The organism is Gallibacter intestinalis, from assembly GCF_014982745.1.
GTDB lineage: Bacteria > Bacillota > Clostridia > Peptostreptococcales > Anaerovoracaceae > Gallibacter > Gallibacter intestinalis.
On record NZ_JADCKA010000001.1, the window covers coordinates 1 to 115,343 of the forward strand.

A 115,343-nucleotide genomic window follows, 5' to 3' on the forward strand; every position below is an offset into this window, starting at 1 on the left:
ATAGCCACCTTCACCTTTAAGATAGGCTTTTACTACAGATTTCTTAAATTCAAAGCTATATTTTGCCATAACAAAACCGACCTCCCAACTGTTAGATATTTAGGTCTAACTTTTGGGGGTCGGTTCAATGTTTTACAGGAAAACCTCCTTTTTTATTGCATCTTATATTCTGTTATTTGAGCCTTACTGTAATTTCTCCGGTGGAAAGGGTTGTGAAGCTTCCGTCGGAAAGCCTTACCACAAGGCCGCCGTGATTATCTATATCCACTGCGGTGGCATCGTATTTATTAGCTATATCCGTAACGGGAGTAGGATATACGGTCACTTGTTTTCCCAAAACTACGGAAAGGGATTTGTAATCGGCAATAAACGATGAGTCGCCTTTTTCAAGGGATTCGACTATATCCAGCAGCTTGTCTATAATCTCTGCGATAAGCTTGTTTCGTTCAAGTCCTTTTACGTTGAGAGCGCCGGCTTTTTTTTCGAGACCTTTGCTTTTAAAATCAGAAGAGGAGCAATTTATACCTATGCCCACTATCAGTCTGCTTATCTGTCCTGTTTCGAAGTCTGCTATTCCCTCCGTGAGGATTCCGCAGATTTTTTTGCCGTCAAGATAGATGTCGTTAACCCATTTGATGCCAGCTTCAAGTTCGCAGATTTCACGGATAGCTTTTGCTGTGGCAACTGCAGCAGCTGAAGTTACCAGAAGAGAACCTTCCGTGCCCATGGTAGGCTTAATGATAAGGCTTAGATAAATTCCTTTATCTTTAGGGGAATAAAAGCGTCTTCCCATTCGTCCTCTGCCTGCTGTCTGTTCTTCGGCTATAACTGCTACTGGATACTGCGCGTTGTCTGCAGCAAGAGCAACGGCACGGCTGTTTGTGGAGTCTACGACATCGTTAATCTGTAGGGATACTTTATGCTTTAGATAGCTTTGTATACCTTCGGAGGAAATCCTGTCGCTATCTTTGGACAGAATGTATCCTACGCTTTGAGCTTTCTTTATATCAAAGCCTTCCGCCCTGAGAGCGTTGACCGCCTTCCATACGGCGGTGCGTGACACTCCCAGGCTTTGGGCGAGAGCTTCACCGGAAACGGCGATTCCTTTATTTTTTTCAAGTTCTTGTAAAACTTTATCCTTTACCATCTCTTATCCTTTCGATGAGTTTGCCCTATTCAAACTGGCTGTTGTAGAGTTTTGCATAGAAGCCGTCCTGAGCTATGAGGCTTTCGTGGGTTCCCTGCTCTACGATATCTCCGTGATCCATTACAAGTATGTGATCCGCATCTTTGATGGTGGAGAGCCTGTGGGCGATTATAAAGCATGTTCTGTCTTCCATCAGGTTTAACATTGCCTTCTGTATCAACTTTTCCGTTCTGGTATCTACGGAGCTTGTAGCTTCGTCCAGTATAAGTATCGGATTGTCTGAAAGAAGGGCTCTTGCTATGGTGACAAGCTGTCTTTGACCTTGGGAGAGGTTGCTGCCGCTGCCGTTTACCTCCATCTGATAGCCGCTTGGCTGTGTCATTATATGATGGTGGATATGGGCGTCCTTGGCTGCCTGTACAACTTCGTCGTGGGTTGCATCTTGACGGCCGTATTTTATGTTTTCTTCAACGGTGCCGCTGAAAAGCCAGCTGTCCTGAAGCACCATACCGAACATTTCTCTTAAGTCATATCTTGAGAAATCTTTAATATCATGACCGTCTATGGTGATGGAACCGCCGTCTAGTTCGTAGTATCTAAGCAGGAGCTTCATGATTGTCGTTTTACCGGCTCCCGTAGGTCCTACTATGGCAACTCTGTCACCCGGCTTTGCATCAAAACTGAAATCCTTGATTACAGGCTCGTCTTTAGAGTATCCAAATCTCACATGGTTAAAGGAAACCTGCCCCTTAAGCTGGGAAATGTCGATGTGATGCTTTGGATCGGAAGTTTCGTTTTCTGTACCGAAGGCATCTTCCTCGTCCTTTTCCTCAATGAAGTCAAATACTCTTTCTGCAGCCGCCGCTGTGGACTGGAGCAGATTTGCTGCCTGGGAAACCTGAGATAAAGGCTGGTTGAAGGAACGCACATACTGGATAAATGACTGTATGTTACCTATAGAAACCGAACCGTTTATAGCCAGGTATCCTCCGAGTATGCAGACTGCAACATATCCCAGATTTCCGATGAAGTTTGTTATAGGCATCATCATACCTGAAAGAAACTGGGATTTCCAGGAGGAAGAGTAAAGTGCATCGTTTATTTCGTCAAATTTCTCTATGGAATCCTCTTCTCTGTTGAAGGCTTTAATTACCGTATGACCGTCAAACATTTCTTCCACATGGCCGTTTACATCGCTTAGGTCATCCTGCTGCTTTCTAAACTGCACTTGGGACCTGGAAACTATAAGCTTTATAGCCAGGGCCGAAAGAGGCAGCACTATAAGCGCAGTAATTGTCATCAGTAGATTGATTCTAATCATCATTATCAGTATACCGACAATCATTGTGGCACTGGTGATAATCTGAGAAATTGACTGGGACAGAGACTGGTTAATGGTTTCTATATCGTTTATCATATAACTCTGTATCTGTCCGTGGGTACGGTTATCAAAATAGCTTACAGGAAGTCTGTCGATTTTCTGAGACATCTTTTCCCTAAGCTCGTATGTGACTTTCTGAGATACACCGGCCATTATATAGCTTTGTGAAAATGAAAATACAAAGCTGATTGCGTATAGGCATATCAGAAGTATTATGGTGTCGAGCAGTGCACTGAAATCTATGCCAAGAGGGGACATAAGTCCTTCAACAATCGTATCTGTGGCATCACCTAAAATTGTTGGTGATACTATGGAGAACACAGTGCTGACTATGGCAAATATAAATACCACTGCCAATTTAAAGGAATGAGGACGCAGATAGCGCAATAGCTTTTTCATGGTGCCGCCAAAGTCGGTAGCCTTTTCACCTGGCATCATTCCGTGACCACCTGGACCGCCAGGACCTGGACCGCGGCGTCTTCTCTGTCCAACATGTCTATTATTTCTTTCAGCCATCGATTGCTACCTCCTTTCCTAATTCTTCTTCACTGAGCTGCGATAATGCGATTTCCTGATATATTTTGTTGGAAGCCAAAAGCTCCTTATGAGTTCCTATGCCGGCGACCTTTCCTTCGTCCAAAAGGACAATCTGATCGGCATCAAGGATTGTATTGATTCGCTGAGCCACTATGATAAAGGTGCTTCCTCCGACCTTTTCCTTGAGAGCTGCTCTCAGGTTTTTATCTGTCTTAAAGTCAAGAGCCGAGAAGCTGTCGTCGAATATATACACTTGTGGGTTTCTTATAAGGGCTCTTGCAATGGAAAGTCTCTGTTTTTGTCCTCCTGATACGGAAGTTCCGCCCTGGGCAACATGGGTATCAAGACCGTCAGGCATTTTCTCTACAAAGTCTAGAGCCTGTGCTGTTTTAAGAGCATCTATCATTTCTTCCTTTGTGGCATCCTCTTTACCGAAGGAAAGGTTTGAGGCTATTGTTCCGGAAAACAAAAGGCCCTTCTGAGGAACAATACCTATATGCTCTCTGAGTTCGTGCTGAGGAATATTTCTTATATCAACTCCGTCTAGAGTTATGCTGCCTCCGCTGATGTCGAAGAATCTCGGAATCAAGTTTACGAGGCTGGATTTTCCGCTTCCTGTACTACCTATGATAGCCGTTGTCTGGCCCGGCAGAGCGGTAAAGCTGATATCCTCAAGGGTCTTTTCCTCTGCATCTGGATATGCAAAGTCCACATGGTCAAAACGTAGAACTCCCTTTGCTTCGTTGATATGCTCAGGCTCTTCTTTATCCTCGATGGAAGGCTCCACTGCAAGGACTTCGCCGATACGTCTTATGGAGACGATGGCTCTCGGTATCATGATAAACATCATGGTGATTACCAAGAAGGAGATTATGATCTGCATGGAGTACTGGAGGAATGCTAGCATATCGCCTATCATAAGGCTAGCGTCTCCAACCATGTGAGCTCCAACCCATACGATGAGAATGCCCGAGAGGTTCATCACCAACATAAGGGCAGGGAACATAAATGACATGGCCCTGTTTACAAATATGCCAAGCTTTGTAAGATCCCTATTGGCATTGTCAAAACGTTCTTCTTCGTAGGTTTCGGAGTTGAATGCTCTTACCACCAAAAGACCTGAAAGTCTTTCGCCTACGATAAGGTTTAATCTATCCAGTTTGGACTGGAGTACCGAAAACTTCGGCATAACAAGCACGAACATCAGCGCCATGATAAGCAGGACCACTAAAAGGGAAAGACCTATGGTCCATGTCAGGGACGGTGAAGTGTTTAAAGCTTTAATAAGCGCTCCGATACCCATTATAGGTGCATAGCAAGCCATTCTTAATATGAGAATGGAAGTCTGCTGAACTGTCTGGATATCGTTGGTTGTTCTCGTTATAAGGGAAGCTGTCTGGAACTGATCGAATTCCGCAGCGGAAAAAGAAGTTATCTTTTTAAATAGAGAGCTTCTTGTATCTCTCAGCGCCCTTGAGGCTACCCTGGATGAAAAGAAACTGGCACCTATAGCGCACAGCATGCTGCCTGCTGCAATAATCAACATCATAATTCCAGTGCTGTATATGTAGTCCATATCCTGCTTTATAATACCGTCATTGATGATGTCGGACATGTAGCCCGGCAGAGCTAGCTCGCACATGGCCTGTCCGAAGAGCAAGGCTATGATGAGTATTATTGCCGGAATGCAGGGCTTAAAGAATTTTAAAACCTGTTTCATATCCTGTTTTCCTTTCCTATTACTACATTTGATATTATTTTGTTAAGAGAGTTTATAAGATTTTCCATCTCTTCATCGGAAAACCCTGTGGCTAACTGAGCGGACCATTCCTTTTCCATATCTATTAGTACCTTAACTGCTGATTTGCCTCGGTCAGTAAGATAAAGATGGTGGATTCTTCGATCCTGTTCATCTGCCACTCGCTGGACATATCCGTCCTTTTCCAGCTGGGCTACAGTTTTTGCAACGGCACCCTTGTTAAAGTGCAGGGCTTCTGCCAGCTGATTTTGACTGAGACCCTCGTTAAGGTATATGGTCATCATAAAAGGTGGATGAGCCCCTGCCATGTTTTCCTTCTTTAGGCGTCGTGATATATATATCTGTGAATGCCTGTGAAGAGTGGAAAAGGTCTTAAACAGCGTATAACCTAAATGATTGCTTTCTATTTTTAACACCTCCTAAAAGAGTATAGTTGCCTAAACAACTAATAGTAATTATAGGATTTTGTCACATGGTTGTCAATACAACTAAAAATATAAAATGCTTTTTGTGCGTAGAAGCCGGTACCGGTGGTATAATCACATATACACAGATATGATATTCTGGAAGATGAACGGAGGAATTTATGCAGATTTATGACCTTTTAATATACTTTTTTATATACGGATTTATAGGATGGGTTGTGGAAGTGGCCTTTCATGCAGTAGCTCAGCATAAGTTGGTAAATAGAGGATTTCTCAACGGTGCCATATGTCCGATTTACGGTGTGGGAATGGTGGTGCTTATAGTGTGCCTTGAGCCTGTAAGCAATAATCTGTTTTTGCTTTTCGCCGGCTCCTTGGTTATTTGCTCGGTTTTGGAATTGATAACGGGGTTTGCCTTGGAAAAGATATTCGGCCACAGATGGTGGGACTATTCCGATGAGCCACTTAATATAGGAGGATATATCTGTATTAGATTCAGTATATGCTGGGGGTTTGCAGGAGTATTTGCCATAAAGGTGGTTCATGACGGTGTAATGCATCTTACGGATTTATTGCCGCAGACGGCTCAGATTGTGCTGGCTGTGGTGCTTTCGGTGTTGCTTGTCATAGATGCTGCTGCAACGGTAATCAATGTGCGCGGCCTCAACAAGGAGCTTACTCATATTGATGAAATGGGAGACCTTATAAGGAAGATGTCAGATGATTTAACGGAGCATATATATGAAGGCTCTATCAGTGCCGCAGAAAAAATCGATGAAAAGAGACCGGAAATTGAAGCGGATATTGAGGCGAGAAAAGCCGAATTTGAAAAGCGAAGGGAAGCCTTTGGAAGGAAAAAACAAGAAGCTGCAGATTCCCTTTCCTATGTACAGAGAAGACTTATCCGTGCTTTCCCTAAGGGTCATTCCATAAGGCATAGGGAAGCCATGGAGCATCTACGAAGTAGAATAATGAACAAAAATTTTAAAAAGCAGTGAAATAAATCCACTGCTTTTTAAAAATGCTTATGTAAAATATTTATTATATTAAAGAGCGTAGTTGTGAAGGAAGCTCGTGCAAAGAGGAATTTAAGCCTCCTTCAAGATTATTGATTAGTAGAACAAAACTATCTATGCACATATTATATGATATAAACTAACAAATGGATATAGTTTTTTGTGATGTAAACACATCGAAAAACTTGATAATACTCGTTACTACAGGTATACTGACAGTGGCAGGGGATATGACTACACAGGAATGACATGATGAAAGGGAGTAGAACAAGATGAAATTTGAGCAACTGGAACAGCTGGTAAAGATAAAGGAATGCGGGTCCATAAGCAAGGCAGCGGTGGAACTCCATGTGGCTCAGTCCACATTAAGCACTTCCGTAAAAAATCTTGAGGAAGAACTGGGATGTAAGCTTATTGAAAGAGCCAACAAGGGTGTTACTCTTACATCTGCAGGCACGGAAGTGTATAACCAAAGCAAGGCCATATGTGAAATGGTCTATAATATGAAAAAGAGCATATCAGGAGAGACTGATGAGGATAAGGTGCTTTCCGTTTCCAACAATTACAGCATAATTGGAAAGGATATGTTTATTGCCCTGTATAACAAATACAGTGGAAAGCATTGCAAATTTAGAATACAGGAAGCTTCTGTATCTGAGGCCATAGAAAACGTGGCTTCGGGAGTGTCTGAAATAGGACTGGTGCGTTTTCCGGAGGATAACAGGGATATGCATCTTCGTACTATGAAAAGACAGGGCGTCGAATATCACAGGATGAGCCTAAAGAGGATGTGCGTGGTTATAGGAGAAAAAAATCCGTTCTATAACATGGAAGCAAATACCATTAAGTTGGAGCATTTAACGCAGTTTCCTTTCGCCGGATATTACGACGAAGAGTCGGATGTTATCTTTGAGAAGTTGCTTCCGAGGACAAAGCGCCTTAAAGAAAACATCAGCATTGGCAGCGTGGATCACCTTAAAGAGGTTATCAGAAATACAGATGCTTTTACACTGGATGTATATAAGGAAAAGGAATTTAACAGTGAATGGTACGAGGGCGTGCGATATATTCCTATAACGCCGACAATCTGGTGCGAATTTGGCTGGATAAAAAAGAAGGAAAGGGAACTAAGCCCTATAGCCGACGAATATATACATGACCTGGATAGGCATTTTAAAGAATTTTGGAAAGATAGAGACGACATCGTCTGATGCCGTCTTTTTTTTTGCATAAAAAGAAAATGCCCGTTGACAATATACCTCGAAACAAATAGGGAGATTATATAGGGGTGTATATTTCAGGCATTTTCTAACTTTAGTTTATCATTGTGGGAAAAACCCGAGCATAGTAAAATACGATTGAAATCAATCAATAAAAACGATAGCGGGCACTTTTGACGAAAGCACCCGCTATATTTGCAATAATTGATATTATCAGCTTTTATTAGTCGAACAGAAGTCCAGGAAGCTTGAGAGGTTCGATGTATTCACCATCTTTGTAAACTCTCATGTTACCGCCTGAGATTTCGTCTACCAGAGTAACCTTGCCGTTAACTCTTCCGAATTCAAGCTTAATGTCGTAAAGGTCCATTCCCTTCTTCTTGAGTTCTGCTTCAACAATCTTTGTGATTCTCTTAGTCAGATCCTTCAGCTGTTCGTATTCGTCAGCAGTGAGGATTCCCAGAGTATCGAGAGCGTCCTTGGAGATAGGAGGGTCTTCTCTGTCGTTGTCCTTAAGGGTCACTTCTACGAAATAATCCAGGTCCTGACCTTCTTCACAGTAGTCGCCATATCTTCTGAAGAAGCTTCCTACAGCTTTAATTCTGCAGATAACTTCAAGGCCCTTACCGAAAAGCTCAGCAGGTTTTACAACCATTTCAGCCTTGTCAACATCGGCGCTTACAAAGTGAGTAGGGATTCCTTCTGCGGCAATCTTGGAGAAGAAGAAGTCTGTGAGTCTTACACAGATTTTACCCATTCCTTCAATGGAAAGTCCAACTGTGTTGGCACCTGGGTCAAATACTCCGTTTTCGCCTGTTACATCGTCTTTGAATTCCAGCAGATAGTTGCCGTCACCCATATCATATACATTTTTGGTTTTTCCTGTGTATACCAGATTCATTTATGTACCTCCTTATCAACAGATAACTTGCGATAGACAAATTATAACACCGCATAGTTATAAATTCTACAACTAATATCAGGGTTTTTATTGAAAATATCTATACCTAAATATAATCTCTATAAACTCTATAAACCTTTTACCATCTTAACCCATATATCGGAAGAAGCATCCGAAGGCATATTCCAGTGAGCAGGTGAAAGATCAACTGTTCCTACTCTCGGGCTGTCCGGGGAGCAGCTTCTCTTAAACTGCTGAGTAAAGAAGCGTCTGTAGAAGGTTTCCAGCCATTTTTTGATGTATTCTTCGTCGTATTTATCCTCAAAGGCTTTGCATGCCAGGAAGAATAATTTCTCCGGTGTGGCTCCGTATCTTACTGTATGGTAAATGAAAAAGTCATGAAGCTCGTAAGGTCCTAATTTGTCCTCGGTTTTCTGAGTCATATTGCCTGCTTCATCAGGAGGGAGCAGCTCCGGTGAAATAGGAGTATCAAGAATATCCTCAAGAGTTTTTGCCAGTAAGTCGTTATCCTTGGAAAACTCAGGATCCTCTTTAAGTTTTACATCTATAACCCATCTTACGATATCCTTTATGGCCGATTTTGGGACTCCAGCATTTACTCCGTACATGGAAATGTGGTCTCCGTTAAATGTACACCATCCTAGGGCTTCTTCGCTGAGATCTCCTGTTCCAACTACGATGCCGCCTTCTTTATTGGCGATATCCATAAGTATCTGTGTTCTTTCTCTGGCCTGGGCATTTTCATATGTAACGCTGTGGTCGTTTATATCGTGGTCGATGTCCTTAAAATGCTGTGTGACAGAATCTACAATGGAGATTTCTCTGACGGTGGCTCCTGTGCTCTTCATCATAGCAAGGGCGTTGTCATAGGTTCTGTCAGTTGTACCGAATCCCGGCATGGTTATGGCAATTATGTCTTCTGCAGGCATTCCCAGCTTTCTGTGGGCATATGCGCATACTAATAGGGCTAAAGTGGAATCTAGTCCGCCGGAAATTCCAACAACGCTTTTTTTGGCATGGATTGCCGCAAGTCTCTTTGCCAAAGCAGATGACTGGATTTCAAATATTTCGCGACAGTTTGATGCCAGCAATTCTGGATCATCGGGACGGAACGGTGCCGGTGAAACTTTTCTTTCAAGCTCAGGACCTTCCCACATGTGTACAGTGTCGATAGGCTCCGCTTCGGAAATGTCTATACCTTCATCGTCAAAATCGTCGCTTGTGATTCTTTCGTGAAGAATAAGCTCGGTGTCCACATCGCAGATTATCATGTTATCCGCATCAAATGGCCCGTTTTCAACCATTATTTTGCCGTTTTCCGCTATCATAAGTATTCCGTTGGCGGCGGCAAACATTACTATATTTTTGTTCTTGGCACTTGTGATTTTAACCAGCTCTCTCGTATATGCCATTTGGCCGACTGTTATTTCCTCATCGGAGGTCATCATCTGGATGTGACAGTCATCGTCAAATCCAATGAGAAGTTCATTTTCATCGTCCCAAAGTACTAAGTCATCTGTGCCGCAGATAACATCTCCCTTCTGAAATACAGCGTAAGCATCATATACCGTTGAGCCGTGTCTTTCGAAACATCCAGCAATAGCCAAAATCTTTGCTTTGCTAAATGTATCCGCCACATCGCCGATGGCTTCCTCCTGCATTCTGCGCAAATGCTCCTGAAAGAACAAATCACCGCAGCCTGTTCCCGCAAAAGATTGAGGCGGAAGCAGTATGATGCCTGCTCCTTCTTTTTCGGCTTCCATAATGAGGTTTGCCACAGACATTGTGTTACGGCCTATATCTCCGTTTACAGAGCGAGGGCAGCCGCAAGCCACTCTGATAAATCCCATATTGTTATCTGTCATAATTGTCCTCCGTTTCCTAATCAATTACCTGTTAATTATATACTATTTTGCCACTTTAGTATATAATCTATTGAGCGGCTGTGTGCCGACGAATGGAGGATTTATCTAATGAAAGAAATATATATATCAGAAATCGGGGATCGTGAAGTCGTTCAGGACTTTTTTATGGTGAAAAGTGCTGCCATCAGAATCGGCTCAAACAGAAAAGAATACTTCGATATTATGCTGGGGGATAAAACCGGTGAGATATCGGGAAAGAAATGGGATGTTGCCGGAGAAAGTGAGGAACTTTCTCAAATAAAGGCAGGAGACCTTGTAAAAATAAGGGCAAATGTTGTGGAATGGAACGGCAGCAAGCAGCTTAGAATAACAAAAATCAGGCTTTCCATGCCAAACGACAACCTTATAATCGGTGATTATATAAGTGCTGCTCCGGAGGACCCGAAGGAAATGTATGATTACATTTACGAAAGGGCAAGAAATATCGAGGATCAGCAGCTTAAGGATTTGTGCACCGGAATACTTGAGGAGGAAAGGGATAGACTTCTCTATTATCCGGCGGCAACTAAAAACCATCATGCTCAGCTGGGCGGACTTCTCTATCATATGAAGAGAATGCTTATGAACGGTGACGGCATCTGCCAAGTGTACGATATACTTGACAGCGACCTGGTTGCCACAGGAGTTATACTCCACGATATGCAGAAACTAAATGAAATTGTATCCAACGAGCTTGGCATGGCTTCCGAATATTCCTTTGAAGGAAACATGCTGGGACATCTGGTTATGGGTGTAAGGGAGCTTGATAAAAGGATGACTGACATGGGCTTTTCCAGAGAAAAGGCGGTAATGATAGAACATATGATACTTTCTCATCATTATGAGCCGGAATTTGGTTCTCCGAAAAGACCGATGTTCCCTGAAGCGGAAGTTTTACACTTCCTGGATATAATGGATGCAAGGTTGTTTGATATGGAAGATGCCCTCAGGACCACAGAGCCTGGAGAGTTCAGCGATAGAATATGGACTCTTGAAAACAGACGAATTTACAAGAAAAAGGATTAAACCGATGTTAAAACTGCCGGGATACATAGAAAAAATAATGGCAGAGCTCCGAAAGGAAGGATACGCTTGCTTTGTGGTGGGCGGAGCCGTAAGGGATATGATGGCCGGCGAAAAGCCGTGGGACTGGGATCTTGCCACCGACGCGCCATTAGGAAATGTGCTTAAGATATTTCCCAAGGCGACGGTTATAAGTGAAGAACTTTCCGTGGTTAGGATAAGATCAGCGGAAGATGAAAAAAACGATGAAGCGGATTTGGGATATGTGGATGTGGCAAGGCTTAGGAAAGAAAAATATGCGCCTGAAAGCTTTGGCATTCCATCGGAAATTATTTTTACTAATAGCATAGAATCTGATCTTGAGCGCAGAGATTTTACGGTAAATGCCATGGCATGTTCCATTGAGGTGGAACTCATTGACCCCTATGGCGGTGCTGAGGATGTGAGCAAGAGAGTCTTAAAAATGGTGGGAGAGCCATTGACTAGGCTCGAAGAGGATCCTGTTAGGATATTAAGGGCAATAAGGCTTGTGGCGGAAAGAAACTATAGCTTTAGCGGCAGTTTGCAAAGGGCTATAGCCGAAAAAGCGGATTTGCTGATTCATATTTCTAAGGACAGAGTAAGGGATGAATTTGTTCGTATTGTAACAGGAGAAAATGCGGCGAAAGCCATTGAAGTAGCAGAGGACGCCGGTGTCCTGAAATGGATTACGGGAATTGATAAGCCGCTTAAAAGGTTGAAGCCGTTACAGCTGCTGAATCCGAACAGCTATTCAAATATATCGGAAAGAAATGCCGCTACTTTGAAAGACTATCGCATATTACTTTCTTTATGTGTGTTTTACAGAAGGTATTTTGAAGAGGATGCACTTGAAGCCATTGAATATCTTAATTACAGCGGCAAGACAGCAAAGGTTATTAAAGATGCGATAATGACGGGAAACCGTCTTTCAAATATAAGTGACAAATTTGAGCTTAAGGAATATATAGCAGAATACGGTTTTGAGTTTTATGACCTTATGGAAGATGTTTTGAGAATCGAAGAAGAGTCAGACAGCAAAGCTGCCAAAATGCGTAGGGCAAGACTTGAGGCGGCTGCTGAAATTCAAAGAGAAAACGACCCCTTGACGATAAAGGATTTGGCTGTAAATGGCGATGATATAACGAAGCTTGGTGCCACCGGTAAAACCGTAGGACTGGTGCTGGAGCACCTTGCAAAGCAAGTAAGAAGGAATCCAGAAATAAACGACAGAGAAAAACTTCTCAAGATAGCTGAGGAAATGATGAAATGGAACTTGAAATAGAAGGCGTTATAACCGAAATAATATTTCACAGCGAGGAAAGCGGCTACACTGTAGCCGTTTTTGAAACGGACAGAGAACAGTTTACCGTTGTGGGAGATATGGTTGGCGTTTCTGCAGGAAGAAGATATCAACTGACGGGACGATTTATCGAGCATAAAAAATACGGTGAACAGTTTGCCGTTTCCTTTGCCAGGGAGGTAATGCCTCAGACAAAGGAAGGTATGGAATCCTTTTTAAGCTCAGGAGTTTTAAAAGGCATAGGGCCAAAAACCGCAGCGGCCATAGTTGAAAGATTTGGAGACAGCACCTTTGAAATAATCGAAAAGGAACCGGGAAGGCTCACGGAGATTCCAGGCATAGGGGCTAAAAAGGCGGCGGCGGTCTCAGAAGCCCTTATAAGCCACAGGAAATTTGCTGAAATAACTGTTTTTTTGGGACAGTTCGGAATAAAAGCTGAAATGGCTATGAAACTGTATAAGGTTTACGGCGCCGATACAATTGAGATAATTAGCAGTGATCCCTACCAGCTTACGGAGGATATTTTTGGAATAGGCTTTAAAAAGGCTGATGCTTTGGCCGAAAAGCTGGGAATTGCAAAGGATGATGAGTCGAGAATTGCCAGCGGTATAAGGTATGTACTTAACAGGTATGCGACCGACGGAGATACTTTTGCACCTCAAAGGGAGCTAGAGGAAAAAACCGGTGAGCTTCTCGGCGTTTCCATGGAAAAAATAGAGGATGTTCTGATTGCCATGGCCTTTGAAACTTCCGTGAGAATTGAAGAACTGGAAGGCCGAAATGTGGTATATCCTATGTATCTATATATGGCAGAACAGGATGTAACCAAAAGGCTGATAGCCCTTTGCGATGGCAATATAAAGGCTCTGCCTCTGGATACCATGAGCCTTATTCATGAAGCGGAAGCAAGGCAGGGTCTGAAGTTTTCGGAGGAACAGACAAGGGTTATAAGAAATTGCCTTGTAAACGGGGTGTCGGTTATTACAGGCGGCCCGGGAACGGGAAAAACGACTATTATAAACGGTATACTCAATATACTTGAAAACGGCGGTGTTAAAACCGCTTTGGCGGCGCCTACTGGAAGAGCTGCTAAGAGGATGTCGGAGACTACAGGTCATGACGCTTCTACGGTACATAGATTGCTTGAGTACTATTTTGACAGAGATACTTCTACGATGCGATTTGGAAAAACCGAGGAAGATCCTCTAGATGCAGAGGCGGTCATAGTGGATGAAGCTTCCATGCTTGACATACTCCTTACCGACGGACTTCTTAAGGCCATAAAGCCGGGGACAAGGCTGATACTTGTAGGGGATGCGGATCAGTTGCCATCGGTGGGGGCTGGAAATGTGCTTAAAGACCTTATAGAAAGCGAATACATTCATGCGGAAAAGCTCACTAAAATTTTCCGTCAGGCGGCGGAAAGCTATATTGTGGTAAATGCCCACAGAATAAATAAGGGCGAGGAACCTTACTGCAACGAACAGGGCGGAGACTTCTTTTTTATGTCAAGGAATACAGAAAAGGATACTCTTTCTCTAATTAAAGAACTTTGCGAAAAAAGACTTGGCAAATATTACCATTTAAATGATATAATACAGGATATACAAGTACTCACCCCTACGAGAAGAGGTCTTTTGGGAACCGTAAATCTGAATAGGGAGATTCAAAAGGTCTTAAATCCTGCATCGCCGCTTTTGGCAGAGAAGGAATTCGGTGAGCGAATCTTCCGTGAAAACGATAAAGTGATGCAGATAAAAAACAATTATGAGCTTACATGGAGACGCATCACGGATATGAGTGAAGGTCAGGGTGTGTTTAACGGCGATATCGGCATGATTGATAGCATAGACAACGAGGATGGTTATCTCACGGTGGTTTATGATACAGACAGATATGTCAGGTATCCCTTTGATCAGCTGGATGAACTGGAGTTGGCCTATGCCATGACGGTTCATAAAAGTCAGGGAAGTGAATTTCCTGTGGTGGTTATGCCGATGACATGGGTAAGCCCTATGCTGGCCAGCAGAAATCTGCTGTACACTGGTGTGACCAGAGGCAAAAGAGCTGTAGTTTTGGTAGGTTCTGAAAAACAAATGCTGACAATGATTGCAAACAACAGGATTAAGGAAAGAAATTCGGGGCTGGCTATTCGCATTAAAAATCTGGTTTGGAACAGAACATAAAATGTAGCGTGCTAGAAAAAGTTAAAAAGCATTTTATGGAAATCTTGTATCCGGCATATCTGTATTGCTTTTGCTGCGAAAGTGTCATAGACAAAAGCAGGGTATACGGTCTTTGTGACAACTGCATTACAAGATTTCGTTGGGCTACGGGAAGAACCTGTGATAAATGTGGTAAACCCCTTTCGGAAAACAGCATAAGAAATTTATGTGATGATTGTATCGAAAGGAGTCGTTTCTTTGACAGGGGCTTTACCTGCACAGGATATGGGCTTTATGAGAGGAGATTAATTTCCGAATTTAAGAAAAAAGGCAAAAGTTATATGGCACAGGCCATCGGAAGAATCCTCCATGACAGAATAGTAATTACAAATATTTCTTTTGATGTTATAATCCCAATACCGATACATGGGAAAAAGCTAAAAACAAGAGGTTACGACCAAGCGGTGCTTATGGCATTGGAGCTTTCAAAGCTAACGGGAGTTGCCGCTGACATAAACGCGGTGAAGCGAAGCAAAATGACTGAACCTAATAAGAAGTTAGGTGCTGAGCAAAGAGCGGAAAACATGAGAGGAGCCTTTGTTGTAACCGAGTCGGGCAAAATAAGACTTAGAGGTAAAGATATCCTCATAGTTGATGATATATATACCACGGGCGCAACTGTGGATGCCTGTGCAGAAGTTTTGAAAAAAGCCGGTGTCGGTAAGGTGTATGTATTGACCCTAGCATCAGGAACATATTCATTCAAATAATTCAATAAAGATAGTGTATAATAGTCGTCCGGGTCTGTGGTTGAAAGGCCAAGCCAGCTACGGGCGAAAGGTCCCACGTAAGCTGTACGCAGGGCGGCAGTGATCATGGCGTAGTTTAGAAGTAAGTCCTCCGGGAAACCCGGGTCAAGGCAGGTGTGGGGGCAAAGACCAGGTCAGCCGGACGGCTATTGTATATAGACTGTCAAGGGAATCTTATGTTATAATAACAGTAGGAAATTTCATCGCAAAGGAGGGCAATGAAATGAAGGTTATAATAACAAGCAAGAATATTAAGACAAACGATTACATGAAAGACACAGTGGAGAAAAAAATGCAGAAACTGAGCAAATATTTCTCCGATGATATTAGTGTCAATGTGATGCTCTCTAGTGAAAAGAACCTTGAAAAGGTTGAAGCTACCATCAAGGCAAAGGGAATGGTGTTCAGAGCTGAAAGCAAATCTGAAGACATCTACAGTAGCATCGATAAGGTTGTGGACAAACTGGCTTCACAGATGTCCAGATTTAAAAGCAAACTGGTTAAAAAGCATAAGGGACAGCCTGGCATCAAATTTGAAGAATGGCCAGAACCACCTGCAGCAGAAGCAGCTGAAGCTGAAGAACTCAATGTTGTAAGAACAAAGAAACTTGAACTTGTACCTCTTACAGTGGATGATGCGATTATGCAGATGGAACTTGTGGGACATAACTTCTATGTATTTGTAAATGATGAGACAAAAGCTGTAAATGTGGTTTACAAGAGAGAAGAAGGAGATTACGGTCTTCTGGAAACCACATACTAACAATATAAGTTGGAAAACAGGCTGCCGGTCCATGGCCGGCAGCCGTAAATGGTAAATGGCAAAAAGGGGAATATGCAGGAATTTATCAGCAATGTGGCGTCAGGAATCGGCTTAAATGATATTTTGGATATTGCCGTGGTGGCGTTCATATTTTACAAGTTACTGGATTTTATAAGAGAGAACAGAGCCGGACAGCTGGCAAAGGGTCTTCTTATAGTTATATTAGCGGCAGGTTTGTCAAACCTGCTCAATTTGTATGCCTTAAGCTGGCTTATCAGAAGCACGCTGGCTGTGGGCGTAATTGCTCTGGTCGTTATATTCCAGCCGGAGCTTAGAAGGGCGTTAGAGTCTCTGGGGCGAAGCAAATTCTTTAAGGGAAGCCTTTCCAAGGAAGATAAGAGCAAAGCCCAAGAGATAACTAGAGAGTTTGTGGAGGCCCTTCTTTCCATGTCTGATACTAAGACAGGAGCTTTAATAGTTATTGAAAGACAGACCGCTCTTACAGATATATGTGAGACCGGCACAGAAATAGATTCGAAGGTTACAGCTCAGCTCATAGGAAATATTTTCTACGAGGGGGCTCCTCTTCATGACGGTGCAGTGATAGTGAGAGGCGACAGACTTCACAGCGCAGGTTGTGTGCTACCTCTTACATCGAACCAGAACCTACCTAAGGAACTGGGAACCCGTCACAGAGCGGGCATCGGAATAACCGAAGTCTCCGATGCTATTTCTCTGATTGTTTCCGAGGAAACAGGAATAATATCCATGGCAAGGGACGGCAAGCTTACCAGATACATGGACGGCAAGGATGTAGAAAAGGTGCTGCTGGACTGCTATTTCGGAAACGATACCGACGACATAATCAGCAAGGCCAAATCGGCCTTTGACAAGATAGGAGGCTCAAAGGATGCTCCAAAATAAAAAGGTCAATGCGATAATCGCAATAGTGGCAGCAATTCTGGTCTGGGCCTTTGTGGTGGGTATGGTGAACCCGGGAGTTACCAAAAGATTTACGGATATTCCGGTTCAGCTTATCAATCAGGACAGTTTGACTCAGGATGGTCTTGCTGTGGATTCCACGGATATCACTTCTATAGATGTCACTCTTTCCGGTGATAGGGCGGACATAAATAAAATAGAGGAAGGAGATATTCAGGTCACAGCCGATCTCTACGGTAGACACGAAGGCAGCAATTATGTGAGCCTTGAAGTGCAGCTGCCGAGAGGCATAAGCCTTGATAGTCGCTCCGAAGACCGGATACTAATAAACATCGGGCAATTGGTAACAGCAGAAAAGTCGGTAGAGGCTAAGTTGACAGGTGAGGTTGCCGCTGATACTGAAATGAGCGGTGCTGAGGTAGATCCTGAGACCATGACCATATATGGAACAAGAAAGAATGTGGATAAGGTAGATAGAATTGAAGCGGTGGTAAATGCAAAGCTTCTTAATTCCGATGAATCCACCCACGATGTAGCTGTAAAGCCTGTGGACAGTTCCGGTAAGGAAGTGGCATATGTGACAACTTCCAGAGAAACGGCGTCGGTGACGGCAAGTTTGATTAACTTCAAGGAAGTTCCTCTTAAGGTGGATACCACAGGAAGCCTGCCGGAAGGATATGAACTGGAGGGCATAAGTGCTCCTGATACCGTACACATCGAAGGAAGTGCAGAGGATTTAAGTGAAATAACTTCCGTTACGGCGGATGATATAGATATCAGCGGAATTACTGAGGATACCAGAGTAAGACTGAGCATAAATCTGCCGGAAGGCGTAAAGATTAAAGATAGTGACAGACTTTATGCCACGGTAAATGTCCGTGGACCTAGCACCGGTGAATTTACATTCGCAGGAAATGAAATACAGATTGAAGGCCTCCAAGAGGGCTTGGGCGCTTCTATAACTGATAGTGTTCAAGTGTCAATCAGCGGAGCGGCCTCATCGGTAAGCGGGTTAACTAAGGAAGACATAATAGTTACGGTGAATGTGACAGGACTTTCTGAAGGAGAACACAGTGTTCCTGTTTCTGTTACCGCTGAAGGAAATGCTACCGTAGAAGCATCACCTTCTACAGTGATGGTGGTAATTACGAGCAATTAAAAATAGTTTTGAAAGGAAATGATATGGGAAGATTATTTGGAACAGATGGCGTAAGAGGAGTAGCAAACTCTGAACTTACTCCGGAACTGGCATTTAGTCTAGGTAAGGCAGGTGCCTATGTGCTGAGCAAGGAATCAGAAAAAAAACCGACATTTCTCATAGGAATGGATACAAGAATATCTGGCGATATGCTGGAAAATGCCCTTTCGGCAGGGATACTTGCTGTGGGAGGAGATGTTATAAAGGTGGGGGTACTTCCTACACCTGCCATTGCCCATTTGGTTAAGCACTATGATGCAGATGCCGGTATAGTTATATCAGCATCTCATAATCCTTATGAATATAACGGAATTAAATTCTTCAACAGCGAAGGGTTTAAACTGGATGACAGCATCGAAGAGGAAATAGAAGATATAATCCTTAGACAGATTGATGTGAACAGTCATATCACCCATGATCAGATAGGTAAATGTAGAGAGGCTGATGATAACGCTTTAGATATATATGTGAAGTTTCTGGAAAGCACAGCTGATTTCACCCTTAAGGGCAGAAAGATAGTTTTAGACTGTGCTAACGGAGCTGCATATCAGGCTGCCCGCATGGTCTATGACAGGTTGGGAGCCAATACAGTGACAATTGGTGTAAACCCTAATGGTACAAATATAAATGACGGCTGCGGATCTACCCATCCTGAGCTTCTTCAGGAAGCGGTTATAAGGGAAGGTGCTTTTATCGGTCTTGCCTATGACGGTGATGCGGACAGACTTATTGCCGTTGACGAAAAGGGAAGAATAATAGACGGTGACAAGCTCATCTGCATATGTGCAAAGATGCTAAAGGAAGAGGGTAGGTTAGCAAAGAATCTGGTTACAGGTACAGTGATGAGCAACATCGGATTTCATAAATATCTCAAAGATATGGGATGTGAAACCAGAGCCACAGATGTGGGTGACAGATATGTTCTTGAGGATATGCTTAAAACCGGCGGCATTATCGGCGGTGAGCAATCGGGACATATAATATTCCTGGATAAAACTACAACAGGAGACGGTATACTCTCGTCTATTCAGCTGGTTAGAGCCGTACTCAAGTCGGGAAAGAATGCATCGGAACTTTCCGATGAAATAAAAATATACCCACAGGTTCTCGTAAACGCCAAAGTTACCAATGAGAATAAAAAGAGGTATACGGAAGACGAAGAAGTGGTAAAAGCCTTTGACGAGGTAAGTGCAAAGTTGGGTGATACGGGAAGACTTCTCGTAAGGCCGTCCGGAACTGAGCCCCTTGTCAGAGTTATGATAGAAGGAGAGGATACCGAATCCATAACTGAAATGGCCGAAGAACTTGCGGATATGCTCTCGAAAAAATTCGGATGTTAAAATGTAAATTAGGAGGAAAGAAATATGTGCGGAATCGTTGGATATGTTGGAAGCGACAGCGCAAAGGAAAAGATTATAAACGGACTTAAAAGTCTGGAATACAGAGGCTATGACTCTGCGGGAATAGCCTTGGATATTAATGGCAAAATAGAAGTGAGAAAACAGGTAGGCGGTATAAGCAACCTGGAAAAAATAATCGATGATGACAGTTTTGACAGCGGTGTAGGTATAGGCCATACGAGATGGGCCACCCACGGAGCACCATCTACTGTCAATGCCCATCCCCATATCAATATGGATGGAAGCATAGCTGTAGTCCACAATGGCATAATCGAAAACTACACTGAAATAAAGGAAAGGCTTATAGCAGAGCACGGTATTGAATTCAGGTCAGAAACGGATACGGAGGTTATAGCTCAGCTTATAGGTGTTCTTTACGAAGGAGATCTTTACGAAGCTGTTACAAAGGCCGTCTCCCAGATGAGAGGGGCATATGCCGTAGCTGCCATGGCTGCCGATGAGCCTGATAAGCTGGTGGCGGTAAGAAAGGATGCACCGCTTATTGCCGGTATCGGAAAGGGATGCAATTTTATCGCTTCCGATATTCCTGCATTGCTTAAGTATGTTAGAGAAATCTATCTTATCGAAAACAACGAGACCCTTGTTGTAACAAAGGATGATATAAAGATATTCGATGAGGACGGCAACAGGGTAAAAAGAGATGTGTTCCATGTTACATGGGATGCAGATGCTGCGGAAAAGGGCGGATATGAGCATTTTATGCTTAAGGAAATCCATGAGCAGCCGAAGGGCCTTGAAGATACATTAAATAAGAGACTTAAGGATGGAAATATCATCAATCTTGATGGCATCAATATGACAAAGAAGGATATTGAAGGCTTTAACAAGGTATATATTGTAGCCTGCGGTACAGCCTATCATGCGGGATTAGTTGGTAAGGCTGCCATTGAAAAGATGGCAAGGATTCCAGTGGAAGTGGATGTTGCTTCCGAGTTCAGATATAGGGATCCTTTTGTGGATGAAAGCACTTTGTTTATCGCCATCAGCCAGTCCGGTGAAACCCTCGACACTCTGGCTGCTTTGAGAGAAGCAAAGAGCAAGGGGGCAAGAATTCTTTCCGTTGTCAACGTAGTGGGAAGCTCTGTGGCAAGGGAATCAGACGATGTGTTCTACACTTGGGCAGGCCCTGAAATTTCCGTGGCTTCCACAAAGGCATATACAACGCAGCTCATGTGTATGTATCTGCTTGCCCTTTATATGGGAAAGGAAAAGGGAACCATCGACGGAACATATTATGCCAAGGTTATTGAAGAGCTTAAGACTATTCCTGAAAAGTTACAGCATATATTGGATAAAGAAGGGGATATAGAAAAGCTTGCGGATATATTCTATAAGAGAGAACAGGTATTCTTTATCGGAAGAGGCCCTGACTCTGGCGTAGCATATGAAGGTTCTCTTAAACTCAAGGAAATTTCGTATATAAATTCCTTTGCCATTGCAGCAGGTGAGCTTAAGCATGGAACAATTGCGCTTATAGAAGACGACACACTTGTAATCGCTTTGGCGACTCAGGACGCCCTCTTTGAAAAGATGGTTTCAAATGTAGAGGAAATCAAAGCGAGAGGGGCAAGGGTTATTGCCATCGCCAAGGAAGGAAATACGGAAATAGAAAAGAAGGCGGATATAGTTATTTACATTCCGCAGTGCATGGATGAGCTGACACCGCTGCTCAGCGTGGTGCCGCTCCAGCTGTTTGCGTATTTTGTGGCAAAAAACAGAGGATGTAACATAGATAAACCTAAAAACCTGGCAAAATCGGTAACGGTGGAATAATGAATAAATATGAAGTTAAGGATATGGCTCTGGCGCCGTCAGGCCACAGAAAAATAGAATGGGTAAAGGCAAATATGCCGCTGCTTTCCGCTTTGGAAAAGGAATTTGAAGTAACAAAGCCCTTTGAAGGAATAAAGATTTCCCTTTCCATACATATGGAAGCTAAAACGGCATATCTGTGCAAGGTGCTGGCTGCAGGAGGTGCGATTCTCTCCGCCACAGGAAGCAATGTGCTCAGTACTCAGGATGATGTGGCCGCTGCTTTAGCTGACGACGGCATAAGCATATTTGCTATTCACGGAGCAGATCAGGAAACATACAACAGACATATTGAAATGTGTCTTGAGCAGAAATCAAATATTATCATCGATGACGGCGGAGATCTGGTGAGCATGCTTCACAATGAAAGACCTGACCTGGCAGAAGAAGTTTGGGGAGGATGCGAAGAAACTACGACGGGAATTATTAGACTCAGAGCTATGGAAAAGGAAGGTGCTCTTAAATTCCCTATGGTTGCCGTAAACGATGCCGACTGTAAGCATCTTTTCGACAACAGATACGGAACAGGACAGTCTGTTTGGGACAGCATTATGCGTAACACTAATCTTATTGTGGCAGGCAAGACCGTTGTGGTTGCAGGTTACGGTTGGTGCTCAAGGGGCATAGCCATGAGGGCGGCATCCTTGGGAGCCCAAGTTATAGTAACTGAGATTGACCCTATTAAGGCCATGGAAGCTAAAATGGATGGTCATAGTGTAATGACTATGGGACAGGCGGCGCCTTTGGGAGATATTTTTGTTACTGCTACAGGCTGCGCAGGAACAATCCGCATGGAGCATATGGAAAAAATGAAGAATATGGCTATTTTAGCCAATGCAGGACATTTCAATGTGGAAATAGATATGCAGGCCCTTGAGGAGCAAGCTGTTTCTAAAAAAGAGATGAGAAACAACATTATGGGCTACACCCTTAAAAACGGAAACACCGTAAATGTGCTTGCTGAAGGAAGGCTTGTAAATATAGCCGCAGCCGACGGACATCCTGCGGAAATCATGGACTTGAGTTTTGCGGTTCAGGCCATGAGCGCCATGTATATAAAGGATAATTATAAAAATCTTGAAAACAGGGTAATCGATGTTTCTGCGGAAATAGATGATGTTATCGCTAGAAGAAAATTGGCGGCATGGGGCATTGAAATCGATACATTGACAGAAGAACAGGAAAAGTATTTAAACAGCTGGAAGCTTTAATAGATAAAGGAAAAGGACATGAATTTGGATTTTGACAGCATAGAAAAGGAGCTTAAAAGGGCACTTGATGAGATATTTCAGGTGTCTGACATAAAAAAAGGTGATATCTTTGTTGTGGGCTGCTCCACCAGCGAAGTTGAAGGAGTCAAAATAGGACAGGGCTCTAGCATGGAGGTTGCAAAGGTGATATTTGATACTGTATACCCCTATCTTAAAGAGAAGGGTGTATATCTGGCGGCCCAGTGCTGTGAACATCTCAATAGAGCGATTATCATGGAAAGGGATGCGTTAAAGCCTTGGGAAGAAATCGTAAATGTGGTGCCTCAGCTTCATGCGGGAAGCGCCTTTGCCACAACAGCCTATAGCAGATTTGAGGACCCTGTGGCGGTGGAAACGGTTAAAGCCTCTGCCGGAATGGACATAGGGGATACTCTTATAGGAATGCACCTTAAGGCGGTTGCGGTTCCTTTGAGAATTAAAACAAAGAGCATAGGAAACGCTCATCTGTGCTGTGCCAGAACAAGACCTAAATACATAGGCGGAGAAAGAGCCGTATATGACGAAAAACTCTCCGGCGGGGAAATCCGAAGATAACTAAAAGATAATCAAAAGAGAATAAAAAGCCATCTTCACGAGAAAATGAAGATGGCTTCTTTATGCCGTTAAAGACTTTATTTGTTTTGTGATCGCACAAATTTGATAGCTGAAGTAGCAGCTTCCGCACCTTGATATACGGCCTTTGCCACCTGTAGCATTCCCGGGGTGCAGTCGCCTGCAGCATAAAGGCCCGGTATATTTGTTGCCATTTCTCCGTTCACGGCAATTTTAGTACCTTCGGTTACTGCCCCTAACTTTCTTGCAAGATCAGAACTTCCTGCGGTGCCTATGGCTACGAATACTCCTGAAACATCGAGGGCTTTACCGTCTTCAAACACAACGGAAGAAAGCAGTTCTTCTCCTGTCAGCTCTTTTATCTTGCCTGTATCAACGCTTATATTTGTGACTGAATCCGGCAAGGAGAATTCAGGAGTCTGCCCGTCGGTGAGAATGGTTACGCTTTCTACAATTGGAGAAAGCTCCATAGCTTCGTGAAGGGCATATGTGCCGGAACCTAGCACTGCCACATTTTTTCCGCGATGGAAAAATCCGTCGCACACGGCGCAGTAGCTTACACCGCGACCTTCAAATTCCGAAAGTCCTGGCAGCGGCGGAGCCTTTCTTGCTGAACCAGTGGATATAATTACAGCTTTTGCCTTGTACTGGGATTTTTCGCCCGTTACAATAAAATCACCGTCAAAACCAAGGCCGACTACTTGATCCTCTTTGATTTCGATTCCAAGTTCCTTGGCCTGGGCAATTCCTTTTTCGTACAGCTCATCGCCAGGTATGGAGCCGCCGTAGTAGTTTTCTATCATATGGGCCTTAAAAAGTGCGCTTTGACCGGAAGATACAACCAAGGTATCCATTCCGGCTCTTGCCGCATATAAAGCTGCGGATATTCCCGCAGGGCCGCTTCCTATAATCAATATATCAGTCATATGATTACCTCCTCTGTTATATAGATATTATATACACATAAAATGGGAAAAAACACATAAATATAGAAATTGAACCGGGTTTGTTATATAATCTATAAAGTCGGAAAGGACAAAGGAGAAAGAAAAATGAACATTCTTGAAGGAAAGGTTATGGGAGTGATTGGCGGCATGGGACCGCTGGCCACAAATGTGTTCTACGATATGGTTATTGAAAAGACCGAAGCGGAACGGGACCAGGATCATATAAATATGATAATACTCAGTCATGCCACAATGCCGGACAGAACGGCGGCCATAAAGGAAGGCAAAACTGATGAGATATTTGAAAAATTGCTAAAGGACGCCAGGTTCCTTGAAGAAAGTGGAGCATGTTGCATAGCTGTTCCCTGTAACACTTCCCACTATGTTTTGGGATGGGTACAGGAAAATGTAAATATACCGATAATCAATATGATAGATGAAGCGGCGCTGATGGTTAAGGAAGATGTCGGTTCCGGAATCGGAAAATACGGAGAAAAAGTCAAGATTGGCGTAATGGCCACCGACGGAACTATTGAAATGGGGCTTTATCAGAAAGCTTTAAAAGCACAGGGGCTTGAACCTGTTGTGCCTTCTTCGGAAAACCAGAAAAAGGTTATGAAAATAATCTACGAAGGCGTTAAGAAAGGTCAGCCGGTAAAACCTGAGGACTTTAAAGCGGTAGCCGATGAGTTTAAGGAAAAGGGTTGTGCAAAGGCTCTGATGGCATGTACGGAGCTTTCCGTTTACAAGATAAAGGAAGGCCTTGATGATTACTACATTGATGCCATGGAGGCACTGGCAAAGAAAGCGATAGAGATCTGCGGAAAATAACTGATGAAAGGAATATAAATATGAGCGTAAAAATGGCGGAACTACTCTTTCCTGAAGTGAAGGAAAGACCTGAAGATATTGAAAAGAGATTTCCTAAAAGAGAGCTTGCTCCGGGAGCGAGAGTTACAAGGCTTGGTCCGAGCCCTACAGGTTTCATTCACCTGGGCAACCTTTACGGAGCCTTCGTGGACGAGAGATTAGCTCACCAGAGTGAAGGTGTATTTTACCTGAGAATAGAAGATACAGATGATAAGAGATATGTTGAGGGAGCCGTTGAAACGATTATCGATAGCCTCGATTTCTTTGGCATAAGATTTGACGAAGGAGCCACAAAGGAAGGCGAAGTCGGAGCTTACGGACCTTATCATCAAAGCCAGAGAGCTGAAATCTACCATGTTTTCGTAAGGGAATTGGTGGAAGAGGATATGGCGTATCCGTGCTTTTTGACAGAGGATGAAATTGCAGCCATCAGACAGCAGCAGGAAGATGCCAAGGAAATGACCGGTATCTACGGAAAATATGCAAAATACAGGGATATAACCCCTGAAGAAGCAGAAGAAAAGATAAAGGCAGGCATGCCTTATGTTATGAGACTTAAATCCGATGGAAAACCTGGAGAGGAAGCTACGGCTATAACTGTGGAGGACGGCATCAGAGGTACTCTGACAATGCCGGAAAACTTCCAGGATGTGGTTATATTAAAGACAAACGGTATACCTACATATCATTTTGCCCATGTGGTAGACGACCATCTTATGAGAACTACCCATGTGGTAAGAGGCGAAGAATGGCTTTCCACGCTACCGGTTCATGTGGAGCTGTTTAATAAGTTGGGATTTGAACTTCCTGTTTACTGCCATACAGCGCAGCTTATGAAAATAGGCGAAGATGGAAATAAGCGTAAGCTTTCCAAGAGAAAGGATCCAGAACTGGCCTTGGATTATTACAGGCAGGCAGGATATCATCCTCAGGCGGTAAGGGAATATCTCCTTACGATTCTCAACTCCAACTATGAGGAATGGAGAAAGGAAAATCCGGACAGCGATGCCGATGAGTTTGAATTTACCATGGAAAAGATGTCGAATTCAGGAGCGCTGTTTGATATAAATAAACTTAACGATGTATCCAAGGATACCCTTGTAAGAATTTCCGCAGCAGATCTGTATGACTTCTTAAAGGAATGGGCAGAAAAATATAGACCTGAAATACTGTCTTACATCACTGAAGATAGGGAATACATGCTTAAGATTCTCGACCTTGGCAGAGACGGCAACAAGCCGAGAAAGGACTTTATAACTGCTGGTCAGATGTTTGATTTTGTAAGTTATTTCTTTGATGACTTCTTTAAAATCGAGGATGAGATACCGCAGGAGGTTACCAAGGAAGATGCCAAAGCAATTTTGGAAGGATATCTGGCAACCTATGACCATAATGACGACCAGAGCGGATGGTTTGAAAAGATAAGAACCATGGCCGCGGAAATGGGATATGCGGCAAAGCCTAAGGACTACAAAAAACATCCTGAAGAATATAAGGGTCATGTGGGTCATGTGAGCACGGTTATCAGAATTGCTGTTATGGGAAGAAGCCAGTCTCCTGATGTATGGGAGATTCAGCAGATTCTCGGCGAAGAAAGAACTGTAGCAAGAATAAAGGCGTTTAAAGATGCTATCTAATTTTATAGTATCGGCGGAAGCGGTTATGCCTATGGTTGTTCTTATGGCCATAGGTGTACTCGTAAGAAAAGCCGGAATAGTAAACCGTGAGGAAAACAAGCATTTTAACAGAATGGTGTTTGTGGTATTCTTTCCGGTAATGATGTTTTCGAATCTGTATGGCACTGACCTTATGGAAGTGGTGGAATGGCATATTATAGCTTATGCTGTGGGAGCCCTTGCGGTAATTTATCTGGGTGCACTGCTTTTTGTCACTAGGATTGAAAAATCACCTAAGAGCAGAGGCGCCATGATTCAGGCCATATATCGAAGTAATTTCGTAATAATGGGGATTCCTGTGGTGGCCAATTTCTACGGACACGGAAATATGCCTGTTACTGCGATGCTGGTTTCCATTATAGTTCCCTTGTACAATGTGCTGGCTGTAATAACTCTGGAGGTTTTCAGGGGAGGAAAGGTCAGGCCGGGAGAAATCTTGCTTGGAATAATCAAAAATCCTCTTATCATAGGAGGAATTGCAGGTATTGCGGCGGCATTAACAGGCTTTAAGATGCCGGAGCCTTTAGAAGGGCTTATGGATGAAATGGCCGTAGTTGCTACACCTATGGCTCTCGTAATACTGGGGATTTCCTTTGACTTTTCCAGCGTTAAAAGGTGCGGAAGAAATCTCGTAATTGCCGTGGTTGGAAAACTGGTTGTCGTACCTGCTATATTTTTGCCGATTGCTGCAATGCTGGGATTTAGAGATGTGGAATTTGTAACTCTTTTGGCAATGTTTGCTGCACCGGTGGCGGTGTCGTCATATACCATGGCAGAGAGCATGGATAGCGACGGACAGCTGGCAGCCAACAGCGTGATATTTTCATCGATATTTTCTTGCTTCACAATGTTTATATGGATATTCATATTCAAAACCCTCGGGTACTTCTAAAGAAACCCGAGGGTTGTCTTTTATTCTTTCATCGGCTATAATTCCCATATGGATAAATCAACTATTATTACATTGGTGAGCAACATGGGTTCACCAGCATTTCTTGCCGATGAAGATGGCAAGGTACTGCTTAAAAACATAAGCATGCGATATATCAGAGAACGACTTGGTACGGGAGAGCTTCATCATCTAAATGAAATGGAAATTGTTTTAGGTGGATATGAAGCCCATCGGGTTCGTAAATTTAAAATCAGAGATACGAATATCGACGGACTGGTCTACTATCTGGATTATCCTGACGGAGATAAGGTCAGGATGTTTGTGTTTGACAGATCCATTTCCGCAGATAAGACCATGACTGATATTATGGAACATATCGACGAGGTGGTCGTAATATTTAATCAATATGGCGTCATTGAAAAGATAAACAGTATAGCCGATTCCATTTTGCCTTTCAGTAGAGAGGATATAGTCGGAAAGGATATCAGAGAGCTGGTCAAATGGGGTATGGTGGAGGATCCTATCATCCTAAAGCTTATAGAAAAGAAGCAAAAGGTGTACGGAGATATTGCATATCCTAACGGCAAGGTTATCTCCTATACGGCTATTCCGGTTTTTGGAAGCCGAGGAAATTTCCGCGGAGGTGTGCTGACTGGCAGAGACATTTCACGAATCATAAGTCTTGTACAGCAGAGAGACAGAAACGAAGAGGACGAGGATGTTGAATACATAAGTGTCAGCGATTCCATGAGAGAAATCAAAAACATGGTTGATACCGTAGCTGCCTCTGACGCCACTGTGTTTATAACAGGAGAGTCCGGTGTAGGTAAAGAGGTTTTGGCGAGGCGCGTATGGAAAAACAGCGGCAGGAGAAACGGACCGTTTATGGCTGTAAACTGCGGCGCAATTCCAAGCGAGCTCATAGAATCGGAATTCTTCGGATATGAAAAAGGGGCTTTTACCGGGGCAAACGCTAAAGGTAAGGAAGGTCTTTTGGAGGCTGCCAACGGCGGCACTCTGTTTATGGATGAAATCGGCGAACTTCCTTTGGATATGCAAAAGAAGCTGCTCAGGGCTATCCAAGAAGGGGCCATTATTAGAGTGGGCGGCACTAAAACTAAAAAGATAAATGTGAGATTTATCTGTGCCACAAATAAAACAACTGAAGAACTACGAAATCCGGCGGTCTTTAGGCAGGACCTTTACTACAGACTCAATGTCATTCCCGTGGAGGTTCCGGCTTTAAGGGACAGAAGAGAGGACATAATGCCTTTGGTGGGATATTATCTGCAGCATTTTAATGATAAATATCACAGAAAAGTATTTATGACAGAAGAGGCTAAGCATATACTGGATGAATACAGATGGCCCGGCAATATAAGAGAACTTAAAAATGTCATCGAAAGATGTGTTGTGCTTGCTCCACAGGATGAAGTGGACGGTATTCAGATGGACAGAATGCTCGGACTTGGAAGTCTTGACAAGATACAGGGAAGTCATTTTATAAAAGAAAGAAAACCTGTGACAAAGGTTGAAATCGATACAGAAGATGACGAAGAAAGTATTCTCATCAGGGATATAATGGATATTAATGAAGCTCACAGGATATGTGAGCAGATAATAATAAAAAAAGCTGTTGAAAAATACGGGAATATTACAAAGGCGGCTGAAGCGGTCGGAATAAATCCTTCAACCATATACAGAAAGATTAAAAGCGGTCAGCTGGAAATTTAAATCAGAATCCGGAATTGAGTTTTGCAATTTGCAAAAATGATGACTCAATGATGAATTAAGATCGTTGCAAAATGCGAAAAATTTGCATCTTGCAACGGTTTTTTTATTACGAAAAATTCGATGAACCACCTGAAAAAAGATACATTGATGATTTTTTAACAAATTTTTCTTCGCAGAAATTCAGCTATTTCAAAGAGTCAGGCTGCAGCATCGGAAAATTTGCAAATGTATTTTTTGATATTGGCACGGGAATTGCTCTTTACTATAACCAGAAAATAAAAACTATCTATATACGATCGGAAGATCAAAGGACTTAAGGAGGTAACAATGGCTAATACAGGACTGCCTTTGGAGGGCATTAGAGTTATCGAGTATGCAAACTACGTAGCAGCGCCGGTAACAGGAAGACTTCTCGCTGACTGGGGAGCAGAGGTAATTAAAGTAGAACCTCTTTCCGGAGATTCAATGCGTTTCGTGGGAATGCAGTGGAACTTCCCTATTGATGATGAGGAAAATCCTCTTTTCGAAATCGAAAACTCCGGTAAAAAGGGAATCATGGTTGATACAACAACTAAAGAAGGTGTTGAACTCATCTACAAGCTTCTTGAAGATGCAGACATCTTTATCACAAACACAAGACAGAAGGCTCTTGATAAGAGCGGCCTTGACTACTGGACAATGAAGGAAAAGGCTCCTCATATCATATACGGACACCTTCTGGGATACGGTGACAACGGTCCTGCAAAGGACAATCCGGCTTTCGACTACACTGCTTACTTCGCAAGAGGCGGTATAGCAATGAGCCTTATGGAAAAGGATACTGCTCCTTGTAACGCAGTTGCAGGTCTCGGTGACCACGCAGCAGGAATGAGCCTTGCGGCAGGTATCCTTGCAGCTTTAAATAAGCAGAAGCAGACAGGAAAGGGAGAAAGAGTAACAGTTTCTCTGTTCCATACAGCGGTATTCGGAATGGGTATCATGGTATCTGCGGCAAAATACGATTATCAGATGCCTATCACAAGACGTCAGCCGCCTAACCCACTGAACACTACTTACAAGTGTGCAGACGGAACATGGGTACAGTTGGCATTCTTCCAGTACGACAAGTGGTTCCCAGGTTTCTGCGATATTGTAATCGAAAGACCAGATCTTAAGGGAAGCAAATACAGCACTATGAAGAGCGTTGTAAATTATACAGAAGAATTCGTAATGATGATGGAAGAAGAATTCATCAAGAGACCGTTTGACGAATGGGCTGAAAGACTTCAGAAAGCTGGAATCCCATACGAAAAACTGGCAACTCCTACAGACATCTTAAACGATGAACAGTGCTGGGCAAATGACTACCTGATCAAGCACACATATGATAACGGAAACGAAGGCGTAATCTACAACACTCCTGTAATGTTCACAGAAAACAAGAGAGGCGATTACGTAAGAGCTCCATACATGGGCGAACATACAGCCGATGTTATGAAGGAAATCGGTCTCAGCGACGAAAAGATTGCCGAGCTCAAGGAAAACAATATCATCAAATAGCGTAAAAGTGTTTATTGATTGAGATAGGAGAAAAATCATGGAAGAAAAAAGAGATGCAAGACAGGTCATAAACGACCTGCTGGCTGAACAGTATGCCAACGCATTTAAGGCGAAGGAACAGGGAATTCCTGTGGGCTGGGCGACATCCGTATTCCCTCAGGAACTGGCAGAAATTTTCGATCTGCCTCTGTGCTATCCTGAAAACCACGCTGCGGGAGTGGCGGCTAAAAGAGAATCTCTGGAACTTTGTGAACTGGCTGAGGACAAGGGCTATTCTAACGACCTGTGCGCTTACGCCAGAACAAACTTCGGACTTCTGCTTAAGGGACATTCAGATACTCTGCCGATGCCTGAGCCTGATTTCCTCTGCTGCTGCAACAACATCTGCAACGAGGTAATCAAATGGTATGAAAACATCGCTAAGGAAAGAAATATTCCGCTGATCATGATCGATACAGCATATAACTATGACGATGAAATTTCCGAAAGCAGAGTTAAATACTTAAGAGATCAGTTTGAGGAAGCTATAAGACAGCTTTCCGAAATATCCGGAAAACCTTTCGACCCTAAGAGGCTGGAGGAAGTTATGAAGATATCATCGGAAAACGGTAAGCTTTGGAAATATTCAATGAGCCTGCCTTCCGGTAACTATCCTTCACCTATGAACGGCTTCGACCTTTTCACATACATGGCAGTAATCGTTTGTGCCAGAGGAAAGAAGGAAACAACAGAAGCATTCAAGCTGTTGGTTGAATATCTTGAAGATAATGCAGCAAAGGGAGAAACAACCTTCAGAGGTGAAGAAAAATACAGAATCATGATGGAAGGTATACCTTGCTGGCCATATATCGGCTACAAGATGAAGACTCTGGCAAAATACGGAGTTAACATGACAGGAAGCGTATATCCTCACGCATGGGCTCTCCAGTACGAAATCAACGACCTGGATGGCATGGCAAGAGCATACAGCTCCATGTTCAACAATGTAAACATCGAAACCATGACAAAATACAGAGTTGACTGCATGAAAGAAGGCGACTGCGTAGGTGCTTTCTATCACATGAACAGAAGCTGCAAGCTTATGAGCTTTATCCAGTATGAAATGCAGAGAAGAGTCGCTGAACAGACAGGACTCCCATATGCAGGATTCGACGGAGACCAGGCGGACCCTAGAAACTTTACTGAAGCTCAGTTTGAAACAAGAATACAGGGTCTTGTGGAAGTAATGGAAGACAGAAGCAAGGAGGAAAAGTAAGATGAATATCAATGAATTGATCGGAAAATTCCAGCAGGTGTCTTCAGACCCTAAGGCAATGATGGACAAATACCTTGCGGAAGGTAAAAAAGTCATAGGTGTGCTTCCGGTATATACTCCGGAGGAAATCGTTCACGCTGCAGGCATGGTTCCTATGGGACTGTGGGGCGGACAGGTGGAAAGCGACAGAGCTAAACAGTATTTCCCTGCTTTTGCCTGCTCCATAATGCAGTCTGTTGCAGAACTGGGACTTAAGGGAAGCTACAAGGGCCTTTCCGGAGTAATCATCCCTTGCATGTGCGATACTCTTATCTGCATGACTCAGAACTGGAAGTCTGGAATAAAGGAAATCCCTATGATTCCTTTCGTACATCCGCAGAACAGAAAGCTGGAAGGCGGAGTTAAGTTCCTTATGGCAGAGTACAGCCATGTAAAGGAAGAATTGGAAAAGATATGCGGCCATGAAATTACTGAAGAAGCCATGGCAAAGAGCATTGAAATCTATAACGAAAATAGAAAAATCATGCAGGAATTTGTTGAACTGGTACCTTCATACCTGAACACAATTACACCTGCAGTAAGAAATGCCGTAATCAAGAGCAGACACTTCATGCTTAAGGAAGAACATACAACTCTTATGAAGGAACTGGTTGAAGCTCTTAAAGCTCAGCCGGCAGAAGACTTTAAGGGCAAGAAAGTACTTGTTACAGGTATCATTCTTGACAACAAGGAAATCCTCGACGTTCTTGAAGAAAACGGTGTAGCGGTGGCTTACGATAATGTTGCTCAGGAAAGCAGACAGTTCACTACTCTGGTTCCTGATAAGGGCGACAGTGCCATCGAAAGACTGGCAAGACAGTGGTCTGAACATGAAGGCTGCACGCTGGCCTACGACCCTGAAAAGAAGAGAGGTGCCATGATAGTTGAAGATGTTAAGCGTCTTGGACTGGACGGCATAATATATGCGCTGATGAAATTCTGCGACCCTGAAGAATATGACTACCCTATAGTTAAAGCAGACTTCGACGATGCGGATATCCCAAGCCTGTATCTTGAGGTAGAACAGGAGTCATCAAACGCAGAGCAGGTTAGAACGAGAGTTCAGACTTTCGTAGACATGCTTAGCTAATCACATATAGCATAAAGGAGAAAAAACATGATTTTAAGCAAGGAACACGAACTGGTCAAAAAGGCCATAAGCGATTTCTGTCAGAGAGAGATATACGATACTGATATATCTGCAAAGATGGACCAGGAAGGCATGGATATGCCTCAGGAGCTCATCGATAAGATGGTAAAATACAAATTCCTCTCACCTGTTATTCCAAAGGAATACGGTGGAGCAGGTGCAGACTATGTTTCTTACGCCATCATAATGGAAGAACTGTCAAGAGCAGACGCTTCCTGCGGTACATATCTGACTGCCGGAGCTTCTCTGGTTGCACTGCCACTGGTTAACTTCGGTACAGAAGAACAGAAGCAGAAATACCTGAAGCCTCTTGCAGAAGGTAAGATGGTAGGAGCCTTCGGTCTTACAGAACCTGGTGCAGGTTCCGATGCCGGAGCTACAGCAACAACTGCATACCTAGACGGAGACGAATGGGTACTTAACGGTAGAAAATGCTGGATTACAAACGGACCATTCTGTGACTTTGCCATCGTTACAGCTGTAACTGAAAAGGGCAAGGGAACTCACGGTATTTCCACATTCATCATTGAAACAAAATGGCCTGGATTCTCCCATGGTGCTCACGAAAACAAGATGGGTATCAGAGGAACAAGAACTTCCGACCTTATATTCGAAGATCTGAGAGTGCCAAAGGAAAATCTCTTAGGCGAACTCAACCAGGGATTCAAGGTAATGATGAAGACTCTGGAAGCCGGAAGAATAGGTGTAGCCGCTCAGGCGGTTGGTGTTGCTCAGAGTGCACTTGACGAAGCAATCAAGTATACAAAGGCAAGAGTTCAGTTCGGAAAGCCTCTTTCCAAGTTCCAGAACACTCAGTTCACTGTAGCTGATATGGCAACAAAGATTCAGGCTGCAAGACTGCTCGTTCACCATGCGGCACAGGTTAAGGATAACGGCGGCAGCCCTGCTGTTGAATCCTCCATGGCCAAGTATTACGCAGCTGAAACAGCTAACGAAGTTGCATATAAGGCACTTCAGCTCCACGGCGGTTATGGATATGTAAAGGATTACAGGATAGAAAGAATCTTTAGAGATGCAAGAATCTTGCCGATCTACGAAGGAACTTCTCAGGTACAGCAGATAGTAATATCTGGAGCTCTGTACAGATAAGCCAGTGTAAATATGTATTAAAGAGGGCGCGGCGCCGGTATATTAAAGCCGGCCCGCGTTAAGAGGGAGATAATATGAAAATTTTTGCATACAACGTTGAACCATATGAAATGGAAGCGTTCACAAAATGGATGGATGAAACAGGTATCGAAGTTAAACTCTATGACGGACTTCTTACCCCTGAATCAGTGGAAATGACAAAGGGCTACGATGCGGTAACTACATGTCAGGTGCCACCTATGAAGGATGAAGAAATCTACAAAAAGCTCAACGAATACGGCATTAAGCATATCGCTTCAAGAACTGCCGGCGTTGATATGTTTGACCTGGAACTTGCAAGAAAATACGATGTTACCATCACAAACGTTCCTAGATATTCACCTCATGCCATCGCAGAAATGGCTGTAACTCATGCAATGGTACTATTAAGAAACATTAAGGCCATTGAAAAGAAACAGGAACTGGGCAACTTCAAATGGGAAAAGCCTGTGCTTTCCAAGGAAATGAGAAGCTGCACAGTTGGTATCGTTGGTACAGGTTTTATCGGAAGCACAGCAGCGAAGCTGTTTAAGGGTCTGGGTGCAGAAGTTATCGGATACGACCTTGTTAAGAATCCGGAAGCTGAAAAAGTGCTCACTTATACTGACAGCCTTGAAGAACTGCTGGGCAAGTCTGATATCGTATCTTTGCATCTGCCTCTGGTGGACGCAACATACCACCTTATCAACGCAGATAATATCAAGCTGATGAAGCCGGGCTCAATTATCATAAATACGGGCCGTGGAGCTCTCATCGATATAGAAGCGCTTATTCCTCATCTGGAAAGCGGTTTCCTCAAGGGAGCTGGTATGGATGTACTGGAATGTGAAGCTATCTACGTTAACCAGAATGTTGACCTTGATAAGATTAAGGGCACACCGGTTGAAAAGCTTATGAACATGGAAAATGTAAGAATGACCGGTCACTATGCGTTCTTTACTGAAACAGCAGTGGACAATCTGGTTTCAACTTCTCTTGGAAACATCAAAACACATCTGGAAACAGGAGAAGCGCCTAACTGCAAGAACTAATGCGGTAAAAAAAGAAAGGAGAAAGCGGGAGCAGTGTATGTATTGGGAATTGACATAGGATCCACCGCCTGCAAGGGCGTTGTAATGGACGAAAACAAGAATATAGTGGCATCGGCTGTAATCCCATCCGGTACGGGGACCAGCGGACCGCGTAAACTTGAAGCGGAACTTACAGCAGCCTGCGGTATAGAAAAATCGGAATTCAGTAAAATTGTAGCCACAGGTTACGGAAGACAGCAGTACGAGGGTGCAGATAAACAGCCTAGTGAACTTTCATGTCACACAAAGGGTGTCGTGTTCCTCATACCTGGCGTAAGAACCATAATAGATATTGGCGGCCAGGATGCCAAGGCGATTAAGCTAAACGCCAAAGGCAAGATGGACAACTTTGTTATGAATGATAAGTGCGCGGCTGGTACTGGCAGATTCCTTGACGTTATGGCCAAGGTGCTGGAAACCGAGATTTCAAATCTTGAGAAGCTGGACGCGGCAGCGGAAGATCCGGTGTCTATCAGCAATACATGCACAGTCTTCGCTGAATCTGAGGTCATATCCCACCTTTCGGCAAATGTCAGCAAGGAAGATATCGTTGCAGGCATTCATAATTCCGTTGCTAAAAGAGTGGCAAGCCTTGCCAAGAGGATCGGCATACAGGATGAGGTCGTAATGGTAGGCGGTGTGGCCAGAAACGGAGGCGTTGTAAGAGCTATGGGAGAAGCTCTCGGCAAAAAGGTGGTTGTGCCGCAGCAGGCGCAGCTTACAGGAGCCATAGGGGCGGCTTTAACGGCGCTAGAACTCTAACCCGTTGACAATAAAATCGTAAATTGATATTAAATATTTAATAGTTTCGAAATACACAGAGAAAACATAAGTCCTCTATAAATGTATAGACAACAAAACAAAAACAAAACACGAAAAGAGCAGCCAGTGGCCGCTTTTTTCGTGCTTGATATTTGTAATGATTAAACTATTCAAGACCTTCAAACTGCATATTGTAGTAATATGCGTAAAGTCCGTTCTTTTCCAAAAGGTCTTTGTGAGTACCTCTTTCCCTTATGCCCTCTTCGTCGATTACGATTATTTCATCGGCGTTTCGCACTGTGGAAAGACGATGAGCTATTGTAATTGTAGTTCTATCCTTGGCAAGCTCTTCGAGGCTCTTTTGGATATGTCTTTCGCTTTCGTTATCAAGGGCGCTGGTGGCTTCATCCAAGATAAGGATAGGAGGGTTTTTAAGGAATACCCTGGCTATGGATATTCTCTGCTTTTGACCTCCGGAAAGCCTTGTGCCTCGCTCTCCCACAAAGGTATCGTAGCCCTCAGGCAGCTGGCTTATAAAGTCGTGTATATTTGCTCTCTTGGCTGCTGCAATTATCTCATCCATGGAAGCGTTCGGACGGCCGTAGGCGATATTGTCTTTTATGGTGCCGTAGAACATATATACATCCTGCTGCACTATGCCTATATGATTTCGCAGGCTTTTAAGCTGCAGCGTGCGGATATCCTTGCCGTCGATGGTGATCTTGCCGCCGGTTACATCGTAAAATCTCGGAAGCAGAGAGCAGATGGTCGTCTTTCCGCCGCCGGAAGGTCCCACAAGGGCCACAGAGCGACCGGCAGGTATGTTAAATGAGATGTTCTGAAGTACGGATTCCTCTTCTCCCTCGTAGCGGAAGGAAACATTCTCATAGCTTACATCTCCTCTGACATCTTCTAGAGGCTGCGCGTCCGGTGCATCCTGAATATCCGGTTCTGTATCCATAACCTCAAGGAAACGCTTAAAGCCTGACATTCCCTTTTGCATCATTTCCGTAAGCTCAACAAGTATCTGTATCGGGCTTATAAATATTCCGATGTAAAGGGCATACATGGCGAGATCCACTGCATCCATGTAACCCTTGGCAATCAGTACGCCGCCGAATACAAATGTCACGAAGTACATCATTCCCTGGAAGAAGGTGTTTGTACCCATAAATGTTCCCATGCATCTGTAGTTATCGTTTTTGGATCTTAAAAATCCATGGTTGCTGCGTTTGAATTTGCGGCGCTCCATATCTTCATTGGCAAAGGACTGCACCACACGAATACCTGCAAGGGTGTCTTGAAGAGAAACATTTACATCGCCGATTTTGCGACGGTTTTCCATAAATGTCTCCTGCATTCTTTTATTCTGGCTCAGGCTGAAAATGAACATAACGACAACGAGAACCAAAAGAGGAATGGCAAGCATCCAGTTTATAAGGAAAAGGAACACAAAGGACCCTACTATTTTAATAATGGAAATAAACAGATTTTCCGGGCCGTGATGGGCAAATTCGGCTATGTCAAAAAGGTCTGACACAAGCTTACTCATCATCTGTCCGGAATTGTTTTTATCGTAGTAGGAAAATGACAGTTTTTCATAATGGTCGAAAAGCTGCTGACGCATATCCCTTTCCATGTTGGCGCCCATCATATGTCCCTGGTAGCTTACATAGTATCTGCACAGGCCCTGTACCACATACATGATAAAAAGCCCAATTCCGATTGGGATGAGCATCTTAAGAATATATCCGCTATCGCCTGTAAAGAGAGTATTTGTAGATGTTCTGAGTATTTGAGGGTATGCCAAATCGATGATGCTTATTATTGTGGCACAAATCAAATCCAGAAAAAATACCGTCTTATATGGTTTATAAAATCCGATAAATCGTCTCATTGTATTCATTGGTATCGTCTCCTTACGTCCGTTAATATCAGTCATCTGGTTTTGTCAATTTCTTTAATTTCTATTGTACTACATAAATCCGGTCTTAATTTTCTGTAAAAACCGGACGGACCAATTTGATCCATCCGGTTTTTCACTGTTATTTTCTTTTATACCCCGTGAGCATGACCATAAACATGCAGAATATGGATGCCCAGGCCCAGAATCTATGCTGTTTCATGGACGGCTCCTTTCTGTTAGTTAACCTTACCTAACCAAGTATATCACAAAGTTCGATTATGTCAAAAAAATAGTTGACTAACCAACTAAAAAGTTGTATTCTAGTGAAGTTGGTTGACCAGTCAACAAATTTTTAACATGGAGGAAATAAAATGACGGCTAATAATTACAGCTCGCTTTTAAAATATATATCGATGATGAAGCGTGATACCAATAGGTATTTTCAGCTGAAACTAAAAAAGTTCAATTTGGGCGGAGGACAGCAGTTCTTTCTCTTGAGAATTGCAGAAAATCCGGGAATATCCATGTACGATTTGGCTCGAACCGGAGCCTTTGATAAAGCTACGGTGACAAAGGCAGTAAATAAGCTTCTCGCAGAAGGCTATATTACCCAGGAAACCGATGCCAAGGATAGAAGGCTAAAGCGCTTAAAAACAACGGACAAAGCAAAGGAAGTAATAGATTATGTCTATGAAATCCGAGATAAATGGATTAGTCAAATGATGGACAACTTTTCGGAAGAAGAGGCGATGACCATTTACAAAGGTTTGGAGAAAATGGCGGAGCACACAGGCGCTGCCATATGCAAGATGAATGAGGAAGAAAAGAAAGGAGAGCAATAGTATGGAAAGAGAAAGAAATCCGCTAGGGTATAAGCCGATAAAAAGCCTGCTTATAAGCTTTTCTATACCGGCAATTATCGGCTGTCTGATAAACTCAGTGTACAACATTGTTGACCAGATATTTATAGGTCAGGGTGTGGGCTATCTTGGTAACGCTGCTACAACTGTTGCTTTCCCGATAATGACCATATTGCTGGCCTTTGCAACTCTTATAGGCGCCGGCGCCAGTGCCTATGCGGCCATAAGACTGGGAGAAAGAAGGGAAGAGGAAGCTGTCAGAACTCTTAACAACGCTTTCTCCGTAACTGCCGTGGTTGGTATAGTAATCATGGTTGTTGGACTTATATTTCTTGAAGATTATCTGCCGTTTTTCGGTGCCACTGAAAAGATAATGCCATATGCCAAGGACTATACGGGCATTGTGCTTTTGGGAACTCCTTTTAACCTGCTGAGCATAGTCCTTTCCAATATGGCGAGAACCGACGGACATCCGAGACTTTCCATGTACGGAGTTCTTATAGGTGCGATTTTAAACACCATACTGGACCCGATATATATCTTTGTATTCGGATGGGGAGTTAAAGGTGCTGCCATAGCGACGATAACATCCCAATTTATATCCTTCCTGGTGCTTACAATTTACTTTGTGAGGAAGAATAAAAACCCTCTCCATATGAGGCTTAAGAAAAAATATATGATGCCTAACCCAAGAAGGGTCAAGAGATTCCTGACATTGGGAATCTCTTCAGGTATAACTCAGTCTGTGGCATGTATCATGCAGGTGGTTATGAACAATTCGCTGGTATTTTACGGCGACAGATCGGAAATCGGAGGAGATGCAGCTCTTTCGGCCATGGGTGTAGTTATGAAAATAGCCATGATTATGGCGGCCTTCGGTATAGGTATCGGTATAGGAGCTCAGCCTATACTGGGCTTTAACAGAGGTGCAAGACAGTTTAAGAGACTGCGCAAGACATACAAGATGGCTGCAGCTTCGGCCACATTGTCGATATTTGTATTTTGGATAGTTTGCCAGTTGTTTCCGGAACAGATTATCTCAATATTTGGCAACGACAATGCAGCATTTTCGGATTTTGCCGTTAAATGTCTGAGAATATATCTGTTTACGATATTCTTTGCAGGATTTCAGATTGTATCCACAAATTATTTCCAGGCTACTGGACAGCCCCTTAAGGCTTCGATACTTTCCATGCTGCGTCAGCTGCTGCTTTTAATACCGCTGATTTTAATCCTGCCAAGATTCTTTGGCTTGAACGGTATACTCTTTGCAGCTCCGGTGGCGGATACACTTTCAGCAGTGATAGTTGCATTCTTTATTGTGCCAGAAATGAAAAAGCTCAATAGACTCATTACACAGGAGGAAGCAGCCGGCGAGGATGCCCAGGATGTAGGATGATAAGCCTTCCGCACCCTTGACATGGGAAATGGATAAAGGCATAATCGGATATATACCGATATAGGTATATTGATCGGTTAAGGAGGAAAGATATGAGACAATGTATGGATACGCCTAATCTTCATAGAAGATTTCATAAGATAATAGGACAGGTGCAGGCTTTGGACAGAATGATAGAGGAAGATGTACCCTGTGAAGATATTTTGGCTTTGATAAATGCAGCTAAATCCGCACTGCACAAGGCAGGACAAGTTGTTTTGGAAGGTCATATCAAGCATTGTGTAAGGGATGGTATTGAACATGGAGATGTTGATAAGACAATAGAACAATTCACCACTGCAGTGGAAAGATTTGCAAATATGAAATAAAATATGGCAATCATAAAAGATAACGGGCTTCGTGAGAGCCTGTTATTTTTTGTACATTGACAACCAATACCCCTATAGGTATAATAAACATATAAGTTAGTCGAAACTAATACAATTAAAATGTTGTTGCAGAGAGGTAATGGGATATGATAGAGAAAGTTGAAACCCTGTTGGAATGGGGAGGCACGAAAAAAGATGTAACCTTCCTTGTTATTTCAGGTATAGCACTTCTTTTAAGTATATTTGATGTGGTGGACCTTCCTTTTGATATAGCATGGGTAGCCATAATCTTATGCGGCCTGCCTATTATAGCGGAAGCTGTAATAGGTCTTATAACCGCCTTTGATATAAAGGCCGATGTTCTTGTTTCTATCGCCCTTATAGCTTCTGTAATAATCGGAGAGGACTTTGCTGCAGGGGAAGTCGCTTTTATCATGCAAATAGGAGGACTTTTGGAGGAGCTTACCGTTGCGAGGGCAAGAGCGGGCATAGAAAAACTTGTGCATCTGACACCTCGTACCGCAAGGCGTGTTACGAATAGTGGCGAAGAAATCATACCGGCAGAGGAAGTGATGGCAGGAGATATTTTAAGAGTCCTTCCAGGAGAAACCATAGCCGTGGATGGAAGCATAATTTCCGGAAAAACCTCCGTGGACCAGGCGGTAATGACAGGAGAATCCTTGCCGGTTGATAAGGAAGAAGGAGATGAAGTTTTTTCGGGAACTGTAAACAGATTTGGCTCCTTTGATATGAAAGCAGAAAAAGTCGGAGAGGACAGTTCTATTCAGAGAATGATAAGACTTGTTCAATCCGCCGATGCGGGGAAGGCAAAAATCGTCAATTTGGCGGACAGATGGGCCACATGGATTGTGGTGATAGCTCTAAGCTCTGCTGTTATAACATGGGCGGTGACTGGAGAAATTATCAGAGCTGTGACAATATTGGTTGTATTTTGCCCGTGTGCCTTAGTTTTGGCAACGCCGACGGCGATAATGGCCGCTATTGGTAACGGTACAAAACACGGTTTTCTCGTAAAGGAAGGGGATGCCCTGGAGAGGCTTGCATCTGTATCATATATAACCTTTGATAAAACAGGAACGCTGACTTACGGACAACCTAAGGTGACTATGGTAAAAAGCTATCTGACTGGCATATCGGATGATGACATCCATGCTCTGACCGCTGCTGCGGAAAAAAGATCAGAGCACCCTTTGGGTAAGGCTGTAGTGGAAGGATATAAGTGTGATGTACCTAAAGCTGAAAACTTTGAGATGATTCCGGGCAGAGGTGTTAAGGCAGATGTTTCAGGTTACAGTATCATAGCAGGTAATGAGGAATTTATGGCTGAAGAAGGCATAAATCTGTCTATGGATATGATAACTGATGCAGATAAAGCAAAGGAAGAAGGCTGCAGCATTATATTCGTCGGTGTTGACGGTAATGCAGCAGGCATTGTCGCTCTTTCCGACACTTTAAGAGAAGATGCAGCAACTACCATAAAAGAAATAGAAAAAGCCGGAGTAAACCCTGTACTTCTTACGGGAGATCATAAAATGGCTGCCAATGTGATAGCAGCTCAGGCGGGAATCGGGGAAGTACATTTTGACTGCACTCCAGAGGACAAGCTTGGTTTTATAGAAGAACATCAACAAAGCAAACGGCAAGTGTGTATGATTGGCGACGGTATCAACGATGCACCTGCTCTCAGAAAAGCCTTTGTGGGTATAGCCATGGGAGGTGTAGGCAGTGATATTGCCGTAGATGCTGCAGATATAGCTCTGGTAAATGATGAAATAAGAGAACTTCCGCACCTTTTAAGACTGGCTAAAAGGATGATGATTACAATAAAATGCAATCTCACCTTTTCAATGCTACTTAACTTTGTTGCAATTATACTGGCCATAACCGGAATACTTAATCCAGTGGTCGGTGCTCTGGTGCATAACGCAGGCTCGGTCTTTGTAATAATAAATTCGGCATTGCTCCTTAAATGGAAGTATAATAAATAGCCTAATTCAAAAAAACAGCAGCTTTAAATGGCTGCTGTTTTGCTGTTCATTAAATATTAGATTTTACATCTGATATCCTGTCAGGAAGCCTTCGATAATTTTTGCTTCCGCTTCTTCTTCTGTAAGACCCAGGGTACGGAGCTTTATAATCTGCTCACCGGCGATTTTACCGATGGCCGCTTCGTGAATCAGTGAGGCGTCAATGTCGCCAGCAAACAGTTCAGGAGAAGCGTTTACCTTGCCGTTGCCCATGAGTATGGCGTCACATTCTGAGTGACCTGTGCATCTTGTGTTGCCCTTGATCACGGAATGGTAGTTCTGATAAGACTCATCCTTTGCCACGGAACGGGAAACCAAATCAACTGTGGAATCAGGTTCCTGCATATCCACATGGAATTCTGTTTCAGCAGTCTGCTCATGCTCTGTGAGAATGCTTTCGTGTATTATCAGCTTTGCACCTTTCTTAAGCTCTGCGTTAGTTCTTCTTATGGTTTTATCAACGCCGCCAATCTGGATTGTATCCATCTGCATAACTGCGTTTTCCTCAAGGAAAACATCGGTAACAGGGTCTATAATCTTTTTGCCGTCAGTTTCGCCAGAGCCCACATGTTTTTCTTCGTAGCGAACCTTTGCACCCTTGGCAAGGAAGAAACGATGAATACCGTTGTGGCGAGCATCTTCGTGGTCGTCGTTGTGGACACCGCAGCCTGCTACGATTGTAACATCAGCATCTTCTCCGATGTAAAAGTCGTTGTGAACTATATCGTCCATGTTACCGTGGGTAACGCAGGCAGGAATGTAAATATTTTCACCCTTTGTACCTGGCTCAACTTTGATTTCAAGTCCGCCGCCACCTGGAATAGGCTTAAGGCTTACATTTTTTGTGCTCTGTGTGCCGGCACATCCGCCGTCCTCACGAATATAGTATGAACTGTTCCACATTTCCTTATAATCGGAAATCATGTGCAGGAATTTTTCTGTAATGGAATTCATTTTACACATCCTTTCTCAGAGGGCACCAAGGACCCTTTTCGTCAGCCAAAAGCTGCGGGAGAATATCGGAAGTTCCGGAAGTTCTCACCTGTCCGTCGGCCACTACGATAATCTCGTCGGCGATTTCCAGGATTCTCTCCTGATGGGATATAACCATCATGGCATGCTTTCCAGTTTCTTTGAGTCTCTGGAAAGTGTTAATGAGGTTTGAGAAGCTCCACAGGTCGATACCTGCTTCAGGTTCGTCAAATACTAAGTATTTTGCATCCCTTGCAAGAACTGTAGCGATTTCTATCCTCTTTCTCTCACCGCCGGACAGCTTGTCATCCATATGTCTGTCGATGTATTCGCCAAAGCACAGCCCCACATGTTCAAAGATGTAGCACAGTGTGTCTTCGTCAAGATGTCTGCCTGCTGCAATTTCCAGAAGGTTTCTTACTGTAAGTCCCTTAAAGCTTACAGGCTGCTGGAATGCAAAGCCTATACCTGCTTTGGCTCTTTCGGTGATATCCCATCCTGTGATATCGGTGCCATCCATATCTATGGTTCCGGAAGTAGGTGTTTCGAGGCCTGCAATGATTTTGGCCAGGGAAGTCTTACCGCTTCCGTTAGGTCCTGTTATTACCTTGAGCTTGCCCGGCTCCAGGGAAAAGGAAATGCCTTTGAGGATTTCTTCGCCTCCGGGAAGCTGCCAATGTATATCTTTTAATGTCAGCATTTTTAATCTCCTTAATAATTTTTCGCTTACCTTTCTATTATAATGATATGCGGGTATCTGTTCAATGAAAAATGCCCTTAAAATTAAAATTTTCCTGAAGGATATTTACCATCAATAATCTATATCCTTCAGTTATATTTAGTGAAGCTCTTGACGAAATTGGTTTAAGGTTGATTGCATAAGAGTGATAATGTGCCTAGGGTTGCTAATTGTATATTTTGTAGAACGTCCATCGCCTAACGATGTAACTAATTCTTTTTCTTTTAATGAATTAATTGATTTTCTGACTTTATATTCTGTCATTCCTAGCGCGGACTGAAGTTCCTTTGATTTACTTAGTCCGTGCTTATTAAGATATATAAATACTTCTTTTTCGTCAGGTGTAAGTTCAGGGTGTGATTCTAATAAATCGACATGCCATAATGTTAATGTAGTACTTTCGAGATTTGTATTTATTTGTGGCTCTCGGTATTCGTTATCAATAGCATTTTGGAATATACTAGGACCTCCTTCGCCTTGGCGTTCGGAAAGGCCAAGATATCTAAATAAGGACATAATAATTTCATTTTAAGTTGTTCAAGTTTGTTTTTTATGCTATTTATTCTTTGCTGATCTGTATGCATATTGTAACCTCATTTATTAAATCACGAGAAAACCGCGAGAAAAAATATATATAATATCGTGTAATTTTCAACGATAAATTATAGTTCCAAATAAAAAGCAACAAGTAAATCACGAGAAAATCACGAGAAAAATATTAGTACTCGAATTATAACATAAGAATTATGAAATAAGATGCTTTTATGAAAAAATCCCACATATAAAAATATGTGGGAATAGTTTATATCAGCATTCCGATGCTGTGTACAATAAATGCGCATATCCATGCTATGAGGCATTGGCCTATGACTATGCCAAAGGCCCATTTGCCGCCCAGCTCTCGTTTTATGGAAGCGATAGCTGCTACACATGGTGTGTAGAGCAGGCAGAAAACGAGCAGAGATGCCGCTGCCACAGGGGATAAAACCTGAGTTAAGCCTGCAGAATCTCCAAAGAGCACGGTCATAGTGGATACAACGCTTTCCTTTGCCATAAATCCCGTAATGAGGGCTGTGGAGATTCTCCAGTCGCCGAGCCCAAGCGGTATGAACAGCGGAGCGATGATGCCTGCTACAGCGGCAAGGATGCTGTTCTGAGAGTCTGTAACCATGTTAAGGTGCAGATCGAAATTCTGCAGGAACCAGATTACTATGGTAGCAACAAATATAATTGTGAATGCTCTCTGCAGGAAATCCTTTGCCTTATCCCACAGCAGATGTCCGACATTTTTGGCCGCCGGTAGCCTGTAGTTAGGAAGTTCCATAACGAAAGGCACCGCTTCTCCCTTAAATACACTGCTCTTGGAAATCAGAGCTGTGATGATACCTACGATGATTCCCAGGAAATACAGACCGACCATTATCAAGCCCGCATAATCCGGGAAGAAGGCGTTTGTGAGAAAACCGTAAATAGGTAGCTTCGCAGAACAACTCATAAAGGGTATCAGTATAACTGTCATCTTTCTGTCTCGTTCAGAAGGTAGAGTTCTGCTTGCCATAATACTAGGAACGCTGCATCCGAAACCTAAAAGCATAGGCACTATACTTCTGCCAGAAAGTCCAAGCTTTCGCAGCAGCTTATCCATGACAAAGGCGATTCTCGCCATGTAACCGGTATCTTCCAAAAGAGAAAGGAAGAAAAACAGAGTTACTATAACAGGCAAGAAGCTCAACACACTTCCCACACCGCTGAAAATACCGTCGATAATCAGTGAATGAATTGCATCGTTGGCACCCCAGCCGGTGAGCGCTGCATCGGTTGCTTCCGTCAGATATCCGATGCCAGTATCTAAAAGTTCCTGCAGCCAGGCGCCGATTACATTAAAGGTCAGCCAGAAGATAACTCCCATTATAACTATAAATGAAGGGATGGCTGTATATTTACCTGTGAGTATCTTATCTATCTTGCGGCTTCTAATATGCTCCTTGCTTTCTCGAGGCTTTACCACGGTCTTTTCCACCAGAGCCTCAATAAAGGAAAATCTCATATCCGCAATGGCGGCCGCTCTGTCAAGGCCTCGTTCCTCTTCCATCTGGCAGATGATATGCTCAATCATATCCTTTTCGTTCTGTGAAAGGGAAAGGGCATCTATAATCTGTTGGTCTCCTTCAATTACTTTCGTGGAGGCAAATCTCAGAGGAAGTCCTGCCGCCTGGGCATGGTCTTCAATCAGGTGCATTATGCCGTGAAGACATCTGTGAACTGCACCACCGTTGTCATCCTGCCCGCAGAAGTCTGTTCTACCTGGCTTTTCGTTGTATTTTGCTATGTGTATTGCATGGCGGACAAGCTCTTCGACTCCTTCGTTTCTCACTGCGGAAATAGGAACCACAGGGATACCCAGAGCTTCTTCCATTTCATTGATGTGAATGGAGCCGCCGTTACCGCGAAGCTCGTCCATCATGTTTAGAGCCAGCACCACAGGGATGTCCAGTTCCATAAGCTGCATGGAAAGATAGAGATTACGCTCTATATTTGTGGCATCGACTATGTTTATGATGCAGTCCGGCTTTTCGTCGATTATAAACTGTCGGGTGACAATTTCCTCGCGGCTGTAGGGTGACATGGAGTATATGCCTGGAAGATCTGTGATCTCCGTTTCCGGGTGTCCTTTGATGCTGCCGCTTTTTCTGTCAACGGTAACGCCAGGAAAGTTTCCCACATGTTGATTTGAGCCGGTAAGCTGATTGAACAGAGTGGTTTTACCACAGTTTTGATTTCCCGCAAGGGCAAATGTTATATTGCTGCCTTCAGGAAGGGGATTTTCTCCTGCTGTCACATGATATCTGCCACCTTCACCGAGACCGGGATGTTCTCTGTGTATGTGACCGGATTTATCTGTGCTTTTTTCATTGCTTCCGGTTATGTCCTCGACTGCTGCACTGTCTTTATGGGAAGGTTTAGCAATTTCGATGCTTTCCGCTTCCGCAAGTCTTAAGGTGAGCTCGTAGCCGTGGACGCGCACTTCCATAGGATCTCCCATAGGTGCATATTTTACAAGGGTAACCATTGCCCCAGGGATGAGTCCCATATCGAGGAAATGCTGTCTTAAAGGACCGTCGCCTCCCACGGAGGTTATGACGGCGCTTTGTCCTATTTCAAGGTCTTTTAATACCATTTTGTAAATCCTTTCCTTTGTTTGCTGTCTGTCAGTATATATGTTAGGACAGACTAAAGCAATACAATTTTACTCTAAATGGGAGGGATTTAAAAGGGTGAATAAATAAAAAATCAATAAAAAGAAGCCCGGCTATTTAGGCTTCTTTTAGAAAGTATACTGCTATTTAATGAGGTTATTTATTAAGCGTAGCCTTTGCTATGCGCTTTAAGCCTTCTTCGAGGACAGATTTCGGGCAAGCTAGGTTAAGCCTTATAAAACAATCGGAGTTCTGTACGAACATATCGCCGCCTTCGAGGAGCACGCCTGCTTCGTTTGCAAAGAACATAGGCAGATCTTCATCTGGAGTAAAGTATGCGCTAAGATCAACCCATGCCAGATAAGTTGCTTCAGAAACCTGATACTTTGCATCAGGAAGATTTTCCTTTAAGAATTCGCCGGTGAAAGCAAAGTTCTTGTCAAGGTAATCATGGAGCTCGTTGAGCCAGTCTTCACCGTGCTGGTAGGCTGCCTGGGCAGCGGCTATACTGATAGGATTTTCAAAATCGTAGTGACGGGCTTTCCATGTTGCCATAAGACCGCTGTCACGGATTATAACATTTGAAAACATCAGACCGGCCATATTGAAGGTTTTACTTGGTGCCATGCAGGTTACGAGGCGACCGTAGTCAGGCATTACCTTTCCCAGAGGAGTGTGCTGCATACCTTTTCTTGTTAGGTCACAGTGGATTTCATCGGAGATGACCCATAGATTATTTTTTTCGCATATGTCGCCGAAGGCTTTTAGCTCATCTTCAGTCCAAACTCTGCCGGTAGGGTTATGAGGGTTACAGAAGATGCAAAGGGTGGTTTTCGGATCGGCTGCCTTTGCGGCAAGGTCATCCATATCCATTGTGTAGTAGCCGTCCTTATTGATTAAGTCAGAGCATACCAGCTCGCGACCGTTAAAGTCAGCTGCGTGTTTAAAGTAAGCATAGGATGGAGTCACGGCAAGCACCTTTTCGTCAGGGGCAGTAATGTAGCCTACAAGTTCGTATAGGGCAGGGATGATACCAGGAGAAGTTACAAGCTGTTCCTTCGGGAATGTCCATCCGTATCTTCTGTTACACCAGCCCTCAAATGCCTTGTAGTATTCAGGATCGAAAACCTTAGTGTATCCGAAAATGCCCTTGTCGATGCGGTCCTTCATGGCGTTTCTGATAACCTCAGGAGTTTCAAATTCCATATCGGCAACCCACATTCTCACGAACTCTTCGTCCTTAAACGGGAAAGTCATTGTTCCGTCATCGTGGAAGATGTACTGTCTGAAGCCGTCTGTGTTCATGGCGTTTGTATTTCTTCTTTCCACTATTTTGTCAAAATCATACATTACCTTTTCCTCCTTTTATATAAACGTTTTAATCTTTTTCCTTCTGTAATCAAGGATAAAGGAAGTTGGGTTGAAGGTCAAAGAGTGGCAAATGTCGTGAAAATGGATTTTTTATAAGAAAACTTGAGTTAAAATAGAAAAAACATTCCTTATATGATATATTTTAAATAGTGAAAGAAAATACTTAAAAAAACAGATAAAATTTGATTTTCAGGAAAGGCGGTAAAATATGCCTGATATAAACACGGAAATAGGAAAGCTGATAAGAGGAGCCAGAAAGAAAAGAGGTATGACTCTAAACGAGCTGGCAGAAGTAATTTGCAAAAGTCAGTCCACGGTTTCCAAATATGAAAAGGGTGAGATCACAGTGGACATCGCAACTCTTTATGACATTGCCGATGCCTTGAGAGTTCATGTGGAGCAGCTTCTTTATGTGCGCCCGGAAAGAACGGAACTAAGAGCACCGGGTAATAATCCAGCTTTCTTTACAGACACTTCACAGTTTTATTCATATCTCTTTGACGGCAGGAGCAACAGTCTTATGAGGTGTGTATTTGATGTGCTTTCTAAGGCCGATGAGAGAAAGTACAAAATAATGATGTACATGAACTTTAAGGACTTTGACAATTACAAGAACTGCGAAAACACATACTGGGGATATATAGAGCATTACGATGCGGTGACAAATATCGCACTGACAAACCAGGATATGCCTATGGAAAAGGCCAGCGCCCAGATATTAGCTTCATATCTTGATTCGGATAAAAAGTGGGGATTGTTTAACGGTTTTTCATCAAGACCGATGATGCCCATAGCTGCAAAGATGCTCTTTTCCAAAAAGAAGTTAAAGGAGGACGAGGAACTAATCAGGTCCTTAAAGATCTCCAAGGATGATATAAGGCTGATGAAGCTGTATAATATGATGGCTGTAACATGATATTTTTCCCTGCAAAAGGAAGCAGGGAAAATTTTTTAAAATAAATTAGCACTCACCTCTTTACAGTGCTAACAAAAAGTGCTATAACATAATTGTAGAAAGAAAGAGATCATATGAAGTATGAATAAGGAAGAAAAAATGAATAAGAATAAGAAAGATAGAAAGGGGATATGACTTATGTTGATGCCAAGAATTTTCGGAGAAAGCTTATTTGATGATCTGATGGATTTCAGATTTCCTACTGAAGAGGAATTTTTCGGTAAGAGAAATCCGCTTTTCGGAAAACACGGTAAGAACCTGATGAAGACTGATATCAGAGAAAAGGACGGAAGCTATGAGCTGGACATTGACCTGCCGGGATTCAAGAAGGATGAAGTAAAGGCTAAACTGGAAAACGGTTTCCTGACAATATCCGCAGAAAAGGGCCTGAACAGAGATCAGAAGGACAACGAAGGCAGATTTATCCGTCAGGAAAGATATGCCGGAGCAATGAGCAGAAGCTTCTATGTGGGAGATTCCGTAAAACAGGAAGACATAACTGCTAAATTTGAAGACGGTATTTTGAGACTGTCAGTTCCAAAGCAGGAAATGAAAAAACTGGAAAACAAAGATCAGTACATCGCCATTGAAGGCTAAGGAGCCTAAGGGCCGCCCAAATCGGGCGGCTTTTTTATGTCCAAATGTGATATTATATCCCTATGAAATGCTGATAATATCATATGCGTATATAAAAGGAGAATTCAGATGAAGGATATAGATAAAATGGGAATAAAGGAAGTCAGCGTAGCAGAACTTTCCGGGGTCAAAATAGGACATGCCCAGGATTACGATGCCATGACAGGAGTGACAGCCTTTGTATTTGAAGGAAGGGCAGTTGCCGGAATCGACATCAGCGGTGGTGGTCCTGCTTCCAGAGAAACACCTTTGCTGAATCCGAAGATGGCTTGTCAGGATATAAACGCCGTTATACTTTCCGGTGGTTCAGCCTTCGGACTTGAAGCGGGATGCGGCGCAGCAAAATATCTGGAAGAGCAGGGTATAGGCTTTGACACAGGCTATGCCAAGGTGCCGCTGGTTTGCCAATCCTGCATTTATGATCTTTCCATAGGTAAAAGCGATGTGAGACCTGATATTGCCATGGGTTATGAAGCCTGCCAAAATGCAGTGGCAGGAAACGACCTCTGCGGCAGTATCGGAGCCGGTACAGGGGCAACGGTGGGAAAGCTGACTACCATGGCAAGATCTCAGAAATCAGGCTTTGGCATATGCACATATAAGCTGGGCGAGCTAATAGTCACTGCAGCGGTGACGGTAAACGCTCTGGGAGATATATTTGATTATGACTCTGGACAGCAGCTGGCGGGGATGACCACTGAAGACAGAAGGGCCTTTGCAGGTATCGAGGAAGGAATGTATGCCGGCGCTATTGCAGGTTTTTCCGGTGGCGATGAAAATCCGCAGCAGGGTAAGAACACCACCATCGGCATCATCATAACAAATGCGGGACTTTCTAAAGGGGACATGAACAAGGTGGCTTCCATGACACGAAATGCCTATTCAAGATGTATACTTCCCGTGGGAACAACAGCAGACGGGGATAGCATATATGCGGTTTCTGTAGGAAAAGTAACAGCAGACATCAACACCGTTGGAACTCTGGCGGCGAGAACCATGGGCGAAGCCATAAAAAGAGCGGTCACAACAGACCGCATGGATGACAATGAATATCTTGCAAAATGTATTGAGTTGTAGCGAACTATTTTGAGAAAAAGTCTGCTCCCTTAAGGGCACTGAAAAATCTTTCCTCGCAATCGGGGAAGGATTTTTTTATTTCGCAAATAAGCTCTGCGGTCTTTGCCCGGTCCGTGACACCGTCTACAGGGCACGGCTGTTTTACTACAGGCAGTTTTTTCTCTGCGGTAAGCTGTTTGATTTCATCTTCTGTTACATAAAGTAACGGTCGCACTAAAGTTATACCGGCATCGGACATATATGAAACCGGCTGCATAGTATGAAATCTGCCTTCCCGAAGAAGGGATAAAAGCCAGGTGTTGATAAAATCATCTCTGTGATGTCCTAAAGCCAGTTTGCCGCAGTTAAGCTCTTTAAGAGTGCGGTTTAATATGCCTCGGCGCATTTTGGCGCACATGGAGCATGGGCTTTGTTCCTTTCTTTCTTCAAATATGACCTTGCCAAGTTCTGTTTTTACACAGGTAAAAGGCACACCGATGGAATCGCAGAAATTCGCTAGCGGTGTAGAGTCAAAGCCTTCAAATCCCATATCCACCATGACGGCGTTAAGTTCAAAATTCATATCTGGCTGCTTTGCGAGGCCTGAAAGCGCAAAAAGAAGGGCAAGGCTGTCCTTTCCCCCTGAAAGTCCCACGGCTATGCGGTCGCCGGGCTGTATCATGCAGTATTCCATAACGGCACGTTTTGTTTTAGCGTATAGTGTTGAAAGTTTCATGGTTGTAGTATATCATATTGAATGTTGCAGTTTAAGGAGGAAATCATGCCGATGACTACGAATTTAAAATAGAATTTAAGGAAGCCAAAGAAAAGGAAGATGAAGCTGCAGGAAATGCGGCAGAAAAGCAGCTAAAGGACGAGGAAGCTGCGACTCCCGCGACTTGAAAACTCAAAGCCGAAAGTATATCATGGCAGTATAGAGAAAAACAAAAGCGACAGGCAAAGGAGACAGATATATGAAAAATATGTTCAACACGCCTCAGGGTAAATTGGTAGTTGGCATAACCATCGGAGTAATCGTTTTGGTAATCGCCATTGGAGTATACAACTCAATATTTGCTTAAAGGAAAGAACCATGACTGAAAAAGACAAGATAAAAGATAAAAAGGAAGTTAAACAGCGAGGCAGCGTACTCACTCCCGGCTTTGGGCCCCTTCGCGGAGTGCGTGTGCTTTCTTGCGGAAATGTAATTGGCGGACCATATGCCGCACAGCTCTTGGGAGAAATGGGTGCCGAGGTCATTCATATTGAGCGTCCCGGCGTCGGCGACATGATAAAGGCTGAAGGCCGAACAAATGGAGTTTATCCGGCATGGGCAGCTCTGGCGCGCAACAGACTCAGCGTCACCCTCAACATGGATATGAAAAATGAAGACTCCAGAGAAATCTTCCTGGGGCTTATTAAAAAATGCGATATATGGGTCGAAAATCTCGTTTGGATTGAAAAGATGGGTATAACCGATGAAATGATACGGGAAGCTAATCCTAAAATCGTAATCGTTCATGTCAGCGGATTTGGCAGACCACAGTTTGGCGGCATTCCGGAAGTGTGCGACAGACCATCTTTTGATGTTATAGGACAGGCATATAGCGGCTTTATGTCCGTACAGGGTGAAGAGGGAGAAATGTATCCTATAACTAAGCCGACATTAAACGACTATCACACTGCGTTGTTTGCTGCTTTGGGTGCGCTAGCTGCATATATTAGAGCCAGGAGAACCGGCAAGGGCGATGTGGTAGATGTGGCTCAGTTTGAAGCGGATGCTGCTCTGCTGGGGCATTTTATGGTTTCATATACCGTAAGCGGAGAGCTTCCAAAGAGAACAGGCAACGCCTTCACCAATGCGCCATATGATTTGTACGAAACCGGCGACGGAAGATATGTTGCCATGGGTACATTAGGAAAGCCACTATATAACCGAGCTCTGGAAGTTATGGGCTTTGACACAGAAGAATATCCCTTCGAAGAATGCGGCGTAGACCCAGCTGCCATGAATTCGGAGCTGGGCAAAAAACTGGATATGCGTATCCGAGGCTGGATGCGTGGTCATACTGCAGCTGAAATCGAAGAGAGGTTTGGAAAGAAGCGTGTGCCAGCATCAGCGGTAAACACTTTGGCAGATCTATTGGAAAACGACCACTTTATCGCCCGTGGCGATGCCATCAAGTGGAAGGATGAAGACTCAGGAAAGGAAATCACAGGAACCGGCGTTATGCCTAAGTTCTTGGACAATCCAGGCAAGGTATGGCGCGGTGCCCCAAAGACCGGACAGGACACAGAATTGGTGCTCAAGAAGGTGTTCGGCTACGATGCTGCCAAGATAAAGCAACTGCGGGATGATGGGGTGATATAATATAATATTTATGAATTGCGGTACGTATCTGCGGAGCGTACTTAGGGGAATCGGATGCGTCTGGTTCCTTTTTTAATGATCTATTGCAATGGTTGCTACGCATCGTCGAAAAGTTGTCAGTGAAACTGTCGAAAAATTATCAGTGGAATCGTCGAAAAAGTATCAATGAAATCATCGAAAAGTTATCAGTGACATATGAAATGTGGTATAATTGTACCAAGTGAAAGGAGATAATCGCAATATGCTTACGCCTAAAGAATATAAAAATAGATTGATTGACAAAGAAATAAATCGTCTTATGCAAATATATGGAGCAGTATGCATAGAAGGTCCAAAATGGTGTGGAAAAACTTGGACTTCTATGAATCACGCAGCTGATGCGATCTTTTTAGGAGATCCAGAAGGCAATTTTAGAAATAAACAGATGGCAGAAATAAATCCCACTTTTGTTTTAAATGGAGAAAAACCTCAATTGATTGATGAATGGCAAGTTGTGCCTAGTATATGGGATGCAGTGAGATATGCAGTAGATAAAACGCCTGCAAAAGGGCAATATATTTTAACGGGTTCATCGACTCCCATGATGAAAGGTGAGTTACATGGTGGCAGTGGTAGAATAGGGCGTATTAAAATGAATACTATGTCACTATTTGAAACAGGGGATTCATCTGGTGCCATATCGTTAACAGAATTGTTTGAAGGTAAGCCTGTCATGACAATGACAGGGGAAGTAGAACTTGATGATTTAATTCGATATGTAATCAGAGGAGGATGGCCAGGCTTACAAAGCTTGCAATTAGAAGATGCACAAAAAATATCTATAGACTATTTAAACAATATTCCTGATGATATGGAGCGTATGGATGGCAAAAAACGCGATTACAAGAAAGTAATGGCACTATTACGTGCCTTGGGAAGAGCCGAAAGCAATATGACGTCGAAGAGAAGCCTTATGCGCGATATAGAAGAGTACCAAGAGGATAGAAATGAAACTATCAATATGACTTATAATACGGTTAATGATTATATAGATTGTTTTAATCGATTGTTTATAATTGAAGATCAGCCAGCTTTCGAAAATAAATTACGATCTTCAGTTAAGTCATTAAAAAAACCTAAGCGACATTTTGTAGACCCATCTTTAGCTGCGGCAATCATAGGAGCGACTCCACAGATGTTAATGCAAGATTTAAACACATTTGGCTATTTGTTTGAAGCCTTATGCATACATGATCTCAAAATATATGCCGAGTGTAATGGGGCGAAGATCTATCATTATCATGATGAAAAAGAAAGAGAAGCAGATGCAATTATTCAGTTAAGCGATGGCAGATGGGGAATGTTTGAGATAAAAGTAGGATTTAATCAGATTGAAGAAGCAGCGAGGGAATTAATTGATTTAAAAGAAACATTTGATAATGAGACTGGTTCAAAACCAGAATTTCTATGCGTTATATGCGGTATGTCAAATGCTGCGTTTCGTAGACCGGACGGTGTATATGTAGTGCCAATTACTGCACTAAGAAATTAAGGAGAAAGAGATATATGAAATATTAAACTTTTAATTTTGACAGTAATTATGCTTATAATAAATGCTGGCGAAATTTTAATTGCAAAGCAGGGCGATAACAGCAAAGAATACGAAAGTGAAGAAGAAAGCAAAAGAAAACGCGACAATATAATTAACAGCATTGTAAATGAAAAGGTATTGAACATATTATTCATCATTGTAACAGCAGCAATTATAACGGGAATGATTGCATTTAAAATCACGGAAAATCTCTATATTGTTGCGATGCTGGTGCCATTGTTGGTGTTGTTTGCTTTGTATTTGCCGGTGTATAGCTTGGTGTATTGGCATTATTGGAGGAAGTATAAAGAATAAGTAGTAGAGTTGATTTGAATAATTAATGCAAAGGTCACCGATATGTGGCCTTTTTAATTTGGAAAATCCGTGAGAATAAAAAATTTAAATTCAGTTAAAATTTTCGCTAAAACATAGAGAAATTTAAATGAAATTAAAATAAAATCAACTTTTAAAATGATAAAAACTTGTGTATAATAAACATATATTAGTTCGCGATTTACGAAATAATATGTGCAAAATTGCAAGAGGAGGAGTTAAAATGATACTGATGGACATGAAAGTTGACAATTTATATGCATTAAATGATTTTCATATGAACATGTCATATCCTAAAAAGATTGTTAATTCATCGATTCCAAACGAATTTTTAGAGGATAGAAAGAATTTTAGATATAAGAAACTAAACATTATTATGGGTAGCAATGCCACAGGCAAGACTTCCATAGGCAAGCTATTAATGAACTTTGCCAATTATATATCGGATACAATATATAGACGTTTCTTTGCTTTAGTTGACGATGTAAGCAAACCAGCGTATTTATCATTGGATTTTGTGGTAAAGGAACCGATATTATATCGTTTTGAAATGAATATTAATCCTAAAAACGGAGATGAATACACTAAAGAAGACATTGATATCAAATTAGTAATGACAAAGATTAATACTAATGATAATTATGAAACCTGTGCAGAACGCATAGATAAAGGTTCTTTTACAGAAGTATCCGTAGATGATATCGATTTAGGTGGATGGTTTTTTACCTATCCTTTTGATGAGTTAGGAAAGATAAATACATACAGCATAAGGGATAATGATAGTCGATACTTAGATGTTTTAAAGAAAGTAATGACGACTTTAGATCCGTCGATAAAAGATATTAAAAAAATTGAAGATGTAGAAAATGCATATATTATTTATTTATCTAATAAAAAAGTATTGTTAGAAAATGGGAAAATCCAGAGTGAAAATTATTTGTCCAGTGGAACTAAAGAAGGTATTGAACTTGCATATATAATTGCATCTATGAACTTTGGATATCATGATTTTCATTATTGTGACGAAATGTTTTCGTATATTAACAGCGATATAGAAAAAGCAATTATTTCCGTTATTATCGACAAATTGTCAGATAGAAAACAGGTTTTCTTTACAACACATAATTCTGATGTACTTGATATGAACATTCCTAAACATTCTTTTACTTTCTTGAAAAGAAGGATAATTGATGGTGTTCCAAAAACTGAAGCGGTATATGCCTCTGATTATCTTAAACGAAATACAGATTCTCTGAAGAACGCAGTGGAAAATGATTTGTTTTGTACAGCGCCGGATCTTAACAAAATATTTGAGATTGATGAGGAGATTTAGAAATGAGCAAGAATGCTATTTACAGATATTTTGTTGAAGGGGAAAGTGAACAGATTCTAATTAATGCTTTAAAAACTGATTTAGGGTTAATAGTACCAGGTAAAGTAGATATATTAAATGTTATACAAAAAAAGATTAATAAGAACTGGTTAAGGACAATGAAACCTAACACTACTGTTATACTTGTATATGATACAGATGTAGAAGATGTAGAGTTGTTGAAAAAGAATATAGAAACACTGAAAAAATGTGCAGCAGTAAAAGATGTATGGTGCATTCCGCAAGTAAAAAACCTTGAAGACGAATTAGTTAGAGCATGTAATATAAGAAACGTGATGGATTTAACGGGCACAAGAACATTACATGATCACAAAAGGGCATTTGTGAACAGCAGTAATCAAAGCCAGATGCTGGAAAGAAATGAATTTGATATTAGAAAATTGTGGTCAAAAGTTCCGGATAATGCGTTTGCACAGTTTGGAAATAACTCAGAAAGAATTAAAAAAGGAGAGGTATGAGTAATACACAGAAAATAAAACATAGTAAATTTGTAACATCAATACAAGCATTGTTAAGCATAATAAATAAAGTAAAGAAATATCATGGATTGAAAAGCGAATATGGAGGAGCAACACCACTTATTAATGGTTCATTACATCCTGAAGTGGATTTTGTATTTAGGGGAATGAGTAATAAAGATTATAATCTTTCCCCTAAAATTTTAAGAAAAGGATATGCTCTTTCAGAATATGATGAGCCTTTAAACAAATTTAAACAAGAGGCAGCATCGTATTTGCGAACTGTATGCGGAAATAATAACTTACTTTGGATGCAATATGCGCAACACTATGGAGTACCTACTCGTTTATTAGATTTTTCATCAAATCCATTAGTGGCTTTATATTTTGCATGTAAAGATAATATAAATAGTGATGGTATCATTTGGATAATAAATAGCTTTAGATTTAATAATTGTACATTAAAAAACTTTAATGGACATGATGAAAAGTGGATTATTGATTTTTATATCTCTCAACAGAAAGATGATGAATTGAAGCCGGGTAACGAGATGTTCAGACCATTACTGTTTGTTCCTGATTATATTGATGAACGTATGAATGCACAATCAAGCCGAATGATGTTATGGCCGATAAGTTCTTTTATATTGGATAATGAGATAGAACAAAAGAAAAGTTATATGCATTTAACGAATGAAGAATTTTCAAATGAGAAATATGCATTTAAAGTTGTTATTCCTGCAAAAAGTAAGAAAGGGATTATGAAGCAATTAGATTTGTTGGGAATAAACGAAAAATCAATATTCCCAGGATTAGATTCCATAGGTAGTTATATAGATTCTTATTTCAGAAGTATAAAATAGGAGGCAAATAGATGAAAAGTCGTGAATTGACTGAATTCATTTTGGATTATACTAATAAAACTAAAACCAATTATGCAATTATGATGAATGGTGAATGGGGAATAGGTAAAAGTTATTATATAAAAAATGATTTATTTGAAGCGTTAAAAAAAGATAATAAAAAATGTATAGTAATTTCTTTATATAGATTACAAAAAACTTCTGAGATTAGTGGCATCATTATTTTGGAAAAGATGTTTATGAATAAGAAGAAATTAAAAAATGTTATTTCTGTTGGAGGCAATATTACAACTACATTAATCAAGAGTTATGCGGAAAATCAAGGTATAAAATTAAGCGCAGATGGTAAAGGATTAGATAAACTAAAAAAATTAATTAACTTATCGAATACGCTAATAATTCTTGAAGATGTGGAGCGTACGATGATACCAATAGAGGAATTATTTGGATACATAAACAATATGGTTGAACAAGATCATGTAAAAGTGCTATTGGTTTGCAATGAAAATGAAATTATTAGTAAGTATGATAATAAATCAGATAACAATAACTCGAACATTGATAACGAATATAAATGTTTCAAAGAAAAGACTATAGGTGATACAGTTAGGTTTGAAAGTGAAATCGATGAAGTTATAAAGAATATTATGAGGGATAATTTTGCAGAAGAATATAGCTTTTTTTTAGAGGATGAAGAGATAGAGAGAATATCAAATATAATGTATAGTCAAAATGATTATAATCTTCGTTCTTTTATATTTGCATGTCAAAAGATATTTGATATTTTTGAAAAAACAAAAGTAAAAGACAACAAAGATGAAAATACAAAATATATAATGAAAAATATTTTTTATAGCGTTTTAGGATTTTGCATGCGATTGAGAAGAGGAGAAAACATAGAATGGGATGGAACTAACCTATATTCGTTGACTTTAGGCTGTGAAAAATATCCTTTGTTTAAATTTTGTTATCAATATGTTTTAGCAATTAAACATGATATAGATGAAATTGATATTAAGGAAATGAAGGATACTCTTGTACAGTTTAAGCTGTATGAAGATGAAAAAAATAAAGATGAAGATGTAAATATAATGCGCAATTGGTCACGAGAAACGGAAGAGAATCTTAGAAAAGCAATAAAAAATATAGAGGAAAAATTACAGAACCCAGATAAAGTTAATTCAATTCCATATGCTGAATACGGTGATATTGCAGCTTATACAATTGCTTTAGAAAATGTTTTACATGAAGATTGTACAAACCTAAAAGAATTATTGGTGAAAAATTTATATGGAAAGAGAGATAAAGTAAACTCTAATTCATTATTTAGAATATATTTTGGCGATGAAGAAGATGAAGCAAAGAAAAAATATAAAGAATTACAAGAGAAAATGATTGAGTCATTAGAAGGTATAAGTGTAGTTGATGATTTTCAGTATACAGTTGATGAAGTAGATATTTTATGTGAAAAAATAAGAAAAAGATTGAGTGCTATTGCTAAAGAAGGAAAATTTTTAACAAATTTTAATTTAGGTAAAATGGTACAACTATTTCTACAGTGTGAGCCAAAAGAAATGGAAAACATAAGAGAAGCATTTAAGGAAGTATATGATTATATTGGGAAAGTTGATATAACTCCGCTAGAAATAGATAGAATAACAGAATTTAGAGATTTGTTAGAAGAAAACGCAAAAAAAATAGAATTGGACAAAATACAAAACAAACAGTGCGAATGGTTTATAATTAATTTGAATACATATATCGATAGATTTAATGAATAGCATATGCTTGATATGAGTTTAATTGAGGTGCATGATGAAAAAATATTCTTGTAATGGTTTGCGTTATACTGTAAATGCTCTTGATGCTGATTCTGAATTTTGTATTTATGAAATAAATGAAAAAACTAAAGAGTTTGTTTATTCTGGTGATTTCATAAATTATGAATTAGATAGTGAGCTTAGTCTATTGAATGATACATTGAATAGTATGTTGTTCGGTGACATTGATGAATACTATAAAGAGTTACGAATGTTACCCATTTGGGTGACGGAAGTGGGTCAAAACTCTGAGATGTCAATAAGTGTAGATGAATTCAATGAGATGATTGAAAATAATAAAAACACAAGTTTTTATAAGCATTTATATTTAACAGACTGTAAATACTTAGTGGGGACTATGCAGAATCTTTTATTTGCAGTAGAAGAGGCGTTTATAAGATATTATAGAACTATTTCGATTTCATATGACGATGAAAAATATTCAAAAGACGAGGGGTTTACTGGTACAGTATGTGAGATGTCTAGCAATTCAATTTTAGCATCTTCAGCAGTAGAAACATATTTTACTAAAGCGTATTCAATCTTAGATATTATTTGTAAAATTTGTTACGAGCTTCAATTTAAGAATGATGATTATAGTAGGTATAGAAAATTATTGAGCTCAAGTAAATTATGGGGAGATAGAAAAAAGTTAAAATTATATGAAGTGCCAAATACATTGTTTGAAAAATGTACTTCTATATGTACAATTGAATCAATACGTAATGAAATAATTCATAACGGAACATGGGAATTATATCCTAAAATATTCACTAGATATAAATCGGGTCAAGCCAAAGAACGATACTTATTGTTTCCGGATATAGTACAAGGGCATTTGGCAACTTTCAAAAATAGAAGGCATTTTTTTTCGAATAGAAGAAAGATTAATGATATATTGCCTGAAATTCATGAAGAATTTAAGAAACGTTTATTAAATACTATAAAAATAGTGAACAAAGATTTCTTTACATAATATGCAAGAAGCATTTTGTGAGTTTTGTTGATTCGATTAAAAAAGAGTTTGTTTGCAATTTGCGGATTATTAAAAGTATTAAATGATAAAATTCAATAAAAGTTTTTTAGGTTATGATAGTTTTGGTCCTGCAGATGGATTCCCTTATGTAACGGCAACTTCTGAATTTAAAGCCGAATTTAAGCAGGCAGTTATAATTTTACTTTATTAGTATATGATATGAAGGAAGGCGGAGATGTTGCTTCATTTGGACAGAACATCACAATTGTACACGATGCAACTCATGTTGCAGCAGTAGCAGCCACAGCAGACAAAGCCGGCAACATCGAATATTGGCATGACCAGTACTGCGATAAATATTTCAAAGACGCTGCATTAACAGAGGAAATTTCTTATGAAGACACTATAGTACCTGCAACAGGCGAAGCAACAAATCCTGACAACCCAGGTGATAAGCCTGATAAGGAACTGGTAACTCCTTCAGACAAACCATCAGGAGACAAAGCTGACAACAATACTGCAGATAAAACTGCAGCTACAAAAGAATCAAACAGCCCTAAGACAGCTGATTCTATGACTCTCGGTTGGGCTCTTTGCAGCGATGGGAGCTTCTGAAGCTGGAATACTAGGACTTAAAAAGAGAAAGTAATTGAAACCTGAATATAACCACACTCGAGAGAAGTTGGTAAGGCTTCTCTTTTGGGCTCTTTAACTTTTTTAGTGGTTTGACCTAAAGTTGTGGTTAGCCATATGAAGTGAATAGCTTAAGTAAGAAGACTCTAAACGCGTATAATTATGCGATAGAGTCTTATTTTTATGCGAAATAACTGTATTGATATGTGGTAACCTTTGATTGTTGAAGCTTTATTTGATTTCACTGGTCCGTTGGTAATTTATCTGCCGTGAGACTGTGAGAAAAAGTCTGTAAATTAGAAATCAATAATGGGCCTTCTATGGTAAAATCAATTAACCATAGGAGGCTTTTCAAATACCCTCGCTACGCTGGGGCAGACCCTGGCAAAGAAAAAAGAAATTTACAAAGTAAAACCATTAAATGAAAACAAAAAGAATATCATCGCAGCTCTAATATATGAATATGATATTCAGACCGCTGATGATATCCAAGAAGCTTTGAAAGATCTTCTTGGTGGAACCATCAAATCTATGATGGAAACCGAAATGGACGAGCATCTAGGCTATGAAAGTTATGAACGTAGCGATAATGATAATTATCGCAATGGAACTAAGAAAAAGACTGTTCGTAGCAATTATGGTGAATTCCAAATAGATGTTCCTCAAGACAGACAAAGTAGCTTTGAACCTAAAGTCGTTAAAAAACGTCAAAAAGATATCTCCGGCATAGATCAACAGATTATCAGCATGTATGCCAGAGGACTTACCACAAGACAAATTTCCGAACAAATGGAGGAAATATACGGTTTTGAATGCAGTGAAAGTTTCATCTCCGATGTCACAGATAAAATACTGCAGCAAATAGAAGACTGGCAAGATAGGCCTCTTGATGAAGTATATCCAGTTATGTTCATTGATGCTGTGCATTTTTCTGTAAGAGAAGACAATCGCATAAAGAAGCTTGCAGCGTATGTGGTATTAGCAATCACAATGGACGGACAAAAGGACGTTGTCTCCCTTCAAATAGGTGAAAACGAAAGCAGTAAATTCTGGCTCAGTGTGCTAAATGATCTTAAGAACCGAGGAGTTAAAGATGTTATGGTAATTTGTGCTGATGGGCTTACAGGCATCAAAGAGGCTATTGCAGCCGCTTTTCCAGAAGCAGAATATCAAAGATGTATTGTTCATCAAGTGCGAAATACTCTTAAATATGTCAGTTACAAAGATAAAAAAGCATTCGCTACTGATCTTAAAGCAATTTATCTTGCCCCAAATGAAAACCAGGGTTATGAAAATATGCAGATTGCAAAAGACAGATGGGATAATAAATATCCACATGCAATGAAAAGTTGGGATCAAAACTGGGATGTACTAACTCCGATATTTAAATTCTCAACTGATGTACGAAAAGTCATCTATACCACTAACGCCATTGAAAGTTTGAACAGTACCTACAAGAAATTAAATAGGCAAAGAACTGTATTTCCAAGTGATAAAGCATTACTAAAATCCTTGTATTTATCGACTCTTCAGGCTACGAAGAAATGGACTCAGCCACTTAGGGCTGGGGCAAAGTATATGGAGAATTTTCCATAATGTATGGTGATAGATTTAGACCTGCAAATTCCTAAAATTAAAAATCAAGGCTCCTTCAGATGAGGGAGTCCTTGACATGCATAAAATCATAATTTATATTGTTTGTATCAATTCAAAATGGCTAATTCTATCCGTTTCTCACTAAGTAATTACCATAGAAGGTAATTTACAGACTTTTTCTCACAGTCTCTTGAATTTCTTTAAGATGGCGTTTTTGTACGAATTGATAGGTAGAGAATTTTACAGTATCTATCTATAATACCCATTCCGTTGGCACACTTCATGAACTGCCTCAGCAAAAATCGATCTTGATTTCTTATGAGTATCGTTTCTGTTCTTTTTTTCTATGTAGCAATCTCGAACCTTTTGCCATAGATTTTCATTTTTTATCCATTCGATTTTTTCTTGCAATTTGTAATATCCCTTGGGTTGCAATTCCCAGGAATAATAGTTTTGGTTTTTATTAAAGCGAATATACTGTTGCCTACCATCGCTACAATTGCGGACGATACAAAAATCGCAACTGTGTAAGATACGAGAATTTGGCTTGTCTTTTACTTTAATTGTAATAACACGAGTGGAGTCTTCAGCATTATCATAATTTGGTATTGCATTGCGCCAACCAGAATTATGAAAAGGATATATAACGGTATCAAGCTTGCTACGAATGATATTTCGGATTTCATTTGCAGAATACTTTTCGTCCGGATCATTCACTTCTATATTTACATCAAAATCAAAACCAACATTAGAATTTCTGTCACAGGTAATCATATTTCGCGAGCTACTTCCTACAAAACTATATTGAAAAGTGAAATCATTGCGCACTTCGTTTTGAAGATCACGGATGATCTTTTCAAGGTTTTCTTTTACGGGTTTCCATTCTTCTTTAGGAACGTATTCAAAATGATACATAGTTAAACCTCCACTAATCTTGAACATATAAATTGGTCATATTTCAATAAATCATATTAGAATATAGTCATTGTTCTTAAATGTCAACAGTTTTAAGAAATATAATGCATCAATTATTAAAAAACTTGATAAATTGCGCACCATTCATTATCAACCAATGTTGACATAACTTACAGTAAAGAATATACATCAAGTATGGTTATATATAAGAAGTGGGAGGAAACAATGAAAAAGAATCTATTTAAAAAAGTTACAGCAGGGATTCTTTCCTTTGCTATGGTAGCTTGTGTTGGTTTTGCCGCAACAAACATTTCGGCTAGTGCTGCTGAAAATGACATTACAGCAAGCATTCCGGAGTTTGTTGAAGGCCAGATACAGGAATTTTCTGTGACATTTAATCCAGAGTCTGAAGGAGCTTATATGGTAGGCGTAACTGTTGACTTAATGGATAAGAGCACTAACCAGACTATTGACCTTACAAAGCCAGAATCAAAAAACATAGTTGAAGTATTCTATAAAGAAGGAAACGAGTGGAAACCATTTGTTTACAAGCACTTTGGACCAGAAGGCGGATTCCCTTATAACAAAGCAACCTCAGAATTCAAAGCACAGTTTAAGCAAGCAGGCAACTATAATATGAGCTTGACAGTATATCAAATAGTCGGTGCAGATGTTGCAACTTTCGGACAGGACATCACAGTTGTACACGATACAACTCATGTTGCAGCAGTAGCAGCCTCAGCAGATAAAGCCGGTAACATCGAATATTGGCATGACCAGTACTGCGGTAAGTATTTCAAAGACGCTGCGCTGACTGAAGAAATTTCTTATGAAGACACTATAGTACCTGCAACAGGCGAAACAACAAATCCTGACAATCCAGGTGACAAACCTGATAAAGAACCGACAACTCCTTCAGACAAGCCATCAGGAGAGAAAGCTGACAACAATGCTTCTGCAGACAAAGATGCAGCAACAAAAGAACCAAACAGCCCTAAGACAGATGATCCTATGACTCTCGGTCTGCTCTTTGCAGCGATGGGAACTTCTGGGGCTGGAATACTAGGGCTTAAAAAGAGAAAGTAATTGAAATCTGAATATAACCACACTTAAGAGAAGTCGATAAGGCTTCTCTTTTGCTATATGAGAAAATTAGTACTACATTTGCGCTAATCACTATTTATATGATATCATTAACTCCATTGCAAATTTATAACGAACCGAAAGGAATAACAAATAAATGCTATTTTCTAGCACAGTATTCATATTCATATTTTTGCCAGTGCTGCTATTATTATATTTCGCAATACCAAAGAAATATTTAGCAGCTAAAAACGGACTATTATTAATTTTCAGTTTAGGATTCTATGCATGGGGAGAACCTAAATTTGTTCTAATCATGATATTATCCATAATAGGAAACTATATATTCGGCAGATTAATAAGTGAACAAAAAAGTAAAAAGGGATGGCTTATTACAGGCATCTCTTTTAACGTATTTATTATATTTATATTTAAGTATCTTAATTTCGTGATTGCAAATTTAAATGTGCTATTGAGGGCAGTAGGTGGGGCAAATTTACAGATTCACCAAACTTCAATCGCACTTCCGATAGGGATATCGTTTTTCACTTTCCAAGCGATATCCTACATTATTGATGTTTATAGAGGCAAGGTGCAAGCACAGAATAATCCATTCTACTTGGGATTGTATATTTCATTTTTTCCACAGCTTATTGCCGGCCCTATAGTAAGATACTCTGATATTAATATAGCAATTACAGAGAGAAAAGAAAGCCTTGATAAATTCACAGTTGGTGTTAAGAGGTTCATATTTGGCTTATCCAAGAAAGTGATATTGTCAAATAACTTTGCCTTAATCGCAGATCAAGCCTTTAGTTTGTCTGAGGTAGGAAACACAACAACGGCCATGGCATGGCTAGGTATGATAGCATATACTTTGCAGATATTCTTTGATTTCTCAGGATATTCGGACATGGCTATAGGTCTTGGCAAAATGTTTGGCTTTGATTTCAACGAAAACTTCAATTATCCATATATCTCAAAATCAGTAAGTGAGTTTTGGAGACGTTGGCATATATCACTGGGTTCTTGGTTTAGAGATTATGTGTATTTCCCTTTAGGTGGATCGAGAGTTGATACAAATAAAAAACTGGTTCGTAATCTTTTTGTGGTTTGGTTATTAACTGGTGTATGGCACGGTGCAAGCTGGAATTTTATAATATGGGGCCTGATGTATTTTGTGCTTATTACATTTGAAAAACTGACCGGCTATCCAAATAAATTTTCAAAATCGGTTTCTATTAATTTGTATATGGTATTTACTCTGGTATGCGTAATGTTAGGATGGGTAATCTTTAGAGCTGAAGGAGTTGAAAATGCGATTGATTATCTATTGTCTTTAATAGGGATAGGCACAACAGGTGGATATAATAATGAATTTATTAGATATTTATGTGAAAACAAGGTCTTTTTACTATTTGGCATCATTTTATCCACCCCATTAATTAAAAATATTTGCATTAAATCAAAAATGGAAGGAACGATTATTGGAGAAATTGTTAAAACCATAGTATGCATTACGCTTTTGGGTGTATGTGTGTCTTATTTGGTATTGGAATCATATAATCCGTTTATTTATTTTAATTTTTAATGTTATAGAGGAAACCCAATGAAAAAAGCACATAAACATATTTTGACTATTTGTTTTTTATTATTTATCTTTGTAGGACTGATTTTAAATATTAGTAATTTTAAGAACGCATGCGTATCAGTAATAGGTGATATTAAGTCTTTAGATATAAAGAAAGCAGTAACAAACTTTGAAAGCTCTATTAATGATAATTTCGCAAATAAAATGGATATAGTAGATGTTAATGGGGCCTTTAAAAAGGTATGTGGACAAAAGATTGCTAACGGGACTATTTTAGGCGATGATAATCAATTATATGATGAAGATGCTATCAATGAAAAATTGGATTTGGATAAAGAAAAAGAGAGCCTAGAATACACTTCCCGTCTAATGGAGTATGCAGAAAACAAAGGCATATTTTCATTATATGTACAGCATCCAAATAAATATAATGTTGCTAGTGAAGAGCTCCCATATGGTTTAACTGCAACAAGAACGATTGTGGATGACATGTATGTTAATGAGTTAAAGGCGCAAGGTAAAAATGTAATTGATTTAAGGGAAAGTAAATATAATGTAAACAATTTTTATAAAACGGATCACCATTGGACTGTAGAGTCTGCATTTAACGCGAACCTAATTATCAAAGAATATATAAGTCAATCTCAAAGCGCACATAAAATAGAAATGAATAAAGCGGAAGATTATAAAAAAGTGACAAAGCAAAATAGTTTATTAGGCTCTTACGGTATACGCGTCGGACAGTATTTTGCAGGAAAAGACGATTACAGCGTGATGATTCCTGAATTTAACACACAATATATATATGAAGCTTATGATACTAATCATAAAAAAGTGGCTGAAAAAGAAGGGCCATATGAAGATGTCTTTATAGAAAAAAGTTATCTCGATAATCCTGACTATCTTAACAAGTACAATACATATATACTGGACGGCACTATTGAAGCAAGAGCCATAAATAAGACATCAAATAATGATACTAAAGTTCTGCTAATAGGCGATTCATTTTCAAGACCGTTATTTACATTCTTAAGTGACGGAGTTTATGAAATAAGATTTTTAGATGCACAAGAAGGCAGATACAACGATAGCTTTAAGGATTATATAGATGAATATAATCCTGATATATTATTGATTATGTATAATTATGGATTTGCGGAAAACTCTCTTGCGGATAAAGAATATCTTTAAACATAATCTTGCAACATAAAAAAACTAAAGGTATAATAATCGAATGAATTATTGCAAAAAAATGTAAGTTAGAATGCTGAAAGGAAGGAGAAAGAATGAATAAAATCAAAAGAAGCTTAGCTATCTTATTGATTATCGGACTTGTTATTACCGGTATGCCGATAAACATGGCAAATGCAGCAGAAAACAATGTTGTAAACGGTGAAAATACTAACATTACAGTAGTAGACGACAATCAGTCAGATAGCAACACAGCAACTGATGATGAACAGGATGAAACAATAAAAGAGGAAGATGCAAAAACAACTGATGAGGGAACAAATGTTTCAGAATCACAGGATGATTCTGCAGACATACAATTGAATTATATATATGTAGAATCACCAAAAGTAACAACTCCGGGAGAGCAAAACATAGTTGTATCTCTGGGAGGAAATTTTGATGATATTGAAAATGTAAAGCTTAATTATCAGAAAGACAATGGTAAAACTAAATCTTGGAAAAGCAGCGACAGTGCAGAGGGGGCATTTCTGTTTACTAAAGATTTTAAAGACACTGACACAGGCGTATATGACATAGTATCCGTGTCATTTGAAGTAAATGGAGCAACTAAAGAAATAGTTCTAAAAGAAATGGGCCACGAAGCTCATTTTGGAGTGAATGAAGAATACAAGGTTGATTCAAATGAAGTACTTGAAGTGCAGAGTGATGGTAGTCTTGTAGAAAAATCTGAAATAGATAATAGTACTTTAGAAAATGAAAATACTGTTGTTGAAGTAGACCCATCTGATATGGAACAGGTAAGCAATGATGTGAAAAGTGCTATTACAAATCAGATTGGAAGTAAAGCCCTTTCTTCAAGAGCAGGGGATGATAAATTGATTATATATCTAGACCCTGGTCATGATAATACCCATACAGGCTCTGGACATGGAAGCCTCAGAGAAGAAAAATTGAATTTGCAAATTGCTCAGTATTGTAGGGCAGAACTCGAACAATATTCAGGTGTAGAAGTTAGAATGACAAGGTCTGATTCTGGGGCTTGTCCATATCCTGGAACGAATAAGGATCAGTGTCTTTTAAATAGAATTGATGATGCATGTGATAATGGTGCAGATGCTTATGTTAGTATACATTTAAATGCGTCTGGTGTTGGTGCCAACGGTGCAGAAGTATGGTATTGGTACAACAATGCTACAGGCAATGGATTAGCAAATAAAATACAAAATCAATTAGTAGCTTTAGGTTTAAAAGATCGTGGAGCAAAGCCAAATACACCTACTAAACCAGATGAGTCTGACACATATGCGGTTACAAGAGAATGCAAAAATAGAGGAGTACCAGGTATTATAGTAGAACATGCCTTTATGGATGGGAGTACAGATTATTCTTTTTTGAGTAACCCAAATAATATAGAAAAACTTGGGGTTGCAGATGCAAAAGGAATTGTTAATTACTTTGGGTTATTAAAAGGTGAATGGATCGAAACAAGTGAAGGGAGACAATATCAATTCAATGATGGCACATACGCTAAAGGTTATATAGCTATAGAAGGCAAATATTATTATTTCAATGAAGACGGCTATATGCAAGTGGGTTATCAAAAGATAGATGGAAAACCATATCAATTTTATACTGCAGAAGGTTATGGATATGGTGAAGGTTGGATAAATTATAATAGTGGCGAGAAAGCATATTGTTTAGGCGGAGGTGAACTAGCCACCGGTTATACTAGAATAGATAATAAATATTATTATTTTGGAACAGATGGCTACATGCAGGTAGGACATCAAATGATAAATGGAAAACCATATCAATTTTATACGGAAGAAGGTTATGGATATGGAAAAGGTTGGATAAACTATACTACTGGAGAGAAAGCATATTGTTTAGGTGGAGGAGAATTAGCTGTTGGGATAATGTCTATTGATGGTAAACGATATGGCTTTGATGAAAATGGTTATCTTATAACTGGCTATACTAAAATAGGTGACAAATATTATTATTTTGATGTAAATGGAAATATGCAAGTAGGACATCAAATAATCAATGGAAAACCATATCAATTCTATACGGAAGAAGGTTATGGATATGGAAAAGGCTGGATAAACTATACTACTGGAGAGAAAGCATATTGTTTAGGTGGAGGAGAGTTGGTCGTTGGCCATATGAACATAGAAGGAAAAAGCTATTATTTTGACTCTAATGGCTTTTTACAGGCTAGCTCTGCAGGGAATGGAATATGGCAGCAAGACAGTAAAGGGAAAAAGTATCAATACAATGATGGGACATATGCCAAAGGTTATATAGCTATAGAGGGAAAGTATTATTATTTTGATAGTAATGGCTATTTATGCGGTGGATATCAGAAGATAAATGGACAACCATATCAATTCTATATGGAAGAAGGTTATGGATATGGAAAAGGCTGGATAAACTATACTACTGGAGAGAAAGCATATTGTTTAGGTGGAGGAGAACTCACTACTGGCTACACTAAAATAGATAATAAGTATTATTATTTCGGAACTGATGGTTTTATGCGCGGTGGATATCAGAAGATAAATGGAAAACCATATCAATTCTATACGGAAGAAGGTTATGGATATGGAAAAGGTTGGATAAACTATACTACTGGAGAGAAAGCATATTGTTTAGGTGGAGGAGAACTCGCTACTGGCTACACTAAAATAGATAATAAGTATTATTATTTCGGAACCGATGGTTTCATGCGCGGTGGATATCAGAAGATAAATGGAAAACCATATCAATTCTATACGGAAGAAGGTTATGGATATGGAAAAGGTTGGATAAATTATACTACTGGAGAGAAAGCATATTGTTTAGGTGGAGGAGAACTCGCTACTGGCTACACTAAAATAGATAATAAGTATTATTATTTCGGAACTGATGGTTTCATGTGCGGTGGATATCAGAAGATAAATGGAAAACCATATCAATTCTATACGGAAGAAGGTTATGGATATGGAAAAGGTTGGATAAACTATACTACTGGAGAGAAAGCATATTGTTTAGGCGACGGAGAACTTGCTACTGGCTATATAGAAATTGGTAATAAGTATTACTATTTTGGAGCAGATGGCTATATGTTGGTAGGACATCAAATAATAAATGGAAAACCATATCAATTCTACACAGCAGAAGGCTATGGATATGGTGAAGGTTGGATAAATTATACTACTGGAGAGAAAGCATATTGTTTAGGTGGAGGAGAACTTGTTACTGGTACTACAGAAATAAATGGCGTAATATACAGTTTCAATAGTGATGGCTATCTAGTGTCTCAATCAAAACACTCTATAACTGGAAAAACTAATACCACAGTAGAAGAGCTGGTAGCATATTATGAAAAACATAGCCCTATTCAGTACTCAGAGTATTATGCTAAAAGTAAAGATAAAGAGGCAACGACGCTTGAGGAATTTTGTAGAATATATATAGAAGAAGCAACAATAGAAAACATAAATGTAGAAGTTGCATTTTGCCAAGCCATGAAAGAGACGGGATGGTTGCAATTTGGTGGTGCGGTTAAACCAAATCAGTTCAATTTTGCTGGTATAGGTGCGATTGATTCTGCACCACAAAATGCAGCAAGCTTTGAAAATGCTAGACAAGGAATACGGGCACAGATACAGCATTTAAAAGCATATGCTAATACAGAAAACCTCATAAATACATGCGTAGATCCACGATTTAACCTTGTGACTAGAGGTAGTGCTCCATATGTAGAAGATCTTGGCGGAAAATGGGCATCTGATAAAAATTATGGATTTAGTATAGTCGAAATGATGCAAGACATATAAATATAATGTTCTAATAGAATGGATAGGATTTTGTAAGATAATCCTATCCATTTTAGGTATAACGATATATGATTTGTTGTTATTTTTTTTGCAATATGATATACTTTTTCAGATAAATATTACATAGAAAAAGGTAGTACTTATGAAAGAATTTTTTGAAAATAAGCGTTTTAGAATATTCGTTTTAATCATATTGGATTTCATAGTAGTATATTTAAGCGCAATGCTTGCGCTTATTTTGAGATTTGATATAACTACAATTCCACAGGAGTATTACGACGGTGCAGTGAGATCGCTACCCGTCTATTTTGTTATAACAATAGTGGTAATGTGGATATTTAAGTTATATAACAGGGTATGGACTTATGCTTCTTTAAGTGAGCTTGTTGCAGTTATTAAAGCGACCTTACTTATAGGCGTTTTGTTTGTTTGTTATCATGTGTTGTTCCAAATAAATATGCCCCGAAGTTACTATTTCTTGATTTGTGCTTTTATGGCAACTTTCTTTTCTTGTAGTAGATTTGCAAAGGTAGCTATAAAAAACTATAAAGAGTCAAGAAAATCTAAAAATATTAGAAATTATGTGATGCTTATTGGGGCAGGTTCTGCGGCTAATATATTGCTCAATGAATTGAAATCTACTGCACCGGATACAGTTGTAGTATGTGCCATAGATGATAATCCAAACAAAAAGAATAAATATATGCAGGGAGTACCAATAGTTGGAAACAGAAATGCAATTGAGAGTAGCGCTAAAAAGTATGGTGCTACGGAGATTATAATTGCAATGCCTTCTGCTGACGCTAAGTCAATAAGAGAAGTAATTGAACTATGCAATAAAACTGGACTGCCTACTAAAATACTTCCGGCGGTATCATCAACTTTGACATCATCTTTATCTAAAGAGATTAGAGAAGTCAGATATGAAGATTTATTGGGCCGTGAACCAGTACAGGTTAATCAAAAGGGGATACATGAATTTCTCCATGATAAAGTAGTATTGGTAACAGGTGGCGGTGGATCTATTGGTTCAGAATTGTGCAGACAGATTGTAGGCAATGTACCTAAAACTTTGATTATCTTTGATATATACGAAAATTGTGCATATGATATTCAAAATGAACTTAAGAGGAATTATCCAGATGTACATATAGAAACTTTAATAGGTTCAGTCAGAGATTATGACAGGATGGAAGACATATTTAAAGAGTATAAGCCAAATGTAGTTTATCATGCTGCAGCGCACAAACATGTACCTCTTATGGAAGATTCTCCGAATGAGGCAATAAAGAATAACTGTCTCGGTACACTAAATGTGGCTAAATTAGCTGATAAATACGAAGTGGACAATTTTGTACTCATATCGACAGATAAAGCTGTTAGACCGACTAATGTTATGGGAGCAAGTAAACGAATTTGTGAGATGATTGTTCAGTCGTTTGCAAATGAATCTCAGCATACTAAGTTTGCAGCGGTTCGTTTTGGAAATGTATTGGGAAGTAACGGTTCAGTTATACCGTTGTTTTTAAAACAGATAGAAAATGGTGGCCCAGTTACTGTCACCCATAAAGAAATAACAAGATTCTTTATGACTATTCCTGAAGCGGTTTCCTTAGTACTTCAAGCAGGACTTTTTGCTAAAGGCGGAGAAATATTCGTTTTAGACATGGGAGAACCTGTTAAGATTTATGAACTGGCTGAAAACCTTATAAAAATGAAAGGTCACACTCCAAATGGAGATATAAAAATTGAGATAGTAGGTTTAAGGCCGGGTGAAAAATTATACGAAGAATTGCTGATGGATGAAGAAGGCCTCAGCAAAACTGAAAATCAGATGATTTTTATAGGTCAACCTATTGATTTTGATGAAGAAAAGTTCTTTAATGAATTGGATGATTTAATTGAGAGCGCAGAAAACAATGTGCCTAACATAAAAGAACTTGTGACACATGTATGTACTACATATATAATAACGGATAACAAATAGGAGATTTTATTATGAATATACCTTTTTCACCACCGGATATAACAGAAAGAGAAATTGAGCTTGTAAGTGAAGTGCTCAGATCAGGATGGGTAACTACTGGTCCAAAAACAAAAGAGTTTGAAAAGAAACTTGCAGAATATGTAGGAACAGAAAAGTTTGTTTGTCTTGGTTCTGCTACTGCAGCAATGGAAATGACACTCAGACTACTTGGTGTCGGTCCGGGAGATGAAGTAATAGTGCCGGCATATACCTATACAGCGTCTTGCAGTGTTATATGCCATGTGGGAGCAAAACCAGTTATTGTAGATATCTCTAAAGACTCTTTTGAGATGGATTATGATGCTTTAGATGAATATATAAATGAGCATACTAAAGCTATAATTCCTGTGGATCTTGGTGGAGCAGTATGTGATTTCGATAAAATATATAGCTGTGTAGAAAGGAATAAAGATAAATTCGTTCCTTCTAATGAGATACAGAAAGCGTTTGGTCGCATAGTAATCATGAGTGATTGTGCTCATGGGTTCGGAGCAGAGAGAAATGGCGTAAAGACAGGAAACTTTGCTGATTTTACATGCTATTCGTTTCATGCAGTAAAAAACCTTACCACTGTAGAAGGTGGTGCAGTAACATGGAGAAATATAGAAGGCTTTGATAACGAAGAAATATATAGGCAGTATATGAACTTGTCACTTCATGGACAGACTAAAGATGCATTAAACAAAAACAAAGCCGGGGCATGGGAATACGATATAGTATCTCCGGCTTACAAATGCAATATGACAGATTTGCAGGGAGCAATAGGGTTAGCACAGCTTGAACGCTATGAGAGAATGTTAAATCGTAGGAAAACCATAATAAACAGATACAATAGTGTATTAGATGGCTATAATGTAACCTACTTAAAGCATAAAACAGAAGAGTATACTTCTAGTGGACACCTTTACCTTATGCATGTAAATGACATCGATGAAGCAGAAAGAAACAATATCATTAATAGATTTGCGGAAAAGGGTGTAGCAACAAATGTTCATTATAAGCCGTTACCAATGCTCACGGCATATAAAAATCTTGGATATGATATAAAAGATTTTCCAAACGCTTTTAACTATTATAAAAACGAAATTACGCTTCCACTTTACAGTAAAATGACGGACGAAGAGTTGGATTATGTTGTAAGTGTAATAGAGGAAGTATTAAAGGAATATAAAAAGTAATGCTAACCAAATGGGAACAATTGGATGAAAAATTACAAAATGACGAAGTAAAAAGATATTATGATATTTTATCTCATAAAAGAGGTAGCCTTTTATTAAAAAGAATATTTGATATCGTAGTATCTCTACTCATGATTGTCATTTTATCTCCTGTACTCTTGTTTATATCAATATGGATAAAAACAGACTCTAAAGGCCCTGTGTTTTATAGGCAAGTAAGAGTTACTAAAAATAATAAAGATTTTAGAATTTTTAAATTCAGAACTATGGTGCAGGATGCGGATAAAATCGGAAGTCTTGTAACTGTAGGGAATGATAGCAGAATTACAAAAGTCGGCTCTAAAATCAGAAAGGTAAGGCTCGATGAATTGCCTCAGCTATTTAATATATTCATAGGCGATATGAGTTTTGTGGGAACAAGACCAGAAGTCAGAAAATATGTTGATAGATATACTAACGAGATGATGGCTACTTTATTGCTTCCGGCTGGAGTAACATCTTTAGCTAGTATTATGTATAAAGATGAAGATGATATAATGGCTGAAAAAACGGCAACAGGCATGAGCGTTGATGAAGCATATATAGAGTATGTTTTGCCGGATAAAATGAGATATAATCTTGAAGCAATTAAAAGATTTTCATTTTTTAATGAGATTAAACTTATGTTTAAAACAGTTATAGAGGTTTTTTAATAAGGAATAATATGAATATCTTACTGATAAATCATTATGCAGGGTCTCCAGAGATGGGAATGGAATTTCGTCCATACTATTTTGCCCGAGAGTGGGTAAAGATGGGACATAAAGTTGATATAATAGCTGCGGATTATTCCCATTTAAGAAGAAAGAATCCTGAAGTAAAAGAAGATTTCCAAAGCGAAGTTATAGATGGCATTAATTATCATTGGATAATTACAAATAAATATGAAGGCAATGGTGTGCAACGAGTTAAAACCATGGCAAAGTTTGTATATAAGTTGTGGTCAAAAGCTAGGTGGATTGTCGATGAATATGAGCCAGATGTTGTAATCTGTTCATCTACTTATCCATTAGACACATATGTTGGACAGAGAATAAGAAAACTATCTAAGAAAAAAGTTAAACTTATTCATGAAGTGCATGATATGTGGCCTATCAGTCCAATTGAAATTGGTGGGATGTCACCAAAACACCCATTTATACAGGTGATGCAAGCCGGAGAAAATTCTTTTTGTAAAAAGTCAGATATTGTTGTATCGCTTTTGCCAGCAACTAAAGATTATTTCGTTGAACACGGAATGAATCCAGAACACTGGCGTTATGTAACGAATGGAGTATTACTTTCGGAATGGGAAGAATACGAAAAAATTCCTTTAGAAATAAAAGAACATTTCGAGCAGAATAAAAAAGATGGCAAGTTTAATTTGTGTTTTTTTGGAAGCTTGCATAAAACATATAATTTAGATGTTTTAATTAATGCTGTTAAAAAGATTAACTCTCAAGAACTTGCAGTTACTTTTATAGGGCCTGGTATGGATAGAGATGAATTAGAGAGTATGTGTAAAGGTTTTGAGGATACATTTAAATTTTTCGGTCCAATTAGCAAAAAATCAATTCCAGATCTTTTTAATTATATAGATGCAACATTTGTTGGGGCAAAAAGTCAGAAAATATTTAGATTTGGAATAGCAATGAATAAGTTGTTTGACTCCATGATGGGTGGTAAGCCGATTTTATATATGGTGGATGCACCAAATGATTTTGTGAAAGAATATAAATGCGGAATATCAGTAAATGGCCAAAGTGAAGATGACCTTATTACGGGGATAAAAGAAATCATGAACTTATCAGAGCAAGAAAAGGCAGATATGGGACAAAGAGGTAAAATGGCTGCTAAAAACATATTTAATTACACTTCCTTGTCAAAAGAATTTGTAAAAATTATGGAGGAATAATAATGAAAAAAATTGTTACCATAGTTGGCGCTCGCCCGCAATTTATAAAAGCAGCTGTTGTATCAAGAGCATTGAGAGAAAAGTATCATGAAATACTTGTTCATACTGGACAGCATTATGATTACAATATGTCAGAGGTTTTTTTTGAAGAAATGGATATACCTAAACCGGATTACAATTTAGGAATATCCGGTGGTACACATGGCAAAATGACAGGCGAGATGTTAATTGCCATTGAGGACGTATTGATAAAAGAAAAACCAGATGCAGTCCTTTTATATGGAGATACAAATTCTACTTTAGCCGGAGCATTAGCTGCAGTAAAATTACATATACCTGTTATCCATGTAGAAGCTGGTAACAGACTGGGCACTAAAGATAACCCAGAAGAAATAAATAGAATACTTACAGACCATGTATCATCGCTACATCTTTGCTGTACAGAATCTGCAAAGGAATTTCTACACAAAGAAGGCATTGTAGATTCTGTAAAAGTCGTTGGAGACCCAATGTATGATGCATTTGTATATTATTCTAAAAAGGTAGGCGATGAGCAGCCTGAAACTTTAAAGGACTTAGATGAGAAGGATATAATAATACCAGATAATTTCTACTATATGACATGTCATAGAGAAGAAAACGCAGGCAATGACAAAACACTTACTGAAATACTTGAAGCGATGAATTCTTTACCTTATCCTACTATCTATCCAGTGCATCCTAGAAACAGAGAGAGAGCATATCAGATAGTAAAACAAAATAATTTCAATAATGTTTTGCTTTGTAATCCTGTAGGATATCTTATGTCTGTATATTTAGTAAACCATTGCGAAAAAATTGTAACGGATTCAGGAGGGTTGCAGAGAGAAGCATTCTTTGCGGAAAAACAATGCGTAACAGTTTTCGATTATATAGTGTGGCCGGAAACCATGATAGATAATCGAAATCAATTGGCTAAGCCTGATAAAAATGATATACTCAATAAATTAGAGAAAAAACAAAGCATTAATGAAAATCATGCTTTTGGAGACGGATTCTCATACAACAAAATAATAGATGAAATAGATAAATTGCTTAACGCTTAGGAGGATACAAATGATAAAAGAACAACTGACAAAAAAGATAGACGATAGAACTATAAAAGTAGGAGTAGTAGGTCTCGGTTATGTAGGTCTCCCGCTTGCTGTTGAAAAAGCAAAAGCAGGCTTTGAAACCATAGGCTTTGATGTGCAGCCTGCTAAAGTTGATATGGTAAATGCAGGACATAACTATATCGGTGATGTAGTTGATGAAGATCTAAAAAAACTTGTAGAAGAAGGCATGCTTAAAGCTACAACTGACTTTTCATTTGTAAAAGATGTTGACTTTATAGCTATCTGTGTTCCAACTCCTTTAGATGAGCATCAGCAGCCGGATATAAGCTATGTAAAAAATTCAACTATAGAAATTTCAAAATACATGACTAAAGGAACAATGGTTGTTCTTGAATCTACAACATATCCGGGAACTACTGAGGAGCTCATAAAGCCGATATTGGAAGAAGGCTCTGGACTTAAGTGCGGCGAAGACTTCTATCTTGGATTTTCACCAGAAAGAGTAGACCCGGGTAACAAGCAGTTTAAGACAAAGAACACTCCAAAGGTTGTGGGAGCAATCGGTAAAGATGCCACAGAAGTAATAGCGGCGATGTACCGTGCAGTCCTTGAAGGCGATGTTTATGAAGTATCTTCTCCTGCAGTTGCAGAAATGGAAAAAATCCTTGAAAACACATATAGAAATATCAATATAGGTCTTGTAAACGAATTGGCAATTCTTTGCGATAAAATGAACATCAGCCTATGGGAAGTAGTTGATGCAGCAAGCACAAAACCATATGGATTCCAGCCATTTTATCCAGGTCCAGGTCTCGGTGGACATTGTATTCCTCTTGACCCATATTACCTTTCATGGAAAGCAAGGGAATTTGGTTTCCATACATCGATGATAGAAGCATCAATGATGATTAACGACAAGATGCCTGAATACTGTGTAGAAAGAGCAAGCAAAGTACTTAATAGAAATAAGAAGGCTCTTAATGGATCAAAAGTATTAGTGCTTGGCGTTGCATACAAGCAGGATATAGACGATTACAGAGAAAGCCCAGCTATTGATGTAATCAATGTGCTTAAAGAAAACGGTGCCGATGTTGACTTCTATGATCCGTTTATTCCTGAATATAAGGATAATGGTGAAATTTTTAAGGGAATAGAAAAGATTGATGAAAATATCATCGTTTCATATGACCTTATTATGATAACAGCATCTCATAGCGTTCTTGATTATGATATGATTCAGAAGAATGCTAAAGCAATATTCGATACAAAGAATGCTATGAAAAATGTTGAAAACAGAGAAAATATTGAGGTGCTCTAATGGGAAAGTATTTTGTGCATGAAACAAGCATTGTAGACGACAATGTAAAAATAGGTGATGGAACTAAAATATGGCATTTCTCCCATGTTCAGTCAGGGGCAGAGATCGGAGAAAATTGTTCATTTGGTCAGAATGTAAATGTGTCCAATAATGTAAAAATCGGCAACGGTTGTAAGGTACAGAACAATGTATCTATATACGAAGGTGTCGAACTTGAAGACTATGTCTTCTGCGGCCCTTCAATGGTATTTACAAATGATTTGACTCCAAGGGCTAAATACCCTAAAGGAAGTGCTGGATATAAAAAGACAGTGCTTCATACAGGCGCTACTGTAGGAGCAAATGCAACAGTAGTATGCGGGCACGAAATCGGAGAATGGGCAATGATAGCAGCAGGTGCTGTCGTTACAAAGAATGTAAAGCCACATGCTCTTATGGCAGGTGTACCGGCTAAACAGATTGGCTGGGTATGCGAGTGTGGTGAGATTTTGGATGATACTTTGAAATGCAGCAAATGTAATAGAAATTATCAAGAAACAGAAAATGGATTGAAAGAAGAAAAATGAAATATAAGATAGTAAGGTGTGAACACAACATAAGATTACATTTTAGATGACTGTACTATCATCGGAGATGGTGCTATAATGAATAGAAAAGTTAAAATAGGAAAACGTTGTACTATTCAATCTAATGTGGTGATAGGTGAATCAGGCTTTGTATATTCTGAAGAAAACGGTATTAAAACTATGATTAAGCATTTTTGAGGAGTTAATATAGGTGATAATAGTTATATAGCATCAAGTATTATTAAAAACCAATTGGAAATTGGCAAAAATGTTACTGTGGGCATGGGCAGCGTTGTAATAAAAGACACTGAAGATTATGTTACCATAGTTGGAGTTTAGGGAAAACAACAAACAATAATTAAATGAAAATGGAGAGTTGTGATGTATAAAATTTGCCATATTACTAGTGCACATAGTAGATATGATGATAGAATTTTTGCAAAAGAATGTGTATCTTTAGCTCAAAACGGATACGATACTACTTTGATTGTTAATGACGATTTGCCTGATGAAATAGTTTCTGGTGTAAAAATTATATCTACAAACTCATATCCAGCTAATAGATTCAAAAGAATATATCAGTTAAAAAAAATTTTTTTGAAAGCAATATCCATTGATGCGGAAGTATATCAATTGCATGATCCAGAGTTGCTATTGATAGCAAAAAAATTAAAAAGGAAAGGGAAAAAGGTTATATTTGATAGTCATGAATTTTATGGAGATCAAATTAGAACAAAAGATTATCTTAAAGGTCCATTAAAAAATATAGTAGGGAAACTATATAGTATTTATGAAAGTAAAGTATTAAATAGAATAGATGGTCTTATCTATGTATGTAAGAGAATTGATGCTGAAGGAAAAATATGGGACGACTATGAGACTAGATGTAAACATGTAGCTATTGTACCAAATTATCCAACAGAAAAAAATGCTAAACGGAATAAAACGCAATATAATATTTATAAAAATAGAAAAATGAGAATATGTTATACTGGTTCATTATCAGCGCATAGAGGCATTGAAGTTCTAATCGATGCATGTTACCGTGCAGATGTTAAGTTAATATTGGCGGGTAGATTTGAATCAGAAAATTATGAACAGTATTTAAAAAACAAAATTAGTTATCAATGTGTTGATTACAGAGGACAAGTTTCCTTACAGGAAGTTTATGATATTTATGAGGAGGCGGATGTTGGTGCACAATTGTTGCTAGATGTAGGTCAATATTACAAATTAGCGGCATTTGGTGTTAAAGTCTATGAATATATGCAAATGCATTTGCCGGTTATCATAAATAATGCACCGTATAATACTAAAATGATTAAAGAGTATCAATTTGGACTATCAGTGGACCCTAAAGATTTAGAAACTGTTGTTAACGCAATTAATTATTTAAAGGATAACCCTGAAGAAATTCATAAAATGGGCGCTAATGGGTATAACTTATATGCAAAAAAATTTCAATGGTCTATTGCAGAACATAATTTATTTGAATTATATGAAGTAGTTTTAAATAGCAATTAACGATCAACTTAATATACTCGAGGGTTTTATGAAAGTAATAATATCACATGATGTAGATCATTTATACAGAAATGATCATTTGTTTGATTTAATATATCCAAAATTGTGGGTAAGGAGCACTATTGAAGTAATAAAGAAACAATATGGTATTAAAGAATATTTCTATAGAATGCTCTCGCCGTTTGAAAAACGCAGAAATCGTATAGCTGAGGTGATGGAGTTTGATTCAAATAATAACATTCCATCTACATTTTTCTTTGGAATGGAAAATGGAATAGGCATGAACTACAATCGATCTAAGGCAGCAGAAATGATAAAGTATGTAAAGGATATGGGCTTTGATGTAGGAGTTCATGGTATAGAATATCGTGAATTAGATAATATGTGTAAAGAAGCTAGAACATTTAATTCAATAGTTGATAATTTGGACTTCGGTATTCGTATGCATTATGTAAGATTTGATAATGAAATTACATTAAAAAATTTGGACAAATGTGGATACATATTTGATAGTTCAGAATTTGATAAGAACAAAGGCTTTTTAATAAAGAAACCTTATAAAGTGAATAATATTTGGGAGTTTCCGCTAACCATTATGGATGGTTACTTACCACCAAAGATTGAAGATAAAATACAAAATACCAAAAAAATTATTAATGATGCAAAGGCTGTTGGCTTACAATACATAACTATTCTTTTTCATGATTATATGTTTAGCAATGGATTTGACACAGATAGAAAATGGTATTTATGGTTAGTAGATTATTTAAAAGAGAATAATTTTGAATTTATTTCATACAAAGATGCAATTAAAGAATTGGAAGGGCAAAATGAATAGTCTTTATATTAATTCAATTTTTGAAAGTAAGGGTTGGCTAACTTCGATGTGCGGAGATAATTGGGAAATTATCACTGTAAAAAAGAATAATGGTGAAATTGCAGCAGCTTTACCAATTTATTATACTAAAAAATTTGGATGTAAATTAGCTACTGTACCTCCGTTATCTCAAACATGCGGATTATATATTGAAAGAACAGGAGCTAAATTATCAAAACAATTAGAAAAAGAAAAAAAATATATTGTTGAAATAATAGATAGATTACCTAAAAACTATAGCTATGATTTGTATTTAGATGCAAATAATGAATATGTTTTACCTTTTTTGTGGAAAGGCTTTAAAGTAGTGCCCAGATTTTCATATAGAATTGAAAAGCTAGATGATTTAGATGTAGTATGGGCAGGATTCAAAGAGAATATCAGAACTGATATACGAAAAGCCGAGAAAAAAGTTAAAGTTGTTGAAAGTGAAAATATTGATATTTTAATTAAAATGTTAAATGAAACATTTAAACGACAAAATAGGAAGTCACCATATGATGAAAACATAATAAAAAAATTAGATACATTCTTAAAAAAAGAAAAAGCATGTAAGTTATTATATGCGATTGATGACGATGAAAATATTCATGCAGCAACATATTTTGTGTATGATGAAAAAAGATGTTATTATCTAATGAGTGGAGGAGATCCTTTATACCGCAATTCTGGTGCTACTGCGTTGCTAGTATGGGAAGGCATTAAATTTGCTTCAAAGCATAGTGAGTTATTTGATTTTGAAGGATCAATGATAGAAGATATAGAACGCTTTGTGAGAGGATTTGGAGCAAAACCTCAAGTATACTATAATGTTCGAAAACTAAAACCTCTCTTGAGGATGGCGGAAGGGATTAAACCCACTATAAAGAAGTTATTGCACTATAAATAAATGTAAAAATGAGGTATAGATAAAATGAAATACGCACTTATCGGATGTGGTCGCATTGCCACAAATCATATGAAAGCAGCAGTTAATAATAATTTGGAAATAGTAGCAGTATGCGATGTGCTTCCGGAAAAAATGGAAGAGCTTTTAGCTAAGCATAGATTAGAAAATAACAAAGAAATCAAAAGATATACTGATTATAAAGAAATGATTGAGAAAGAAAGACCTCAGCTTGTGAGCATCGCTACTGAAAGCGGAATACATGCCGAGATTGCCCTTTATTGCATTGATAAAGAAGTGAATGTAATTATAGAAAAACCTATGGCTATGAGCATTGAAGATGCAGATAAAATCATAGAAATGTCTGAAAAGAAAGGTGTAAAAGTTTCTGCATGTCATCAGAACAGATTTAATATTGCTATTCAGGAACTCAGGAAGGCACTTGAAGCGGGAAGATTTGGTAAACTTTCTCATGGCTCTATTCATGTGCGTTGGAATAGAAACAAGGGATATTATGATCAGGCAAAATGGAGAGGTACATGGGCCGAAGATGGTGGCGCTCTTATGAATCAGTGTATCCATGGTATCGACTTACTTAGATGGATGATGGGCGACGAGATTGAAGAAATCTATGGAGCAACAAGACAGCAGTTCCATGATTATCTTGAAGCTGAAGATGTAGGAATGGCTGTAGTTAAATTTAAAAACGGTGCAATCGGAACAATTGAAGGAACTACTAATGTATATCCTAAGAATCTAGAAGAAACGTTGTACATCTTTGGTGAAAATGGCACAGTAAAAATCGGTGGAACATCTACAAACAATATAGATGTATGGGATTTTGCTGATGAAACTGAAGAAGACAGCAAAAATAAGGGACTTGAAGAACAGACAAGTAACGTTTATGGTAACGGACATACGAGCCTCTTTGCTGATGTTATGGACGCTATAGAAAACGACAGAAAGCCATATGTTGATGCTGTGGCAGGTAGAAATGCTCTTGAAGTTGTATTGGCTATATATAAAAGTCAAAAAGAAAGCAAAGCTATACAGCTGCCTTTGAAAGAATTTGCAAGTATAGAGATGAAGGGCGAGTTTAGATAAAATGAAAATCTGTCATATCATTAGCAAAATAGAAAATAAAGTATATCTAGTGGCTTGTGGTGAATCTGATGAAAAAAGGTGTTCATGTTATTTGGGTAGGTGAAAGAGAAGATAGTAGACTGAAACGTCTTTTTTCTTTTTCTCGCTGGATATATGATGCAGCTATTAATATAGATGCGGATGTATATCATTTACATTGGAAGTATTATATTCCTAAGACACTTCGATATTTTATTTCGAAAATGGGATATGTGAATTTTTAGACGCTTTAATATCCCCTTGCCAAATTAATGGAAAACTTCCATTTGAGAATAAGGTTAATATATATGAGCATAATAAGAATGAACAAGTAAAAGATAAAATTTAATATTATCTGAGTTGCTAAAAATTAGAAAGTTTTATTTTGAGGACATATCTTTAATGAGTAATAGTGAAAGAATTAAAAATATTGTTTTTGCGTGTTTTTTTATAGAAACAGGTTTAATTAACTTGATTCTATCTATAATATCAGAATGTTTTAAGATAGAAATACCAAGCGGGATAGTCGAATGTATTAAATATTGCTTTTATGGAATAATTTTCATATATATATTCTGGGCTTATATTAAGACAATAATAAAAATAAATTTATTACCATTAAAAGTTATTATATTTGCCTTACCGTGTATTTATATTTTTCCAGAAGTATATAATTGTATAGTGAGATCTTGGGAATTTGATGCAATAGTTTATTTATTTAAGTATGTTGTTTTCATAATACCAGTATATTTTATAGGCGTTTGTATAATGCTTAAGGGGAAGGAAGTAGATATAGCATTTTTGAAGTATTATAAATATATTGCCTTATTATTAGTACCTTTTTTTGTTTTTTATTTAATAAGAATGACTTTCCCCGAGAATCCCTTAGTGAATTATTCTGATTTCGGACTATTAAATTATATGTCAATGGGATATTTTATTTTACCAATTTTTTTAGGATCTTTTTTAGAATGGGCTCTACTATCAGAAACTAGAAAAGATAAAATATTGAGTATATTGAGTGGAGTGTTATGTTTTATTTGTATCATATGTACTGGCACAAGAGGCGCTATTTTAGTTACAATTTGTTTTGCTTTATTATTATTTATATACTCTATAATATGTAAACAAAATATAAAGAAAACATTTCTTTTTATGGCATTTATAATTTTTGTTAATATATTTGCGCAATATGTATGGCAACCAACTGGCTCTAGGTTTGGAAAAAAATTTATTGATGATATTACATATTCAGAAGTAGTTGAAACGTACGAGGAAAGTGGATTTTTAGCTGAAGGAAGTGTAGAATCACGAGAAAAACAAACGGCAGAATTTATTGAAGCAAGAAGTATAATTCTTCAATACGCAGTAGAAAGTGATTTAACATATGCGCAGTCCGTAAAAAAAGCATTGAAAGATATAAAAACAGGAAATGTAGAAAATATTTATAAAGAAAAGATAGCAGATAGTGTATTGCATGAATTATATAAATTAGAAGAAGAAGATTTGATGACGCTTTCTAGAAAACCATTGATTGAAATTTCGATAATGGAATTCAATAAGAACAAACTATTTGGAAATGGGTGTTATCATTATATAAATAAATACACTTATTACCCACATAATGCTATTTGCGAATTAATGTGTGATACAGGAATAATAGGTACAATGATTTTTGTATCTTCAATAATCTCTATTTTAATTTTAACGAGAAAACTACTTATTAAGTGCAAGGATTTTGCTATAATGCTTATATTCACATTATCATATACACCATCATATTTAATTTCTGGTTCAGTATATATGGATTTAATGATTCCGCTATTTATAACTATTGGAACAATTACTATCGTAGCAAATAAAAAATAATAATTTAGTGTCAAGTGAAAATGAAAATTATATTACAGAATAGAAAAATCGTTCTAGACATGATCTTAAATATTATTGCTGTGAGTGTACCAGTGGCAATATTGCAGTTAGTTGTATATCCGATTACTGCTCAAAAAATTGGTGGTGAAGAATATGGTTTGATGCTTACCATATATTCTGTTTGGATGATGATTTCGAATTCGCTCGGTAACGTATTTAATAATATACGATTATTGTATAGCGATAAATACGATCAAAAAGGCGATTTTAATATATTGATTTTAAGCTGGGAACTGGTTAATGCAATTATTATTGGTATTTTAATTCTTTTATATTGTAATAGTTTTGATATTATTCATATAGGATTGGGAGCTATAGTGGCAATTCTTATTATGGCTAAATCTTATTTAGAAGTGGATTTTAGAATAAATTTAAATTATAAAAGCATTGTCATAAATAACTTGGTGCAGTGTGTTGGATTTATAGTAGGCATGCTGTTTACTCTCATTACAGGTATATGGGAAAGTATATTTATTTGTGGTTATTTATTTAGTTGCGTATATTGTACTATAAAGACAAAATTATTATTTGAACCATTGAAAAAAACAAGCCAGTTTAAAGAATTAAACAGCGCTTCAAATAAATTGATAATAGCAACAGTTATTGGAAATCTTATGACTTATGCGGATAAATTAGTATTGTATCCCTTAATGGGAGGGTATACGGTATCTATTTACTATACCGCATCTATTCTCGGAAAAATTGTTGGAATGATTACAGGCCCAATAAATAGTGTCATATTGAGCTATATTCGCAAATGGAAATCAAATAATAAGCAGTTAATTGCAAAGATATTATTAATTGGGGTGTTTCTATGCAGTGTAGGTTATTTAGTAACTATTGTTTTTTACAAACCAGTTTTAAATATACTTTTTCCGCAATGGGTAAATGATGTTATGCGATATATTCCGCTAACAACTATTAATGTAATGTTAATGGTTTTGACTTCTATTATATCACCGTTTGTGCTGAAGTTTTGCGATATGAAATGGCAAGTTATAATTAACATAGTCGGCGGAGCTACTTATTTTTTAGGTGCTCTTGTTCTGTGGAAATATTTAGGACTAACTGGATTTTGTATAGGAGTGATAATTGGAACTTTAACAAAACTTTTAATAATGTTATTAGTTTATTTTCGCAACAGTAAAATAGAATATAATAAGGCAAAATAATATGGAGGTATTGCATGCAATTCAGAGATTTAAAAACACAGTACCAAGTACTAAAAAACGATATCGATAAAGCAATGATCGATGTGGCTGCAAGTTCAGCATATATTAACGGACCACAGGTAGCACAGTTCGAAAAAGAGCTTGCTGAGTATGTAGGTGTAAAGCATTGTATAACTTGCGGTAACGGCACAGATGCTCTTACTATAGCCATGATGGCATGGGGCATCGGCGTAGGTGATGCGGTATTTGTACCGGATTTTACATTCTTTTCATCAGGAGAAATCGTATCCCATGCAGGGGGTACACCGATATTTGTAGATGTTGATGATGACACTTTCAACATTTCAGCAGAGTCTTTAGAAAAAGCAATAGTTAAAGTCAAAGAAGAAGGGAAACTTACACCTAAAGCAGTAGTTGCTGTTGATTTGTTTGGGCTTCCTGCAGATTTTGAAGCAGTAAGAAAAGTTGCTGATAAATACGGCATCTATGTTCTGGAAGATGCAGCACAGGGCTTCGGAGGAGATATTAACGGTAAGAAAGCATGCGGCTTTGGCGATATATCGACAACTTCTTTCTTCCCTGCAAAACCTCTCGGTTGTTATGGTGACGGCGGAGCTGTATTTACTGATAACGATGAATGGGCGGAACTTATTAAATCCATCAGAGTCCATGGCAAAGGTAGCATGAAGTATGATAATGTCAGAATAGGTCTTAACTCTAGACTTGACACTATTCAGGCAGCGATACTCTCTGTTAAACTCAAAGCTTTTGCTGAATATGAATTAGTTGATGTAAATAAAGTGGCAGATAAATACACTGAACTTCTTGGAGATATAGTTAAGACTCCAGTAATACCTGAAGGTTTTTATTCAAGCTGGGCACAGTATACAATCCAGCTTGAAAATAAAAAAGTAAGAGATGGTCTACAGGCTTATCTAAAAGAAAAAGACATTCCTTCCATGGTATATTATCCAAAGCCAATGCATGATCAGCAGGCATTTGGATTAAACGGGGAAGAACATGTGGATTGTTCTGTTACAAGCAGACTTTGTGACACAGTATTGTCTCTTCCTATGCATCCATATCTAAAAGACGAAGAGATAGCAACAGTAGTGGATGCAGTTAAAGAATACTTGGGCAAATAATGAAAGTTAAAGACTAATATTTGAATTGTGAAGAGCATAGAGCAGGGAGTCATTTGCACTATGCTCTTTATTGGATTTATAGTGAAATTTCAATGCAAACACTGTGCTGTAACATTTACAAAAAGCCCTCCATATGCTAAACTAATAAAATGCTAAATAAGTTTTGCGGAAAGGATAAATCTGTGAATACGTTAAAAGAGATTCTTAAAGAACATTGGTTATATCGTAAGCAAATTGTTAAGCTAGCAAAATCTGATATTATTAAGACATATAAAGGTGCAGCGTTAGGTTGGTTGTGGGCAATAGCAAAACCTGCAGTAACAGTAGCGGTGTTCTATTTTGCATTTACGGTAGGACTTCGAAGTAGCAAACCTGTTGAAGGCTATCCGTATTTTTTGTGGTTGATTGCAGGTATGATGCCTTGGTTTTACATGCGAGATACGCTTATAGCAGGCTCTGACTCTATTAGAAGATATAAATATTTGGTGACTAAAATCAAATATCCTGTGTCCACAATACCAACATTTGTTAATCTTTCTCAATTTGTCATAAATGTAGGTCTTTGTCTGATTATGGGAATAATTTTTATTTTTTACGGCAAAATGCCTGACATTTATTGGCTGCAAATACCGATATATATGTTTTTGATGCTCTTGTTTTTTAATTCGTGGGCACTGTTTGCAGGAATGCTGTCAGCGATGAGTCGAGACTTTTTAAATCTTGTGAAGGCAGTAGTTACCGCTCTATTCTGGGTATCCGGAATCATGTATGAAGTAGGAAGTATTCAAATTGATATTATTAGAGAAATAATGTTGTTTAATCCTATAACTATTATTGTCAATGGATTTAGAGATAGTCTTATATATAAAGAATGGATATGGGAAAACCTTGGTGAATTAAGGAATTTCTTTATTGTATATTTTGTTATGATTGTATTGTCGTTATGGGCATACAAAAAATTGCGAAAAGATATACCAGATGTTTTGTAAATGATGGTGGGGAAATCATATGAGTAGTGCTATCGAATTTAAACATGTTGTAAAAGAATACAAATTATTTAAAAATGACAAACAGAGATTTAAAGCGATTTTCAATAAAAGGATTAAGGCAAATACCAAAAGAGCTATTGATGATGTTTCTTTTAATATAGAAAAAGGAGAAGCAGTAGCATTATTTGGACGAAATGGTGCAGGTAAGTCGACTCTTTTGAAGATGATTACAGAAGTTGTTTTTCCTACTGAGGGTGAAGTGAAGATTAATGGCAGAGTTAGTGCTTTGTTGGAACTTACTGCAGGCTTTGATCCAGAGTTTACCGGTAGAGAAAATATACATTTTAGAGCTCAACTTATGGGCATAAATCAAGAAGATATCGATAGAATGGAGCCTGAAATAATTGAATTTGCTGAATTAGGTCCATATATTGATCAGCCGGTTAGGACTTATTCAAGTGGTATGAAGGCTAGACTTGGGTTTGCTATAAATGCGAATATTGAGCCAGAGATTTTAATAGTAGATGAAGCATTAAGTGTAGGGGATAAAGCCTTTAGAGTTAAATGCAATGATAAAATTAATGAAATTGTTGCAAGCGGAGTAACATTCCTTTTTGTTACTCATTCGACTAATGTTGCTAAAGATTTTTGTAGTAGAGGAATAGTAATGAAGAGTGGTAAATTTATTTATGACGGAGATATTGACTCTGCTGCAGATTTCTACGAAGAAATGGTGCAGGAAGATATAGAGAAGAAACGTCGTATGAAGGAAGAGAAAAAGAAGGAAAGATTATTCCAATAAAGGAAGGGGACTTCATGAATCTACTTCAGAATATATATATTTTAGTTTTTAATACAGTATTTAAATTAACTAAACATATTAATTATACTATTCGCGAATGGATAGCCAAGTTATGTGTATTTGGTTTATCTTCTTTGTTTTTTGTTTTGATGATATTGACTCGTCAAGGGATAACCGACATACATGTCAAAGGTTGCACAGAAGGAGGCATATTTTTACTAATCCTTTTGTGCATCTTTAGCGTTAATAAGCCATTAAAAAAAGTAAAATGGAATAAATGGATTACTTATCCATATTTTACAGCAGCCGTATATATGACCATTATGAGCTTTGATCAAAATCCTGGAGAGTTTTATCAATCGTATGCAATCATGATGTTGCTAATATTACCGGCGCTGTATTTTATTTGGGGAAATAGAAAAGACTATTTAACATATTACGATTGGTTTGCTAAATCATTGATTATATTAGGGTTGTTGTCTGCTGTGGCAACAATTATGTTTGCGCCATTTAGTGAAAAAAATGTTGGGTTGCGATATATAGGGTTAACGGATAATCCAAATATTCTAGGGATGATTTCTATTTCTGTAACAGCAGCATCATTATATATGATCTTCTTAAAAAGACCATTTTATGTAGTGTATTCTATTTTGACAGGAGTGTATGCTACTTTTATTTGGTTGACAATGTCAAGAGCTGCAATTGCAGTATTAGTAATCCAATTATTAGCTTGGTTAATAATATTTGTTAGGACATATTTTCCTAAAGAAAAGATTAGAAGTATGGCCTTTGTTGCTTTGACAATGGTTATCATGATAGCATCAGCCTTTTTAACAAACATAGTATTACAAAAAAATATAGTAGCTGAAGCCAAAACTGAAATTGTTATGAGCGAGACATATCAAATTGCAGACTCAGAAGTTGATGCAGTTAAAAATAGATTTGACTTTAGCAATAAATCGTTAGAAGAATTCACATCTGGCAGAACAGATATATGGAAATGGTACATAGACAAAATCTCTTGGCGTGGCCATGATTGTACCAATCACGAAGTGGAAATAGCACCTGGAGTGATATATCACAATGCTCACAATACGGTGTTAGAAATCTCATATCGATTTGGGTGGCCAGCAGGAGCTGCATATGCATTTTTTATGATAGTAATGGTTGTTGCTTTAATAATAGGTGGATTGATATGCGCTAATCGTAAATATACAATCTTTATAATATTGTTAACGATAGCATATTTTATAGAAGCAATGTTTGATGTAATGACAATACCTTTTGAAAGAGGACCTGTTTTAATGTTCTATATGGCGTTGATTGGAGTTTTCGAAGGTGATTTTTTAGCAAAAAAAGATAAAAATGAGGAAAGTTTAACTCAGGCGAGGGGAAGACATGAAATTAGTTGATAATCTTTATAAAGCTATTTTAAACGCAATGTATAACCATTGCATTGTGCATATTAATGAGAAGGTAAAAAATATAATATGCTTAATTGCCGCACATTGTTTAGCTGCAATATATATTTTTTATAGGATGGATATTAGTATAAAGGACAAGTTAAATATAGGTAGTTTTGATATAGCCTGCTTTATTTTCTTTATGCTGATTATATTGGTGCTGTTTAGCATGAAACGCCAAATAACGATAGATGAGGATAATAAAATAAGCAAAATAATATATTGTTGTTTTGCGATTACCATGCTTGTAGCATTGATTGTCGCTAATCCTATTTGGGAAATTAAAGTATCAATGTTAATGGTAATATTTATATTCCCAGCTTTTTATTATATTTCTCAGTATAGCAATGATTATGCTACATTAGTAAAAATAATTGCGATTTCTTTTGCTAATATTGGCTTGATATTACATATAGGGAATTTCTTATTATATCCGTACGAAGATACTAGTATTGCATATCAAGCGGGCTTTGCGAATCCTAATACTTTGGCGATGGCTTTAGTACCAACATTTTTATGTTCAATATATCTATTTTCAATTTGCAATAGAATTAAATGGCTTTATTTGGTTATTGCTGGATATACTATAGGTATAATAATGCTATGTGAAGCAAGAACTTCTATAGCTGTATGTCTTATTTCACTAATATGCTGGGGAATATATTATATTATTCATTCGAGCAATTTCGAGATAAAGCGCATTAATAGCTTAGTATCTGTTATATTAGCCATTTGTATTTTAGCAGCAGGTGTTTTTATTACGGATAAGGTTAATGTAGCAAGAGGCACAACTGCGATAAATGATACTATTGCGGTTGAAGAAACAACAATAGAACCTGCCGAAGAGGCTAATAGTTTAGAAAAGGTAATTACAAAATCTGAAGAAAGAACAGGGACTAATTTAAATGGATTTTTAAGTGGCAGAGTTGAATTGTGGAAGTATTATACTAAAGATATTACAGCTTTTGGCCATGATTATGATTCTGCTAAAGAACAGAGAACTGAAGATAACATTACTTTAGGTACGCATAATACTCTAATTAGTTATTTATATATTTGTGGTGCAATACCTGCACTGATAATGTTGATCATACAGTTGCTTGTAGCTGGTTATATCATTAGACGAATATTCTTTAAATATAAAACGGAAGAAATTGAAAGAAAAAACAGTTTGCCACAATTAGATTTATTTATTGTTCTTATTGCCCCTGCATATTGCTTGGCAGGCTTGGTTGAAGAACTGATTTGGGTAAGTAGGTGGGCAATAGCTGCACTATTCTTTATATCGTTGGCGCCAATATTTTATAAAAGAAAATTTAAAAGGTGATTAAATGAAAATTTCCATTATTATACCGGCATACAATGTTGAAAAGTACATTGAAGATATGCTTAAAGATGTAATAAATCAGACATTTACTGATTTTGAAGCGATAATAATAAATGATGGTTCCACAGATGGTACTCAGAATATTGTTGATGAGTATTGTAAGAAAGATAGCAGACTCAAATCCATCATTAAGGAAAACGGAGGAGTGTCGTCAGCGAGAAATGCTGGATTAGATATCGCAAAAGGAGAGTATGTTGTATTCTGGGATCCAGACGATGCTATACCTAAGAAAAGTTTAGAATATCTATATGATTGTATAACCAAAGAAAATGCAGATATGGCTATTGGAATGCGAGTGCTAGATAGTGGCATGGAAGTAATTCGTGCAGCAAGCTTGTCACAATTAATTTCTCAACAAGAGATTAGTAAAATGGACGATAGGCATGTTTGGGTTTTTTCTGCATGCAATCGTTTATTTAAGCGTAGCATTATAGAGGAATATAATATTAGATTTAAAAACATAAGTTTAGGCGAGGATAGTGTTTTTTGGTTGGAATACATGGGCTACTGTAAGAAAATCGCAGGATGTCCTAAAGATGTATATATATATAAGAGAAGATTGTTTTTAGATAATGCCGATTCACTTACACAAAAAAAAGACAGATACTACGAAGGCTATTTTGAGCAGTATATCGGTCATTTAGAAGAAATGGCAGATAAGCTATTTTTAAATGCTGATGAAAGCTTGGAAAAACATTATTATAAAGAGAAATTTTTCCAAGAATTATATAAGCGCCTAATGAGAGAAAATCTTCTATATAATATGTATTGTCATATATGGACGCTTACAGATAAGGAAGATAGTATTTTAAGAAAACAATATGATTATGTGCGTAGTAAAATATATGATATAGAATGGCAAAAGTTTTTGTATAATGAAAAACAACTGGACTTATCTAAAGGATTAAAAACAAAAGAAGAAATAGCGAATAATCCAAAAGTCACATTTGTATTGACGAGAAAATTACAAGATGTTGATTTAATCGTAGAAAGCATATACAGGCAGGAATATCCGGAATTCGAAATTTTAGTGGATGAAGTAATATATGATAATATAAAAACTAGAGTTGAGCATGAAATAAATGTTCATGTGCTTTCTGGAAAAGACTTATCCGAAATTAAGAATAATGCTGTAAATACAGCTAAAGGAAAATGGATAATGTTCTTTGAAGAATCTATTTTCCCTATAACTGATACTATAAAGTCTTTTTTGAAAAAAGTAGACGAAAATGAAACTGTGGTATCATTGAATATGAAAAGGGTGAAAAATAGGCAATTAGTAGATTTACCTTTGGTGGATAAAGCTTTTCAGTATAAGGATAAACGTATAAAAAAGGAAGTAGATAATACTTTCTCAAACAAAATGATTTCACTGGAGTTTCTACGAAAGTCAAAATTTACATTCACTAATGACAGTAGAAAAGATATGATTTCTTTATACGATGCTACAAGTGTTACAAGACGTAAATCTGTAATTATGCATACATTATTGACAAATAATGATTTTAAAAAGCAAATCAGGCATTGGAAAGCAAAAGTTAAATTGTATTTTATGAATTGATTGGAGTAGTTAATGAGTTTAGACAATAAAATGTTATTTGAAATAACTACTATAAACTGGGAACGCATATTTTTTAACTTTGTGGTTAAGACAGATTATAACGACAAGGTGGATTTTGTATTTGTATTATTTAAAGATGAAAATGAAGATGGTCATAAGCATCGCGCAGAAGAAATAGAACAGATTGTTCCTATTGAATATAATCAATATAGCGATGGAGAATACACTTTTTCATTGAATGTGTCAGCTATTGCAGGAAGATCATTTTTAGATAATGGAAGATGGAAAATATGTGCAATGGTTGAAAATAAACCAATCATAGTAAATGTTACAAATGATGTGGCATACGAATTGGATGGTTTGGCCCGTGTTTTTAGATATGGGAAAAACAAATATGCTTATAGCATATCATTTGACTTGGATAATTGTGATGATGAAAATTTAGAACTTTGCATCAACAGTTATTTTATGATAGCAAATAATAAATGGAAGAAACGAAAATACATTCAGGAAGCGTTCACTTTGACGGGCAAATTAAAAAGAACATATATGTTTGCTGTCATCAGATTAATTAGAGTTTTTTATCATATAATGGCTAGTATAACTCCTAAAGATGGTACAAGAGTGCTGTTCATGACTGAAACAAAAGATTATCTTTGGGGAAATTTGAAATATATAAATGATAGAATAATAGAAAGAGGACTGGATAAGCAGTTTAAACTTTCATATTCATGTCGTAAAGCAGTCGGAAACAATAAAAGTGCATTGAGTTGGATTAAAACAGTATATCTTGTAGCAAAGCAGGATTATATATTCATCGATGATTATGCACCGATATTTGGATTCTTTAAATTAAATCCAAAAACTGAACTTATTCAGGTTTGGCATGCAGGAGAAGGCTTTAAATCTGTTGGATATAGCAGATTTGGCAAGGATGGATCTCCATTTCCATCAGAATCATGTCATAAGGCATATACATATGCGTTAACAGGATCAAAAAATCTTGTTAAAGTGTATGAAGAGGTATTTGGTATCGAGAAAAGCGCATTTTTGCCGATAGGAATGGCAAGATTAGATGATTTTCTTGATGAGGATAAGATAGAAAACTTCAAAAATGATTTTTATAATCAGTATCCACAACTGAAAAATAGGAAAATTGTACTGTTTGCACCGACATTTAGAGGTACAGGACAAAAAACAGCATATTATGATTACGACAAAATAGACTTAAAGAAGATATATGAGTTTTGCGGAGATGAATGGGCATTCATAATAAAAATGCATCCTTTTGTAAAAGACTCGATAGACATACCGGAAGAATATAAAGACCGTATATTTGATTTTGCATCTTATCAGAATATAAATGATCTGTATTATGTGACAGATGTTCTGGTAACAGATTATTCTTCTAACTATTATGAGTATGCGCTGCTTAAAAAGCCGGTATTGTTTTATACTTATGACAGAGAATTTTATGAATTGACAAGAGGCGTTCATAGAGATGTCAAGAGCCATGCTCCGGGCAAGGTATGTGATACATTTGAAGAATTGATAGATGCTTTAGAACACGGTGACTTTGAAAAGGAAAAAATAGATAAGTTTGTAGAAGACAATTTTGGAGAGTATGATGGACATGCTGCTGATAGAGCGATAGATATTATACTTTTGAAGGAGGAACGCTGATGAGCAAAAATATAGCAATAATATTTGCAGGAGGCAGCGGAGCACGTATGGGTACGGGCCTTCCTAAACAGTTTCTTGAAGTCAATGGTAAACCGATAATAATCCATACTTTAGATATTTTTGAAGACCATCCCCTTATAGATGAGATTTATGTTGCGTGTAAAAGCGAATATATAGGAAAGCTGAAGAAGATGGTAGATCGCTATTGGATCAGTAAAGTAAAGAATATTGTTCCGGGAGGAGCTACAGGGCAGGATTCTATTTTTAATGCACTTAGTGCAGCTGCGGAGAATAATACTGGAGATGCGATTGTTCTTATTCATGATGGAGTGAGGCCTTGTATAACATCTGAGCTCATTGATGATGCGATAGAAAGTGTAATAGAGAATGGCTCTGCAATCACATGTACAGCAATGTATGAAACTCCTGTAGTAAGTCATGGCGGGAAGATTGTAGAAGAAACTCCTTCGCGAGATGATTTTTATACAGCTCAGGCACCTCAGTGTTTTTATCTGGGAGATATATTAGATGCTCATAATTTTGTACGACATGAGAATCCTGGATATGAAGGTATTGTGGATAGCTGTACCTTGATGCGAAGTCTGGGAAAAGAAGTTGCAATAGTAAAAGGCAACAGAGGCAATATTAAAGTCACTACTCCGGAGGATCTTTACATATTCAGAGCTATGATACAGTATAGAGAAACACAAGATGTATTTGGTCTTAGACATAAAGAAATACCTGATAAGCTAAAAAAATAATGGAGGCATTATGATGAACCATATTCTGAGAGAGGATATAGATAATATACTTAAAGAAAATCTCAACTGGGATAAGTTTAAGAATACTAACGTGCTTATAACCGGTGCTAGTGGCATGATAGGCAGTTATATGTTATATACTCTTGTAGAATTAAATAAGAGAGAGCATTATAATATGTCGCTTTATGCACTTGTGCGTCATCCTGAAAAACTTAACAGAGAAGTATTACCATATATAAATATAATCAACCAGAGCGTTACAGATCCGATTACTGCAGATGTAGCTTTTGATTTTGTAATACACACAGCAAGTCCTGCGAGTCCGCTTATTATGAGAGAAGACCCTGTAGGTACGATAGCTGCAAATACGATAGGCACATATAATACCCTTGAAGTAGCACGCAAAGGAAGCGGTAAAGGATATCTGTTTATTTCTTCAAGAGAAATATATGGACAACCTTATGAAAATCAGAGAGTGTTTACTGAGGATACATATGGATTTGTTAATCCTTTAGATCCAAGATCTTGCTATCCTGAGGGAAAGAAAGCTGCAGAAACTATGTGCGTATGCTACCATAAGCAATATGGTATTAATACCAAAATTGCAAGATTGGCTCATACATTTGGACCTGGAATGTCAATATACGATGGCAGAGTTCAGGCGGACTTTTTGAAAAATGTAGTAAACAACGAAGATATTGTTTTGAAGAGCGATGGATCTGCAATAAGAACTTACACTTATGCAGGTGATGCTACGTTGGCTTTGTTTTACATTTTGTTAGATTCTGACGATATTGTCTATAATATTTCCAGTGAAGATTCAACAGTATCAATAAAGCAACTTGCTGAGACATTAGTTGGAGCATTTCCTGAAAGAAATCTGAGTCTCGTATTTGATATTCCAAAGGATGCAGGTAATAGCGGATGTGCGCCATTTACTTTAGGAATACTTGGCAGTGATAAACTTAAATCAATTGGTTGGAAACCGGTTTACTCCCTAGAAGAAGGTCTTAAACGTACAGTTGAATTTATAGAAACAAATTATTAATTTTTATGCTCCCATATAAAGTTGACAATGTCAGCGGTTATATGGGGGCGTTTATATTCTACGTATTTTGATAAAAAGGCATCTTGCTTTGCCATATCAAATTTATTAGTATCAATGGCAGCAAGTAATTCTGACGGATTATCAAACATTTTATTTGGAATTTCATTTTTATAATCCATATATATGTCTCGTTTTGAGATATAGCTTTCGTAGTCATATGTATAAAAGAATAATGGAATGTGCCTTATAGCAGCTTCATAAATGATGCAGCTGTAATCGCTGATAACATAGTCAGCAACAAAAAGCATATTAAAAGATGAGAAATCGTCATAGCCACCATCAAATCCGCTTAATGGATGAGCTTTGATTATGAGATTATACTGATTGCCATATGGTACAAACGATTTCTCAAGATTTTTAACAGCTTTAATGAAATTGTCACTTTCTTCTTTATCTTTCCTGAAAGTAGGCACATACAGTATATTTTTTTTGTCTTTTAATTCAGGATGAATTTTATATATTACCTCTTTAGTTGAATTAGAATATGCTTCGCTTTGTAAAACTTCCACTCGTGGAAGAGGTAATATTTTTATTTTATCTGTAGGATAATTAAAACCTTCCGCCAGATGGTCTCTATATCCTTCACCGGCGCAAAGAATATAATCATAGTTATGGTGCATTTTCATGGCGTTTGCTATGACAGATGAAGAACCTTCAGGTTTATCGAGTATGCTATATGCAAACTTTTTCATTGTGCCAACGGAATGCCACATCTGGATAACTAAAAGAGAAGATCTGTGATGAAGAAGGCTTACTAAAATAGCATAGGAATCTAAAATGACGACTTCGCAAGATGCTAAGTGATACATTTGTTTTAACATATGAAAACAATAGGCGATTTTGCCACTTAAACCATCGCCGATTTTTTTACAGAGAATTACTACTTCATATCCCGGATGTAGTTGTTTTATTTTATCTGACAGCATAGTAATATCTATTGATGGAGCATTACTCTGCCTGCTCAGGAAAATGATTTTTTTGTGAGGATGGGTTACTATTTTAAACAATCCATATATAATATTTAAGAAAAATCTCATTAAAGTGATAATGTATTTTATCAAGCAAAGCACCTCCGCTTTTCAAGTACTTGTTTCTACTTTTAGAATACCGTTTAATTATATCAAGACATCAAGTTATTTGAAAAGATAAAATACAAAAGAAAGGATATTAAATGTCTTTAAATATTATAAGCAGATATCGCTCAGTTCTTTTCGGAATTTCAATCATAAGCATTATTTTATTTCATTATTGTGAGGATTATGTAAATGCATTTCAAGATGGTAATGTTGGCAGTAGTCTTATTATCTTTGGATATTATAAAGTGATAAGTAGCATAGGTGTAGAAATATTTATCTTTCTTTCGGGTTTAGGTCTTTTTTATTCTATGTCAAACAACAGTAATGTTATGAGGTTTTATGAAAAGAGAGTAAAAAGATTAATAATACCATATGTTATTGTAGGAATAATCTTTTGGAGTATAATTGATTTTGCTCTAAATAAAGATGGTATAGTGCAGTTTATTAAAGATTTTACGTTTATTACTTTTTTTACTGAGGGTCAGCGGGTAATATGGTTTATAGGGATTATTTTTATCTTCTATTTAATATTTCCACTTATCTATAAACTTATTGTATCTAAAGGTGGAATTATAAAGACATTGATTTTAATGATTGGTATTTATGGCATCAATTATGGCATTTGGCAATTATGGCCAAATATTTATGGCAATATAGAGATAGGTATTATGAGATTTCCGATTTTTATTTGCGGGGCATTGTGTGCATATCTGATAAAAAATGATGTGCAAAATCAAAATAAGATAATGATATTTTTTGCTATAGCCATAGGACTAGCATTAAAATTAGCAGATGTATTTGTTGATATGCCTCAATACTGGTCGCGTATTATAACTACGTTTTATGCTATCGCTTTGATATTGATCGTTTGTATTATAGTTGATAAATTGCACTGGATGAAGTTCAATAGTGCCATGGAAAAGGTTGGCGAGTATTCATTAGAACTATATATGATTCATGTCTGCTTGCGTAAGATTATGAAGAACATAGGCGTATATACATGTGAATTGCTTGTATATATTGGGATAATTGTGATTTCAATTATTTTAAGTATTTTTTTACATATGATTATTAGTTTGATAGAGAAAGCAAGGATAAGTGAATCATAATTGCTTATTATTCATACCACCAGCAAAAGCCAAAATAAAACGGATTTTCCCCTTGGATCAAAGACCATATTATACTGATAACCCACCATAATATGAGTATAGGCGTTGTTATCTTAATAACCCAGAACAAATAATATCTTATCTTTTGAAGTGCATTTCTTTTCATAAGTCTACTTTATTCCTTTCTTAATAATTTTAGCGGTATTCCATAAGCCTAGCTTCTAAAATAATCAGTAATGAAATTCGATAAGGTTTTATTTGCTAATGAAGACAATAGAGTATAACCTGCTTTAAAAACTATATATCCAATAATCACACCGAGCCCATTACAGATGACATCATTATCATCGACTATGCGCAGGGTGTAACCGATTATAAACAGCTGACACAGCTGTAAGCCTTCAAGCAGTAATCCTGTGCATATTCCCATTAGCGAAATTGATTCAAAAGACCATATCCTTTGTGTAATCAACGGTATCAGCACTCCCAACGGAATCGTAGCAACAATATTATAAAAGCCGCTCATATTAAATATATCTTTAAAGGGAATCAGATTTAAGCTGTTAAAGATATTTCCGCCAAGTTCTTCTGCCATGGAAGGACTTACATATATCGGGAATTGCGTTAAATCTATGAGAAAGTAAAGATATATAAAGAATCCTACAAAGCAGATGCTCCGTGTAATGGGATGTTCATTTTTGTAAATGGCTTTTGCTGTAATAATTAGGGCGATTATTATGTATGCTGCAAGCAGCCACCCTTCAAAAAAGTATGACATGTGTAAAAACTCCTTTCTACTATCTAGCTTTCTCTTGTTCTATTTTTTCTCTTTCTTTTCTGATTCCAGTATGAATTAAAAATCTCCCTCGGTAAAGCAATGGTTCCTTTACATCATGTCAACGTATCGTTGCACAGGTAAATTGAAGATACTCTAAAGGCAAATTAAATGGAAATTAAAGGCCCCAAATAGATCATTTGCAAATCAGAGCGAAAATCCCACCCAAAATATCAAAGATTACACAAATGCTCGAAAAACAGCCTCAAAAACCCATTAAGCAGTTAAAAATCACACAATTATACAATTTCAACTTATAAAAATCACACTTTTATACTAAAGCAACGCATCGTTGCGCCCATGTAAAGGGTATGTTGCTTTACTTACCCACTATTTCGCCAATAAAATTTAAGTGACAGTCAAAGTGAATAAGCGAGAAAGAATGACAAAGGAGTGTGAGAGTTAGTAATGACGTTTAATACGTTGACCTTTATCGGATTCTTTGTGGCGGTGCTGGTGCTTTACTATTTAGTGCCAAAGCGATTTCAGTGGGTATTTCTGCTGATGTCTAGCTACTTCTTTTACCTTTACGCAGGACCTAAGTTCGTCATCTTTATGCTCATTACCACGGTGACATCCTGGTACGGAGCTCTGATGATTGACAAAAACCATGTGAGGGAAAGCGAAGTTCTAAAAGAAAACAAAGAAATCTTTACAAAAGAAATTAAAAAGGACTTTAAGGCCAGGGAAAAGCAAAAGCGAAAGAGAATTCTCATAACCATTTTAGTTGTGAATTTCGGGATATTGTTTTTTCTAAAATACCTTAACTTTTTTACGGAAAATTTAAACCACATCATCAGTCCACTGACCGACGGCGGACAGATACCGAGACTCAATCTGATACTTCCCCTGGGGATATCCTTTTACACCTTCCAGACAATGTCCTATGTGATAGATGTCTACTGGAAAAAGGTGAGGGCGGAAAGAAACATCGCAAAGGTGGCGCTGTTTGTCTCATTCTTCCCACAGATACTGCAGGGCCCTATCGGAAGGTTTGGTGATCTGGCGCCTCAGCTCTATCAGGAAAGAAAGGCCGATGCTCAGCAGATTAAATACGGCATTCAGCTGATGATATGGGGCTATTTTAAAAAGCTGGTTATAGCAGACCGCGTGGCCATAGCGGCAAATCACATGTTCGGTGACGGCGGATACGATCAGATGTCCGGAAGCGTTGTCGCCCTGTGCGTATTTCTCTATGCAATACAGGACTATACTGACTTTTCCGGCTGTATCGACATCGCAAGAGGGGCGGCCCAGTGTATGGGAATCAATATGGCGGAAAACTTCAAGCGGCCATATTTCTCAAGGACGCTGCCTGAGTTTTGGCGCAGATGGCATATGACCCTCGGTACGTGGATGAAGGACTATGTGTTTTATCCTTTCTCCCTAAGCGGCAGGGTCAGGAACATGAGCAAATGGATAAAGGAACATTCCAAGGAGCCTAAGGAAGGCAAGATTGGCCTTGGCAAGCATCTGGGCGGAACACTTCCAATAGCCCTGGGTAACATACTTGTGTTTTTCCTGGTTGGCGTGTGGCACGGTTCTGCATGGAATTACATCATATGGGGACTTTACTACGGCGTCTTGATTGCAATATCAGGACTGTTAAAGCCTGTGTTTGAGGGAATGAACAGGGCCCTACATATAAATGTAAAGTCTAAGCCGTGGCAGCTTTGGCAGATAATAAGAACATTTTGGTTTACCTGCGTTGCCTGCATAATATTTAGGGCAGATACCATGACCGATGCGTGGAACATCTTTGCAAAGTCAATGCATTTTTGGCAGCTTCCGCAAAACTATGTCCAGGAATACCTTTCCATGGGGCTGGTGGTGGCAGATGCCTTCGTTATACCGGCATCCATACTGATACTCTTTGTGGCGGATGTGATGCAGGAGCATATGTTTGTGAGGGGCTGGCTGGAAAGGCGCAGCTTTATCCTCCGATACGCCATATACTTTATCGGCTTTCTGTTTATCGTGGGCCTTGGCATTTACGGGCCGGGCTTTGACCAGAGCCAGTTTGTGTATATGGGATTTTAGGAAAGGAGGCGCAGCATATGAGTAAATTAAAGAGACATCATAAAATCGAAATAACGGCAATTTGTCTGCTTTTAGCCCTTTCCGTGGCCTTCGTATCATTCCTGTCGGTACATCAGTTCAGCAGCCATGAGCTGAGGGTAAAGTATTTCTTTATGGAAGATGAAAATGCCATCGATGTGGTAAACATCGGCGCCAGCGAGATATATACGGGATTTTCTCCGGAGTACATCTGGCATAACTACGGTATTACAAGCTACAACTTGGCAACGGCGGGAGCTCCCATGAGACTTGCAAAAAGTGAAGTTAAGGCGGCCATGGAAACTCAAAATCCGAAGCTGATGGTTATTTCCCTAAACGGAGCTATGTACGACGATGAAAGGTCCACCCATGAGGGTTATACCAGAATGTGGCTTGATAATATGCCTTATTCGCAGCTACGGGAAGAGGCCATAGAGGAATGGATTCCCGAAAAGGACAGGATTAACTTTCGCTGGAAGATATTAAACTACCACGACAATGTAGCAAGACTGACTGAATGCCTGCAGCTTTCCTGGAAGGAATTTAAAGCGAAAAAGGACCAGAGGTTCCTTACCATCAGCGGCGTTCAGGGAAATGCCAGCACTGATAAAAAGCGAGATATCGTTGATATATCAAATTACAACAAGGAGAGAAAGCTAGATAAGGAAGCGGACAAGGATTTAACTGACCTTTTGGAATATCTCAAAGGCGAAGATATAAAAAATGTAATCTTTGTGAATATGCCGAGATTTTACGATAAGGAGATGCTTGGCAGTAAGGAAAAGATAAACACGGCCATAAAGAAGGTTAAATCCTACGGCTACGATGTATACGATTTTGATAAGCTGGTTGGCAGCATAGGCCTCGATCAGCAGCATGACTTTTACAACGCTGCCCATCCAAATATCTACGGGCAGCAAAAGATTTCAAAATACTTTTATGAAAACATTGTGCCTAAGTATGTAAAAAACCACAGGGAGTATTCTGACGAACTGGTGGAACGCTGGAACGAAAACTACGATGTGTATACTCAGTTTTACGCTTGGGCGGACAAGGTTATAAAGGAAAAGGGTAATAGCGGATATTACTACACCTACAAAGCCATAGACCACATTATGGACGGCACTATAGACAAATATGAAAAGTGGCTTGATATGAAATCAAAGATAGTCAAAAAGTCGGGAGAAGACACCGAGGATCGTGAGAGCACCGGAAGCAGCCACGACAGTGGCAGCCATTCGGATTTTGATTTAAAATCCGGAGCAAACCCAGATGCAAAATCCGGAAGCAGTTCTCACTAATGTGAAAAGGAGGAAAGCATGTATAACGTACTTGAATACCTGGAAAATACAGCAGCAAAGTATCCGGAAAAGATAGCCTTTGCAGATCTCGAAAAAGAGATAACCTACAGCGGCCTTTTGGCAAGATCTCGCAGAATAGGAGCAAGGCTGGCAAGGGAGTTTGACAAAAACTCACCGGTTCCAATCTTTATGGAAAAGGGCGTTGATGCCATAAGCCTATTCTTTGGGGTGATTTATGCTGGATGCTTTTATGTGATGATGGATTTAAAGCAGCCTAAGGCAAGGCTAGAACATATCCTGTCCACTCTGGAAACGGATACCGTTGTAACGGACATAGCAAACGCAGGAGTCCTTCACGCCATGAGCTTTGAAGGTAAAATCCTGATGTTTGAGGACTTTGATAAGGAAGCGGGCATCAGCGAAGATGAAATTGACGAAATACTTGCTCCCGTAAGGAAAAAGCATATCGACAGCGACCCGCTGTACGGAATATTTACTTCCGGCTCCACGGGAGTGCCAAAGGGCGTAGTTGTAAGCCACCGCAACCTTATAGACTTTATGGGCACCTTTACAAAGACCTTTAATATAACGGCAGAGGATGTAATAGGCAACCAGGCGCCTTGGGATTTTGATGTGTCAATTAAAGACATTTTTTCCGGCATAAGCACCGGAGCTACGGTGCAGGTTATACCTAAGCAGTATTTTTCCATGCCGGCAAAGCTCATAGACTTCCTGTGCGAGAGAAAGGTGACTACCATAATCTGGGCGGTTTCTGCGGTGTGCATTATAAGCACACTAAAGGGCTTTGACTATCGCGTACCAACTAGCCTTAAAAAGGTTATGTTTTCCGGAGAGGTTATGCCGGTAAAACACCTTAACATATGGAAAAAATATCTGCCGGATGCTACATATGTAAACCTTTACGGTCCTACGGAAATCACATGCAACTGTGCATACCATGTAATAGATGAGGAGTACCAGGATGGCGATGTTATTCCAATCGGAGAAGCCTTTGAAAATGAAAGGGTATTTCTCCTGGATGAGGAGGATAGGCCTGTGCTTCCAGGTACAAATGAAAGTGAAAATAAGCCGGATGATGGTGCAAAAAGTACACTTGGTGAAATCTGCGTAAGCGGAAACTGCGTTTCTCTGGGATATTACAACAACGACGAGCAGACTAAAAAAGCCTTCTGTCAAAATCCTCTAAACAAAAAATATAGGGAGATAATCTACAGAACTGGCGATCTGGGATATTACGATAAGCAGGGCAGACTGTGCTTTGCTTCCAGAAAGGACTTTCAGATAAAGCATATGGGCCACAGAATCGAGCTTGGTGAAATCGAAAACGCCATGTACAAGATACCTCAGATGGTTAGGGTGTGCTGCCTCTTTGAAAACAACAGGATTATAGCTTTTTACAAAGGTGAAATCCAAAGGGCGGAGATAGTAAAGGAACTTAAGAAGTGGCTTCCGGATTTCATGGTGCCTAATATGCTTAAGCAAATCGATGAATTTCCTTTAAACAAAAACGGCAAAATAGACAGAGGCGTTCTCAAGGAAATGCTCAGCGCTAAAGGCGGCAGATAAATAGCAGATAAATGAAATAGAAAATAAGAAATGAGATAAGAAGGCAAAAGAAAAGGAAGTGAGAGCTGTGAATAAAGTAAATACAGTAAATACAGTAAATACAGACTTTAATCCTACCTATGAGGAGATCGTAAATAGCATAGGAACGCCGGCATACGTCTTTAACCTGGATGTTATAAAAAACAGGTTGGTATATATAAAGGAAAGGCTGAACACCGGCAGCCGCCCAGTTGACATATGCTATGCTATGAAGGCAAATCCATTTGTGGTGGGAGCCATTGACGAGCATACGGACCATTACGAGGTTTGTTCTCCGGGGGAGTTTAAGATATGCGAAAGAGCCGGAGCTGATATAGGAAAGGTAGTGCTTTCCGGAGTCTTTAAGGAGGAGGAAGATACCACAAGGATAATCGCCGAGTATGGCAATAAAATCCTATATACAGCTGAATCCGAAAATCAGTTTAAGCTGGTAAACCGTGAAGCGGAAAGCTGCGGCATAGTTGTGGATATTATCCTCAGAATAACCACAGGAAATCAGTTCGGCATGGACGAAAGCGTCCTTCGCAGACTGATAGCTGACCGTGAAAAATACAAGGGACTTAATATTTTAGGTATACAGCATTTTTCCGGAACTCAGCGGCACAATATGAATATTTACAGGGAAGAGCTGGAATACTGCGACAGCCTAATAGAAAGCCTTAAGGAAGATTACGGCTTTGAGACTCAGCTTTTGGAATTCGGAACGGGCTTTTACTTTGAATACTTTAGGGAAAGACCGGAAAAAATAGCTAAAGATGCTGCCAAGGGCAAAGCAAAAGAACCCTTTAATGAAGACCAGCTGCTTACGGATTTTGCAAAGCTTCTTGAAGACATGAGATATCAAGGCAAAGTGACCCTGGAAATAGGAAGATTTATCGCCGCTTCATGCGGAAGATATTACACTTCCGTGGTGGACGAGAAGGTAAACAACGGCAAGCACTTTTGTATCGCCGATGGCGGAATGCATCAGGTAAATTACTTCGGACAGATGATGGCCATGAAGCTGCCATACTACAGGCAGCATAAGAAAGATGGCAGAGTGTACGACGGAGATGCAGATTGCAATGAAAGGATCAACCTTTGCGGAGCCCTTTGCACAATCAACGACAATCTTGTAAAGGATATGCCTGTAGCCTTCCCGGAAAAGGGAGATATATTTGAATTTATGAACACGGGAGCCTATTCCATGACGGAAACTCCGGCGCTGTTTTTAAGCAGGGACATTCCAAGGGTATGGCTATACAGTAGAGAGCAAGGCTTTGTCTTAATGAGGGAAAGCTTTGAAACTAATGTGCTAAACGGCGGATCGCCGATAGCAATAGATGAAAAATAGTTGTATGAGTTTAAAAAGTTAAGAAAGAGTTGTAGAAATTAAGAAAGAATTAAAAACAGGAGGAAATGTAAAATGGAAAGACTTATTGAAATACTTGAAAATGTAAAACCGGATGTGGATTTTGAAAACTGCGAAACTCTCATTGACGATGGGCTTTTGGATTCATTTTCCATACTGGCTATCGTAGGTGAAATCAACGATGAATTTGATGTGGAAATCAGTGCACCGGATATCGTTCCGGAAAACTTCAACAGCGCCAAGGCTCTTTGGGCTTTGGTTGAAAGACTTCAGTAATCCAGAAACAACTCTCACATAAACTATTTGGGAAGACCTCCTGCGTCTAAGACATTGTACCGTCCTGACGCGGGAGGTTTTTCTATGGAAATGCTAGTTATACTGGCTATACTGGTCATACTGACTATGCTATATAAGGCAGCTGTCCGGATAGACTTCCCTTACCTTTTCGCAGATGATACGGTACAAAAGCTTGGTGGCCGGCGTTATAAACTTCGTCGGGTGAGTGGCTATGCCGATGGTACGGGTTGGATTGTTTTCAATAGGATAGATATTAACATCTCCGGGCAAGCCGTCCACAATCATCTTCGGAAGTATACTGCAGCCGTAGCCGTAACCCACCAAAGCGATAATGGCGCTGTCATCTATCATGGAATGCCTTGATGACACATTTAAGCTGTTTTTAGCAAAGAAGCCCTTAAGGTCGTAGATGTATCCGTCATCGGATTGGATAAGGTGCATATCCTTAAGCTCCTCTGCGGAAACAACAGAACCCTTTATGTGGTAATCCCTTGGGGTGATACATACCAAAGGGTCTTTGATCAGGGGCACATAGTGGACGGTTTCCGGGATTGGCGGATGCACGAAGGAAATATCCAGCTTGTGGCGCAGCAGCAGATCAAGACAGTCTGAATAACCGCCCTGATACAGGTTTATACGCAAATCAGGATACTGCTCCGAAAGCCTGCTCAGCTCTGGGCCCAGCAGATGATAGACAACGCTGTTAAATATGCCCAGGTTGACATTTCCCTTGACTACATTTCGCATAAGTCCCACTTCAAAATCCAGCTTATTTTGAAGTTGCAAAATTTGCCTTATGTTAGGCAGTAGATTGTCGCCGTAGGGTGTAAGGTAACAGCCCTTCTTTTCTCGCACAAAAAGAGGAAAGCCAAAATCCTGTTCAAGCCTTGATATGGCATGGCTCACGGCGGAAGGCGTCAAGTTTAGCATGTCAGCGGCCTTTGCCATGCTGCCCGTTGCAGCCACTGCTTCAAATATCTTATATGGAGAAAGGTCAGTCATATATATCCCTCCTGTATTGATGAGTTATCCACAAGAAAGGTGACAAAATGTCATCTTACGCAACAAAAACTGTCACTTTATTTAATATAAATATTATCATATATTAAAATTAGGAAAAAGTTTTTTATTACGGAACGCGCTTTATATAAGTTATAACTTACGGAAATAACAGACAGAAGGAGGGAGACTGATATGGATAAAAGCTTATGGAATATGATGGAAGACATGAAGAAAAACTGCAAATTCGTAGACCTTTCCCATGAATTTTCACCGGAAACACCACACTGGTCGGGCTTTCCTGCAATGGAAATGAGTACCTTATTCGATTACAGTGACGGCTTTAGAGTCCATCAGTTTAATGTGGTGAGCCAGTACGGCACCCATGTGGATGCACCGCTGCACTTTGTACCGGGCAGAAAGGGACTTCACGAAATTGATGTTGAAGAAATGATTTTGCCACTGGCAGTGGTGGATGTAACCGACAAAGTAAAAGACAATGTGGACTATGCGGTGACTGTGGAAGACATTAAAGCCTTTGAAGCAGAATACGGACAGATTCCGGAAAAAGCCTTTGTGGCAATCAGAACGGACTGGTCCCACAGAGAGGATAAGGACAATTACGATGCAGAAGGCAATAAGCATTATCCGGGCTGGGGACTTGATGCAGTAAAGTTCCTTGTGGAGGAAAGAAATGTATCTGCCATAGGCCATGAAACTTCCGACACGGATGCTGCCGTTGACTCGGTGGCCCACGGATATGTGTGCGAAACATATATTCTGGATCAGCAGAGATATCAGATTGAGCTGATGAAGGACCTTTCGGAGGTTCCGCCGGTTGGAGCCCTTATCTTCTGCGGATTTCCTAAGGTAAAGGACGGTGCGGGATTTTCCGCAAGGTGCATCGCAATCTGCCCAAAATAGATTAAAGTCTGCAGAAGGATTGCGGTGATCTAAGACAATGAGAGGTGAGTTTAATGAGTAAAAAAGCAACATTTGTATGGTGTATCGTTCTCGGTTTGCTGGACGGTATCTACTGTGTAATCTGTTCACATATACCACATGTTCAAAACTACATGTGGATAGGATTTATCTCTCTTCCAATCTACTTCTGTGGAGGAGCTGTTCTTAAGGAAATGCCTAAGTATTTCCTCTGTGCATGCAGCGGCGTCGGCTGGGGATGCTTAACTCTCTGGCTTCTCGGCCTCGGATTCTTTGCAAGTGCAGATGCAAATATGCTTATCATTGTAACAGTTGTGGTACTTATAGCATGTTTCGTGCATCTGGGAATATTTACTGAAAATGTAGCGAAGGGAGTTCTTTCCCACGGACCGATGATGTTCGGAGGCTTTGCAGCGATATTTTCTCAGGGAATAGCCGAATGGCCATGGGTAATCCTGACACTTACAATGGGCCTCGTACTGGGCTGGATAATGGGAGCCGTAGCGGCACCTATCGGAAAGCTGGTAGATGGCAAGCAGGAATAGCAATAGCTGACAACAACATAATTACATTAGGGAAACGAAAGGCTCGCTTTAATCGGCGGGCCTTTTTAATGTTTTTAAGTGTCTTTTTTATGTTTAAGGCTTATTTAAGGACGGTGGGTTAGGATGTAGATGTGATAAGAAATAGAGAAATAAAAAATTGTATATGAAATGTGAAATAAGAAAGGATGTGTAAATTATGATATACACAGAAGATAGACAGACGACCATGGCTCTTATGGAGATATTGGCAGCTTTATTTGGCTACTAGTTCCGGTATATGTAGTATAATGTGAAAAAAGAATGTAAAGAAAGCAAAGTTTGACCAAAACGGAGAGGAAGCCGATGAGGATACTTGTAGTAGAAGATGAAAAAAGGCTGGCTCAGGCATTGAGAGCGATACTTGAGGCAGAAAAATATATGGTAGATACCGTCTATGACGGAAAGGATGGCTACGACTATGCAGTGACAGGCATGTATGATGCCATAGTTTTAGATGTCATGCTTCCGGGCATGGACGGTTTTGAAGTTGTTAAAAAGCTAAGAAACGAAAAAATAACGACTCCTATCCTGATGCTTACCGCAAGGGATAGTATTGATGACAAGATTTCTGGACTTGATCGTGGAGCCGACGATTATATGACAAAGCCCTTTGAACCAAAGGAACTTTTGGCACGCATAAGGTCTGTGACCAGGAGAAAGGGAGAAGTTGTAATTGACGATCTGACATTTGGAGACATCAGGCTTGACCTTTCCACAGGGGAGCTTTCTTGCGGCGAAAAAAAGGTGAGGCTTAATTTTAAAGAGTTTGAAATAATGAAACTTTTTATGTCAAATCCCGATGGCACTTTCTCAAAGGAGGACTTGATTGTCAGAGTTTGGGGATACGACAGCGAAGCTACCGATAACAATGTGGAAGCATACATTTCCTTTCTCAGAAAAAAGCTGAGACACATCGGCTCTGAAACGGGAATAGATGCCATAAGGAAAGTGGGGTACAGGCTATGTTAAAAACCCTGCGAAACCGATTTATACTGACAAATATGGTGTTGGTAGGAGCGCTTTTGCTGATTGTGCTGGTTGTATTTTGCGTCAACACATACAGCATGCAGATGAAGGAGATAAACAGAACGCTGCAGGCGCCGCTGACCAGCGGAGATTACGATGAGGGACAGTTTGGCTTTCTCACATCTGTGGTGGCATTGGCTGATGCAGATGGAAATGTAAAGCAGCTGTACACCAGAGGCGCGACCTTGGGCGGAAGCGAACTGAAATTTGCCATAAAGGAAAGTCTAAATGAGGACAGCGACAGGGGAATGCTCAAGGGCACTCGGGAGCTTATCTATCAGAAGACATATCTTTCCGATGGAAGTGCCGTGGTGGTTTTTGTGGATGCTTCCCGTATGCTTTCTGTAATGCATAGAACTATACTCACTTCCCTGGTGGTGTTGCTGGCAGCCATGGTGGTGGTGTTTTTAATAAGCAGATATATTGCAAAACAGGCGATTGCGCCGATACAGCAAAGCTGGGACAGGCAGAAGCAGTTTATCGCCAATGCCAGTCATGAGCTTAAAACACCGATTACGGTTATCCTTGCCAACGGCGGCATTTTAAAAAACAGACAGGACTCTACAATCGCTGAGGAAAGCCAATGGGTGGACAGCACCATAGAGGAAGCCGGGCACATGAAAAAGCTGGTTGAGGAAATGCTTTTTCTTGCCAAAAGCGATAGCGCTGAAATGCTTGTATCAAAGGAAAAGGTTGATATGACAGAACTTGTGGAAACGGATCTTCTTAATTTCGAGCCTTTGGCATATGAGAAGGGGATAGAGCTAACAGGCCACGCTGATGATGGCGTTGTAGTTGAAGCGGACCCTACTCAGATGAAGCAGCTTATTCATATATTGGTGGATAATGCCATAAAGTATGCAGAGCCTCCGGCAGATATGCGACCTATTGTTGAAATTTCATTGACAGCGGATTTGGTGCTTTCCGTTAAAAATACCGGCAAGCCGATATCTGCAAAGGATATGGAGCATCTCTTTGACAGGTTTTACAGGGCGGACAGCGCAAGAACCCGTCACGAGGATAGCACCGGCTACGGTTTAGGCCTTGCCATTGCTAAGACCATAGCTGATACTCACGGGGCTGAAATCATTGTAAAAAGCGACAATGCAGCGGGACCTAGGGGATTGTCGGGTACGGAATTTGCGGTTAAATTTTAAACTATGGACAAATCCTCTAATAATTTTGAGACAAATCGTATAATAAAATACGGACAAATCCTCTAATGATTTTGAGACAAATCACCTAATAATAGATAAATCGACAGTGTTTTATGGTATAATATAGCTCGTAATAGGCTGTTAACATTTGGAGAAATATTATGAGTGAATATAAAAAGAGAATTGCTGATGAAATACTAAGAAAAAGATTGGGAGCAATTGGAGCAGTATTGATAGAGGGACCGAAATGGTGTGGAAAAACCACAACTGCTATGCAACAAGCCAATAGTATCTTATTTATGCAGGATAGTAGCAATGCGGCGATGATAAATCAAATGGCGGATATAGGCCCTAAGTTGTTATTGGAGGGCGATACACCAAGACTTTTGGATGAATGGCAGGTGGCTCCTGAATTGTGGGATGCTGTGCGTTTTGAAGTGGATATGCGTAATGCACCTGGTCAGTTTATACTTACAGGGTCAGCAGTGCCAATGTTAAAATCGACAGCTCACACAGGAACAGGCAGAATTTGGAGAATGACAATGCGTCCTATGTCTCTTTATGAATCAGGAGATTCTACTGGAGAAGTCTCGTTGGAAGCTCTGTTTTTGGGAGAATTTAACGATACTGTCAAAAATAAACTTGATTTTGATGATATAAGTTATCTGATTTGCAGGGGCGGTTGGCCTATGGCAATGCAACAGACAAAAGAAGACGCTCTTATGAATGCTTATGCTTATTACGATGGTATAGTTAATTCGGATTTATCAAGAGCTGATGGTGTTTTAAGGAATCCACAAAATGTAGATTTGCTATTAAGGTCATATGCGAGAATGATAGGAAGTCAGTCTACTTTGACTAATATAAGAGCAGATATGAAAATTGTGGATGAACAGGAATTGGACATAAATACTGTGCGATCATATATTGAAACATTAAAGAAAATATTTGTAGTAGAAGAATTATCAGGCTGGAATCCAAATATAAGATCTAAAAATGCGATAAGGACTTCTCCTACAAGATATTTTGTGGACCCATCAATAGCAGTGGCGGCACTAAACTTGGGACCTGGCAACCTTGCCAATGACTTAAATACCATGGGTTTCTTTTTTGAAAATATGTGCATACGAGATTTGCGCGTGTATGCAGATGGACTAAACGGTTCTCTGTACAAATACAGAGATAAATACGGTTTGGAATGTGATGCGGTGTTGACCTTGAGAAATGGACAATATGCCTTGATAGAAATAAAGTTAGGTGGAACAAAAGCTGTCGAAGAAGGTGCGGAAGCTTTAAACAAGTTAGAAAAACTGATAACAGAAAAGGGATATAATCCTCCGACATTCAAAATGATAATAACGGGGAATAATCCATACGGATATAGGAGAAAAGATGGAATTTACCAAATTCCAATAGGTTGTTTAAAAAATTGATGAAAATATAGTTTCAAAATAATGGGGATACTTACAAGAAGTATCCCCAAATTTATTGTATAGTAATTGTTTATTTGTCGTCTTCGTCTACAGCTTTTTCACTGTTATGTATTCTTTCCATCATCTCGTCAATTAGATTCATCTGGGCGGCACAGTGCTTGAGGTTTTCGATGGCATCCTCACTTAAAGGCTGGCCGTTTCTCTTATATTTAAGTTCGTGCTCAAGGCTT

96 protein-coding genes and 1 pseudogene (1 of these 97 running past the window's edge) are annotated in these 115,343 nt (G+C 39.0%); 78 read left to right on the forward strand and 19 right to left on the reverse strand.

Annotated features, from left to right (window positions below):
* Positions 1-172: 172 nt before the first annotated feature.
* From INF20_RS00005 to INF20_RS00020, 4 genes are read right to left on the reverse strand one after another with little or no spacing between them, the layout of a single operon-like run.
* Positions 173-1,147: a biotin--[acetyl-CoA-carboxylase] ligase gene (locus tag INF20_RS00005; protein ID WP_226384343.1), complete on the reverse strand. Its 975-nt coding sequence runs from the start codon at positions 1,145-1,147 to the stop codon at positions 173-175.
* Positions 1,148-1,172: 25 nt separating this feature from the next.
* Positions 1,173-3,044 (reverse strand): ABC transporter ATP-binding protein, encoded by a 1,872-nt coding sequence (locus tag INF20_RS00010; protein WP_226384344.1) that lies wholly within the window; start codon positions 3,042-3,044, stop codon positions 1,173-1,175.
* Positions 3,037-4,785 carry an ABC transporter ATP-binding protein gene (locus INF20_RS00015; protein ID WP_226384345.1) on the reverse strand — a complete coding sequence of 583 codons (1,749 nt, stop codon included), beginning with the start codon at positions 4,783-4,785 and terminating at the stop codon, positions 3,037-3,039. Before INF20_RS00015 ends, INF20_RS00010 begins: the two co-directional genes overlap by 8 nt.
* A complete protein-coding gene (locus INF20_RS00020) occupies positions 4,782-5,132 on the reverse strand; it encodes a MarR family winged helix-turn-helix transcriptional regulator (RefSeq protein WP_226384346.1) in 351 nt (116 codons plus the stop codon). The genes INF20_RS00015 and INF20_RS00020 overlap by 4 nt, the downstream gene beginning before the upstream one ends.
* Positions 5,133-5,410: 278 nt before the next feature.
* Here INF20_RS00020 and INF20_RS00025 point away from each other — a divergent pair, with 278 nt between their 5' ends.
* A complete protein-coding gene (locus INF20_RS00025; RefSeq protein ID WP_226384347.1) occupies positions 5,411-6,247 on the forward strand; it encodes a putative ABC transporter permease in 837 nt (278 codons plus the stop codon).
* Positions 6,248-6,537: 290 nt separating this feature from the next.
* Entirely contained in the window at positions 6,538-7,476 is a 939-nt protein-coding gene (locus tag INF20_RS00030) for a LysR family transcriptional regulator (RefSeq protein ID WP_226384348.1), read from the forward strand.
* Between the two features lie 232 nt (positions 7,477-7,708).
* Here the strand turns inward: INF20_RS00030 and INF20_RS00035 are convergent, their stop codons facing one another.
* On the reverse strand, positions 7,709-8,386 hold the full coding sequence (locus INF20_RS00035; protein ID WP_226384349.1) for a phosphoribosylaminoimidazolesuccinocarboxamide synthase: 678 nt from the start codon (positions 8,384-8,386) through the stop codon (positions 7,709-7,711).
* Between the two features lie 128 nt (positions 8,387-8,514).
* Complete coding sequence (locus INF20_RS00040; RefSeq protein ID WP_226384350.1) at positions 8,515-10,272, reverse strand: NAD(+) synthase; 1,758 nt, start codon at positions 10,270-10,272, stop codon at positions 8,515-8,517.
* A gap of 108 nt (positions 10,273-10,380) precedes the next feature.
* Here INF20_RS00040 and INF20_RS00045 point away from each other — a divergent pair, with 108 nt between their 5' ends.
* The 11 genes from INF20_RS00045 to INF20_RS00095 all read left to right on the forward strand — a co-directional run bounded on the left by INF20_RS00045 (position 10,381) and on the right by INF20_RS00095 (position 23,570).
* On the forward strand, positions 10,381-11,337 hold the full coding sequence (locus INF20_RS00045; RefSeq protein ID WP_226384351.1) for a 3'-5' exoribonuclease YhaM family protein: 957 nt from the start codon (positions 10,381-10,383) through the stop codon (positions 11,335-11,337).
* A gap of 4 nt (positions 11,338-11,341) precedes the next feature.
* On the forward strand, positions 11,342-12,637 hold the full coding sequence (locus INF20_RS00050) for a tRNA nucleotidyltransferase/poly(A) polymerase family protein (RefSeq protein WP_226384352.1): 1,296 nt from the start codon (positions 11,342-11,344) through the stop codon (positions 12,635-12,637).
* Complete coding sequence (gene recD2, locus INF20_RS00055) at positions 12,622-14,841, forward strand: SF1B family DNA helicase RecD2 (protein ID WP_226384353.1); 2,220 nt, start codon at positions 12,622-12,624, stop codon at positions 14,839-14,841. Before INF20_RS00050 ends, recD2 begins: the two co-directional genes overlap by 16 nt.
* Positions 14,826-15,590 carry a ComF family protein gene (locus INF20_RS00060; protein ID WP_226384354.1) on the forward strand — a complete coding sequence of 255 codons (765 nt, stop codon included), beginning with the start codon at positions 14,826-14,828 and terminating at the stop codon, positions 15,588-15,590. Before recD2 ends, INF20_RS00060 begins: the two co-directional genes overlap by 16 nt.
* Before the next feature lie 262 nt (positions 15,591-15,852).
* A complete protein-coding gene (gene hpf, locus INF20_RS00065; RefSeq protein WP_226384355.1) occupies positions 15,853-16,392 on the forward strand; it encodes a ribosome hibernation-promoting factor, HPF/YfiA family in 540 nt (179 codons plus the stop codon).
* A 72-nt stretch (positions 16,393-16,464) separates the two neighbouring features.
* Positions 16,465-17,316, forward strand: a complete 852-nt coding sequence (gene cdaA, locus INF20_RS00070; RefSeq protein ID WP_226384356.1) for a diadenylate cyclase CdaA — start codon at positions 16,465-16,467, stop codon at positions 17,314-17,316.
* On the forward strand, positions 17,303-18,493 hold the full coding sequence (locus tag INF20_RS00075; protein WP_226384357.1) for a CdaR family protein: 1,191 nt from the start codon (positions 17,303-17,305) through the stop codon (positions 18,491-18,493). Before cdaA ends, INF20_RS00075 begins: the two co-directional genes overlap by 14 nt.
* A 23-nt stretch (positions 18,494-18,516) precedes the next feature.
* Positions 18,517-19,872, forward strand: coding sequence for a phosphoglucosamine mutase (glmM, locus tag INF20_RS00080; RefSeq protein ID WP_226384358.1), 1,356 nt, complete (start codon positions 18,517-18,519; stop codon positions 19,870-19,872).
* Positions 19,873-19,896: 24 nt separating this feature from the next.
* On the forward strand, positions 19,897-21,726 hold the full coding sequence (gene glmS, locus INF20_RS00085; protein ID WP_226384359.1) for a glutamine--fructose-6-phosphate transaminase (isomerizing): 1,830 nt from the start codon (positions 19,897-19,899) through the stop codon (positions 21,724-21,726).
* Positions 21,726-22,976: an adenosylhomocysteinase gene (locus tag INF20_RS00090; RefSeq protein ID WP_226384360.1), complete on the forward strand. Its 1,251-nt coding sequence runs from the start codon at positions 21,726-21,728 to the stop codon at positions 22,974-22,976. Before glmS ends, INF20_RS00090 begins: the two co-directional genes overlap by 1 nt.
* Before the next feature lie 18 nt (positions 22,977-22,994).
* On the forward strand, positions 22,995-23,570 hold the full coding sequence (locus tag INF20_RS00095) for a TIGR01440 family protein (protein ID WP_226384361.1): 576 nt from the start codon (positions 22,995-22,997) through the stop codon (positions 23,568-23,570).
* A gap of 77 nt (positions 23,571-23,647) precedes the next feature.
* Here INF20_RS00095 and INF20_RS00100 read toward each other — a convergent pair whose 3' ends face one another.
* Positions 23,648-24,514: an NAD(P)/FAD-dependent oxidoreductase gene (locus tag INF20_RS00100; protein ID WP_226384362.1), complete on the reverse strand. Its 867-nt coding sequence runs from the start codon at positions 24,512-24,514 to the stop codon at positions 23,648-23,650.
* A gap of 126 nt (positions 24,515-24,640) precedes the next feature.
* Between INF20_RS00100 and INF20_RS00105 the strand changes: the two genes are divergently transcribed.
* The 10 genes from INF20_RS00105 to INF20_RS00150 all read left to right on the forward strand — a co-directional run bounded on the left by INF20_RS00105 (position 24,641) and on the right by INF20_RS00150 (position 36,671).
* Positions 24,641-25,366, forward strand: coding sequence for a cysteate racemase (locus INF20_RS00105; RefSeq protein WP_226384363.1), 726 nt, complete (start codon positions 24,641-24,643; stop codon positions 25,364-25,366).
* Between the two features lie 20 nt (positions 25,367-25,386).
* Positions 25,387-27,042, forward strand: a complete 1,656-nt coding sequence (gene gltX / locus INF20_RS00110; RefSeq protein WP_226384364.1) for a glutamate--tRNA ligase — start codon at positions 25,387-25,389, stop codon at positions 27,040-27,042.
* The gene (locus INF20_RS00115) at positions 27,032-27,973 is read left to right on the forward strand and encodes an AEC family transporter (protein WP_226384365.1); all 942 of its coding nucleotides are present in this window, start codon (positions 27,032-27,034) and stop codon (positions 27,971-27,973) included. Before gltX ends, INF20_RS00115 begins: the two co-directional genes overlap by 11 nt.
* Positions 27,974-28,057: 84 nt before the next feature.
* On the forward strand, positions 28,058-29,707 hold the full coding sequence (locus INF20_RS00120) for a sigma-54 interaction domain-containing protein (protein ID WP_226384366.1): 1,650 nt from the start codon (positions 28,058-28,060) through the stop codon (positions 29,705-29,707).
* A 327-nt stretch (positions 29,708-30,034) separates the two neighbouring features.
* Positions 30,035-31,246 carry a CaiB/BaiF CoA transferase family protein gene (locus INF20_RS00125; protein WP_226384367.1) on the forward strand — a complete coding sequence of 404 codons (1,212 nt, stop codon included), beginning with the start codon at positions 30,035-30,037 and terminating at the stop codon, positions 31,244-31,246.
* 37 nt (positions 31,247-31,283) lie between these two features.
* Entirely contained in the window at positions 31,284-32,501 is a 1,218-nt protein-coding gene (locus INF20_RS00130) for a (R)-2-hydroxyisocaproyl-CoA dehydratase subunit alpha (RefSeq protein ID WP_226384368.1), read from the forward strand.
* 1 nt (position 32,502) lies between these two features.
* Positions 32,503-33,630 carry a 2-hydroxyacyl-CoA dehydratase subunit D gene (locus INF20_RS00135; RefSeq protein ID WP_264175447.1) on the forward strand — a complete coding sequence of 376 codons (1,128 nt, stop codon included), beginning with the start codon at positions 32,503-32,505 and terminating at the stop codon, positions 33,628-33,630.
* Positions 33,631-33,657: 27 nt separating this feature from the next.
* Positions 33,658-34,800: a putative isocaproyl-CoA dehydrogenase AcdB gene (acdB, locus tag INF20_RS00140; protein ID WP_226384369.1), complete on the forward strand. Its 1,143-nt coding sequence runs from the start codon at positions 33,658-33,660 to the stop codon at positions 34,798-34,800.
* Positions 34,801-34,874: 74 nt separating this feature from the next.
* Complete coding sequence (locus INF20_RS00145) at positions 34,875-35,870, forward strand: D-2-hydroxyacid dehydrogenase (protein ID WP_226384370.1); 996 nt, start codon at positions 34,875-34,877, stop codon at positions 35,868-35,870.
* Between the two features lie 33 nt (positions 35,871-35,903).
* Complete coding sequence (locus INF20_RS00150; protein ID WP_226384371.1) at positions 35,904-36,671, forward strand: acyl-CoA dehydratase activase; 768 nt, start codon at positions 35,904-35,906, stop codon at positions 36,669-36,671.
* A gap of 166 nt (positions 36,672-36,837) precedes the next feature.
* Here INF20_RS00150 and INF20_RS00155 read toward each other — a convergent pair whose 3' ends face one another.
* Positions 36,838-38,577: an ABC transporter ATP-binding protein gene (locus INF20_RS00155; protein ID WP_226384372.1), complete on the reverse strand. Its 1,740-nt coding sequence runs from the start codon at positions 38,575-38,577 to the stop codon at positions 36,838-36,840.
* Between the two features lie 371 nt (positions 38,578-38,948).
* Between INF20_RS00155 and INF20_RS00160 the strand changes: the two genes are divergently transcribed.
* The 4 genes from INF20_RS00160 to INF20_RS00175 all read left to right on the forward strand — a co-directional run bounded on the left by INF20_RS00160 (position 38,949) and on the right by INF20_RS00175 (position 43,213).
* Complete coding sequence (locus INF20_RS00160; protein ID WP_226384373.1) at positions 38,949-39,419, forward strand: MarR family winged helix-turn-helix transcriptional regulator; 471 nt, start codon at positions 38,949-38,951, stop codon at positions 39,417-39,419.
* Position 39,420: 1 nt separating this feature from the next.
* Positions 39,421-40,836, forward strand: a complete 1,416-nt coding sequence (locus tag INF20_RS00165) for an MATE family efflux transporter (protein ID WP_226384374.1) — start codon at positions 39,421-39,423, stop codon at positions 40,834-40,836.
* A gap of 92 nt (positions 40,837-40,928) precedes the next feature.
* Positions 40,929-41,204, forward strand: a complete 276-nt coding sequence (locus INF20_RS00170) for a metal-sensing transcriptional repressor (RefSeq protein WP_226384375.1) — start codon at positions 40,929-40,931, stop codon at positions 41,202-41,204.
* Between the two features lie 146 nt (positions 41,205-41,350).
* On the forward strand, positions 41,351-43,213 hold the full coding sequence (locus INF20_RS00175; protein WP_226384376.1) for a heavy metal translocating P-type ATPase: 1,863 nt from the start codon (positions 41,351-41,353) through the stop codon (positions 43,211-43,213).
* A 63-nt stretch (positions 43,214-43,276) separates the two neighbouring features.
* Here the strand turns inward: INF20_RS00175 and INF20_RS00180 are convergent, their stop codons facing one another.
* The 5 genes from INF20_RS00180 to INF20_RS00200 all read right to left on the reverse strand — a co-directional run bounded on the left by INF20_RS00180 (position 43,277) and on the right by INF20_RS00200 (position 49,510).
* Complete coding sequence (locus tag INF20_RS00180) at positions 43,277-44,206, reverse strand: SufB/SufD family protein (protein WP_226384377.1); 930 nt, start codon at positions 44,204-44,206, stop codon at positions 43,277-43,279.
* Position 44,207: 1 nt separating this feature from the next.
* A complete protein-coding gene (locus INF20_RS00185) occupies positions 44,208-44,924 on the reverse strand; it encodes an ABC transporter ATP-binding protein (RefSeq protein ID WP_226384378.1) in 717 nt (238 codons plus the stop codon).
* A 138-nt stretch (positions 44,925-45,062) separates the two neighbouring features.
* Positions 45,063-45,479, reverse strand: a complete 417-nt coding sequence (locus INF20_RS00190) for a helix-turn-helix domain-containing protein (RefSeq protein ID WP_226384379.1) — start codon at positions 45,477-45,479, stop codon at positions 45,063-45,065.
* Positions 45,480-45,765: 286 nt separating this feature from the next.
* Positions 45,766-48,141 (reverse strand): ferrous iron transport protein B, encoded by a 2,376-nt coding sequence (gene feoB / locus INF20_RS00195; RefSeq protein WP_226384380.1) that lies wholly within the window; start codon positions 48,139-48,141, stop codon positions 45,766-45,768.
* A gap of 175 nt (positions 48,142-48,316) precedes the next feature.
* Complete coding sequence (locus tag INF20_RS00200) at positions 48,317-49,510, reverse strand: MalY/PatB family protein (protein ID WP_226384381.1); 1,194 nt, start codon at positions 49,508-49,510, stop codon at positions 48,317-48,319.
* A gap of 229 nt (positions 49,511-49,739) precedes the next feature.
* Here INF20_RS00200 and INF20_RS00205 point away from each other — a divergent pair, with 229 nt between their 5' ends.
* From INF20_RS00205 to INF20_RS00215, 3 genes are all read left to right on the forward strand, one after another.
* The gene (locus INF20_RS00205) at positions 49,740-50,447 is read left to right on the forward strand and encodes a helix-turn-helix domain-containing protein (protein ID WP_226384382.1); all 708 of its coding nucleotides are present in this window, start codon (positions 49,740-49,742) and stop codon (positions 50,445-50,447) included.
* 177 nt (positions 50,448-50,624) lie between these two features.
* Positions 50,625-51,083, forward strand: coding sequence for an Hsp20/alpha crystallin family protein (locus INF20_RS00210; protein WP_226384383.1), 459 nt, complete (start codon positions 50,625-50,627; stop codon positions 51,081-51,083).
* 108 nt (positions 51,084-51,191) lie between these two features.
* Positions 51,192-52,199 carry a P1 family peptidase gene (locus INF20_RS00215; protein WP_226384384.1) on the forward strand — a complete coding sequence of 336 codons (1,008 nt, stop codon included), beginning with the start codon at positions 51,192-51,194 and terminating at the stop codon, positions 52,197-52,199.
* 4 nt (positions 52,200-52,203) lie between these two features.
* On the opposite strand, the gene INF20_RS00220 is transcribed toward INF20_RS00215, so the two are convergent.
* The gene (locus INF20_RS00220; protein ID WP_226384385.1) at positions 52,204-52,914 is read right to left on the reverse strand and encodes a tRNA lysidine(34) synthetase; all 711 of its coding nucleotides are present in this window, start codon (positions 52,912-52,914) and stop codon (positions 52,204-52,206) included.
* A gap of 357 nt (positions 52,915-53,271) precedes the next feature.
* Here INF20_RS00220 and INF20_RS00225 point away from each other — a divergent pair, with 357 nt between their 5' ends.
* The 10 genes and pseudogenes from INF20_RS00225 (at position 53,272) to INF20_RS00270 (ending at position 64,226) form a co-directional block, all read left to right on the forward strand.
* Positions 53,272-54,549, forward strand: a complete 1,278-nt coding sequence (locus tag INF20_RS00225; RefSeq protein ID WP_226384386.1) for a CaiB/BaiF CoA transferase family protein — start codon at positions 53,272-53,274, stop codon at positions 54,547-54,549.
* A 241-nt stretch (positions 54,550-54,790) separates the two neighbouring features.
* Positions 54,791-56,080, forward strand: coding sequence for an ATP-binding protein (locus INF20_RS00230; RefSeq protein WP_226384387.1), 1,290 nt, complete (start codon positions 54,791-54,793; stop codon positions 56,078-56,080).
* A 48-nt stretch (positions 56,081-56,128) separates the two neighbouring features.
* A complete protein-coding gene (locus tag INF20_RS00235; protein ID WP_226384388.1) occupies positions 56,129-56,434 on the forward strand; it encodes a hypothetical protein in 306 nt (101 codons plus the stop codon).
* A gap of 241 nt (positions 56,435-56,675) precedes the next feature.
* Positions 56,676-57,785 (forward strand): ATP-binding protein, encoded by a 1,110-nt coding sequence (locus INF20_RS00240; protein ID WP_226384389.1) that lies wholly within the window; start codon positions 56,676-56,678, stop codon positions 57,783-57,785.
* A 2-nt stretch (positions 57,786-57,787) separates the two neighbouring features.
* Positions 57,788-58,303 carry a toprim domain-containing protein gene (locus tag INF20_RS00245; protein ID WP_226384390.1) on the forward strand — a complete coding sequence of 172 codons (516 nt, stop codon included), beginning with the start codon at positions 57,788-57,790 and terminating at the stop codon, positions 58,301-58,303.
* The gene (locus INF20_RS00250; protein ID WP_226384391.1) at positions 58,300-59,166 is read left to right on the forward strand and encodes an FRG domain-containing protein; all 867 of its coding nucleotides are present in this window, start codon (positions 58,300-58,302) and stop codon (positions 59,164-59,166) included. The genes INF20_RS00245 and INF20_RS00250 overlap by 4 nt, the downstream gene beginning before the upstream one ends.
* 11 nt (positions 59,167-59,177) lie before the next feature.
* Positions 59,178-60,947 (forward strand): P-loop NTPase fold protein, encoded by a 1,770-nt coding sequence (locus tag INF20_RS00255; protein ID WP_226384392.1) that lies wholly within the window; start codon positions 59,178-59,180, stop codon positions 60,945-60,947.
* Positions 60,948-60,981: 34 nt separating this feature from the next.
* Complete coding sequence (locus INF20_RS00260; RefSeq protein ID WP_226384393.1) at positions 60,982-61,962, forward strand: hypothetical protein; 981 nt, start codon at positions 60,982-60,984, stop codon at positions 61,960-61,962.
* A gap of 219 nt (positions 61,963-62,181) precedes the next feature.
* Positions 62,182-62,577: a hypothetical protein gene (locus INF20_RS00265; RefSeq protein ID WP_226384394.1), complete on the forward strand. Its 396-nt coding sequence runs from the start codon at positions 62,182-62,184 to the stop codon at positions 62,575-62,577.
* A gap of 417 nt (positions 62,578-62,994) precedes the next feature.
* A pseudogene (locus tag INF20_RS00270) lies at positions 62,995-64,226 on the forward strand (IS256 family transposase).
* Between the two features lie 214 nt (positions 64,227-64,440).
* Here INF20_RS00270 and INF20_RS00275 read toward each other — a convergent pair.
* Positions 64,441-65,106, reverse strand: coding sequence for a hypothetical protein (locus tag INF20_RS00275; RefSeq protein ID WP_226384395.1), 666 nt, complete (start codon positions 65,104-65,106; stop codon positions 64,441-64,443).
* 225 nt (positions 65,107-65,331) lie between these two features.
* Between INF20_RS00275 and INF20_RS00280 the strand changes: the two genes are divergently transcribed.
* The 27 genes from INF20_RS00280 (at position 65,332) to INF20_RS00415 (ending at position 99,259) form a co-directional block, all read left to right on the forward strand.
* Positions 65,332-66,192: a hypothetical protein gene (locus tag INF20_RS00280; protein ID WP_226384396.1), complete on the forward strand. Its 861-nt coding sequence runs from the start codon at positions 65,332-65,334 to the stop codon at positions 66,190-66,192.
* 154 nt (positions 66,193-66,346) lie between these two features.
* A complete protein-coding gene (locus INF20_RS00285; protein WP_226384397.1) occupies positions 66,347-67,780 on the forward strand; it encodes an MBOAT family O-acyltransferase in 1,434 nt (477 codons plus the stop codon).
* An 18-nt stretch (positions 67,781-67,798) separates the two neighbouring features.
* Positions 67,799-68,971 carry an alginate O-acetyltransferase AlgX-related protein gene (locus INF20_RS00290; protein WP_226384398.1) on the forward strand — a complete coding sequence of 391 codons (1,173 nt, stop codon included), beginning with the start codon at positions 67,799-67,801 and terminating at the stop codon, positions 68,969-68,971.
* A 95-nt stretch (positions 68,972-69,066) separates the two neighbouring features.
* Positions 69,067-72,795 (forward strand): N-acetylmuramoyl-L-alanine amidase, encoded by a 3,729-nt coding sequence (locus tag INF20_RS00295; RefSeq protein ID WP_226384399.1) that lies wholly within the window; start codon positions 69,067-69,069, stop codon positions 72,793-72,795.
* Positions 72,796-72,937: 142 nt separating this feature from the next.
* Positions 72,938-74,782 carry a polysaccharide biosynthesis protein gene (locus tag INF20_RS00300; protein ID WP_226384400.1) on the forward strand — a complete coding sequence of 615 codons (1,845 nt, stop codon included), beginning with the start codon at positions 72,938-72,940 and terminating at the stop codon, positions 74,780-74,782.
* 11 nt (positions 74,783-74,793) lie between these two features.
* Positions 74,794-75,999, forward strand: a complete 1,206-nt coding sequence (locus INF20_RS00305) for a DegT/DnrJ/EryC1/StrS family aminotransferase (protein WP_226384401.1) — start codon at positions 74,794-74,796, stop codon at positions 75,997-75,999.
* Positions 75,999-76,691: a sugar transferase gene (locus tag INF20_RS00310; RefSeq protein WP_226384402.1), complete on the forward strand. Its 693-nt coding sequence runs from the start codon at positions 75,999-76,001 to the stop codon at positions 76,689-76,691. The genes INF20_RS00305 and INF20_RS00310 overlap by 1 nt, the downstream gene beginning before the upstream one ends.
* A gap of 11 nt (positions 76,692-76,702) precedes the next feature.
* Positions 76,703-77,932 carry a glycosyltransferase family 4 protein gene (locus tag INF20_RS00315; RefSeq protein WP_226384403.1) on the forward strand — a complete coding sequence of 410 codons (1,230 nt, stop codon included), beginning with the start codon at positions 76,703-76,705 and terminating at the stop codon, positions 77,930-77,932.
* 2 nt (positions 77,933-77,934) lie between these two features.
* On the forward strand, positions 77,935-79,017 hold the full coding sequence (wecB, locus tag INF20_RS00320) for a non-hydrolyzing UDP-N-acetylglucosamine 2-epimerase (RefSeq protein WP_226384404.1): 1,083 nt from the start codon (positions 77,935-77,937) through the stop codon (positions 79,015-79,017).
* A 10-nt stretch (positions 79,018-79,027) separates the two neighbouring features.
* Positions 79,028-80,344: a nucleotide sugar dehydrogenase gene (locus tag INF20_RS00325; protein ID WP_264175448.1), complete on the forward strand. Its 1,317-nt coding sequence runs from the start codon at positions 79,028-79,030 to the stop codon at positions 80,342-80,344.
* Positions 80,344-80,910: an acyltransferase gene (locus tag INF20_RS00330; protein ID WP_226384405.1), complete on the forward strand. Its 567-nt coding sequence runs from the start codon at positions 80,344-80,346 to the stop codon at positions 80,908-80,910. Before INF20_RS00325 ends, INF20_RS00330 begins: the two co-directional genes overlap by 1 nt.
* 60 nt (positions 80,911-80,970) lie before the next feature.
* A complete protein-coding gene (locus INF20_RS08015; RefSeq protein ID WP_226384606.1) occupies positions 80,971-81,108 on the forward strand; it encodes a hypothetical protein in 138 nt (45 codons plus the stop codon).
* 183 nt (positions 81,109-81,291) lie between these two features.
* A complete protein-coding gene (locus tag INF20_RS00345; RefSeq protein WP_226384406.1) occupies positions 81,292-82,434 on the forward strand; it encodes a glycosyltransferase in 1,143 nt (380 codons plus the stop codon).
* Positions 82,435-82,462: 28 nt separating this feature from the next.
* Entirely contained in the window at positions 82,463-83,272 is an 810-nt protein-coding gene (locus INF20_RS00350; RefSeq protein WP_226384407.1) for a polysaccharide deacetylase family protein, read from the forward strand.
* Positions 83,265-84,200 carry a GNAT family N-acetyltransferase gene (locus INF20_RS00355; protein ID WP_226384408.1) on the forward strand — a complete coding sequence of 312 codons (936 nt, stop codon included), beginning with the start codon at positions 83,265-83,267 and terminating at the stop codon, positions 84,198-84,200. Before INF20_RS00350 ends, INF20_RS00355 begins: the two co-directional genes overlap by 8 nt.
* A 24-nt stretch (positions 84,201-84,224) precedes the next feature.
* Complete coding sequence (locus INF20_RS00360; protein WP_226384409.1) at positions 84,225-85,301, forward strand: Gfo/Idh/MocA family protein; 1,077 nt, start codon at positions 84,225-84,227, stop codon at positions 85,299-85,301.
* A 420-nt stretch (positions 85,302-85,721) separates the two neighbouring features.
* Complete coding sequence (locus INF20_RS00365) at positions 85,722-87,188, forward strand: O-antigen ligase family protein (RefSeq protein ID WP_226384410.1); 1,467 nt, start codon at positions 85,722-85,724, stop codon at positions 87,186-87,188.
* Between the two features lie 20 nt (positions 87,189-87,208).
* A complete protein-coding gene (locus INF20_RS00370; RefSeq protein ID WP_226384411.1) occupies positions 87,209-88,420 on the forward strand; it encodes a lipopolysaccharide biosynthesis protein in 1,212 nt (403 codons plus the stop codon).
* 14 nt (positions 88,421-88,434) lie between these two features.
* Positions 88,435-89,565: a DegT/DnrJ/EryC1/StrS family aminotransferase gene (locus tag INF20_RS00375; RefSeq protein WP_226384412.1), complete on the forward strand. Its 1,131-nt coding sequence runs from the start codon at positions 88,435-88,437 to the stop codon at positions 89,563-89,565.
* 182 nt (positions 89,566-89,747) lie between these two features.
* Positions 89,748-90,554, forward strand: coding sequence for an ABC transporter permease (locus INF20_RS00380; RefSeq protein ID WP_226384413.1), 807 nt, complete (start codon positions 89,748-89,750; stop codon positions 90,552-90,554).
* Positions 90,555-90,573: 19 nt separating this feature from the next.
* Positions 90,574-91,356, forward strand: a complete 783-nt coding sequence (locus INF20_RS00385; protein WP_226384414.1) for an ABC transporter ATP-binding protein — start codon at positions 90,574-90,576, stop codon at positions 91,354-91,356.
* 14 nt (positions 91,357-91,370) lie between these two features.
* Positions 91,371-92,768, forward strand: a complete 1,398-nt coding sequence (locus INF20_RS00390; protein ID WP_226384415.1) for an O-antigen ligase family protein — start codon at positions 91,371-91,373, stop codon at positions 92,766-92,768.
* Positions 92,755-94,146: a hypothetical protein gene (locus INF20_RS00395; RefSeq protein WP_226384416.1), complete on the forward strand. Its 1,392-nt coding sequence runs from the start codon at positions 92,755-92,757 to the stop codon at positions 94,144-94,146. The genes INF20_RS00390 and INF20_RS00395 overlap by 14 nt, the downstream gene beginning before the upstream one ends.
* A gap of 4 nt (positions 94,147-94,150) precedes the next feature.
* Positions 94,151-95,767: a glycosyltransferase family 2 protein gene (locus INF20_RS00400; protein ID WP_226384417.1), complete on the forward strand. Its 1,617-nt coding sequence runs from the start codon at positions 94,151-94,153 to the stop codon at positions 95,765-95,767.
* A gap of 12 nt (positions 95,768-95,779) precedes the next feature.
* A complete protein-coding gene (locus INF20_RS00405; RefSeq protein WP_226384418.1) occupies positions 95,780-97,450 on the forward strand; it encodes a CDP-glycerol glycerophosphotransferase family protein in 1,671 nt (556 codons plus the stop codon).
* Positions 97,450-98,211, forward strand: coding sequence for a 2-C-methyl-D-erythritol 4-phosphate cytidylyltransferase (gene ispD, locus INF20_RS00410; RefSeq protein WP_226384419.1), 762 nt, complete (start codon positions 97,450-97,452; stop codon positions 98,209-98,211). Before INF20_RS00405 ends, ispD begins: the two co-directional genes overlap by 1 nt.
* Positions 98,212-98,221: 10 nt before the next feature.
* A complete protein-coding gene (locus INF20_RS00415; RefSeq protein ID WP_226384420.1) occupies positions 98,222-99,259 on the forward strand; it encodes an NAD-dependent epimerase/dehydratase family protein in 1,038 nt (345 codons plus the stop codon).
* Here INF20_RS00415 and INF20_RS00420 read toward each other — a convergent pair.
* Positions 99,256-100,380: a CDP-glycerol glycerophosphotransferase family protein gene (locus INF20_RS00420; protein ID WP_226384421.1), complete on the reverse strand. Its 1,125-nt coding sequence runs from the start codon at positions 100,378-100,380 to the stop codon at positions 99,256-99,258. The genes INF20_RS00415 and INF20_RS00420 overlap by 4 nt on opposite strands.
* A gap of 110 nt (positions 100,381-100,490) precedes the next feature.
* Between INF20_RS00420 and INF20_RS00425 the strand changes: the two genes are divergently transcribed.
* Entirely contained in the window at positions 100,491-101,504 is a 1,014-nt protein-coding gene (locus INF20_RS00425) for an acyltransferase family protein (protein WP_226384422.1), read from the forward strand.
* A 214-nt stretch (positions 101,505-101,718) separates the two neighbouring features.
* Here INF20_RS00425 and INF20_RS00430 read toward each other — a convergent pair whose 3' ends face one another.
* On the reverse strand, positions 101,719-102,282 hold the full coding sequence (locus INF20_RS00430) for a VanZ family protein (protein WP_226384423.1): 564 nt from the start codon (positions 102,280-102,282) through the stop codon (positions 101,719-101,721).
* A gap of 465 nt (positions 102,283-102,747) precedes the next feature.
* Here INF20_RS00430 and INF20_RS00435 point away from each other — a divergent pair, with 465 nt between their 5' ends.
* The 5 genes from INF20_RS00435 (at position 102,748) to INF20_RS00455 (ending at position 108,951) form a co-directional block, all read left to right on the forward strand.
* Positions 102,748-104,379 carry an MBOAT family O-acyltransferase gene (locus INF20_RS00435; RefSeq protein ID WP_226384424.1) on the forward strand — a complete coding sequence of 544 codons (1,632 nt, stop codon included), beginning with the start codon at positions 102,748-102,750 and terminating at the stop codon, positions 104,377-104,379.
* A gap of 17 nt (positions 104,380-104,396) precedes the next feature.
* Positions 104,397-105,698: a hypothetical protein gene (locus INF20_RS00440; RefSeq protein WP_226384425.1), complete on the forward strand. Its 1,302-nt coding sequence runs from the start codon at positions 104,397-104,399 to the stop codon at positions 105,696-105,698.
* A gap of 18 nt (positions 105,699-105,716) precedes the next feature.
* The gene (locus INF20_RS00445) at positions 105,717-107,285 is read left to right on the forward strand and encodes an amino acid adenylation domain-containing protein (RefSeq protein WP_226384426.1); all 1,569 of its coding nucleotides are present in this window, start codon (positions 105,717-105,719) and stop codon (positions 107,283-107,285) included.
* A gap of 67 nt (positions 107,286-107,352) precedes the next feature.
* On the forward strand, positions 107,353-108,657 hold the full coding sequence (locus tag INF20_RS00450) for an alanine racemase (protein ID WP_226384427.1): 1,305 nt from the start codon (positions 107,353-107,355) through the stop codon (positions 108,655-108,657).
* Between the two features lie 72 nt (positions 108,658-108,729).
* The gene (locus tag INF20_RS00455) at positions 108,730-108,951 is read left to right on the forward strand and encodes a phosphopantetheine-binding protein (protein ID WP_226384428.1); all 222 of its coding nucleotides are present in this window, start codon (positions 108,730-108,732) and stop codon (positions 108,949-108,951) included.
* A 129-nt stretch (positions 108,952-109,080) separates the two neighbouring features.
* Here INF20_RS00455 and INF20_RS00460 read toward each other — a convergent pair whose 3' ends face one another.
* Positions 109,081-109,974 (reverse strand): LysR family transcriptional regulator, encoded by an 894-nt coding sequence (locus INF20_RS00460; RefSeq protein WP_226384429.1) that lies wholly within the window; start codon positions 109,972-109,974, stop codon positions 109,081-109,083.
* Between the two features lie 192 nt (positions 109,975-110,166).
* Between INF20_RS00460 and INF20_RS00465 the strand changes: the two genes are divergently transcribed.
* The 5 genes from INF20_RS00465 (at position 110,167) to INF20_RS00485 (ending at position 115,113) form a co-directional block, all read left to right on the forward strand.
* Positions 110,167-110,895, forward strand: a complete 729-nt coding sequence (locus tag INF20_RS00465) for a cyclase family protein (RefSeq protein ID WP_226384430.1) — start codon at positions 110,167-110,169, stop codon at positions 110,893-110,895.
* Positions 110,896-110,948: 53 nt separating this feature from the next.
* A complete protein-coding gene (locus INF20_RS00470) occupies positions 110,949-111,458 on the forward strand; it encodes a DUF1097 domain-containing protein (protein WP_226384431.1) in 510 nt (169 codons plus the stop codon).
* Between the two features lie 342 nt (positions 111,459-111,800).
* A complete protein-coding gene (locus INF20_RS00475; protein ID WP_226384432.1) occupies positions 111,801-112,466 on the forward strand; it encodes a response regulator transcription factor in 666 nt (221 codons plus the stop codon).
* A complete protein-coding gene (locus tag INF20_RS00480; protein ID WP_226384433.1) occupies positions 112,460-113,680 on the forward strand; it encodes a sensor histidine kinase in 1,221 nt (406 codons plus the stop codon). The genes INF20_RS00475 and INF20_RS00480 overlap by 7 nt, the downstream gene beginning before the upstream one ends.
* 161 nt (positions 113,681-113,841) lie before the next feature.
* On the forward strand, positions 113,842-115,113 hold the full coding sequence (locus INF20_RS00485) for an ATP-binding protein (protein ID WP_226384434.1): 1,272 nt from the start codon (positions 113,842-113,844) through the stop codon (positions 115,111-115,113).
* A gap of 70 nt (positions 115,114-115,183) precedes the next feature.
* Here the strand turns inward: INF20_RS00485 and INF20_RS00490 are convergent, their stop codons facing one another.
* A protein-coding gene (locus tag INF20_RS00490; RefSeq protein WP_404812901.1) for a GTP pyrophosphokinase crosses the window boundary here: on the reverse strand, positions 115,184-115,343 show its final stretch. The gene runs 530 nt beyond the window's last position; 160 of the gene's 690 nt are visible here — the last part of the coding sequence; its start codon lies beyond the right edge, outside the window; its stop codon occupies positions 115,184-115,186.

Coding starts and splice junctions, on each gene's coding strand:
- INF20_RS00460 (WP_226384429.1), bottom strand. CDS start 109,974: ATGACTGACCTTTCTCCATATAAGATATTTGAAGCAGTGGCTGCAACG.
- gltX (WP_226384364.1), top strand. CDS start 25,387: ATGAGCGTAAAAATGGCGGAACTACTCTTTCCTGAAGTGAAGGAAAGA.
- INF20_RS00310 (WP_226384402.1), top strand. CDS start 75,999: ATGCTAACCAAATGGGAACAATTGGATGAAAAATTACAAAATGACGAA.
- INF20_RS00165 (WP_226384374.1), top strand. CDS start 39,421: ATGGAAAGAGAAAGAAATCCGCTAGGGTATAAGCCGATAAAAAGCCTG.
- glmS (WP_226384359.1), top strand. CDS start 19,897: ATGTGCGGAATCGTTGGATATGTTGGAAGCGACAGCGCAAAGGAAAAG.
- INF20_RS00180 (WP_226384377.1), bottom strand. CDS start 44,206: ATGAATTCCATTACAGAAAAATTCCTGCACATGATTTCCGATTATAAG.
- INF20_RS00440 (WP_226384425.1), top strand. CDS start 104,397: ATGAGTAAATTAAAGAGACATCATAAAATCGAAATAACGGCAATTTGT.
- INF20_RS00175 (WP_226384376.1), top strand. CDS start 41,351: ATGATAGAGAAAGTTGAAACCCTGTTGGAATGGGGAGGCACGAAAAAA.
- hpf (WP_226384355.1), top strand. CDS start 15,853: ATGAAGGTTATAATAACAAGCAAGAATATTAAGACAAACGATTACATG.
- INF20_RS00210 (WP_226384383.1), top strand. CDS start 50,625: ATGTTGATGCCAAGAATTTTCGGAGAAAGCTTATTTGATGATCTGATG.
- INF20_RS00105 (WP_226384363.1), top strand. CDS start 24,641: ATGAACATTCTTGAAGGAAAGGTTATGGGAGTGATTGGCGGCATGGGA.
- INF20_RS00295 (WP_226384399.1), top strand. CDS start 69,067: ATGAATAAAATCAAAAGAAGCTTAGCTATCTTATTGATTATCGGACTT.
- INF20_RS00355 (WP_226384408.1), top strand. CDS start 83,265: ATGAATAGTCTTTATATTAATTCAATTTTTGAAAGTAAGGGTTGGCTA.
- INF20_RS00285 (WP_226384397.1), top strand. CDS start 66,347: ATGCTATTTTCTAGCACAGTATTCATATTCATATTTTTGCCAGTGCTG.
- INF20_RS00475 (WP_226384432.1), top strand. CDS start 111,801: ATGAGGATACTTGTAGTAGAAGATGAAAAAAGGCTGGCTCAGGCATTG.
- INF20_RS00120 (WP_226384366.1), top strand. CDS start 28,058: ATGGGTTCACCAGCATTTCTTGCCGATGAAGATGGCAAGGTACTGCTT.
- cdaA (WP_226384356.1), top strand. CDS start 16,465: ATGCAGGAATTTATCAGCAATGTGGCGTCAGGAATCGGCTTAAATGAT.
- INF20_RS00390 (WP_226384415.1), top strand. CDS start 91,371: ATGAATCTACTTCAGAATATATATATTTTAGTTTTTAATACAGTATTT.
- INF20_RS00225 (WP_226384386.1), top strand. CDS start 53,272: ATGACTGAAAAAGACAAGATAAAAGATAAAAAGGAAGTTAAACAGCGA.
- INF20_RS00215 (WP_226384384.1), top strand. CDS start 51,192: ATGAAGGATATAGATAAAATGGGAATAAAGGAAGTCAGCGTAGCAGAA.
- INF20_RS00480 (WP_226384433.1), top strand. CDS start 112,460: ATGTTAAAAACCCTGCGAAACCGATTTATACTGACAAATATGGTGTTG.
- INF20_RS00375 (WP_226384412.1), top strand. CDS start 88,435: ATGCAATTCAGAGATTTAAAAACACAGTACCAAGTACTAAAAAACGAT.
- INF20_RS00245 (WP_226384390.1), top strand. CDS start 57,788: ATGAGCAAGAATGCTATTTACAGATATTTTGTTGAAGGGGAAAGTGAA.
- feoB (WP_226384380.1), bottom strand. CDS start 48,141: ATGGTATTAAAAGACCTTGAAATAGGACAAAGCGCCGTCATAACCTCC.
- INF20_RS00470 (WP_226384431.1), top strand. CDS start 110,949: ATGAGTAAAAAAGCAACATTTGTATGGTGTATCGTTCTCGGTTTGCTG.
- ispD (WP_226384419.1), top strand. CDS start 97,450: ATGAGCAAAAATATAGCAATAATATTTGCAGGAGGCAGCGGAGCACGT.
- INF20_RS00435 (WP_226384424.1), top strand. CDS start 102,748: ATGACGTTTAATACGTTGACCTTTATCGGATTCTTTGTGGCGGTGCTG.
- INF20_RS00395 (WP_226384416.1), top strand. CDS start 92,755: ATGAAATTAGTTGATAATCTTTATAAAGCTATTTTAAACGCAATGTAT.
- INF20_RS00240 (WP_226384389.1), top strand. CDS start 56,676: ATGATACTGATGGACATGAAAGTTGACAATTTATATGCATTAAATGAT.
- INF20_RS00260 (WP_226384393.1), top strand. CDS start 60,982: ATGAAAAAATATTCTTGTAATGGTTTGCGTTATACTGTAAATGCTCTT.
- INF20_RS00290 (WP_226384398.1), top strand. CDS start 67,799: ATGAAAAAAGCACATAAACATATTTTGACTATTTGTTTTTTATTATTT.
- INF20_RS00430 (WP_226384423.1), bottom strand. CDS start 102,282: ATGTCATACTTTTTTGAAGGGTGGCTGCTTGCAGCATACATAATAATC.
- INF20_RS00385 (WP_226384414.1), top strand. CDS start 90,574: ATGAGTAGTGCTATCGAATTTAAACATGTTGTAAAAGAATACAAATTA.
- INF20_RS00040 (WP_226384350.1), bottom strand. CDS start 10,272: ATGACAGATAACAATATGGGATTTATCAGAGTGGCTTGCGGCTGCCCT.
- INF20_RS00100 (WP_226384362.1), bottom strand. CDS start 24,514: ATGACTGATATATTGATTATAGGAAGCGGCCCTGCGGGAATATCCGCA.
- INF20_RS00365 (WP_226384410.1), top strand. CDS start 85,722: ATGAGTAATAGTGAAAGAATTAAAAATATTGTTTTTGCGTGTTTTTTT.
- INF20_RS00330 (WP_226384405.1), top strand. CDS start 80,344: ATGGGAAAGTATTTTGTGCATGAAACAAGCATTGTAGACGACAATGTA.
- INF20_RS00090 (WP_226384360.1), top strand. CDS start 21,726: ATGAATAAATATGAAGTTAAGGATATGGCTCTGGCGCCGTCAGGCCAC.
- INF20_RS00050 (WP_226384352.1), top strand. CDS start 11,342: ATGTTAAAACTGCCGGGATACATAGAAAAAATAATGGCAGAGCTCCGA.
- INF20_RS00485 (WP_226384434.1), top strand. CDS start 113,842: ATGAGTGAATATAAAAAGAGAATTGCTGATGAAATACTAAGAAAAAGA.
- INF20_RS00315 (WP_226384403.1), top strand. CDS start 76,703: ATGAATATCTTACTGATAAATCATTATGCAGGGTCTCCAGAGATGGGA.
- INF20_RS00095 (WP_226384361.1), top strand. CDS start 22,995: ATGAATTTGGATTTTGACAGCATAGAAAAGGAGCTTAAAAGGGCACTT.
- INF20_RS00415 (WP_226384420.1), top strand. CDS start 98,222: ATGATGAACCATATTCTGAGAGAGGATATAGATAATATACTTAAAGAA.
- INF20_RS00370 (WP_226384411.1), top strand. CDS start 87,209: ATGAAAATTATATTACAGAATAGAAAAATCGTTCTAGACATGATCTTA.
- INF20_RS00345 (WP_226384406.1), top strand. CDS start 81,292: ATGTATAAAATTTGCCATATTACTAGTGCACATAGTAGATATGATGAT.
- INF20_RS00005 (WP_226384343.1), bottom strand. CDS start 1,147: ATGGTAAAGGATAAAGTTTTACAAGAACTTGAAAAAAATAAAGGAATC.
- INF20_RS00075 (WP_226384357.1), top strand. CDS start 17,303: ATGCTCCAAAATAAAAAGGTCAATGCGATAATCGCAATAGTGGCAGCA.
- INF20_RS00045 (WP_226384351.1), top strand. CDS start 10,381: ATGAAAGAAATATATATATCAGAAATCGGGGATCGTGAAGTCGTTCAG.
- INF20_RS00405 (WP_226384418.1), top strand. CDS start 95,780: ATGAGTTTAGACAATAAAATGTTATTTGAAATAACTACTATAAACTGG.
- wecB (WP_226384404.1), top strand. CDS start 77,935: ATGAAAAAAATTGTTACCATAGTTGGCGCTCGCCCGCAATTTATAAAA.
- INF20_RS00010 (WP_226384344.1), bottom strand. CDS start 3,044: ATGGCTGAAAGAAATAATAGACATGTTGGACAGAGAAGACGCCGCGGT.
- INF20_RS00360 (WP_226384409.1), top strand. CDS start 84,225: ATGAAATACGCACTTATCGGATGTGGTCGCATTGCCACAAATCATATG.
- INF20_RS00145 (WP_226384370.1), top strand. CDS start 34,875: ATGAAAATTTTTGCATACAACGTTGAACCATATGAAATGGAAGCGTTC.
- INF20_RS00130 (WP_226384368.1), top strand. CDS start 31,284: ATGGAAGAAAAAAGAGATGCAAGACAGGTCATAAACGACCTGCTGGCT.
- INF20_RS00230 (WP_226384387.1), top strand. CDS start 54,791: ATGCTTACGCCTAAAGAATATAAAAATAGATTGATTGACAAAGAAATA.
- INF20_RS00305 (WP_226384401.1), top strand. CDS start 74,794: ATGAATATACCTTTTTCACCACCGGATATAACAGAAAGAGAAATTGAG.
- INF20_RS00135 (WP_264175447.1), top strand. CDS start 32,503: ATGAATATCAATGAATTGATCGGAAAATTCCAGCAGGTGTCTTCAGAC.
- INF20_RS00300 (WP_226384400.1), top strand. CDS start 72,938: ATGAAAGAATTTTTTGAAAATAAGCGTTTTAGAATATTCGTTTTAATC.
- INF20_RS00125 (WP_226384367.1), top strand. CDS start 30,035: ATGGCTAATACAGGACTGCCTTTGGAGGGCATTAGAGTTATCGAGTAT.
- INF20_RS00025 (WP_226384347.1), top strand. CDS start 5,411: ATGCAGATTTATGACCTTTTAATATACTTTTTTATATACGGATTTATA.
- INF20_RS00265 (WP_226384394.1), top strand. CDS start 62,182: ATGAAGGAAGGCGGAGATGTTGCTTCATTTGGACAGAACATCACAATT.
- INF20_RS00455 (WP_226384428.1), top strand. CDS start 108,730: ATGGAAAGACTTATTGAAATACTTGAAAATGTAAAACCGGATGTGGAT.
- INF20_RS00115 (WP_226384365.1), top strand. CDS start 27,032: ATGCTATCTAATTTTATAGTATCGGCGGAAGCGGTTATGCCTATGGTT.
- glmM (WP_226384358.1), top strand. CDS start 18,517: ATGGGAAGATTATTTGGAACAGATGGCGTAAGAGGAGTAGCAAACTCT.
- INF20_RS00250 (WP_226384391.1), top strand. CDS start 58,300: ATGAGTAATACACAGAAAATAAAACATAGTAAATTTGTAACATCAATA.
- INF20_RS00160 (WP_226384373.1), top strand. CDS start 38,949: ATGACGGCTAATAATTACAGCTCGCTTTTAAAATATATATCGATGATG.
- INF20_RS00235 (WP_226384388.1), top strand. CDS start 56,129: ATGCTTATAATAAATGCTGGCGAAATTTTAATTGCAAAGCAGGGCGAT.
- INF20_RS00350 (WP_226384407.1), top strand. CDS start 82,463: ATGAAAGTAATAATATCACATGATGTAGATCATTTATACAGAAATGAT.
- INF20_RS00190 (WP_226384379.1), bottom strand. CDS start 45,479: ATGTCCTTATTTAGATATCTTGGCCTTTCCGAACGCCAAGGCGAAGGA.
- INF20_RS00280 (WP_226384396.1), top strand. CDS start 65,332: ATGAAAAAGAATCTATTTAAAAAAGTTACAGCAGGGATTCTTTCCTTT.
- INF20_RS00185 (WP_226384378.1), bottom strand. CDS start 44,924: ATGCTGACATTAAAAGATATACATTGGCAGCTTCCCGGAGGCGAAGAA.
- INF20_RS00015 (WP_226384345.1), bottom strand. CDS start 4,785: ATGAAACAGGTTTTAAAATTCTTTAAGCCCTGCATTCCGGCAATAATA.
- INF20_RS00255 (WP_226384392.1), top strand. CDS start 59,178: ATGAAAAGTCGTGAATTGACTGAATTCATTTTGGATTATACTAATAAA.
- INF20_RS00170 (WP_226384375.1), top strand. CDS start 40,929: ATGAGACAATGTATGGATACGCCTAATCTTCATAGAAGATTTCATAAG.
- INF20_RS00465 (WP_226384430.1), top strand. CDS start 110,167: ATGGATAAAAGCTTATGGAATATGATGGAAGACATGAAGAAAAACTGC.
- recD2 (WP_226384353.1), top strand. CDS start 12,622: ATGGAACTTGAAATAGAAGGCGTTATAACCGAAATAATATTTCACAGC.
- INF20_RS00205 (WP_226384382.1), top strand. CDS start 49,740: ATGCCTGATATAAACACGGAAATAGGAAAGCTGATAAGAGGAGCCAGA.
- INF20_RS00155 (WP_226384372.1), bottom strand. CDS start 38,577: ATGAATACAATGAGACGATTTATCGGATTTTATAAACCATATAAGACG.
- acdB (WP_226384369.1), top strand. CDS start 33,658: ATGATTTTAAGCAAGGAACACGAACTGGTCAAAAAGGCCATAAGCGAT.
- INF20_RS00200 (WP_226384381.1), bottom strand. CDS start 49,510: ATGTATGATTTTGACAAAATAGTGGAAAGAAGAAATACAAACGCCATG.
- INF20_RS00035 (WP_226384349.1), bottom strand. CDS start 8,386: ATGAATCTGGTATACACAGGAAAAACCAAAAATGTATATGATATGGGT.
- INF20_RS00020 (WP_226384346.1), bottom strand. CDS start 5,132: ATGGCAGGGGCTCATCCACCTTTTATGATGACCATATACCTTAACGAG.
- INF20_RS00030 (WP_226384348.1), top strand. CDS start 6,538: ATGAAATTTGAGCAACTGGAACAGCTGGTAAAGATAAAGGAATGCGGG.
- INF20_RS00425 (WP_226384422.1), top strand. CDS start 100,491: ATGTCTTTAAATATTATAAGCAGATATCGCTCAGTTCTTTTCGGAATT.
- INF20_RS00220 (WP_226384385.1), bottom strand. CDS start 52,914: ATGAAACTTTCAACACTATACGCTAAAACAAAACGTGCCGTTATGGAA.
- INF20_RS00445 (WP_226384426.1), top strand. CDS start 105,717: ATGTATAACGTACTTGAATACCTGGAAAATACAGCAGCAAAGTATCCG.
- INF20_RS00400 (WP_226384417.1), top strand. CDS start 94,151: ATGAAAATTTCCATTATTATACCGGCATACAATGTTGAAAAGTACATT.
- INF20_RS00275 (WP_226384395.1), bottom strand. CDS start 65,106: ATGTATCATTTTGAATACGTTCCTAAAGAAGAATGGAAACCCGTAAAA.
- INF20_RS00325 (WP_264175448.1), top strand. CDS start 79,028: ATGATAAAAGAACAACTGACAAAAAAGATAGACGATAGAACTATAAAA.